The sequence below is a fragment of the Candidatus Diapherotrites archaeon genome (assembly GCA_016205145.1).
In the GTDB taxonomy this organism is placed as follows: domain Archaea; phylum Iainarchaeota; class Iainarchaeia; order Iainarchaeales; family JACQJH01; genus JACQJH01.
Genome location: JACQJH010000001.1, coordinates 113054 through 223094 on the forward strand (window position 1 = coordinate 113054; position 110041 = coordinate 223094).

The 110041-nt window shown below is 51.7% G+C and carries 125 protein-coding genes and 1 tRNA gene (2 of these 126 cut by a window edge); 37 read left to right on the forward strand and 89 right to left on the reverse strand.

Features of this window, described 5'->3' with window-relative positions; genetic code table 11:
* Nucleotides 1-232, reverse strand: partial view of an FAD-dependent thymidylate synthase gene (locus HY394_00565; GenBank protein ID MBI4052512.1) — the beginning only. The gene continues 1388 nt to the left of window position 1, outside the view; 232 of the gene's 1620 nt are visible here — the first part of the coding sequence; it begins with the start codon at nt 230-232; its stop codon lies off the left edge, out of view.
* 65 nt (nt 233-297) lie between these two features.
* Between HY394_00565 and HY394_00570 the strand changes: the two genes are divergently transcribed.
* The 4 genes from HY394_00570 to HY394_00585 all read left to right on the forward strand — a co-directional run bounded on the left by HY394_00570 (nt 298) and on the right by HY394_00585 (nt 7956).
* Nucleotides 298-3324: a hypothetical protein gene (locus HY394_00570; protein ID MBI4052513.1), complete on the forward strand. Its 3027-nt coding sequence runs from the start codon at nt 298-300 to the stop codon at nt 3322-3324.
* A 74-nt stretch (nt 3325-3398) separates the two neighbouring features.
* A complete protein-coding gene (locus HY394_00575) occupies nt 3399-5156 on the forward strand; it encodes a hypothetical protein (protein ID MBI4052514.1) in 1758 nt (585 codons plus the stop codon).
* 70 nt (nt 5157-5226) lie between these two features.
* Nucleotides 5227-6429: a bifunctional phosphopantothenoylcysteine decarboxylase/phosphopantothenate--cysteine ligase CoaBC gene (coaBC, locus tag HY394_00580; GenBank protein MBI4052515.1), complete on the forward strand. Its 1203-nt coding sequence runs from the start codon at nt 5227-5229 to the stop codon at nt 6427-6429.
* Nucleotides 6430-6543: 114 nt separating this feature from the next.
* Nucleotides 6544-7956 carry a hypothetical protein gene (locus HY394_00585; protein MBI4052516.1) on the forward strand — a complete coding sequence of 471 codons (1413 nt, stop codon included), beginning with the start codon at nt 6544-6546 and terminating at the stop codon, nt 7954-7956.
* A 230-nt stretch (nt 7957-8186) separates the two neighbouring features.
* On the opposite strand, the gene HY394_00590 is transcribed toward HY394_00585, so the two are convergent.
* The gene (locus HY394_00590; GenBank protein ID MBI4052517.1) at nt 8187-9173 is read right to left on the reverse strand and encodes a hypothetical protein; all 987 of its coding nucleotides are present in this window, start codon (nt 9171-9173) and stop codon (nt 8187-8189) included.
* A 134-nt stretch (nt 9174-9307) separates the two neighbouring features.
* On the opposite strand from HY394_00590, the gene HY394_00595 reads away from it, so the two are divergent.
* The 13 genes from HY394_00595 to HY394_00655 all read left to right on the forward strand — a co-directional run bounded on the left by HY394_00595 (nt 9308) and on the right by HY394_00655 (nt 20878).
* The gene (locus tag HY394_00595; GenBank protein MBI4052518.1) at nt 9308-9742 is read left to right on the forward strand and encodes a hypothetical protein; all 435 of its coding nucleotides are present in this window, start codon (nt 9308-9310) and stop codon (nt 9740-9742) included.
* Between the two features lie 121 nt (nt 9743-9863).
* A complete protein-coding gene (locus tag HY394_00600; GenBank protein MBI4052519.1) occupies nt 9864-11264 on the forward strand; it encodes a hydroxymethylglutaryl-CoA reductase, degradative in 1401 nt (466 codons plus the stop codon).
* A gap of 99 nt (nt 11265-11363) precedes the next feature.
* Nucleotides 11364-12407, forward strand: a complete 1044-nt coding sequence (locus HY394_00605; protein MBI4052520.1) for a hydroxymethylglutaryl-CoA synthase — start codon at nt 11364-11366, stop codon at nt 12405-12407.
* A 28-nt stretch (nt 12408-12435) separates the two neighbouring features.
* The gene (locus tag HY394_00610) at nt 12436-13596 is read left to right on the forward strand and encodes a thiolase domain-containing protein (protein MBI4052521.1); all 1161 of its coding nucleotides are present in this window, start codon (nt 12436-12438) and stop codon (nt 13594-13596) included.
* A 17-nt stretch (nt 13597-13613) separates the two neighbouring features.
* Nucleotides 13614-14018, forward strand: a complete 405-nt coding sequence (locus HY394_00615; protein ID MBI4052522.1) for a Zn-ribbon domain-containing OB-fold protein — start codon at nt 13614-13616, stop codon at nt 14016-14018.
* 120 nt (nt 14019-14138) lie between these two features.
* A complete protein-coding gene (locus HY394_00620; protein MBI4052523.1) occupies nt 14139-14414 on the forward strand; it encodes a hypothetical protein in 276 nt (91 codons plus the stop codon).
* A gap of 55 nt (nt 14415-14469) precedes the next feature.
* Nucleotides 14470-15402, forward strand: a complete 933-nt coding sequence (locus HY394_00625; GenBank protein ID MBI4052524.1) for a DUF475 domain-containing protein — start codon at nt 14470-14472, stop codon at nt 15400-15402.
* Nucleotides 15403-15426: 24 nt separating this feature from the next.
* Nucleotides 15427-16371, forward strand: a complete 945-nt coding sequence (gene mvk / locus HY394_00630; protein ID MBI4052525.1) for a mevalonate kinase — start codon at nt 15427-15429, stop codon at nt 16369-16371.
* Between the two features lie 51 nt (nt 16372-16422).
* Complete coding sequence (gene mvaD, locus HY394_00635) at nt 16423-17421, forward strand: diphosphomevalonate decarboxylase (protein MBI4052526.1); 999 nt, start codon at nt 16423-16425, stop codon at nt 17419-17421.
* Nucleotides 17422-17474: 53 nt separating this feature from the next.
* Nucleotides 17475-17999, forward strand: a complete 525-nt coding sequence (locus HY394_00640; protein MBI4052527.1) for an NUDIX domain-containing protein — start codon at nt 17475-17477, stop codon at nt 17997-17999.
* Nucleotides 17992-19119, forward strand: coding sequence for a phosphomevalonate kinase (locus HY394_00645; GenBank protein MBI4052528.1), 1128 nt, complete (start codon nt 17992-17994; stop codon nt 19117-19119). Before HY394_00640 ends, HY394_00645 begins: the two co-directional genes overlap by 8 nt.
* 1 nt (nt 19120) lies before the next feature.
* Nucleotides 19121-19789: an HAD family hydrolase gene (locus HY394_00650; protein ID MBI4052529.1), complete on the forward strand. Its 669-nt coding sequence runs from the start codon at nt 19121-19123 to the stop codon at nt 19787-19789.
* A gap of 21 nt (nt 19790-19810) precedes the next feature.
* On the forward strand, nt 19811-20878 hold the full coding sequence (locus tag HY394_00655; protein ID MBI4052530.1) for a type 2 isopentenyl-diphosphate Delta-isomerase: 1068 nt from the start codon (nt 19811-19813) through the stop codon (nt 20876-20878).
* Nucleotides 20879-20937: 59 nt separating this feature from the next.
* Here the strand turns inward: HY394_00655 and HY394_00660 are convergent, their stop codons facing one another.
* Nucleotides 20938-21189, reverse strand: a complete 252-nt coding sequence (locus HY394_00660) for a hypothetical protein (GenBank protein MBI4052531.1) — start codon at nt 21187-21189, stop codon at nt 20938-20940.
* Nucleotides 21186-22349 carry a hypothetical protein gene (locus HY394_00665; protein ID MBI4052532.1) on the reverse strand — a complete coding sequence of 388 codons (1164 nt, stop codon included), beginning with the start codon at nt 22347-22349 and terminating at the stop codon, nt 21186-21188. The genes HY394_00660 and HY394_00665 overlap by 4 nt, the downstream gene beginning before the upstream one ends.
* Before the next feature lie 270 nt (nt 22350-22619).
* Here HY394_00665 and HY394_00670 point away from each other — a divergent pair, with 270 nt between their 5' ends.
* Nucleotides 22620-23411: a hypothetical protein gene (locus tag HY394_00670; GenBank protein ID MBI4052533.1), complete on the forward strand. Its 792-nt coding sequence runs from the start codon at nt 22620-22622 to the stop codon at nt 23409-23411.
* An 18-nt stretch (nt 23412-23429) separates the two neighbouring features.
* Here the strand turns inward: HY394_00670 and HY394_00675 are convergent, their stop codons facing one another.
* A complete protein-coding gene (locus tag HY394_00675; GenBank protein ID MBI4052534.1) occupies nt 23430-24326 on the reverse strand; it encodes a hypothetical protein in 897 nt (298 codons plus the stop codon).
* Between the two features lie 34 nt (nt 24327-24360).
* Here HY394_00675 and HY394_00680 point away from each other — a divergent pair, with 34 nt between their 5' ends.
* Nucleotides 24361-24585 carry a hypothetical protein gene (locus HY394_00680; GenBank protein MBI4052535.1) on the forward strand — a complete coding sequence of 75 codons (225 nt, stop codon included), beginning with the start codon at nt 24361-24363 and terminating at the stop codon, nt 24583-24585.
* A 31-nt stretch (nt 24586-24616) separates the two neighbouring features.
* Here the strand turns inward: HY394_00680 and HY394_00685 are convergent, their stop codons facing one another.
* Entirely contained in the window at nt 24617-25105 is a 489-nt protein-coding gene (locus HY394_00685) for a hypothetical protein (GenBank protein MBI4052536.1), read from the reverse strand.
* Nucleotides 25106-25349: 244 nt separating this feature from the next.
* Here HY394_00685 and HY394_00690 point away from each other — a divergent pair, with 244 nt between their 5' ends.
* The 4 genes from HY394_00690 (at nt 25350) to HY394_00705 (ending at nt 27464) form a co-directional block, all read left to right on the forward strand.
* Complete coding sequence (locus tag HY394_00690; GenBank protein ID MBI4052537.1) at nt 25350-25907, forward strand: hypothetical protein; 558 nt, start codon at nt 25350-25352, stop codon at nt 25905-25907.
* A gap of 251 nt (nt 25908-26158) precedes the next feature.
* On the forward strand, nt 26159-26515 hold the full coding sequence (locus HY394_00695; GenBank protein ID MBI4052538.1) for a hypothetical protein: 357 nt from the start codon (nt 26159-26161) through the stop codon (nt 26513-26515).
* A gap of 30 nt (nt 26516-26545) precedes the next feature.
* Nucleotides 26546-26944, forward strand: a complete 399-nt coding sequence (locus HY394_00700) for a hypothetical protein (protein ID MBI4052539.1) — start codon at nt 26546-26548, stop codon at nt 26942-26944.
* 67 nt (nt 26945-27011) lie between these two features.
* The gene (locus tag HY394_00705) at nt 27012-27464 is read left to right on the forward strand and encodes a hypothetical protein (GenBank protein MBI4052540.1); all 453 of its coding nucleotides are present in this window, start codon (nt 27012-27014) and stop codon (nt 27462-27464) included.
* Nucleotides 27465-28302: 838 nt separating this feature from the next.
* On the opposite strand, the gene HY394_00710 is transcribed toward HY394_00705, so the two are convergent.
* The 8 genes from HY394_00710 to HY394_00745 all read right to left on the reverse strand — a co-directional run bounded on the left by HY394_00710 (nt 28303) and on the right by HY394_00745 (nt 34306).
* Nucleotides 28303-28476, reverse strand: a complete 174-nt coding sequence (locus HY394_00710) for a hypothetical protein (protein ID MBI4052541.1) — start codon at nt 28474-28476, stop codon at nt 28303-28305.
* A 97-nt stretch (nt 28477-28573) separates the two neighbouring features.
* Nucleotides 28574-29551: a hypothetical protein gene (locus HY394_00715; protein ID MBI4052542.1), complete on the reverse strand. Its 978-nt coding sequence runs from the start codon at nt 29549-29551 to the stop codon at nt 28574-28576.
* A gap of 4 nt (nt 29552-29555) precedes the next feature.
* Nucleotides 29556-29822, reverse strand: coding sequence for a hypothetical protein (locus HY394_00720; GenBank protein MBI4052543.1), 267 nt, complete (start codon nt 29820-29822; stop codon nt 29556-29558).
* 82 nt (nt 29823-29904) lie between these two features.
* Nucleotides 29905-30207, reverse strand: coding sequence for a hypothetical protein (locus HY394_00725; GenBank protein ID MBI4052544.1), 303 nt, complete (start codon nt 30205-30207; stop codon nt 29905-29907).
* A 4-nt stretch (nt 30208-30211) separates the two neighbouring features.
* Nucleotides 30212-30538 (reverse strand): hypothetical protein, encoded by a 327-nt coding sequence (locus tag HY394_00730; protein ID MBI4052545.1) that lies wholly within the window; start codon nt 30536-30538, stop codon nt 30212-30214.
* A 273-nt stretch (nt 30539-30811) separates the two neighbouring features.
* A complete protein-coding gene (locus HY394_00735) occupies nt 30812-33214 on the reverse strand; it encodes a hypothetical protein (protein MBI4052546.1) in 2403 nt (800 codons plus the stop codon).
* A gap of 92 nt (nt 33215-33306) precedes the next feature.
* On the reverse strand, nt 33307-33609 hold the full coding sequence (locus HY394_00740) for a metal-sulfur cluster assembly factor (GenBank protein ID MBI4052547.1): 303 nt from the start codon (nt 33607-33609) through the stop codon (nt 33307-33309).
* 223 nt (nt 33610-33832) lie between these two features.
* Nucleotides 33833-34306 (reverse strand): hypothetical protein, encoded by a 474-nt coding sequence (locus tag HY394_00745; protein MBI4052548.1) that lies wholly within the window; start codon nt 34304-34306, stop codon nt 33833-33835.
* A gap of 220 nt (nt 34307-34526) precedes the next feature.
* On the opposite strand from HY394_00745, the gene HY394_00750 reads away from it, so the two are divergent.
* The gene (locus HY394_00750; protein ID MBI4052549.1) at nt 34527-34796 is read left to right on the forward strand and encodes a helix-turn-helix transcriptional regulator; all 270 of its coding nucleotides are present in this window, start codon (nt 34527-34529) and stop codon (nt 34794-34796) included.
* Nucleotides 34797-34984: 188 nt separating this feature from the next.
* Nucleotides 34985-35470, forward strand: coding sequence for a hypothetical protein (locus HY394_00755; GenBank protein MBI4052550.1), 486 nt, complete (start codon nt 34985-34987; stop codon nt 35468-35470).
* Here HY394_00755 and HY394_00760 read toward each other — a convergent pair.
* Nucleotides 35467-36177, reverse strand: a complete 711-nt coding sequence (locus HY394_00760) for a hypothetical protein (protein ID MBI4052551.1) — start codon at nt 36175-36177, stop codon at nt 35467-35469. The genes HY394_00755 and HY394_00760 overlap by 4 nt on opposite strands.
* 144 nt (nt 36178-36321) lie before the next feature.
* Here HY394_00760 and HY394_00765 point away from each other — a divergent pair, with 144 nt between their 5' ends.
* On the forward strand, nt 36322-37512 hold the full coding sequence (locus HY394_00765; protein ID MBI4052552.1) for a glycosyltransferase family 4 protein: 1191 nt from the start codon (nt 36322-36324) through the stop codon (nt 37510-37512).
* Between the two features lie 38 nt (nt 37513-37550).
* Here HY394_00765 and HY394_00770 read toward each other — a convergent pair whose 3' ends face one another.
* Complete coding sequence (locus HY394_00770) at nt 37551-37889, reverse strand: acyltransferase (GenBank protein ID MBI4052553.1); 339 nt, start codon at nt 37887-37889, stop codon at nt 37551-37553.
* Nucleotides 37890-38217: 328 nt separating this feature from the next.
* Between HY394_00770 and HY394_00775 the strand changes: the two genes are divergently transcribed.
* Entirely contained in the window at nt 38218-38466 is a 249-nt protein-coding gene (locus HY394_00775) for a hypothetical protein (protein ID MBI4052554.1), read from the forward strand.
* Nucleotides 38467-38479: 13 nt separating this feature from the next.
* Nucleotides 38480-38824: a hypothetical protein gene (locus HY394_00780; GenBank protein ID MBI4052555.1), complete on the forward strand. Its 345-nt coding sequence runs from the start codon at nt 38480-38482 to the stop codon at nt 38822-38824.
* Between the two features lie 469 nt (nt 38825-39293).
* On the opposite strand, the gene HY394_00785 is transcribed toward HY394_00780, so the two are convergent.
* Together HY394_00785 and HY394_00790 are read right to left on the reverse strand one after the other, a co-directional pair.
* Complete coding sequence (locus HY394_00785; protein ID MBI4052556.1) at nt 39294-39659, reverse strand: DUF4430 domain-containing protein; 366 nt, start codon at nt 39657-39659, stop codon at nt 39294-39296.
* Nucleotides 39631-40317: an ECF transporter S component gene (locus tag HY394_00790; protein MBI4052557.1), complete on the reverse strand. Its 687-nt coding sequence runs from the start codon at nt 40315-40317 to the stop codon at nt 39631-39633. Before HY394_00790 ends, HY394_00785 begins: the two co-directional genes overlap by 29 nt.
* A 66-nt stretch (nt 40318-40383) precedes the next feature.
* On the opposite strand from HY394_00790, the gene HY394_00795 reads away from it, so the two are divergent.
* Nucleotides 40384-40998 carry a cation transporter gene (locus HY394_00795; GenBank protein MBI4052558.1) on the forward strand — a complete coding sequence of 205 codons (615 nt, stop codon included), beginning with the start codon at nt 40384-40386 and terminating at the stop codon, nt 40996-40998.
* A gap of 72 nt (nt 40999-41070) precedes the next feature.
* Here the strand turns inward: HY394_00795 and HY394_00800 are convergent, their stop codons facing one another.
* The 58 genes from HY394_00800 to HY394_01085 all read right to left on the reverse strand — a co-directional run bounded on the left by HY394_00800 (nt 41071) and on the right by HY394_01085 (nt 90872).
* On the reverse strand, nt 41071-41457 hold the full coding sequence (locus HY394_00800) for a TRAM domain-containing protein (GenBank protein ID MBI4052559.1): 387 nt from the start codon (nt 41455-41457) through the stop codon (nt 41071-41073).
* A gap of 60 nt (nt 41458-41517) precedes the next feature.
* The gene (locus tag HY394_00805; GenBank protein MBI4052560.1) at nt 41518-42243 is read right to left on the reverse strand and encodes a 30S ribosomal protein S2; all 726 of its coding nucleotides are present in this window, start codon (nt 42241-42243) and stop codon (nt 41518-41520) included.
* A gap of 14 nt (nt 42244-42257) precedes the next feature.
* Complete coding sequence (locus HY394_00810) at nt 42258-42452, reverse strand: DNA-directed RNA polymerase subunit N (protein MBI4052561.1); 195 nt, start codon at nt 42450-42452, stop codon at nt 42258-42260.
* A 20-nt stretch (nt 42453-42472) separates the two neighbouring features.
* Nucleotides 42473-42919: a 30S ribosomal protein S9 gene (locus HY394_00815; GenBank protein ID MBI4052562.1), complete on the reverse strand. Its 447-nt coding sequence runs from the start codon at nt 42917-42919 to the stop codon at nt 42473-42475.
* A gap of 5 nt (nt 42920-42924) precedes the next feature.
* On the reverse strand, nt 42925-43344 hold the full coding sequence (gene rplM, locus HY394_00820; GenBank protein MBI4052563.1) for a 50S ribosomal protein L13: 420 nt from the start codon (nt 43342-43344) through the stop codon (nt 42925-42927).
* Nucleotides 43345-43353: 9 nt separating this feature from the next.
* Complete coding sequence (locus HY394_00825; GenBank protein ID MBI4052564.1) at nt 43354-43728, reverse strand: 50S ribosomal protein L18e; 375 nt, start codon at nt 43726-43728, stop codon at nt 43354-43356.
* A gap of 63 nt (nt 43729-43791) precedes the next feature.
* A tRNA-Leu gene (locus tag HY394_00830) sits at nt 43792-43910 on the reverse strand.
* Nucleotides 43911-43986: 76 nt separating this feature from the next.
* Nucleotides 43987-44736, reverse strand: coding sequence for a DNA-directed RNA polymerase subunit D (locus HY394_00835; protein MBI4052565.1), 750 nt, complete (start codon nt 44734-44736; stop codon nt 43987-43989).
* A 22-nt stretch (nt 44737-44758) separates the two neighbouring features.
* Entirely contained in the window at nt 44759-45280 is a 522-nt protein-coding gene (locus HY394_00840; GenBank protein MBI4052566.1) for a 30S ribosomal protein S11, read from the reverse strand.
* Nucleotides 45273-45878 (reverse strand): 30S ribosomal protein S4, encoded by a 606-nt coding sequence (locus HY394_00845; protein ID MBI4052567.1) that lies wholly within the window; start codon nt 45876-45878, stop codon nt 45273-45275. Before HY394_00845 ends, HY394_00840 begins: the two co-directional genes overlap by 8 nt.
* Before the next feature lie 10 nt (nt 45879-45888).
* Nucleotides 45889-46518, reverse strand: a complete 630-nt coding sequence (gene rpsM, locus HY394_00850) for a 30S ribosomal protein S13 (protein MBI4052568.1) — start codon at nt 46516-46518, stop codon at nt 45889-45891.
* Nucleotides 46519-46523: 5 nt separating this feature from the next.
* Nucleotides 46524-46745, reverse strand: a complete 222-nt coding sequence (locus tag HY394_00855; protein ID MBI4052569.1) for a 50S ribosomal protein L14e — start codon at nt 46743-46745, stop codon at nt 46524-46526.
* Nucleotides 46746-46776: 31 nt separating this feature from the next.
* Nucleotides 46777-47124, reverse strand: a complete 348-nt coding sequence (locus HY394_00860) for a hypothetical protein (GenBank protein MBI4052570.1) — start codon at nt 47122-47124, stop codon at nt 46777-46779.
* Complete coding sequence (locus tag HY394_00865; protein MBI4052571.1) at nt 47108-47611, reverse strand: DUF106 domain-containing protein; 504 nt, start codon at nt 47609-47611, stop codon at nt 47108-47110. The genes HY394_00860 and HY394_00865 overlap by 17 nt, the downstream gene beginning before the upstream one ends.
* A gap of 243 nt (nt 47612-47854) precedes the next feature.
* Nucleotides 47855-49246: a preprotein translocase subunit SecY gene (gene secY, locus HY394_00870; protein ID MBI4052572.1), complete on the reverse strand. Its 1392-nt coding sequence runs from the start codon at nt 49244-49246 to the stop codon at nt 47855-47857.
* 25 nt (nt 49247-49271) lie between these two features.
* Nucleotides 49272-49784: an uL15 family ribosomal protein gene (locus tag HY394_00875; GenBank protein ID MBI4052573.1), complete on the reverse strand. Its 513-nt coding sequence runs from the start codon at nt 49782-49784 to the stop codon at nt 49272-49274.
* A 3-nt stretch (nt 49785-49787) separates the two neighbouring features.
* On the reverse strand, nt 49788-50264 hold the full coding sequence (locus HY394_00880; protein ID MBI4052574.1) for a 50S ribosomal protein L30: 477 nt from the start codon (nt 50262-50264) through the stop codon (nt 49788-49790).
* Nucleotides 50261-51004 carry a 30S ribosomal protein S5 gene (rpsE, locus tag HY394_00885; protein ID MBI4052575.1) on the reverse strand — a complete coding sequence of 248 codons (744 nt, stop codon included), beginning with the start codon at nt 51002-51004 and terminating at the stop codon, nt 50261-50263. Before rpsE ends, HY394_00880 begins: the two co-directional genes overlap by 4 nt.
* Before the next feature lie 13 nt (nt 51005-51017).
* Nucleotides 51018-51590, reverse strand: a complete 573-nt coding sequence (locus HY394_00890; GenBank protein ID MBI4052576.1) for a 50S ribosomal protein L18 — start codon at nt 51588-51590, stop codon at nt 51018-51020.
* Nucleotides 51587-52039, reverse strand: a complete 453-nt coding sequence (locus tag HY394_00895; protein ID MBI4052577.1) for a 50S ribosomal protein L19e — start codon at nt 52037-52039, stop codon at nt 51587-51589. Before HY394_00895 ends, HY394_00890 begins: the two co-directional genes overlap by 4 nt.
* Nucleotides 52040-52050: 11 nt before the next feature.
* Complete coding sequence (locus HY394_00900) at nt 52051-52569, reverse strand: hypothetical protein (protein MBI4052578.1); 519 nt, start codon at nt 52567-52569, stop codon at nt 52051-52053.
* Nucleotides 52570-52601: 32 nt separating this feature from the next.
* Complete coding sequence (locus HY394_00905; GenBank protein ID MBI4052579.1) at nt 52602-53150, reverse strand: 50S ribosomal protein L6; 549 nt, start codon at nt 53148-53150, stop codon at nt 52602-52604.
* Nucleotides 53151-53170: 20 nt separating this feature from the next.
* Nucleotides 53171-53563 carry a 30S ribosomal protein S8 gene (locus tag HY394_00910; GenBank protein ID MBI4052580.1) on the reverse strand — a complete coding sequence of 131 codons (393 nt, stop codon included), beginning with the start codon at nt 53561-53563 and terminating at the stop codon, nt 53171-53173.
* A 14-nt stretch (nt 53564-53577) separates the two neighbouring features.
* Nucleotides 53578-53751, reverse strand: coding sequence for a 30S ribosomal protein S14 (locus HY394_00915; GenBank protein MBI4052581.1), 174 nt, complete (start codon nt 53749-53751; stop codon nt 53578-53580).
* A 109-nt stretch (nt 53752-53860) separates the two neighbouring features.
* On the reverse strand, nt 53861-54373 hold the full coding sequence (locus HY394_00920; protein MBI4052582.1) for a 50S ribosomal protein L5: 513 nt from the start codon (nt 54371-54373) through the stop codon (nt 53861-53863).
* A complete protein-coding gene (locus HY394_00925; protein ID MBI4052583.1) occupies nt 54373-55092 on the reverse strand; it encodes a 30S ribosomal protein S4e in 720 nt (239 codons plus the stop codon). The genes HY394_00920 and HY394_00925 overlap by 1 nt, the downstream gene beginning before the upstream one ends.
* Nucleotides 55093-55105: 13 nt before the next feature.
* A complete protein-coding gene (locus HY394_00930) occupies nt 55106-55483 on the reverse strand; it encodes a 50S ribosomal protein L24 (protein ID MBI4052584.1) in 378 nt (125 codons plus the stop codon).
* 67 nt (nt 55484-55550) lie between these two features.
* On the reverse strand, nt 55551-55949 hold the full coding sequence (locus tag HY394_00935) for a 50S ribosomal protein L14 (GenBank protein ID MBI4052585.1): 399 nt from the start codon (nt 55947-55949) through the stop codon (nt 55551-55553).
* The gene (gene rpsQ, locus HY394_00940; GenBank protein MBI4052586.1) at nt 55946-56323 is read right to left on the reverse strand and encodes a 30S ribosomal protein S17; all 378 of its coding nucleotides are present in this window, start codon (nt 56321-56323) and stop codon (nt 55946-55948) included. Before rpsQ ends, HY394_00935 begins: the two co-directional genes overlap by 4 nt.
* Nucleotides 56302-56601 carry a ribonuclease P protein component 1 gene (locus HY394_00945; protein MBI4052587.1) on the reverse strand — a complete coding sequence of 100 codons (300 nt, stop codon included), beginning with the start codon at nt 56599-56601 and terminating at the stop codon, nt 56302-56304. Before HY394_00945 ends, rpsQ begins: the two co-directional genes overlap by 22 nt.
* A gap of 86 nt (nt 56602-56687) precedes the next feature.
* Nucleotides 56688-56990 (reverse strand): translation initiation factor, encoded by a 303-nt coding sequence (locus tag HY394_00950; protein MBI4052588.1) that lies wholly within the window; start codon nt 56988-56990, stop codon nt 56688-56690.
* Nucleotides 56991-56992: 2 nt separating this feature from the next.
* Nucleotides 56993-57277 carry a 50S ribosomal protein L29 gene (gene rpmC / locus HY394_00955; protein ID MBI4052589.1) on the reverse strand — a complete coding sequence of 95 codons (285 nt, stop codon included), beginning with the start codon at nt 57275-57277 and terminating at the stop codon, nt 56993-56995.
* A 6-nt stretch (nt 57278-57283) separates the two neighbouring features.
* Nucleotides 57284-58252, reverse strand: coding sequence for a 30S ribosomal protein S3 (locus tag HY394_00960; GenBank protein ID MBI4052590.1), 969 nt, complete (start codon nt 58250-58252; stop codon nt 57284-57286).
* Nucleotides 58253-58258: 6 nt separating this feature from the next.
* Nucleotides 58259-58729, reverse strand: a complete 471-nt coding sequence (locus HY394_00965; GenBank protein MBI4052591.1) for a 50S ribosomal protein L22 — start codon at nt 58727-58729, stop codon at nt 58259-58261.
* A 6-nt stretch (nt 58730-58735) separates the two neighbouring features.
* Nucleotides 58736-59137, reverse strand: a complete 402-nt coding sequence (gene rpsS / locus HY394_00970; GenBank protein ID MBI4052592.1) for a 30S ribosomal protein S19 — start codon at nt 59135-59137, stop codon at nt 58736-58738.
* 36 nt (nt 59138-59173) lie between these two features.
* Nucleotides 59174-59896, reverse strand: coding sequence for a 50S ribosomal protein L2 (locus tag HY394_00975; GenBank protein MBI4052593.1), 723 nt, complete (start codon nt 59894-59896; stop codon nt 59174-59176).
* Nucleotides 59897-59995: 99 nt separating this feature from the next.
* Nucleotides 59996-60442, reverse strand: coding sequence for a 50S ribosomal protein L23 (locus HY394_00980; protein ID MBI4052594.1), 447 nt, complete (start codon nt 60440-60442; stop codon nt 59996-59998).
* A gap of 8 nt (nt 60443-60450) precedes the next feature.
* Nucleotides 60451-61254 carry a 50S ribosomal protein L4 gene (locus tag HY394_00985; GenBank protein ID MBI4052595.1) on the reverse strand — a complete coding sequence of 268 codons (804 nt, stop codon included), beginning with the start codon at nt 61252-61254 and terminating at the stop codon, nt 60451-60453.
* 125 nt (nt 61255-61379) lie between these two features.
* Entirely contained in the window at nt 61380-62435 is a 1056-nt protein-coding gene (locus HY394_00990; GenBank protein ID MBI4052596.1) for a 50S ribosomal protein L3, read from the reverse strand.
* A gap of 234 nt (nt 62436-62669) precedes the next feature.
* Nucleotides 62670-62921: a type II toxin-antitoxin system RelE/ParE family toxin gene (locus HY394_00995; GenBank protein MBI4052597.1), complete on the reverse strand. Its 252-nt coding sequence runs from the start codon at nt 62919-62921 to the stop codon at nt 62670-62672.
* On the reverse strand, nt 62922-63170 hold the full coding sequence (locus HY394_01000; GenBank protein ID MBI4052598.1) for a hypothetical protein: 249 nt from the start codon (nt 63168-63170) through the stop codon (nt 62922-62924). It abuts the gene before it with no gap.
* Nucleotides 63171-63204: 34 nt separating this feature from the next.
* Nucleotides 63205-70770: a hypothetical protein gene (locus HY394_01005; GenBank protein ID MBI4052599.1), complete on the reverse strand. Its 7566-nt coding sequence runs from the start codon at nt 70768-70770 to the stop codon at nt 63205-63207.
* 310 nt (nt 70771-71080) lie between these two features.
* Nucleotides 71081-73834 (reverse strand): cupredoxin domain-containing protein, encoded by a 2754-nt coding sequence (locus HY394_01010; protein ID MBI4052600.1) that lies wholly within the window; start codon nt 73832-73834, stop codon nt 71081-71083.
* Between the two features lie 201 nt (nt 73835-74035).
* Nucleotides 74036-75493 (reverse strand): RtcB family protein, encoded by a 1458-nt coding sequence (locus HY394_01015; protein ID MBI4052601.1) that lies wholly within the window; start codon nt 75491-75493, stop codon nt 74036-74038.
* 64 nt (nt 75494-75557) lie between these two features.
* Nucleotides 75558-76022, reverse strand: coding sequence for an archease (locus HY394_01020; protein ID MBI4052602.1), 465 nt, complete (start codon nt 76020-76022; stop codon nt 75558-75560).
* Nucleotides 76023-76041: 19 nt separating this feature from the next.
* Complete coding sequence (gene rpiB, locus HY394_01025; GenBank protein MBI4052603.1) at nt 76042-76488, reverse strand: ribose 5-phosphate isomerase B; 447 nt, start codon at nt 76486-76488, stop codon at nt 76042-76044.
* Nucleotides 76489-76557: 69 nt separating this feature from the next.
* Complete coding sequence (locus tag HY394_01030; protein MBI4052604.1) at nt 76558-76866, reverse strand: 30S ribosomal protein S10; 309 nt, start codon at nt 76864-76866, stop codon at nt 76558-76560.
* A gap of 80 nt (nt 76867-76946) precedes the next feature.
* On the reverse strand, nt 76947-78224 hold the full coding sequence (gene tuf, locus HY394_01035) for a translation elongation factor EF-1 subunit alpha (protein ID MBI4052605.1): 1278 nt from the start codon (nt 78222-78224) through the stop codon (nt 76947-76949).
* 600 nt (nt 78225-78824) lie between these two features.
* Nucleotides 78825-81017 (reverse strand): elongation factor EF-2, encoded by a 2193-nt coding sequence (locus tag HY394_01040; protein MBI4052606.1) that lies wholly within the window; start codon nt 81015-81017, stop codon nt 78825-78827.
* Nucleotides 81018-81046: 29 nt separating this feature from the next.
* Nucleotides 81047-81679, reverse strand: coding sequence for a 30S ribosomal protein S7 (locus HY394_01045; GenBank protein ID MBI4052607.1), 633 nt, complete (start codon nt 81677-81679; stop codon nt 81047-81049).
* 8 nt (nt 81680-81687) lie between these two features.
* Nucleotides 81688-82119, reverse strand: a complete 432-nt coding sequence (locus HY394_01050) for a 30S ribosomal protein S12 (GenBank protein ID MBI4052608.1) — start codon at nt 82117-82119, stop codon at nt 81688-81690.
* Nucleotides 82120-82256: 137 nt separating this feature from the next.
* On the reverse strand, nt 82257-82670 hold the full coding sequence (locus tag HY394_01055) for a NusA-like transcription termination signal-binding factor (protein ID MBI4052609.1): 414 nt from the start codon (nt 82668-82670) through the stop codon (nt 82257-82259).
* Between the two features lie 6 nt (nt 82671-82676).
* A complete protein-coding gene (locus HY394_01060) occupies nt 82677-82985 on the reverse strand; it encodes a 50S ribosomal protein L30e (protein ID MBI4052610.1) in 309 nt (102 codons plus the stop codon).
* A 256-nt stretch (nt 82986-83241) separates the two neighbouring features.
* A complete protein-coding gene (locus HY394_01065) occupies nt 83242-84507 on the reverse strand; it encodes a DNA-directed RNA polymerase subunit A'' (protein ID MBI4052611.1) in 1266 nt (421 codons plus the stop codon).
* Between the two features lie 9 nt (nt 84508-84516).
* A complete protein-coding gene (locus tag HY394_01070) occupies nt 84517-87129 on the reverse strand; it encodes a DNA-directed RNA polymerase subunit A' (GenBank protein ID MBI4052612.1) in 2613 nt (870 codons plus the stop codon).
* A gap of 67 nt (nt 87130-87196) precedes the next feature.
* Complete coding sequence (gene rpoB, locus HY394_01075; GenBank protein ID MBI4052613.1) at nt 87197-89011, reverse strand: DNA-directed RNA polymerase subunit B; 1815 nt, start codon at nt 89009-89011, stop codon at nt 87197-87199.
* A gap of 40 nt (nt 89012-89051) precedes the next feature.
* Nucleotides 89052-90518, reverse strand: a complete 1467-nt coding sequence (locus HY394_01080; GenBank protein MBI4052614.1) for a DNA-directed RNA polymerase subunit B'' — start codon at nt 90516-90518, stop codon at nt 89052-89054.
* Between the two features lie 123 nt (nt 90519-90641).
* Nucleotides 90642-90872, reverse strand: coding sequence for a DNA-directed RNA polymerase subunit H (locus HY394_01085; protein ID MBI4052615.1), 231 nt, complete (start codon nt 90870-90872; stop codon nt 90642-90644).
* A 214-nt stretch (nt 90873-91086) separates the two neighbouring features.
* On the opposite strand from HY394_01085, the gene HY394_01090 reads away from it, so the two are divergent.
* Nucleotides 91087-92187, forward strand: coding sequence for a mechanosensitive ion channel family protein (locus HY394_01090; GenBank protein ID MBI4052616.1), 1101 nt, complete (start codon nt 91087-91089; stop codon nt 92185-92187).
* A 2-nt stretch (nt 92188-92189) separates the two neighbouring features.
* Here HY394_01090 and HY394_01095 read toward each other — a convergent pair whose 3' ends face one another.
* The 3 genes from HY394_01095 to HY394_01105 form a co-directional block, all read right to left on the reverse strand.
* Nucleotides 92190-92492: a hypothetical protein gene (locus HY394_01095; protein ID MBI4052617.1), complete on the reverse strand. Its 303-nt coding sequence runs from the start codon at nt 92490-92492 to the stop codon at nt 92190-92192.
* Nucleotides 92493-92598: 106 nt separating this feature from the next.
* Nucleotides 92599-92916, reverse strand: a complete 318-nt coding sequence (locus HY394_01100; protein ID MBI4052618.1) for a nucleotidyltransferase domain-containing protein — start codon at nt 92914-92916, stop codon at nt 92599-92601.
* Entirely contained in the window at nt 92889-93272 is a 384-nt protein-coding gene (locus HY394_01105; protein ID MBI4052619.1) for a HEPN domain-containing protein, read from the reverse strand. Before HY394_01105 ends, HY394_01100 begins: the two co-directional genes overlap by 28 nt.
* A 92-nt stretch (nt 93273-93364) precedes the next feature.
* Between HY394_01105 and HY394_01110 the strand changes: the two genes are divergently transcribed.
* Nucleotides 93365-94024, forward strand: coding sequence for a hypothetical protein (locus HY394_01110; protein MBI4052620.1), 660 nt, complete (start codon nt 93365-93367; stop codon nt 94022-94024).
* Here HY394_01110 and HY394_01115 read toward each other — a convergent pair.
* The 5 genes from HY394_01115 to HY394_01135 form a co-directional block, all read right to left on the reverse strand.
* Nucleotides 94021-95001, reverse strand: a complete 981-nt coding sequence (locus tag HY394_01115) for a flippase-like domain-containing protein (protein ID MBI4052621.1) — start codon at nt 94999-95001, stop codon at nt 94021-94023. The two genes, HY394_01110 and HY394_01115, sit on opposite strands and share 4 nt — an antisense overlap.
* Nucleotides 95002-95209: 208 nt before the next feature.
* Nucleotides 95210-97612: a hypothetical protein gene (locus HY394_01120; GenBank protein ID MBI4052622.1), complete on the reverse strand. Its 2403-nt coding sequence runs from the start codon at nt 97610-97612 to the stop codon at nt 95210-95212.
* A 176-nt stretch (nt 97613-97788) separates the two neighbouring features.
* Nucleotides 97789-98961, reverse strand: coding sequence for an NAD(P)/FAD-dependent oxidoreductase (locus HY394_01125; protein ID MBI4052623.1), 1173 nt, complete (start codon nt 98959-98961; stop codon nt 97789-97791).
* Nucleotides 98962-99090: 129 nt separating this feature from the next.
* Nucleotides 99091-100623: a DUF4139 domain-containing protein gene (locus tag HY394_01130; protein MBI4052624.1), complete on the reverse strand. Its 1533-nt coding sequence runs from the start codon at nt 100621-100623 to the stop codon at nt 99091-99093.
* 84 nt (nt 100624-100707) lie between these two features.
* Entirely contained in the window at nt 100708-101772 is a 1065-nt protein-coding gene (locus tag HY394_01135; protein MBI4052625.1) for a methyltransferase domain-containing protein, read from the reverse strand.
* An 83-nt stretch (nt 101773-101855) separates the two neighbouring features.
* On the opposite strand from HY394_01135, the gene HY394_01140 reads away from it, so the two are divergent.
* The 4 genes from HY394_01140 to HY394_01155 all read left to right on the forward strand — a co-directional run bounded on the left by HY394_01140 (nt 101856) and on the right by HY394_01155 (nt 103544).
* Entirely contained in the window at nt 101856-102449 is a 594-nt protein-coding gene (locus tag HY394_01140; GenBank protein ID MBI4052626.1) for a hypothetical protein, read from the forward strand.
* A gap of 79 nt (nt 102450-102528) precedes the next feature.
* A complete protein-coding gene (locus HY394_01145) occupies nt 102529-102759 on the forward strand; it encodes a type II toxin-antitoxin system HicB family antitoxin (protein ID MBI4052627.1) in 231 nt (76 codons plus the stop codon).
* Nucleotides 102756-102983: a type II toxin-antitoxin system HicA family toxin gene (locus tag HY394_01150; protein ID MBI4052628.1), complete on the forward strand. Its 228-nt coding sequence runs from the start codon at nt 102756-102758 to the stop codon at nt 102981-102983. Before HY394_01145 ends, HY394_01150 begins: the two co-directional genes overlap by 4 nt.
* 81 nt (nt 102984-103064) lie before the next feature.
* Nucleotides 103065-103544 (forward strand): tryptophan-rich sensory protein, encoded by a 480-nt coding sequence (locus HY394_01155; GenBank protein MBI4052629.1) that lies wholly within the window; start codon nt 103065-103067, stop codon nt 103542-103544.
* A 599-nt stretch (nt 103545-104143) separates the two neighbouring features.
* Here HY394_01155 and HY394_01160 read toward each other — a convergent pair.
* Nucleotides 104144-104983, reverse strand: a complete 840-nt coding sequence (locus HY394_01160; protein MBI4052630.1) for a DMT family transporter — start codon at nt 104981-104983, stop codon at nt 104144-104146.
* Between the two features lie 55 nt (nt 104984-105038).
* Here HY394_01160 and HY394_01165 point away from each other — a divergent pair, with 55 nt between their 5' ends.
* Together HY394_01165 and HY394_01170 are read left to right on the forward strand one after the other, a co-directional pair.
* The gene (locus HY394_01165) at nt 105039-105770 is read left to right on the forward strand and encodes an SdpI family protein (protein MBI4052631.1); all 732 of its coding nucleotides are present in this window, start codon (nt 105039-105041) and stop codon (nt 105768-105770) included.
* Nucleotides 105771-105877: 107 nt separating this feature from the next.
* Entirely contained in the window at nt 105878-106264 is a 387-nt protein-coding gene (locus HY394_01170; protein ID MBI4052632.1) for a hypothetical protein, read from the forward strand.
* A 38-nt stretch (nt 106265-106302) separates the two neighbouring features.
* On the opposite strand, the gene HY394_01175 is transcribed toward HY394_01170, so the two are convergent.
* From HY394_01175 to HY394_01190, 4 genes are all read right to left on the reverse strand, one after another.
* Nucleotides 106303-107127 carry an ABC transporter permease gene (locus HY394_01175; GenBank protein MBI4052633.1) on the reverse strand — a complete coding sequence of 275 codons (825 nt, stop codon included), beginning with the start codon at nt 107125-107127 and terminating at the stop codon, nt 106303-106305.
* Nucleotides 107103-108101 carry an ATP-binding cassette domain-containing protein gene (locus tag HY394_01180; GenBank protein MBI4052634.1) on the reverse strand — a complete coding sequence of 333 codons (999 nt, stop codon included), beginning with the start codon at nt 108099-108101 and terminating at the stop codon, nt 107103-107105. The genes HY394_01175 and HY394_01180 overlap by 25 nt, the downstream gene beginning before the upstream one ends.
* Before the next feature lie 87 nt (nt 108102-108188).
* The gene (locus HY394_01185) at nt 108189-108722 is read right to left on the reverse strand and encodes a hypothetical protein (GenBank protein ID MBI4052635.1); all 534 of its coding nucleotides are present in this window, start codon (nt 108720-108722) and stop codon (nt 108189-108191) included.
* Nucleotides 108719-110041, reverse strand: partial view of a DUF4430 domain-containing protein gene (locus HY394_01190; GenBank protein ID MBI4052636.1) — the 3' portion only. The gene runs 237 nt beyond the window's last position; 1323 of the gene's 1560 nt are visible here — the last part of the coding sequence; its start codon lies off the right edge, out of view — the gene reads right to left on this strand; its stop codon occupies nt 108719-108721. Before HY394_01190 ends, HY394_01185 begins: the two co-directional genes overlap by 4 nt.

Sequence of the window (110041 nt, forward strand, 5' to 3'; positions counted from 1 at the left end):
CTCCGTTTCCAAGTGAATAGTTGACGATTTCCCGGAAGCCGGATTCCTTGTCGGCAATGAATTCGTCGAGCAAAAGCCTGCGCAATGGTTTCGGCGAGCGCGAATAGCGCGAGAACAGTGCGCCTGAAACGACTTCGGGCAGGTTTTTGAGGACAAAGACGTTTTTGTCCATGTTCGAAAAAAACGGTTCCAGGATTTTCCGCTCTTCCGAGGAAAAAGAATTTTCCGCCATTGCCCCACCAGACTAAATTAAAGCAATGGCAATGGTTAAATATTTCACTTTTGATTATTGTTTTCATGCCCCATAAAACCGGCCGGCCGCGCCATTATTCCGACAGGGCCATTAAGCGGCCCGGAAGAGGCTTTTCGCATGGCCAGGGCTCTTTGGACCGCCTGATTCTCCTCGGAATCGTGGTTTTGGTTTTCGCAGTCATAATGCTTGTTGCCTTTTCCCGTCCGCATGAAAGGGCTGACGGGAAAGTGCAGGCCTATTATGCGGGGAATGGGCGGAGTGGCGTTCGTGAAGTGTTCGACTTTTTGGGCGTGCTAAAATTTGGCATGAATTCCGGTTCCGGCGGCCCTGAAATTAAGCCCGCCGTCATTCCGGGTGACGTGAACCAAAGCAAAAAGCCGGATGTCGTGCCCGCAACAGGCACTGACAAGGAACCCGTGATTCGGGCCTGCAGCAATGACTGTTCTTCCGCCGGCTTGAGGCAGTGTTCCGGTTCCGGCTATAATGTCTGCGGAAACTTTGACGAAGACGACTGCCTTGAATGGGGTTCCTGGACAGGCTGTCCTGACGGCCGGGCGTGCGCCAACGGAAACTGCGAAGTTTCTCGCGGGGTTTTTTCTTCTGAGGGCCTTGTTTCATACTGGCGTTTTGATGATTTGTCGGATTCGTTTGGTTCAAATGATTTGGTTATGTCCGGCAATGTTGTTGCGGGTTCTTCGCCTGATTGCGCTTTCGGCGGCTGCCTTGCCCTTGATTCTTCTTCCGGGCAGGCCGAAGCCAGGGGTTTGCCGGATTCGGGCGGTTTGTCTGATTTGTCGATTGCGTTGCGCGTCAAGTTTGGCGCCGGTGGCGATACTGCCACCCGGGCCTGGGTGGCGGGCTGGGCCGATGCGCAGGGCCAGGGCGTAGGTTTTTACCGCTATGGCGCCAGCCAGCTTGTTTTTTTCGCCAACGGCGCGGATGGCAGTTTGACTGATTGCTGGAGTTCCGCCTTGAATGACGGCAAATGGCACCGGCTGGCGGGCGAGGCGTCTGAACAGCACATAACCTTGTTTGTGGACGGGTTTCCTCTTTGTTACAAGGCGCGTTCCGGCGCATTTCTTTCCGGCGCCAGCTTCAAGGCCGGCGGCCCGGTTTCCCCATCTGGCAGCGTTCTTGTTGACGAGCTGATGGTTTTCGACCGTTCGTTCACGCAGTTCGTTCACCCGCAGGCCGGTTACACTTTGCTGGGCGCTTTGCCATCCAACGCGCTTGGCATGAGGGGGCCGGTTATAGGCGCCGGCGGCGCGGTGCCGGGCGTGTACCTGTTTGACGGCAAAATATACTTTTTTTCCAGCATGGACGCATACAACTATTATAGCCTTTGCAGTTACGCCGTTTCAGGCAGCTCCGCGCGCTCTTTTGCTGTCGAGTACGGTGATCGTTACAATACCTTCTTCGTGGACGGGGGCTTGGTGTGTGCGTGGCCGGCAAACCGCGGGCTCGCCGTTGCGCGTCCGCCTGACGACGGCTATGCCAATGAAGGGGCGGCCGCAACCACGCGGCTGCAGGCGGGCACGTTCCTGTCAACGGCCGGCCTTGACGGGCTGCCCGTGCACCGCAAGCGCCTAATTACCGCGGGCTGGCTCAGCCCTGATTTGAAGTCCTTAAAGGAAGACCTTGGCGTGTACGACGAGTCCGGATTCGACGGCATCGCGATAGACGACGAGGTATTCTTCAATGAACCGGGCAGGCCGTGGCCATTGAATATATTTCAGAAGACCGCCTTAAGCACGGGCCGCAGGTACCGGGAAGGGCAGTTTGACGCCGTCGCCGGAGAAGTCGGGCAGGCCCTGGGAAAAGCGAAGAACCTGAAGCATAATTACATGGTACTCTATCTGGGCTGGACGCATTCGTCGGTTCTCGGCAACCACCTGAGCCCGGTGCTCGATGCGGACGGGATACCGGTATTCGACGCCAACGGCCTTAAGCTCCATAACCTGACTGCGGACGAGCAATGGCAAATCATTGCCGGCAACGCGCGGGTTGCAGCAGGGCTGGCGAAAAAGGCCGGCCTTGAAGGAATCATAATTGATACTGAACAGAACTATTCGGTCAACACCCAGGACCCCGGTTACATTGCTTACAAGGGTTCTCCGCTTACCCTCAGCTACGAACAATCCGTGCCGGTCAATCCGGCGCCGTTCGCCGAGTACGAGGCCGCGGCCCGCCAGCGGGGGCAACAATTGGCATCCGCGATGGCCGAGGAGTATCCGGACATGACCGTGCTCTTCCATTTTGCGTACAGCCTGTACAGCGACAAGGACAGAAAGGAAACAGGCGGAATCGACCAAAAGAGTTATTTGGAACGGTATACCCTACTGCCTGCCTTCATCGACGGCATGCTCGAAGGCGCTCCGGGCATCCGGTTCATTGACGGCGACGAGTGGACCTACACCATCCGGCGGCGCGGGCAACTGCTTGACCGCAAGAAGCATTTCCTTGAAAACGCGCTTGAAAAATCCGCCACAAACACGCCCGGGAACCGACAGATTGAATACGGTCAAGAGCTGTGGGCTACCGTGCTTGAGCAGACGCCCGATGATGCAGCTTGGGTTGATGTAAACTTTATTCCCGAAGATGAGATTGAATTGGCTAAGCAGTTCGGATACGGAATCCGCGACGCCTTGCGCGCAAGCGAGGGCATGGTTCTGATTTGGCACGCACAGCGTCCGCCGTGGCCGGTCTACCGGACTGCAAGAAATGGGCAGAGGTACCGCGCCCAGGGCGTGATGCCCGATTCTTTCAGACAGGCGATAAAGGATGCGCGCAAGAATGTCGAGGGCAACACCAATCCGGTGATGCCGGTTGTCGGTTTTGTTTCGGCAGGCACGGGGGAAAAAGTTTCAATCACTTTGCCTGAGGCAAGCGACGCCGACGGGGATTCCTTGATTACCTGGGTTGACGGCCTGCCGGAAGGCGCGTCTTACGAGCCGCTTTCCCGCACAATCGAATGGCCGAACCCGCGCGCGGGAATCTACTCCCTGTCTTACGGCGCTTCCGACGGCTTTTTGGAAGCCGCGGCACAGTTCAGCCTTGTGATTTACGGCTAGCGGCCTATAACCGTTTGGCATTCTTTCATGGGCATGCTTTCTGTTTTAAAAAACCTTTCAGGGCAATCGTTTTTATGCATCCAAGCGACGCCATCAAGGGAACCGCGTCAAAAAGATTTTTCATGCCGCATTTGAAACCGGTTGTTGTCTGCGCATTTGTGTTGCTTGTTTTGCTTTCCGGTTGCACCGCCACAAAAAGCAAAGGCGTGGAAAAGCCGGTTGATTCCGACAAAAACTTTTTGGATTCAAACCAAGCCAAGTCCGCGCCCGAAACTGGCGGGCCGCGACAGCCGCCAACCACGGAATTGGTTGCTGAACAACCGGACGCCAATGTTCCGGATGCAAACGCCGGCGCACCCGACGTGAATGCAGCGGCTGCTGTCGTGTTTTGTAACCGGAACGGCGCCTGCGACACAAACGAGTCCGCGGTTTCCTGTCCGGCCGATTGTGCCATTCTTTCCGGAGGCGGAGGAGGCGGCAATTCGCCACAGCCGCCGTCAGGAAACGATAGCGGTTCGTGCAATTCGGACGGCGCATGCAACGGAAACGAGGACACAGCTTCATGCCCTGCTGACTGCAGTGTAAGGCAGTTCAGGCATTATTTGCGGTTTTATGCTTTGGATTACTATAATCGGTTTTCAACAAAGCCGCCGGCGCCGGAAGGGCTGGTTGAATTCACCATCACGCAGGGCACGCCTTTTGGCAACCTGCAGGATTATACTCATTTTAATGTGACGGATTCCGGCCATGTTGTTTTGACAACTTCCACTGCGCCCAAAACTCTTGTTGCGTTGAGCCAAAGCGAGCTTGACGGCTTGTTTGCGCAGTATGGTTTTGGCGGGGATAAAAACAACATCTATTCTGGCGTGATTGCAAGGGCTGAAGTCGGGAAAATCCATGAGGAACTTGTAGAACGCCATCCGGAGCTTTTTCCGAACGGCACTGAATTGTTTGTCGGCGCCGTCATAGGGCCGGACGGGTTGCCCGAGCTCGTGGACAACTTTCCGGTCAGGGAAAGAAGCGACATTGCCGACTACCAGCTTGGCAAAACAATGGTTTACCCGCTTCCATATTCGCCGGTCGGCTACGGGCGGTACCGGACGCTTTGGAATCACGGCAGCTGGGCGGTCAGGGTATATCTTGCAAGAAGGGCCAATAAGCTGGTGAATGGCGTTCCAGGCGTGGAGAATATTTTTTTGGATAACGTGCAATTGCCGGCTTATATCAAATATCTTGGCTCCCGTGTTGGTTCGGTTCCGGTGCCAAATTATGTTTCGCCCGGAAGCAGGGATGAACAGTTTGCTGTTTATGCGAACAATTTTGTTTCGGTTCTTACTGCCGTTCGCGTAAAAACCGGCGCAAAAATGCTTCTTAACGGTTTGTATGAAGTGAAGGCTAACCAAAGCATTTTTTTTCAAAAACTAATTGCGTCCGGCCAGTTTGACGGCCTTATGACGGAAAACGGGTTTTTTGCTGACGGCGTGGAAAACAATTTGGGCGGCAGCGCGGCAAGCGTGCAATGGTACTGGGATCAGGTGCAGTGGTTGAAGCAAAACGGCAAAAACGCGGTTTTTTTGGCGGGCGGGAAGGACGCTTCGAAGGCATCCAAGGCCTGGCTTTGGGTGCATTTAGTTGCTGACACCAATGTTTTCTTTTCGACCAATCCCAATGAACATTTTGACGTTTACGATTCTCCTTTGGGGTATCCTCTTGACCAGGCTCCGGTAAAAAACGGCAGCGTGTGGAGCAGGCGCTACGAGCGCGGCACGATTGTCTTTGACGTTTCGGGCGGAAGGCTTGACGACATAAAGTTTGTCGAAGGCCCGGCATAGGTCAGCCGTTTTGTTCGCTGTTTGTCGTATCCGCGCTGTTTTAAAAATCCTTTTCCGGCCATTCGTTTTTATGCATCCAAGCGAAGCAATCCGGGCTTCCGCGTCAAAAAGCCTTTACGGAAAGCTCATAGTGTTGGGAGTTTCATCAAGCATTGCCGCAGTGAAGACTGTTGAAATTGCAAGGGAACTGATCAGGCACGGCGCGGAAGTGCAGGCAGTGATGTCAAAGGGCGCGGAAGACATCATTGCGCCGGGGGCGCTGGAGTTTGCCACGGGGAAGCCTGTCATAACGCATCTCAGCGGAATGGTCGAGCACGTCGACCTGTTCGGAGCGCATGGAAAAGCCGATTTGCTTTTGTTGTGCCCTGCAAGCGCAAACGTGATTGGAAAAATCGCGAATGGCATAGCTGATGATGCCCTGACAACCATTGCAATGACTGTTGTTGGGGTGAAAAAGCCAGTCCTGGTCTGCCCGGCAATGCATTTGGAAATGTGGCAGAACACTGCCGTCAGGGTGAACGTCGAAAAGCTTGGCGTGCTGGGCGCGGAATTCGTGCCGGCGAAAAGCCTTGAAGGCGCGGAAAAAATCGCGGACAAGGAAACGATTGTGCTGTTTGTGGAACGGGCGCTTTCCGGCAAAAGGCTTGCAGGCAAAAAGGTTGTCGTTTGCGCCGGCGCAACGCGCGAGGAAATCGATCCCGTGCGCGTGCTGACAAACAAGGCATCGGGAAAAACCGGCGAGGAAATCGCAAAAGAGGCTTTCAGGCAGGGCGCACAAACCACACTTATACATAATCGGGATTGTTTTGTTTCCGGCATCAAATGCGTGCAGGCGCAAACCATCGAGGAATTCCGCAAGGCAATCCTTTCGGAGCTTGAAGGCGCGGATGTTTTCGTCTCGGCGGCGGCAATCGGCGATTTTGTAGTGGAAAAGGCGAAGGACAAGCTTGCTTCGGAAAAAGGCGTTGAATTGAAGTTCAGGCCCGCCCCTAAAATCCTCGCGGAAGTCGTGAAGAAATTTCCCGATTTGTTCGTTGTCGCGTTCAAGGCGGAAACGAACAAGGGGACGGAAGAGCTTGAAAAAATCGCAAAGGAAAAGCTGAAGGAACTGAAGCAGGGCTTTGTGGTTGCGAACGACGTGGCACATGGTGGAATGGGAACGGATGAAAATTCGGTTTTGATCGTCGGCAAAAACTTTTCGGAAAGCGTTTCAGGAAAGAAAAGCCTGATTGCCAGAAAAATCGTGGAAAAAATTGAATGCGGTCTGCCATAATTTCCTTTGCGGAACCAATTGTTTCACCAACCGAAAATGTCGGCACTGCCCGCCGCTAGGTTAACTGCCATATTTATATAGTACTTTGTTTCATGCTAATTTCGTTGTCTGCAAATGCCGGCCGCGGTTGGAGTTGATTCGTTGAAAAAAAGCATGTTTTTCGTTTTGCTGTTTTTTGGTGTTGTTGTTTCGGGCTGCCTTCAAACTGACTCTGAAAAAGCCGCCATTGAGCTTTCAGCTTCGACTGTTGAAGGAAAACTCGCCAAGACCCTGATGGAATCGCTGAAAAAGACAGGCGAGTGCAGCGTATCGGATTATGCCGGGGTTGCCGGCCCGGCCAACCCGCTGATAAGAAACATGGGCTTTAACGTTTCTCTTCCGACACAGGAGACCGAAGCCGCCGAATTGGTTGAAAATGCAAAAGAATGCAATGTGCAATTGCTGCGGAACGTTTTGGAAGTCGAAAAGGACAAAAAATACCAGGTCAACTACACTGCAAAAGTTGACAGTTCCTGCAAATACTCCGGCCTAAAACCGGTTTTGTCGGCTTATATTTTGACGATTTCGGTCGACCTTGAGGAAAAAACAGCGGTTGTTGAAAAGGGAAAGCTTAAGGACAGCATTGCACAGCAGGTATCAGAGTTCCAGCCGGCTTTTATGCTCATGGGAAAGTGCGCGGCTCCAATACTGCTCGGCATTGGATTTTTCGGGGACTTTTTGGGTTCAGACAGCGGCCCGGGCTTAGACGGCGGTCCAGACGAAGGGGAAAAGATAGCTTACGGCTTTGACGCTTTCTGGGATGATTCGAAACAAAACCCGATTCAGCTGTCGTGGAATCACGCCCAAAGTGACGGCCAGTACTATGTCGCAATTGAAATGTGGGCCACCGGCAACAGTTCGCCGCTTGGTTCAATTGAAACGACCATAGAGAACTTAAAGGACGGCCCGGCGTTCCCGTTGGGCCACGTTTTCAGTTATGACCTGGACGGCGGGGAAATTTATTATGGCGGGCAGCTGTCATACCCGCACGAATTCAAGGTCGATGCCTATCTTTTGGACAGTGAATACAGCATTGTGGAAAAGTTCGGCTACAAGGAATTTTCAATTGGCGCGCCCCAACAGCAGGAGGCGCCGGATGCAGCAGGCGTTGTTTCGAATTTTGTTGCAAGATGGGACGCCGAAGACAGCCAGAACCCCCTGAAGTTTACATGGGATTTTGTTCCGCAGGGCGGCCAGTATTTTGTGGCGCTTGACATGTGGAATACCGGCAACAGTTCGCCGCTTGGTTCGATTGAAATGACCATAGAGCGGTTAAAGGAGGGCTCGCCGTTCCCGTTGGGCCATGTTTATGCCGCGGAAGACGGAAGCGGCTCGCTTTATTGGGGCGGGCAATACACTTATCCGGACGTGTTCAGGATACACGCATACCTCTTGGACGAATCATATGATTTGGTCGGGGAAACAGCGTATGTTGAATTGACAAGAAACAATGCTGACGAAAGCCCGACATCGGTTCCCATCGGATGAAAAACCGTCCTGAACAGAAAAGGGCACGGCTTGTTGGCATCGTTCCGGTCTGGCCGGGCTTTGTTCGGGTGTTGCGCCTGTTTTTGCGGCAACAGTTATTGTGCGTCTTCTTTTTTTGGCGTAGTTGCCCAAGGAATTTTCAGCCGGACCCAAATGCGCCGGGCTGACCGGGAATCGTAAAATAAAAAAGAAAAAGGCGCCGGCAAACGCCGGCGTTGAAGTGTTTTATTTCACTGGCAGCCGCACGTGCCGTCAGCGTTCGGCGCGGTCGAGCAGACGCCGAGCTTATTGTCCGGGGTAATACACACGATTTTGTTTCTTGCCCCGACCTGGAAGCCGGTGGTTGGCCTATGCCCTCTGTAGCTAAGCAATACGTCTCCGCCCAGCTCAATTTGCTTCGCGTCGAGAAAAATATTGCTTTTGCGGCCAACGTAACCGCTTGCCCCATTATTTTCCATGGTAATGCCGGCATAATCATTTGAGCCGGCACTGCCGGACGGCGCAACAAACTGTTCGTTGCCCTGCTGTCGCAGTTCTATTCTATCGGCACTCACTGAGATACTTGAGTACAAAATGTTTCCGTCTGTCAGGGGTTGTTTCCGGTCTTCCATGTAAATCCCCCTCTGCACGTGATTTGGCATCCCAGTATTAAGCGATGAGTTCAAGCGAATATATGTAAAACCGTCGGCATTTTTCGTCGCTATTTTGGTTGGAATGTCGGCATTTGTGCTGCCAAAATAGACCGAGTTTCTAAGCGTTTCGTTCGCCGCGTTCGGCCCGGCAACGCCCATGTGCCCTTGTATGCCGCTGCCCGTGCCAAAGATGAGGCCAGCGTAACCGTCGTTTTTCGTGTTGGTTATTCTGAGCGGCGGGTATGTTTGGTCGGATTCTTTTATGTCGAGTTTTACTTCCGGTGTTGTGGTTCCGATTCCGATTTTGCCGGTTCTGTCAACGAATAATCTGTCTTTTTGCACCCAGAGGTCCCTGATTGCGAAAGAACCGGGGTAGATTGTTGAAGTGTCCTGCAGCGGCTGTCCTGTTATGCCGTCGGTTTTTCCTGCTCCAAGCGACCAGTACCTGTCGCCGTCAAGAATGTTAACTCTTTCGTTGGCGCTGAGCGTCAGCAATCCGGTTTTTTCACTTGCCTGCGCGCAGCCCGCAAAGAGCAGTGCGGCAAACAGTATTAGCGGGATAAAAATCGTCCTTGTTTTTTTCACTTTTTCGCCTCCAAAAAAATCGTGGTTAATTTTATACGGTTAAAGGCTTTTTCTTGTATTTATTTGTTTCTTTGGCGTTTTCGGCTTTTTTTTTGCAAAACGCATAAATAGCTGTTTGTTTTTTTTGTTTGCTGGTGGTTTTTGTGAAATTTTCGGGTTTTCTGGCTTTAAGCATTTTTTTCTTAGCCTTGCTGCTGGTTTTCGGTTGCGCAGCCGAAAAAGCGGGTGCAGTGGACAAGGGTTCGCTGAAAGAAGATTCCGCGGCGGGCGAAAAGGAAGCGGTCTCCGATGATTCGGAAGGAATTGCTGGCGAGGTGTCTGACGGAGCCTCTGCGGACATAAACGGCGTTTACAGTGTGGATTCAAATAATCCAGTTGAAACCCATGCGCCCGGCGTTTCCGCAGATGGTTCGGGCGCGCAGGATGCGAATGCACCGGATTCAAACGCTTCCGGCTCTGACGGCTTGAATCCGATGCCTTATGGTGACGGAGCGGCTGTTTCAGACGGAAATGATGCGCAGGCTTCGGATGGCGGTTCAGGCGGCTCGCTGAGCGACATTTACGGGTGAGGCGGCCATTAGTTTGCCTTGGGCCTGCATGGTTTCGGCGATTGGCTGAATTCTTTTCCCTTTTTGCCTTTCGCCAAAATCCTTTTTTAAAACAAAAGCCATCAACTTTTATTGTTGTTTTATGCATTCATCGAGCATTTCAGGCTTTTATGAGCTTCCGGGGAAGGAGCGGCTTGCCAGGCTGAAGGATTTCGGCTTGTCGGCCGAGGATCTGAAGCTGTTTGAGGGAGCCGGGGCATTGGACTTTGAAACCGCGAACCGCATGGTTGAGAACTGCATTGGAACTTTTCAGTTGCCTTTGGGCATTGCCACGAACTTTTTGATTAACGGCAAAGACGTTCTCGTGCCCATGGCCATCGAAGAGCCGAGCGTTGTGGCCGCGGCAAGCCATGCAGCAAAGCTTTGCAGAGAAACAGGCGGCTTTACCGCAACTTCGACTGAACCCGTAATGATCGGCCAGATTCAGGTTTTAGGGATTCCTGAAAGCGGGCTTGAAAAGGCGGTTGAAGATGTTCGGAATGCCAAGGCTGGTTTGATTGAGAAGGCGAATTCGGTTGACAGCACAATCGTGAAATTGGGGGGCGGGGCAAAGGATGTCAAGCCGGGCATAATTGAAACCGCGTCCGGAAAAATTCTCGTAATCCATTTGCTTGTTGACGTGCGCGATGCAATGGGCGCGAATGCCGTGAATGGCATGTGCGAGTCTGTTGCGCCTGAAATAGAAAAAATCACCGGCGGAAAGGTTTTGCTGAAAATCCTTTCCAACCTTTCAGTTTACCGCAAGGCGGAGGCGAAAGCCGTGTGGACGAAAGAGGCATTGGAAGCAAGCACTAAAGGCGAGTTGAAAGGCGAAGAAGTTGTCGACCGAATCGTGAAGGCTTTTGAGTTTGCCGATGGCTGCAATTTCAGGGCGGCAACGCACAACAAGGGCATCATGAACGGCGTTGACGCGGTTGTCATTGCGACCGGAAACGACTGGAGGGCGGTTGAAGCGGGAGCGCATGCTTATGCCGCAAAGACCGGCAGTTACCGTTCGCTTTCGAAATATTACAAAAACGAAAACGGCGACCTGGTCGGGGAAATAAAATTGCCTTTGGCAGTTGGCCTGGTTGGGGGCGCGACAAAAACGCATCCGCTTGCAAAGGCATGCGTGAAGCTTTTGGGAGTGAAAACCGCGCGCGAGTTAAGCGAAATCATTGCGTGTGTGGGCCTTGCGCAAAACTTTGCGGCTCTGCGCGCATTGGCGACGGAAGGCATCCAGCGCGGCCACATGAGGCTGCATGCCAAAAACATTGCAGTGCTTGCCGGCGCAGTTGGAAAGGAAATCGACGTTGTAGCGGAAGAAATGCACAGGCAGGGCAGTGTCGGCGCGGACAACGCGAAAAGAATTCTTGAAGGGCTGAAAGCAAAACGCGCCCGGGCATCCGGTAAATTGCCCGCGAAAAAACCCAAAAACCCGCGCGCAAAAAGCAGTGGAAAGGCAAATGCAAAAAAAAGCGTTAAGGCAAAAAAGAAGCGTTAAGGCAATCGACGAAATTATGCTTGTGATTGGACGAAGTTATTTAAAGCTTGCATCGGATAGGTTTTTTACTGGAAAAAGTTTTGCCGGATTTGTGGTTTGATGGTTGGCATTGTCGGTTACGGCATTGAAATTCCGAGGCTGCGCATTACTGTTGACGAAATCGCTTCCGTCTGGAAAAAGGACGGCGCGCGCATTGCCGCGGGCCTTGGCCTGAAGGAAAAAGCCGTTGCAAGCTTTGACGAGGATTCCGCAACCTTATCAGTCGGGGCTGCCAGAAAAGCCGTTGATGTCGCAAAAATCAATCCGCAGAAAATCAACGCGGTTTTTGTCGGTTCGGAATCGCATCCTTATGCTGTCAAGCCGACCGGCACGATTGTCGCGGAAGCGGTTGGCGCGGTTCCCGAAGTGTTTACGGCCGACTTGGAGTTTGCGTGCAAGGCCGGAACAGCCGGAGTGCAGATCTGCTATTCCATGGTCAAGTCCGGAATGGTCGAATATGGCCTGGCTGTCGGCGCTGACACTGCACAGGGCAGGCCGAACGACGCGCTTGAATTCACTGCCGGCAGCGGCGCGGCCGCGGTCATTGTCGGCGGGAAAAAGAATGAAATCATCGCGGAAATCGATGCGACCTGCTCTTTTACGACCGACACCCCGGATTTTTGGAGAAGGCAGCATGCGGAATTTCCAAGACATGCCGGCCGCTTTACAGGGGAGCCGGCTTATTTCAAGCACATTCTTGGCGCGGCTGAACTGCTTTTTTCAAAGACCAAATCAAAGGCTAAGGACTACGATTTTGCGGTTTTCCACCAGCCGAACGGAAAGTTTCCTGTTCAGGCCGCAAAAATCCTTGGCTTTGAAAGGCAGCAGATCGAGCAGGGCCTCATAACCCCGCTCATCGGAAACACTTACTCGGGCAGTTCCATGATTGGATTGTGCTCGGTTCTGGATGCGGCAAAGCCCGATGACAGGGTTTTGGTTGTAAGCTATGGCTCCGGCGCGGGCTCGGATGCGTTCGCGTTGACGATTACAAAAAACATCAGGGACAAGAGGGCAAAAGTGCCGGTCCTTGAAATGGTGAAGGACAAGGAATACATTTCCTATGCCGAATATGCAAAGCACAGGAGAAAAATAAAAAGCCTTTGAGGCATGCGGATTTGCATTTGTGGTTTTTATGAGAAGCGTTTCAATTATCGGGGTAGGCCTTTCCAAGTTCGGCGAGCAGTGGGACAAGAGCTTCCGCGAGCTTGTAGCCGAGGCCGGGGTCAAGGCAATTCAGGATTCCGGGCTTGAAGGCAGGGAGATCCAGGCGGTTTTCGGCGGAACAATGGCTTCCGGAAAGTTCATCGGCCAGGAGCACATCGGCGCTCTGATTGCCGACCAGCTCGGCCTCAATCCATTGCCTTCCACGCGCATGGAAGCGGCGTGCGCTTCCGGCGGAGTTGCGTTGAGGAACGCTTTCACTGCTGTTGCGTCCGGCATGTACGATGTTGTCGCTGTCGGCGGCGTTGAGAAGATGACTGAGGTTTCAACTGAAGCCGCGGCTGACGCGTTGGGCGGAGCGGGCGACCAGGAAACGGAATTGTTTCATGGCGCGACCTTTCCCGCGCTGTACGCCTTGCTTGCGAGGGCGCACATGGAAAAGTTCGGCACGACGGAGGAAATGCTTGCCTCCGCCGCAGTGAAAAACCACGCGAACGCAGTGCACAATCCTTATGCGCAGTTCCAGCGCGCGATAACGATTGAGGATGTCCTGAATTCCGCGCCTGTTTCCTCGCCATTGAAGCTCTTGGATTGCTCGCCGATAACTGATGGCGCTGCGGCATTGCTTTTATGCGAAACCTCGAAGGCGAAAAAAATCGCAAAGCAGCCGGTTGAAATAATCGCTTCAGCGCAGGCATCGGACAGCCTTGCCCTGACCGGAAGGAAAAGCCTGACCGAGCTGAACGCGACCAAGATTGCGGCGAGGCAGGCGTTTGAAATGGCGAAAGCCAAGCCTGAACAGGTCGACTTTGCCGAAGTGCACGACTGTTTCACGATTGCCGAAATTCTTGCAATCGAGGACATAGGTTTTTTCAAAAAAGGCGAGGGCGGAAAGGCAACTTTGGCTGGAGAAACCGCGATTGGGGGCAGCAGGCCGATCAACACGTCCGGCGGCTTGAAAGGAAAAGGCCACCCCGTTGGCGCGACAGGAATTGCACAGGCGATTGAAGCGTACTGGCAGTTGAATGAAAAGGCCGGCAAGCGCCAGGTCAAGGGTGCAAAGCTCGGCCTCTCGCACAACGTCGGCGGAAGCGGGGCAACGGCTGTAGTGCATGTGTATCGGAGAGTTTGAGGTTGAAGGTGGATTGAATGGTTGACGGATCGCTTCCATTGATTTGGCGCAATTTTTCCGAACGCTACAACCTTATGGGCAGCAAGTGCAAGTCGTGCGGAAAATCGTTTTTTCCGACACGCCTGATCTGCCCGAATTGCAGGACAAAGGGAAAGCTTGTTGCGGAGCAGATGCCTTTCACCGGCAAAATAGTTTCGTGGACAAAGGTTTTTGTCGGGCCGCAGGGCTTTGACATGGAAACGCCTTACTTCCTTGCATTGATCGAGCTGGACAACGGCGCAATGATTTTGTCGCAGCTTGTCGACAACGACGACGGCAAAGTCAGGACGGGTGCGCGCGTCGAAAAGGTTTTCCGCAAACTCCAGGACAATGACGCGGAAGGCGCGATTGCATACGGTTATAAGTTCAGGGTAACGGGCTGATTTAAGCGAACCCCGACCGACCTGCACAGCATGCATTTCCTTTTGTTGGTTCAATTGCAAAAAAGCGCTTGTCCATTTTGAACCAAAAACAAGATAATCCGCTTATTGCCATTTGTTTGCATGGCGAAAAAATTCTTTTTGGCAATGGCAGTTTTGCTTCCGGCAATGGTTTTGGTTTCGGGCTGCATTGGTCCAGGGCCGACAAAGCCCGAACTATGCGAAAAGATTTCTTCCAATGAAATAAAGGCGCAATGCTATTGGGAAAGCGCGACAATCGACAGGAATCCGGGCCTGTGCCAAAAGGTTTCGGATGCGCAAAGCAGGGACCTATGCTACAAGGATGTCGCAACCGGAAACGTGCACTGGTCGGCTAACGGCAATAGCCCCGCTGACTGAAAGGCCATGAGAACAATTTTAACGGCTTTTGCGCATTTTTTTGACTGTCTTTTGCATGCCATTCGATTTTTTTCCGCTGGTTTTGACTGCTTTGGGCCTGGCCCTGTTTGAAATCATCACAAGCCTCGACAACGCAGTGATTAATGCCGACGTCCTCTCAAAAATGTCTGATTGGGCGAAAAGATGGTTCCTGTTGTGGGGCCTGCTTATCGCGGTTTTCATTGTGAGGGGCATCCTGCCCTGGCTGATAGTTTTCGTTTCAAATCCCAGGCTCGGCCTGTTGGGCGCGCTCACTGCAACCTTCAGCTCCGACCCGGTAGTGATGCAGGCTGTCGCGGCTTCAAGGCCCGTGCTGTTGATTGCGGGCGGCGTTTTTTTGGTATTCCTGTTCTTCCACTGGCTTTTTCTGGAACAGAAGAATTTCGGATTGTTCGGGGAAAGGCGCATCCAGCATTACGGCCTCTGGTTTTTCGCGGTCGTCTCAATCCTGCTCACGTTAATAACCTGGTTTGCAATCAACAAAAACCCTTTCATGGCTTTCGGCGCGGTTGTCGGCTCGACCGCTTTTTTCATAACGCACGGCTTCAAGCAGAACGCGGAGCAGAAGGAAAAGGAACTGCTGCACGGCAATGCCATGGGCGACTGGAGCAAAATCCTTTACCTTGAAGTGATTGACGCGACGTTTTCCATTGACGGCGTCGTGGGCGCGTTCGCATTCACGATGTCAGTGCCCCTCATAATCTTGGGCAACGGCCTGGGCGCGCTTGTTGTCAGGGAATTCACCGTGCACAACATTGAGACAGTGAAAAAATACAGGTATTTGAAAAACGGCGCAATGTATTCAATCATGTTTTTGGGCGTGATAATGATTCTTGAAAGCTTCGGCGCCGAGTTCCCGCAATGGCTGTCCCCTGCGATAACCTTCGGGGTAATAGGCTATTTTTTCTGGAAATCGAAAAAGGAGCTCGGGGCGAAAACAAACCTTTAAAGGGAGTTTTCGGCAAAAAGGCTTTTGGTGTTTCTCTTGGCGGAAGGAAAGGGCTTCGGAAAAACAATCCTTTTCGGCGAACACTTCATAGTTTACGGCCTTCCGGGAATTGCCTCCGCTTTGGGCGATTACACGACCGCACAAATCGAGAAAAGCCCTGGCTTCGAATTTGTTGACAACCGCCCTGAAACGCCCGGCTACAAGGAAACCAAAAAAGACGAAATCAACAGGCAGGTTGACGCCCTGCTGGAATATTTCAAGTTCGACAGGCAGACCGCGCCTTTCAGGATAACGCTTTCCGGCAGCCTTGTCTGCGCTTCGGGTGTCGGGGCGAGCGCTGCGCTCGCGACAAGCATTGCCCGCGCATTCAATCAGGAACTCAGGCTCGGCTTAAGCGACACGCAGATAAACAATGTTGCTTTTTTGGCGGAGGAAGCCGGAAGCGGCGCCCCATCCGGAATCGACAACACCTGCTCGGTTTTCGGCTGCTTCATAACGTTTGAAAAGAACCTTGCGGGCGGGCCGAACAGGATTGATTTGCTGAAAGTCAAAAAGCCGGCTGAAATCGTTCTGGCGAACTCCGGCATAACCCAGGAAACAAAAATCGTTGTCGGAGACGTGAAGGCTTTGAAGGAAAAAAAGCCGGAATGGTTCCAGGGCATAGTGGATGAATACCTGGCGCTTTACGGCAAAGCGGTGGATGCGATAAAAATTGAGGACTGGAAGACCGTGGGAACGCTGATGAACAAAAACCACGAACTCCTGCAAAAAATAACCGTTTCCTGCAGGGAACTGGACGAAATGCAGGCAACCGCCTTGAAGGCGGGCGCGTTCGGGGCAAAGCTGACGGGCACGGGCAGGGGCGGAATGCTTGTCTGCCTCACTCCCGGAAAAGCTTTGCAGGAAACGGTTGCAAAGGCGTTGGACCAAAAGGGATTTCCAACGACAAAGACTTCGATTGGCGGATGAATGGAAGAAAGGATTTCGCATGATTTGCATGAAATATTTTGGTGAGACGCTTTGAAGGCAACCGCAACCGCAAACTCGAACATCGCATTGGTGAAATACTGGGGCAAAAGGGACAAGGAACTCATTCTGCCGATGAACGGCTCGGTTTCAATGGCGCTCGACAAGCTGTTCACGAAAACAACCGTCGAGTTTTCTGAAAAGCTTGCGAAAGACGAATTCGTTTTGGGCGGGAAAAAGTTTTCCGGAGCGGAAGAAGAGTATGCTGAAGTAAAGGCGTTCCTTGACATAGTGCGGCAGAAAGCCAAAACAAGGGCGCATGCAAAAGTCGTTTCCGAAAACAATTTTCCGACCGCGGCGGGACTGGCAAGCAGCGCTTCAGGGTATGCGGCGCTCGCATTGGCGGCAGGCAACGCGGCAGGCCTGGATTTGGATGCAAAAGAATTGTCAATGCTTGCAAGGCGCGGTTCGGGAAGCGCGTCGCGCAGCATTTTCGGCGGCTTCGTCGAATGGCTGAAAGGCGAAAAAAAGGACGGAAGCGACAGCTATGCAAAGCAGGTTGCGGATGAAAATCATTGGCCGGAATTCACGATGATTACAACGATTGTTTCAAGCGCGGAAAAGAAAGTGAAGAGCCGCGCGGGCATGGCGCAGACCGTTGCGAACTGCCCGCTTTACAGGGGCTGGCTTGATTCCGTTGACAAGGATATCGCGGACGTGAAAAAAGGCATTCTTGCAAAAGACTTTTCCTTGGTCGGCAGAACCGCGGAGCACAACTGCCTGAAAATGCATGCAACCATGATTGCAACCCGGCCCGGCATAATCTATTGGCAGCCTTCGACAATGCGCATAATCCACGCGGTGCAGGGCTGGCGCGATGAAGGATTGGAATGCTATTTCACGATTGACGCCGGCCCTCAGGTGAAAGTGATGTGCCTGCAGGAGAATGCGAAAAAAATCGAATCACGGCTGAAAGCAATCGAGGGCGTTAAGGAAACGCACGCCTGCCGTGCGGGCGGAAAGGCAAAGCTTGTCACGGAGCACCTGTTCTGAATTGCGTTTCAGGATGTTTTGGCTGCCGGATTTATTTTTGTCGGGTTTTTTTCATGGGCGAAATGCTGCAGATTTTCGACGAAAACAAAAAGCCGTTGGGTTTGGCGGACCGCAAGGACGTTCATTCGAAGGGATTGTTCCACGAAGCCGTGCACGTTCTGCTGTTCAATTCGAAAGGCGAAATGTTTCTCGGTCTGAGGGCAAAAGACAAGGACATAAATCCGGGCAAGTGGAGCACTTTCGGCGAGCACAAGAAGCCGGGCGAAAGCGACGAAGCTGCCATGCGGCGCGGCCTTAAGGAAGAGCTCGGCATAACCGAAAAAATCCCGCTTGAATTCGTCGGCGAGTTTTTGATGAAAAACCCGAAGGACAGGCAGTTCTCGCTAATTTACAAGGCGGTTTTTGACGGCAAAGTAATGTTTGCGGACAATGAAATGGAGGAAGGCAGATTCTTTCCGGTTTCGGAAGTCGGGCGCATGGTCGCAGAGGAACGCGACAAGTGCAGCCCGAATTTTTTGCAGGTCTGGGAATTCTTTTTGCAAAAAACGGGCGGCAAGGGAGACAAACAGCATGATTGAAGTGACTGTTTCTGCTCCGGGCAAGCTGATGCTTTCCGGCGAGTGGAGCGTTCTCGAAAACGGCGTTCCGTGCATTGTGCTTGCGGTTGACTCGCGCGTCAGCGCAACCGCAAGGGAAAGCAAGGCATTCGAGTTGCACGCGCCCGACGTCGGCCTGAATCGCGTGAAAGGCACGATTGCAGAAAACACGATTTCTTGGACAGGCGTTTTGGACGAAACACAGCGAGAGGCCATCCTTCTCCCGAAAGCCGCCATCGAAACCGCCCTGAAATTTTTGCACGGCAGGGGCATTGCCGTGAAACCGTTTTCCGTTGAAACTTCTTCCGCAATAAGCAGTGTTTCCCTGCCGAACGGCGAAAAGAAAAAAATCGGTTTCGGAAGCTCGGCGGCGGCCGTGGTTGCAATCGTTGCCGCGGTCCTCAAACTGCATGGAGTTGACGTTTCCTCGCGCAGCGGAAAAGATTCGGTTTACAAGCTTGCGGCTTTGGCGCATTTTTTGGGACAGGGGAAAATCGGTTCGGGCTTTGACATCTGCGCCTCGGTGTTCGGGAATGCCACGGTTTACAGGAGATTTGACGCGGAATGGCTGCTGAAAGAAGTTGAAAGCAGAAAGCCTTTGCCTGAAATAGTCGATTCGGAGTGGAAGGGCTATTATGCAGAGCCGATTGTCCTGCCGCCGGATTTCAGGCTGTGCGTGGGCTGGACCGGCAAGAGCGCTTCCACGAAAGAGCTTGTGCTCAAAATAAGGGAATTCAAAAAGGAAAATGAAAAGGATTACTGGAATGTAATCAACGCAATCAAGAGAACAACGGAGCAGCTGATCGGGGCGCTCAAGGCAAACGACAAAAAAATGGCGATGGCGATGCTGGATGAAAACCGCGCTTTGCTCAAAGTGCTTTCCGACAAGAGCAAAAACAACCTTGAAACGCCCGAGCTGGCAAGGCTGGCCGACCTTGCCGTTGAATGCGGCGCCGCGGGAAAGTTTTCCGGCGCGGGCGGCGGCGACTGTGCGATAGCCGTTTGTTTTGATGGCAAAACCGCGGAAAAAGTCAAGCGCGCGTGGAAGGAAAACGGCTTCGTTCCAGTGGATGTGCGGGTTGCGGAAAAGGGCGTTGAATGAAATGCCGATGCAAAAGCTTGAAGCAGTCATTTTTGACTTCAACGGCGTCATTGCAGATGATTTGGAAATCAGTCTCGACAATTTTGTCGAACTCGCGAAACGGCACGGTTCCATGGCGTCCCGCCAAGATTTTGTGGACATTTTGCCCACGCCCACAATCCGGAAAATGCATTTGATTGTTGAGACCGGTTCCGACATAAAAGATGCGGCACAACTGCTGAAAGAAAACTCGGAAATATATGCCGAAAGCATCCGAGAGAAAAGCGTCCTGTTCCCGAAAGCCGAGGAAACGCTTATTGGGTTGGCGAAAAAATTTCCGCTGGCGCTTGTTTCAAATGTTTTCAAGGCTAAGTTTGATGCCGCGATAAGCGCAAAGGCAAAGGAATGTTTTTCATTCATTATTACTTCGGACCAGATGGAAAAGCCGAAGCCGGAACCGGATGCCTTATTGCTTGCGGCAAAAAAGCTCGGCGTGAAACATGAAAACTGCGTTTATGTGGGCGATTCCGAGCCGGACATGATTGCGGCAAACAAGGCCGGCATGGTCGCAATAGGAGTCGCGAAAAACGATTCAATCAGAAAAACGCTTGAGGAGAACGGCGCGCATTTGATAATTTCAAACATTGCTGAACTGCCGGCCTGCCTTGCGGTGATTGAGAAAAGCATTTAATTTCGTTCAGCCTTTCTTTGTGTGGCCGGGTTTGGTGGAATGATGGCAATCGAGGACCGCAAGACAGAGCATCTGCGCATTTGCCGCGATAGGAACGTGCAGTTCAGGGAAAAGACAACGGGCCTGGAAAACGTTGCGTTCAAGGGCATCGAACTTGAATACAAGGCATTGCCTGAAATCAGCAGGGCAGACATTGACCTGTCAACATCTTTTTTTGGAAAAAAGTTTTCCGCGCCGCTCATGGTTTCGGGCATGACCGGCGGGGTGGAAGCGGCAAGGCAAATCAACCGCGACATTGCAATGGCTGTTCAGGAACTCTGCCTGGGAATGGGTGTGGGCAGCCAGAGAGCCATGCTTGAAAAGCCGGAGCTTGCACGCACCTACCAGTTGAGGGATGTTGCGCCCGGAATTTTTTTGGCCGGAAACATCGGCATTGCAAACCTCCATCTTTATTCGGTTGAACGGATTGCCGAAGGCCTTGACCGAATAGGTGCCGACGCGCTTGCAATTCACGTTAATGCCTTGCAGGAGGCGGTCCAGCCCGAAGGCGACACGGATTTTCGGGGCAGGCTGAAGGAAATAAAGCGCGTGGCAAAGGGCCTGAAAAAACCGGTTTATGTCAAGGAAGTAGGCCATGGAATAAGCGCAAGTGTGGCGAAATCTCTGGGCAAGACGGGCATCAAGGCGATTGATGTTCAAGGCGCAGGCGGAACAAGCTGGGTCGGCGTTGAAGCCCTGCGCGAAGGGGCGAACCGCGAGCTGGGCGAAGCGTTCTGGGACGAAGGCATACCAACGGTTGACAGCATTCTTAACGTTAAAAAGTTTTTCAAAGGCAAAATCATTGCTTCGGGCGGCATTCGCTCGGGTTTGGACATTGCAAAGGCAATCGCTTTGGGCGCGGACCTTTGCAGTATTGCATTGCCCGTCTTCAAGGTCCAGCAGGCCGCGGGAAGCGCGGGCGTGAAAAAGTATCTGGGACAGCGCATCCTCGAACTCAAAACCGCGATGTTTGTGTGCGGTGCGAAAAACGTGAAGGAACTGAAAAAGCAGAAAATCGTTTTCAAAAACGACTGCAAAACAAAACGCTGATTCTACATAATACTTGAATTAAATAAAAAATAAAAAAAGAAAAGTGAACGCCTGCGCGTTCACTGGAATGTGCTGTCGTCGACTCCGGAATCTCCGACATTCGGGTCCATTGCGTTTGCGCCGGTTTCAAGGTCGGACGCATCCTGAATCATCTGGTCGACCTGCTGTTCGGTCAGGGTTGCGGTGCCATCCTTTGTTCCGGCGTCCTGCGCACTGGATTTGTCGGGCTGTTTCTGCTGTGCGCAGCCCGAAAACGCGACCAAAACGAAGAGTGCCAGAATGGCTGTCGCTATTTTGGCTTTCGCTTTCATTCCGTCACCTCCGCGTTCGTGTCGGCGTTCACATCGGCATTCGCCTGCATGTCCTCTATTTCAAGTTCCTCGTCGATTTGCGCGGAAGTTGTCGAGGCCGACTGCACTTCGATTGTTGCCGAAGCCTTTTCGCCGTTCGCCAGCTGCCTGTACTCTATGACGATCTGCTTCAGGGCCTTGAAGGCTTCGACGTACATCCTGTTTGCCTTCACGGACAGCCTGTGCGCTTCGACAAGGACCGCCTGCTTGTCCTGCGCGGTTTCGGCCTCCTGCCACCTGGTTTTCAGGTCCGCGTGAATCTGTGTCACGAGTTCTATGTGCGCCTTGAACTCTTCAAGCGCGGCGCGAAGCTTTGCGACGTCGCCGCCTTTCGCCTCAAGGTCGTCGATTCTCTTCGACATGTTGTCGTAAGCCTGGTTTGCCCTCGTTTCAAGCGAGTTCAGCTTGTTGTCGAAGAATCTTGCGGCTTTCAGCTGCGCCTTGTCGCGCGCATTTTGCCAGATTTCACGAACCCGTTTTGCCGCGGCCACGATGTCGTCCTTTGACACGTTTTCGTCCTGCAGTGAAACCTTGAGGTCCTGCAATGACTGGATTGTGGCGTCGACATTGTCCGGAGCGTTCCCGCTTTCCTTCAATGCATTGAGCTTGTCGAGGATTGCGTCGATCTGGTTTTCAATGGAAACGGCCGCCCTGCCTTTGAGTTTTACGAGCAGTTCAGCTTTTTTGTCTGAAGACGCGTTTTTGTACTCGTCGCGCGCTTCAAGCAAGCCTTGTTTCTGGTTCTGCAGCCTCTGCTTCGCATCCAAAAATTTTTGGCGCGCGTCAAGGTAATTCTGCCTCGCATTTGAAATGTTCTTCTGCAGTTCCTGCGCCCGCTCCTTGATTCTTTCAAGGGCCTGCGCCCTTGCCTCGGCATTGGCGTTCAGTTTTTCCCTTATCTGTTCCCTCTGCTGCGGGGACAGGATTCCGCCGATTTTTCCAGAAACGTCCGCGTTTGCATTTGCGCCGGCTTCCGCTTTTGCCTGTCCGCCGACACCCACTTTAAGCCTTGTATTCAAACCAGTTCCTGCGCCCGCGCCAAGCTGTGCAAACGCAAAGCCCGACAAGCCGACAAGCAGGAACAACGCAAACAATGAAAGAAGAATTGTCTTGCTTTTCATAACCAAGCCTCCATGGTTTTACGATTTTTCTTTTCCGAATTTTTTCCGGCATGGCCGGAAGCCTTGAACAATTGCCGCCGAGATTCTTTAAAAGCATTCTTTTCGCACGTGAAACAACAAAGCTTTATGCGCCTTTTTTTGCGTGCACAAAGCTTTATGCGGGCGTTTCAAGCTTTAATCGGAAATTTTGCGGTTTTTTGGCAAATATTTAAATGCGTTCATCGGCTTAATTGTTTTGTGAAAAAGGCTTTTTTTGCGATTGCAGTTTTTTTGGCGTTCGCGCAAATCGCATTTGCCGCAACCGTGCACGGCGAAATCTTTTCATGGGACGCCCTAGACCATGTAACCGATGCGGTTATCACTGTCGACTCCGTGCCGGAACAAAGGATCGTTTCATCGGACGGAACATACTCTTTTGACCTGCCCGCCGGAGATTTCATTGTCCGGGCCGAACTCGTGCGGAACAATGAGCTTGTTCTTTTTGCCGATGAAAATGTTTCAATAAATGCCGACGGGAACTTTCGTTTGGACCTCATAATGTTTCCCCCCATAGGCAACCATGAGTCCGATTTGCTGCTGCCCGAACTCGATTCGGGCATAACCAACGACACGTTTTCGGAAACCGATGCAAACTCTCCTGCGCAGGGCACGCCCACGGTAAACGAAAAGGGAGATTCCGGCAATTCTGCCACGGAACAAGGCCAAGGCCAGGACAACGGTTTTTTCCTTGCGGCAATAGTTGTCGCGTTCCTTGGCGTTCTTGCCGCGGGGCTGATGGCGTTTTTCAGGCGCGGGAAAAAACCCGCAAAATCGGCGGAAACAAATGCTGTGCCGCTTCAGGAAAAGGAAAAAGGCGGTTCCGAAAACTTTGACAAATACGCCCTGGAAGTGCTGGATGTTTTGCGGAGAAGCGGAAACAGGCTGACACAAAAGGAACTCCGCGAAAAAATTTCAAGCGTGGGCGAAGCCAAAATTTCGCTCATCGTTTCCGAGCTTGAGGCCGCCGGAAAAGTAAAAAAAATCAAGCAGGGCCGCGGAAACATAATCGTGCTGAAAGAATAATGTTTTTCATGTCTTGTTTTAGGCAAGAATTTCGCGCACGCCTTTCGCCGTGAAACCGCTTTCTTGAACAAGTTTGAGTACACGCGCTTTTTCCGTGCCCATTCCCTTTTCGTCGAACAAAAACCCGGCAAACCTTTCGCCAGCGCATTCCACGGCGGCAACGCTTTTCTCCAGCATTTTCCCATCGAAATTTTGCAGATTGTATTTCGGGCAGACATGCGAAACGCAGAAAGGCGTTTCAAGCAGCAGCTTTGAGAATTCCGGGCAGTAATGCCCGCCGCCAAGGCCGACAAACGTTCCGCTCCGAACCGCGGAGGGGCTCCCATCCCCAGTTCTAGGGGATTCCTGACCCTCCCCCGAAAAACTTTCGTTCAGCACGGTTTCAACGACCGCTTCCGCCGCGCGCAGGTCATTCCATTGCCCTTCGCTTGAGCCCAGTTCGATGAACACGCACGGCTTTTCCAGGAACGGGCCGTGGTGCGTTGCCTCCAGGCACACGTCATAAGCCAAACCCCCCTTTTCCTTTTGCGCCTGCAAGCCGCGCAGGTAGTTTTTCATCAGCGAGCCGGAGGCCGGCACAATTTCCCTTGCCTTTCCCCCATGCGAATTGTCCTTGCCCCAGTTGCCTATGGCGTGCACGGATAGCGTGGGCTTTTTCGACTCCGAGGCATGCCTTGAAGCAAAGACAAAGCAGTCCGTTTGGTTTTTCCATCCGCGCAAATGCTCCGCAAAAATCTGGAATTCGTTCAAGGTCAGCAGTTCAAAATCCCTGAACGCAAGCACTTCGTTGCCGTCAAAAGTCTTGCCGGTCGCCTTGAACGCCGCCTTCTCCAGAAACAGCCTGCGGAAATTCATTCCGGCAACGTCGGCCTTTGAAACCACAATCGTGAAGCTCATAAATTTTTTTGACGCCAAAACAATTAAATATGTGGACGCGGTAAAGTCTTTCATGGCACCAACAGGAAAGCCACGTGAGCCGAGAAAAATCGGTCCGGGCAGGCTTGCGCAAACCAGAAGCGGCCAGCCTTGGGAATCGCCTTACGACCCTGCAGATGTTCCTGGGCCGCATAGGGCGCTGATGCACGGCGACCAAGGCGATGCGGCAAGGATGAGAAGCTGGGTTGCGGACTTAAGTGCGCGGAAAACCCGAAAACCAACCGACGCGGACAAATAATTTTTCTTATGCTTGTCTGCAAAAATTTGGTTTACCTGTTTTGCCCGTAGCTTTCCGCCAATTTCGCGATCACGTTTTCGATGTCGTCCATTGTCTCGTTGACGGGCTTTTTGACCCAGTGCGAAAACGATTCCTTCAGGTTCTGCTGTTCGCCGTAAGGCGAATTGTTGATGTGGTATTTCGCTTTCTTGCGGACGACAATGCCGGCGTCAATGAGCCTGTTGACGTGGTAGCGCAAAAGCTTTTCGGATATTTCCTTGTTGTACCTCAGCTTTATTTCGAGCTGGATGTCGCCGGTCGAAGGGCTTGCTTTTTTTGCAAGCAGGAAATCGAACAAAACATCGACAACTTCAAGCACGGTCGAGCGCGACTCCTTTTCCGAAATCAGGCCGAATGAAAGGCAGAACCAGCGCAGAAGGGAACGCTTTGTCAGAAGCACTTCCGGCGGCAAATCCATTTTTCGGAAAGTGAAGGAATTGCGGACAAGCGCGCTTTCCGGAAACTCAAAATTATCCGCCAAATTAGCACCAAGTCTGTTCGAAAAGGAAACACTATATTTCCCAAACTTAAAGTTATTAGTTGACGGTGCTATTTATTCTTTTCCCCGTTTGACTTCGAAAGGCATATATTCCACTTTGCGATAACATTCTTTTGGATAACATTCTTGCTTCTGGATTTTTGAGGAATTTAAGATGGTAAGTGCAAGATCGCCCCATAAACTGAATATGGTTGCCCGGAATTCCTTAACGGAGCCGGGCGTGAGAGTGAAGCCTGCCCGCAGGCTAAGGCTTGTGAATGCAATGCCCGTCAGCGAGCCGGCTTCGAGCGGGCCGGAATTGGCAACGCTCATGACTCCGGCAGAACGCAGGGAACTTGCAAGGCAACGGAAAAACGCCGAATTTGTGGCCCGGCTTGTGGCAGCGCACCCGGATAAAGTGGGGCCGGAAGATGTCATGGCACGCCTCAAGGCAGCGGCAAGGCAGCGCGCCGTTGCCAGATTTGAACTGGAACAATCAATGAGCCCGGCAGAACGGGAACGGCAAAGGCAAGAGCAGGACAGGGCAGTCAAAAGATTGCAGGACATCAGGGATACGCTGACCGTGGGCCAAATGGTCGGAGTGGCAAGAGAGGCGCTTGGAAGAATCGGTTCCGCCAACGGAAAAGTGTCCCCGCGGATTTCCGTCATAAAGGCTTTGCAGGACAGCCATTTTCTTGTCCTGTTTGACGGCGACGGAATTTATGTCCGGGTCAAGGATAATTGGTTCAATATTTTTGATCCAAGAAAAAAACAGTTTTTGCTGGATCCGCCCAGAAAGCTTTAAGAATTCCTGATTAATTAAATTAATGGTGCCGGGTGAAATCCGCGAGAAAAAACCAGGCACGCCAAAACCGCGAGTGATGTTTTGTGAGGCAACCGCGCGCATCCAGTCCAACCGCCATGGATCCACACCAGTCAGCTACATAACGCCAGCCAGTCTTTTCACATGAAAAAGTCTTTTAAGCAGGAAACAACAATAGTAAAATCCAGGGCATAATTTTTTCGCTTGGTTTTTTTGAAGCGGAAGTGATGGCTATGGTTGTTTCAATTATGGCAAGGTTTCATCCCTTGCGGTTGAAAGTTTCTAGAAGGGAACCGGTCGAACTGGAACTAACTCTTGCCAACGACGGCAAAGCAAAAAAACTCAGCGTGGACATTGCTTTGGGTTTGGGCCTGAGCTTCCAGCGCGGCGGCTTCAAGACTAATGTAATGGAACGGCTTGACGCAATCGGCCCGAACGAGTCAAAAACCCTTTTCTACCAGATATGGCCAAAGCACGACGTGCGCTTCGGCGAAATGCCGATCCGCATCCGCGTGCTCGAACACGGCGAATCGTTCGCGCAAATCCTCAAGCAGGACATTGCAGAGGAAAGCCTGATAGTCGAGGAATAGCTTTTCAATGAATGTGTGGCGGTGTGCTGTTTGAGGGAACCGGCGGAACATGGTGCGCGCCGGAAGCAAAGGCGGATTAGGCTGGACTTTGCCAATGCGGGAAAGCTTGCGGAGTTTTATGCCGGCCGGGGCAATCTTTCGGAAGAACTTGACCGGGTTGGAAGGCTTTTGCCGGACGACCTGAAACGGCACGTTCCAAATTTTATCCTGTTTCCGAGGCCGGTCTGCCGGCTCGCAATTGCAATGAGAAGCAATGCGGCGTACGTGCCGCTGTTGAAAGTCGGGGTCTATGTCTGGCATAAGCCGTCCGGAAGAATGTTTTTGATACGTTTGCCGGACGACCGCCATGAAAATCCTCTGGTTTCTTCGGTGAGTGGTGTGCGTGAAATGAAGCTGGCAATGGAGTCTGGGTATGTTTCGGTTGAATAGCCCGTGTGCATTGCATTTTTTTGATAAAGATTAAAAACCGCCGCGCCTTAACTTATTCTGGTTAAAAATGCCCGAACCGCGCAAAGGCTTTTTTGGAAACCTGCACGAGCGAGCCCATGAAACGGTCCGCAGACTCGTCGAACGAGAAAGGTCAAAGCATGCTTTCAGGCGCGAAAGCGCGCCGATTGTTCAAGAACTCGCAGACACTCAAAGGCAAATCTCGGAAGCCGAGCGAACTTTGACGCTTGTCCGGGAAGCGCAGGTGACCAGAGCAAAATCAAGAAACGGTCCGCGCAAGCCGACCGTGGCGGAAATAATTGCGGATGGTTCCGGCCGTTTCAATAACACGACGCTTGAAGCAGCGGAAAGCGAACGGCAAAGGGCTGAAGCGTTTCTCGCGGACCTTGAGCCGAGAGTTTCGCAGATTGAAGCCGGACTTAAAATTTTGCGGAGAAAGCAAACCGGGCTGCTAGGACATATCAAATCGCTTCGGGAACAGCACGGCCTGGCAAGGCAATAAACCAAAACGATTATGTATTTTCAATCTACATAAACATGCGTCTAATGTCTGTTTTTTTGTCTTATCTTTCCATGCCTTCTCACGGATGGCTTGGTGCGACCAATACTGCCAAAGGGCACATTTTGAAGAACATGTGGGCGGCCGGCGCAGCGATGAATGTGTCTGGCCGCGTGGCAGCAATGCGCCTAAGACAGCCAGGAGAAATGGGGTCATTTGGTTGGGCTGCGCGAAGAGTTGGTGCTATTCCTGCCGCTCAAGGACCGGATTATCGGGGAAGTGCCGGCACGTCCTGCCGTTCATTTGGCTGATTTTGAGGCAAATCCGCGTTCCTATTGCAGTTGTGGCAGTTTTGCGGGAACTATGGCTTGAGGTGCAGGGGCGGGCTTGTCAGGCAAAGCGCATGGCCAGCACGGCCGGCAGTGGCCTGTGTTTTCCTGCTATTTTCGAGCCACCCACAGCACATCTTATACATAACCTTTCTGGCTTTTTTCCCTCCAAGCCACCCGGCAAAAACCCTGCTCCGCGCCTTTGAGCCACCTCGCGCTCCAGCCAGCCGGTTTGGGAATCATTTTTGCAAATTAACGGAATTTTCCGAAGGGATTTTGCGGTCTAATAGAGGTTGTGCCGAATTACGTGTGTTTGGGGGAAGTTTGGGGGTGAAAACGCGCCCAGATTGCCGGAATCGGGGGTTTGTGGCAACTGTTTGAGTCAAGACGAAGCGAAGGAGGTTATGTATAAATTAGTGTTTAGTTTGCCTGTTTTTCCAGCAAAACCGCGTAACCTGTCTCCTTCGTTTTTTGGCCGCGCGGTTCACATTCAATCGGCGTTTGAAGTCCTATTACGGTTTGGCTAAGTGGCTGTGCGTCATCGCTTCCAGGAACGAATGGCAGTGCATTTCTTCCGCGCCGAAAAGGCCTGTCGGTGCGCCATGGCAATATGTTCCCGGCCAAAGCAGTATTCCAAGGATTATGGCCACGGCCAGCAGGATAATGATTACAGTTTTGCTGTCCATTAAAAAATTGCAGCGGTTTTGCTTCTTATGCCTTTTGCAGAAAATTTTGGATTTTTTTCCTAAAAAAAGGTTTTTTATGACAAAACGGCGTTTGCGGCTATCTTCTCCCGCGCTTTGCCAAATCCCTTGCAACCGCGGTTTCGTCTTCTCCGCCCATTATCCTGTCAACGCCCCTTTCCAACGATTCTTCCGGCACGCCCCTTTCCGTCAGCCTGTTGGCGTGCTTTTGCCTTATCCCTTCGGCACGTTCAGCAATGTCAAGTATCGCATACCAGCCTTCACGGGCAAGATAAGACCGTTCCTCGCCGGCGGCTGTCCGCATTTCTTCCGTTTGCATCTGCTCCAATATTTTCCTTATGTTTTCATTGGTTGGGCGCAATCCCTGTTCGGCAAGCCGCCTGCCCGCCTCTTCAACGATTCTTGCGGAGTGCCCGTCGGCTCTAAGCCTGCTTTCCGCGCGAACCTGCCTGAAATGCAAAAATATTTCTTCATCTGATTTGCCCTGCTGTGCCATTGCGAGCGCCAGCCCGATTTGCCTTTCAGAAAAGCCTTCGCCTCTCAGAACTTCCACCACTGCGCCTTGCGTGCCTTTGGGTTCCGGGCGTTCGGCGGCCTGGCTTTGCCTGCGTTGCGCTTCCCTATCCCTACCGTGAACTTCGGCAAGAATTTCTTCCCCGGTTTGCCTGCCTTCAAGCGTGCGCCTCAAAACTTCCCGCTTGTCCGCCGGAGAAAGCCCCCGCCAGACAGGGCTGGCCGAAAGTTCCATTTCTGCGCTGACCATTTCCCAGGCCTGCGCCGGCGTAAGGCTTTCGCGCTCCGCGGTTTCAAAAACAGTCAGATGATACTCTTCAGGCACGCCTCTTGCAAGAAGCTGTTGCGCAACGTGCAACGGAACGCCCCCCGCAGCTTGTGGTCTGCGTTGCCCCTGGCTTTCCGCGTATTTGCCGCCGCCTCTGACACGCAGCGCCTCTTCGGCTTCCGGCCCTTCCGGTTTTTTTGGTTGGCGTGCCTGTCTTTCGCCCCTGTCATGTTTTCGCTCTGCGGCAGAACCGCTTCGATTGCGTCCTTTTGGCATTTTTTCACCTTTGCGTTTGCCTTCTGCCCCGTGTAGTGAAACGTGCCACAACGGCGCTCATGCTGTCCCCATTTTCAAGCCCTTCAAGCGCTTCCTCAAGACTTGCGGTTGGAACGCCGTTCCGCAACAAAATTCCCTTGGCTTTCCTTCTTTCTTGAAAGCGGATGCCCCTGTCAAGCGCGCCAGCCGCAATTCTTTTATTTGCATCCCGCCATTTTGTAACCCCTTTGTGCCTTGAACCCGAACCGGGCCTGCCGGAATTCCTTGACATTCAAACGCCTCCAAATTTACTCGCTTCAATTAAGCTGTAAATTATTGGCTGGCGGGATATAAAAGCTTTTACAAAAAAACAGTTATGTATTTGTTTTGCGTTCGGCGACCACGTCTTCGATTGCCATTCGTTGCGGTGCGCCTTGCTCCATTTTCTTCAAAACCGCTTCGACCGCGCCGCGCATTTGAACGCCGCTCAACCCCCGCTGTCTCAAGGCACTGTCGATTTCAGGGCGCAAGGCGCTTATTCTATTCAGGCCCGCTTGCTGGGCGCGAAGTCTGTCTTTGCCTTCTCTGGCTTCCTTTCGCCTCTGCCTTGCCTCGGGCGTTGCCCAAGGGAAAATCCTTTTCCAAAGCGGTTCGCGTTTCGGTGGTTCTCCTGCCATGTTTTCACCCGCTGCCTTGCGGCGGTTTCCTGAGGCTTTCGTAAAATGTTTGCGCTGTTTTTTCCACCGCAAGGCCATCGTCAAAGCCCGCCCGCAGGTGTTCCCTTACAAGGTTCATTGCAGGCGTCAAAAGGTTCTGCGGCAATGGCGTGCCCAATTCAATCAATCTCGCCTGAAGGCCGCGCAACAGTCTCACGCTGTGAAACTGCTCGATGTGATGGGCTTCAACTTCCGTTGCAGCCGCCTGGACGGCCCTGGCTTCCTCCATCCCGCCGAATATTTTTTGCATTGCAATCCGGGCGGTTTCGTCCACAAACGTCAAAGGAACCAACCGGCCGGCTGAATCTCTTACCCTTTGTTGTTGTTCTTGATGTGCAACGGTCCGCCGGCCTGCTTCTTCAAGTTCCCGTTTTGCGGCTTCCATTCGCGCGCGGGCTCCGGTAATGTCTGGCTTCCGCCCTCCGGTTCTGTCAGGCCCTTCCACCATTTTTTCCCTCATTAATCTTTGCAGATTAAGATTGTATTGATTTGGGGTTTGTTGAATAAAAACATTTCTAAAAAAACGTTATGTATCTGTTGCTTCTTTTTTTTGTCTGAACAGTTTTCATTTTCGCTTTTTCCTGAGTTTTTGCGCGGAAAAGCGCGAAAAAGAGAACAGGCCGAACCCTGCCAAAACCGCTACCACTCCGACAGCCAGGTTTTCCACTGGTGGAAAGAATCCGAGGAAACCTGTTATGCCTGTGCCTGGTGCCGCTTCAGGTTTTGGCTTCGGCGCCAAGGCAGTGTCTGGCGCGCCCACCCGCCCGGCTATTGGCCTTTTGATTGCATCTGGCTTTGTTTCCGGTGTCAGGCTTTCGGTGGGCTCTGCCTGCTCCGCAACCGGCGCCGGTGCGGGCAATGCAGGGGTGGTTGTTGCGTCCGGTGCCTGCGCCGGAGTCTGGTTTGCTGTTGTGCTTCCTCCCCCCGTTTGCGTTTGCGCGCTTGCCTGGCTTGTCTGCGTGAATGTTGCAAACAACGTGAAGTGTTTTGTCCAAATCACCAGGTCAGAGCCGACGGTTATCCTGCAGTCGCCTTCCGCAGGCAAAGCATCTCCCGCTGCCTGCGTGTCGGCTGAACAGGTGGTTGAAATCGGGTAAAACGTTCCGTTCCTTGAATAGCCTGCATATTTTCCGGCCTGGCCTGAAAAGAGCAGTCTTGCAGCCTTGTCGAACAGGATTTTCGTGTCACCAAACCCTATTTCAATGACGCCCACGTCGCCTGCTGTTGTTCCGGAATCAGGCGTTACCGAAACCATCGAACCTGCCTTCACTGTCGGAACATTGATTGTCCCGTTCCAGCCTGCCCCGCCCGTTATTTTTGTTCCGGCCGGAAGCACGGCAGAATAGTTGTTGTCCCCCGCCCTTTCCATTGAAAGGCCGTTGGACAGGGTTACGCTGTTGTTCGAGTCGACCAAGCCTGAAAAGTCGAGCCAGACGTTCTGGTCCGGCTGCACGGTGTCAGGCACAACGATTTTTTGCAGGGGCGAACCCGATTGGACAATTATTTCATGTGTGTTTGCGTCGGTTGTCATGCTGTTCGCGTCAACCACAAGCTGATTCGCGTCGGCAATCCTGATCATCCTGCTTTCGGTTCCTTCAATGTTGCCCGCGCCGTCGGTGCTGTAAAACCTGATGTAAGAAATGCCTTTGGCGTTCACTGAAACCGCCGCGGAATATTCCGTTGCCGGCGCGCATCCGTTATTTGTGTCAGTGCAATATGCTGTTGCAGTGCAGCCTGCGCCGTTTCCGTCTTCGCAGGCCAGGGAAACAGAAACGCTCTTGTCATTCGTCCACGAATTGAAATCATAGCTTCCCGCGTTCGCGCCGGTTGAAGGGGCGGTCCTGTCAATGTTCAGGTTTCTGGTCGGGCTTGTTCCCTCGTTTGCAACATTGTCTGTGCAGGAAACGCGCCAGGCGGCAGGGCCGTCGTTCAGGCCGGAAATGTTCTCGTTCGCAAATGCAGATGCAATGCCGCTGTTGAAATCGCCTGAATTGCTTTGAATGCCGTTGAGGAGCAGCCGGCATTGCAGTTGGCTGCTGTTGTCATCCGCCGAAAAGTTGAAGTCCGCTGAATTTGATGCAGTGAAAACGCTGTCATCCGGGCCCGCGAGCGCAATTGCCGGCGCGTCGTTGTCAACGGTAACCTGTACTCCGCCGGTTGTCAGAGAGTTTCCGGCATTATCGTAAACTTTGAGGTACAGGGACCGGGTTCCATTAACGTCTGCCGCGTTTGTGTCCCATTGGATTGAATACGGCGCGCTTGTGTCCTCGCCGATTTTTGTTCCGGGACTCCCGAACCAGAATTCCACTCTTGCTATTCCTGAGCCGCTGTCAGATGCGTTCGCGTCGATTGTGGCTGTTCCATTCAAAGTGCTGTCCGCGGCGGGCACGGTGATGTTTCCGTCCGGTGCAATCGTGTCAATTATTGAATGGCCCGCCGGCGATATCGGCGCACTGCCCGTGCCCGGCCAGTCGCCGCTTTGGAATGAAAGCTTGTTTTTGCTGACGTTGAGGTCGACAGTGTTTCCGTTTTCCGCTGACGGCGCAATGTCGACTGCGAGATAAAACTGTTTCGCCGCATTTTCATCCAGGTCGCAGGCGCTGTCGGGGTTTATCCTGTATTCCTCATTATCAGGCGAACTGTCCTGCCCGCACAGCACGTCGGTCGAGGAATCGAACGTTCCGTTGTTTCCGTCGCTTTCCGCATAAAGGTAAACAGCTGAAACATCAGCCGTGTCTGTTCCGGAATATTCGATTTTCGCTGAAGTGCCGCTGCCCCAGTTATCGCCGTTGTCCCTGATGCTCGTCAGTGTGAATGTGGCCATTGGCACTTTTGTTGCACCCGCACTCACATAATCAGGGGTCAGGCCGGCAACCGCGCTTTGCGTTATCTTGGATGATGATGCAGCAGCCTGTCCAGCAAGGAAAAGCAGGAAAACGGCAATCCAAAAGAAATTTTTCGGGTTCATTGGCCTGCTCCTGTTCTATATGCGCCGAGTTTGTTATTTAATCTGCCGTTGCCGGCCATGGCCCGGAAGGAAAGATTCTGGTATTGGCTGCCTTAAAGGAAGTCTTCCAATGCTTCCAGCGCCTTTCCCGACGCCATTTTCGGGTTCCACGGCGGTTCAAAAGTTATTTCGATTTCAGCGTTTTTGACGCCTTCGACCTGCCTCGCAACGGTTTCCGCCTGCGCAATCATCTGCGGCCCGGCCGGGCAGGCGGGGCTTGTCAAGGACATGACAATTTTCACGTCGCCGCCGCTGACTTTGATTTCATAAACCAGGCCAAGCTCGACGATGTTGAAATGCAGTTCCGGGTCGATGACCTGCCTGAGCGCCTCGCGGATTTTTTCCTCGGAAACCATGCCATACACCAAAACAAGAATTGGACAAAATAGTATTAAAGCTTCGCGCCTCCCCCAGCCGGCCAACTCATCCATGCTGGCGGATTTTGCAGGCCGTTCGATTCCGCGCGGCTAAGGCAATAGGATGGTTGGGGGTTGTGCAGATTTAAGCCCGGTCTTTATGGGCGATATCGGGCAATTTCTGCACACCCGCTATGAGGCAAAATAAAAGCGCCAATGCGTTTTACTTGCTTGAAATTTTCTTTTTCTTCACGTAAGCCCAGATTTTTTTAGTCATTTCGCTCGGGGCTATTTTTCCTGATCCGAAAATGTCTTCTGCTGTGTCCTTACAGCCCTTGAAGCAGATGTTGTATCCGCCAAATGCTGGTTTCGCCATTTTTTCATCAAACTCCTTTGCATTTTTTGTAAAGCCAAAAAGGCTTTTATTTAACAAATTGCGTTCGGGTTTAAATAGGTAATGTCGAAAAACGCCAAAAATGCCCTGCCAAAGGGAAAAATCGCAAAAAATGCCAGTCAGGAAAATGTGCAAGGCCGGGCTCAAATGCCGTGCAGGGGCACCGGGATTTTCAATAGTGAGGAAAGGGTGGTTGAGTAGCCTGGCCGCGAAAAAGTCATGCCGTTGATTTCGGAGGACTTTATTCTTGGAACACGGATTTGCCCAGGGTGATTTTTTATAAAGTCCAGCCAGTTCATGCAAACTCAACCTCCCTTGATTTTCCTCTTTTTGCCTTCCAACCTTTTTTCCCCTTTGCCGAGGAGTAATAAGTAGCAGCGGGTTGTATTTAAATATCAGCTATAAAAAAGTTAGCAGATAAAAAAAAGAAAGCTGAATAAATAGGTATAAAAATTCCATTTGCTATCTTTTGTATACTATGTTTGACGGCGCAAAGCTTTTGTCTCTCAATAAGGCTGTTCCTTTGGTCGAACCGAAGTTTTCCCTTCTCATTCTGGCGCAGCTGCTGGTTTCCGGCGGCTCGGGCAATTTCAACAAACTGCTTTCAAGCGTCGAGGGCCTGACGCCTAAAACGCTTTCAACGCGCCTCAAGGAATTGGAGGAGAAGGGCCTTGTTTCAAAGCAGATTCTTGTCGGCAGGCCCATCCGCATAGAGTACAGGCTCACGAAAAAAGGCCTTGCATTGGAAAAAGCCTTGGCGGAGCTTGCGGATTGGACGGCTGGGTCGGCTTGAAACAGCCGGATTAATTTTTTATAGTTGCCCTGCGTTATTTTCTCTGTTGATTTTGGATGGTTTTCAGGCCCAAATTGTTCAAGCCTTCAAGTGTTCACCGGACAGAATGCCTTCACGGGCCGTGGGACGCGGTGGCCACTTATCGCGTCGAAGCCCGTCTTGAGGGGGGCGGAAGGCGGGTCCTGCATTTGATTGAGAAGAATTTTGCTTTTGACCCTGCATTGGTCAGGCATCAGAATATGGGGATGGGCGGGCCTGACCGGCTTGCTGAGGCTGAGCGCATATTGCGCCTTCAACAGGAAGAACATGCTCAACACTATTCTGTCGTTTCACAGGTTTTGAGGCGTGCCGGCATCAACACGGTTTCTGTTAGGCTGATGCGAAACGAAGATGGCTCCCACCGCATTTTTTTGGGCGACCTTAGCGAGGGAGGCCAACACAATGTAATTGAATGGGCAGACGTTTCAGAAAACGAAACTGAGGAAGCGCGGTCTCTGCCAAATTATTCTGAAGTGAAGGCTCTTATTGAAAGCCAGACGGCCGATGCTGCAAGCGCCGGCGCCAGGATTTTTTCACTCCGCGCTTGGCTGATTCTTATTGACGGCAGGACCGGCCGTGGCAGGCCGTTTGTCGCGGATTTCAAGCACGTGTTTCTTCCACGTTTGCCGGATTAGGCTTTTTTCTTTTTCACGCCGTATTCGAGTATGCCTTTGCCCCTGTATTCGAGGTTGTAGCTTGCCAGCAGTTCTTCGAAGCCCCTTTCGCCTAAAACCCTGCGCAGGTTGTAGAAGTCGAGCTTGATTGTGCCTTGCGCCGGCACTCCATGCTCTTCTTTCGGCGAGTAGATGCCGACTATGACGTTTATTTTATCGCCTTTTTTTGCCAGTTCGCGGTTTTTTTTCTTGAATTCCGGCGTCCTGGTTTCCTTCCACGCCTGCAGGAAAACATTGAATTCCTCGAAAACAAGGTTGAGGTCGTTTGCTTTCAGCAGTGTTTCAAGGCCTTTTTCCGAAAGCCTTTGCCTGAGCTTTGCGAGCAGTTTTTCAAACTCTTTTTCGTCTTTTCTTGCCCAGTCCGCCAACGGCCCTTTCGGGGGTTTTGCCTTTGAAACCTTGTGTTTCGAGCGTACGTGGTCGCAGAATACTGCTATGAGGCCGCATTTTGCGTCGTGCCCAATGCTGTAAAAGTCGCCGCTGTGGCCGTAGCCCAGAATGCTTATGCCGTCGTGCACGATTCCGGTTTCGCTTTTGTTTCCTGGGTTTGCGTCCGTGTAGGAGTTAAGCACGTTTCTTTCGTGGTGGTCCAGGCCAACGTCCTTGAATGCCTTTGCTATGAAGCCTTTGTGTACTCTCCTGTCAACGCAATGCACGATTTTGCCCAAATTTTATCCCTCCGGAGACCGAACCAAAAAAGATTTACGGCTGAAAGGCATAAATACTTGCAGCCTTATTTTTAATGGTTAACAATATTTGAACCTTGAACCTTTATAATAATTTAATGGTTCTTTTTTTGGTGGCGGTGGCTTTTGGCTCGCATTTGCAGGATTGTCGACTTTTTTCCTTCGGAAAAGGAAATTCTGGGCGATTTGGGCCCCAATTACCATTATTATTCGAAGGGCACGACCGATGCCGGCTTCGAGGAGCATGTCATTTGCACCCGCGGAAAAGGCCAGCCTGAATTCGAAGAAGTGGGCAAGGTGAAAGTGCATCGCGTTGCACCGTCTTATGTGAAGCATGCCCGCCGAAGCCTTCTTTGGGGCGCTTTTGCGAAAAATTCCCTGGCCAAGGCACTGGAATTGAAGCCCGATTTGCTGGTGGGCCACAACGCACTGCATTTTTGGCCGGCCCTGCACAAGAAACAGCTTGAAAAGCGGGACATCCGGCTTTTGACGCATCTGCACGGCTGGGTTGACTTCATTTTTTTTGCCGAGCATTTTCCCTGGCTTGAAAGCCCTTCCATTGCGTTCCGGGACCGCGCAATGGATTTTTCGTTTTTTTGCCAGTTTTTGCCGGTTGTCCTGAACGCTGACTTCATTGTGGCATGCGACAATTCCACGAAACTGGACGTGCAAAAGTACGCCGGCGGCAAGCCGGTCGAGGTTGTCTACAACGGCGTTGACCTGGATGTGTTCAAGCCAATGAAAAGCAATGTCAAGGAAGGGCTTGGCGCGGAGCGGCTTTTGCTGAATGTTTCAAGGCCCGTGCCCTGGAAAGGCCTGCAATACCTGATTAATGCTATGCCGTTAATCAACCGCGAGTTTGATGATGCCAAGCTTTTGCTTCTGGGCTTCAGGCGCGATGACTACAAGCCTTACACTGCGTGGCTTGAGCGCCTGGCTGAAAGGCGCGGCCTTTCAAACGTGGTTTTCGGCGGAAAAGTGCCTTACTTTGACCTTCCGAAATACTATTCGGCTGCCGACTGCTTTGTCGCGCCCTCGTATCCTGATCCGAGCCCTAAAACCGTTTACGAGGCGCAGGCATGCAACACTCCCGTTGCGGGCGTAAATGGCGCGGGCATTCCCGAAATTTTCGGCCCGGAATCCGGCCTGCTGTTTGAAAAGCGCAATCCGGAAGACCTGGCGGCCAAGGTCATTGAAATCCTTGAAAAGCCCAGGTCTTTCCGCAACGGAAGGGAAACAGTCGAAAAAAAGGCGACCTGGAAAAACTGCGTGAAAAGCCTTGTAGGCGCGTACGAAAAGGCATTGGCGATGCCTTGAACTGCTTGCCTATTGCATTGCTTTTGCCTGTTAGCCCTTTACGCCCTTTTTTTTATCTCTTTGGCGGGGTTGCCCGCAACAATGGTGTAAACCGGAACGTTTTTCGTGACAACCGCGCCGGCTCCGACAATTGCGCCTTTTCCTACTGAAACGCCGGGCAGGATTGTCGCGCCGGCGCCAAGCCAGCAGTCCTCGCCGATTTCGACTGCTTTCTCCTCAAATGCCTGCTGCCTGATGAGCGCGTTTTTTTTGCGCCCGTGATTGGATGAAGTTATTGTCACTCCCGGGCCGATCCGGGTGTTATTCCCGATTTTAACATTGCCCCTGCCAAGGATTACGCAGTAAGGGTTTAAGGAGCAATTGCTGCCGATGTCAATGCTTCCCGTTACAGCGTCAAGCAGGCATGCACGCAGGATCTTGGAGTTGTCGCCGATGGAAATGGAGCCTTCCCGCTCCACGGTTTTCACCGTGGTCAATGAAGAAAGTGTTTCGATGGCAACGTTGTTTCCGAGTGAAACCCGTTTTGCCGAGTCGATGTGCACGCCTGGCTCGACTGAAACGTTTCTGCCGATGCGCCTGAAAGAGCCCCGAAATACGAGCAGCCAGAGCCACTGCCTCAGCCTTTTCAGGGCTTTTGCCAAAAGCTCCGGCAGGGAATTCTGGCCAAAATAGCCAATTCTTTTTTTCGCCATTAAGCCTATTGTAGTGCTTTCCCCTTTTTTATTGTTGCTGGTTTTAAGATTGCGGGCCGGCAAAACGCCTTTTTTTGCAAGGGTTTTGTCTAGCCAAAACAACAAAAAAACACCAATTTTTTTATGTATATGTGCCTTTTTCTCCCAAAATTCTGCCATCTTTGGCGGTTTTCGTGCTTTTTCACCTGCCCGGACGGGCAAAATTTTACAATTGTTTAACGTTAATCATTATGTGGTGGCTGGTAATTTTTTATCTGCATGAAGTTAAATTGTTCATGGCCATCCCGCCCTCGCTTGAGCGTTCGTGTGCCTTGCCTTCCAGGCACTTTTTTGCGAAAATCGTACTCTTGCGCTTTTTTGCCGCCTGCTCCGGCCCGTTGAACCCAAAAATAGCCTCAAAAACAGGTGGTTTGAAATATGATGTTTTAGGGCATATTTTAGTTGTTGTTTCAAACCATTTTTCGTCCAAAAATCCGCAAAAAACAACCATTTTGGCATTTTTGGCGTTTTTTTGGCAATCGAGTAGGGTTTGGAAACCAAACTATTGCAAAGAAAGCAATATAAAAAAGCGTATATTTTTTCTCTTTAAGATAAATTATTTACGTTTTTTTGTTATGTAGTTGGCTTTTTTGCCTGTTTTTGGCTTTTTTGCCAAAATGCGCTCACGAATTCATTGTCTTTGATGAATAAACTATCTTGGCAGTTTCATTAGCAGGCAAACCAAATTCTGCCAGAAAACCCAGCCAAAAACGCTAATCTATTAACCCAATAAAGTGTTTTGCCCTTTGTGCTTTTGCCTTGCCTTTCATTCAGGTCTTGGTTGGAAAGCCGGCCTCGTCTGTTAGGTGAAGGCGGCGGCCATGCGCAAAGGTGGTGTAGGGGGTGGTGTTTTGGCCGGGGAGGAGAGCCGACATAGCGGTGGAAGCGGGAGAGGAGAGGGAAGTGTGGTGCCAGGCTTCCGTCCAAGGCAAGCAGCCAGAGCAACCTGAAAGATTTGTCTTGCCGGGTGGCTTTTTTGCCCTTGGGCGGCTATCCGATAAACGAATTCGGCCAATCTGATGAAAATCTTGCCAAAAAAGCCTTGTTCTTTCAGGCGGTGTAGCCTTCGATTTTGGCAATTTTCCATTCGACTGAAACGTCCTTGCCGGCTTTGCAATCGCTTATTCCCACTGTGGCTTCCTTGCCGTCCACAAATAGCTTCAAAAACTCGTCTTTTGCAGGTTTTATGCCATTTATCGACTCCACCATGGCGCCGAAAGAGTATTCTTTTACGCCCACGTCGGCAAGCGATTTCATGGCTTCAAGGCAATTGGTTCCTTTTGCGACCTGTGAACTTTTTTCCAGCAAAACCTTGCCATCCAGGTTGCTGACCTTGAGCGAAAACAAGACGGTTTGCCCTGCATCCGTGCCTTTGCCCTGCCTTTGTTCAGTCGTCTGACTTGTACAGCCTGACACTAGTAGTAGTGCCAGCAGCAGTGCGGCTAAAGCTGATTGCCTTGAATCCATTGTTTTTCCTCCATTTGAGCAGCGGCTTGAGCGCCAACGCAAAAGCCACATTCGAAATAATGTGAACGAGTGAAAACGGCAGGGATGTTAGGAAATACAGCGGAATTGCCAGCAGCCCCAGGCCGAAAACGCCCGCGCCAATGCCCATGAACGCGCCTGAAATGTTCATTATGGCTTCAAATAAAACCGTGCCCAGGACGCTTAGCACAACAAGGTCAATCCAGGTCGGCTTTTTCGCTTTTCCTGCAAAGCCTGCAACCATGCCCGCCAGGCCTGCTCCGAGCGCCTGGAAGACAGTCCAGGGCCCCTGCAGGCCCCAGATGAAAAAGTTTGACATGATGTAAGCCGAGCCGCCAAGGGCAAAGCCTTCCCGTGCGCCGAAAAGCAGGCCTGCAAGCACTGCAAACGGAATGATCGGCTCAACGGATGGCACGAACTGCAACGCTATTCTTCCGGCGGTTGCAGCCGCCACAAGGCCCAAGAACAATGCAGTTGCCTTCGCCTCGTCCTTGAACTTGGAACCCTTTACTTCAGAAAAAATCTGCCTGGCGATGCCTTCCGCCTTTAGTTGCGGCTTCTGGCTGGCTTGTGTTAGAGTTTTCTGCACCAATTTTTTTCCCCAAAACATTATTCGGAGTACGCGGTTTTATTTGTTTCTGCGCAAACTCTTTTTATGCCGGAAACAAAGGCAGGGCTTGTCAGGAAGGCAATCCTGGCACAGTATGTCCTGCTCGCGTATAACCTTGCCGAAGGGATTCTCTCGGTTTTTTTCGGGCTTGGCGCGGGAAGCGTTGCGCTTCTCGGCTTCGGCTTGGACAGTTTTATCGAGGCGGCTTCAACTGCCATAGTGCTGTTGCGCCTCAAAAAGTCCGGGAAAGTGCCGGAAAAAGTGGAGGAATCGCATGAATTGCGCGCATTCCGGCTGGTCGGAGCGCTCTTTATCCTGCTTGCAATCTACGTGTCCTTTGATTCCGCCAGAAAGCTCCTGCTGCATGAGCAGCCGCAGGCAAGTCCGGCAGGGATTGCGATTGCCCTCGCTTCAATTGTTCTCATGGGATATTTTTCAAAATACCGCCACGGTCTTGGCCATGAAATCGGCAGCCGCGCCCTCATTGCGGATTCCAGGCAGACACAGCTTTGCGTTTTCATGTCTTATGCCCTGCTTGCCGGCATTGGCTTGAACGTTCTTTTCGGCTGGTGGTGGGCTGATCCACTGGCGGGAATTGTGATTGCAGCCTTGGCCTTCATCGAAGGAAAGAAGGCGCTTGAAGGCAAAACCTGCTGTTGAAACAGCAAACCAGACCGGCGTGTTTGGCCGGTGAAATAAAAATAGAAATGAAAAGCGGTTTTTTTCCCGCTTTCACTCAAACTTTTCTTCGTCTTCGGGGCTTTCCTCGGACTCTTCTTCCTCGTCTTCGGATTCTTCGGAGTCCTCTGAGGGTTCTTCTTCGCTTTCCTCTTCGGAGTCTTCTTTTTCAGAGTCCTCGTCTTCGGAGCTTTCGCTTTCCTCGGCTTTTGCCTCGCTTTTGCCGACGATTTCGGAGAATGCAACGCTTTTCCTTATCGCGTTGATTTTGACCTTTATCTTGTCGCCTTTTTTTGCGCCCGGCACTATGATGACAAAGCCCTTGATTTTGGCTATGCCATCCCCTTTCTCGCCGACGCTTTCGATTTCAACGTCGTATTCCTGGCCTTCCTTCACGGGCTTGTCAGCCGGAAAAGAGTTTCTTGGAAATCTGCCATTCATTTATGCTCACTCTCCCATAAGTCTGAATGATTTTTGTACGAATGATCTTTTTTTGCCTGGTCAGAACCTTCTGCGCGGGGTGAATTCCCTTCTGTCGCCGAATCTCCTGAACGGCCTTCTGCCCTGCTGCCTTTCTTCGTCTTTTTCCTCGCCTTCCTTGACAATGTATTCGAATTCCACGAGCTTTTCGTCAAACTTGGCCTCGTCTTTGAGCGCGCCGCTTTTTTTGAGCAGCTCTTTTGCCAGCAGCCAGTATACGAGGGCAAGGCTCTGCCTTCCCTTGTTGTTTACCGGTATTACCATGTCAATGCCCCTGAGCGAATTGTTGGTTGATGCGAGCGCAACCACCGGGATTTTCACTACTCCGGCTTCCTTTATGGCCTGCTCGTCCGCGTCTGGTTCGGTGCAGAGCAAAACTTTGGGTTCGAAGAACTGCGTCGATTCCGGGTTTGAGAATGTTCCCGGCACGAACCTGCCCACGAACGGCCTTGCCCCGACAACTTCGCAGAATTTTTTTGCCGGCGTCTGGCCGTAAACCTTTCTTGAAACGACCGCGATTTTCGACGGTTCGAATCCTGAAAGGAATTCTGCAGCCATGCGGATCCTCTGGTCGATTGTTGCAATGTCCAGAACGTTCAGGCCGTCCTTTCTTTTCTTGAAAATGTACCTTTTCATGTCGCCTGACGTGAATTTTGTGCCGATGTGGCAGCCTGTCTTCAGGTATTTTTCGCTCGGCACCAGCGTTTTTTCGCCTGCCGTGGTTTCCGTTGTAGTTTCTTCAGCCATGAATGTATCCGCCCTTAAACATTGAATTTCATGAGGTCGTCTATCATTTCCGTGTTGGAGATGAGCATGCGCCTGCAGCAATACCTTGTTATGCCGAGGCTGTTGAGCACCTGCTCCGGGTTTTCGCCTTTCGCTGTCCTGTCCTTGAACTCCTCGAATGCGTCGGCTATGACCTTGCCGCACGAAAAACACCTTACAGGTATCATCATCTTGTATTCCCCCGGAATGTTTACCTCTTGCTTTTCTGTTTCTTCTTTCTTGCCTTTTTACCCAAAGGCTTCTTGCTTTCAACCCTTCTGGGGTCGTCGACGACCATGAGCCTGTCATAGGCAATGAATTTTTTCCTCAGCTTCTCGTCTTTGGTGAATGCCAGAAGCGCTTTTGCAATTGCGGCCCTGCTTGCGATTGCCTGTCCCATGAAGCCGCCGCCCTCGACCTTGACGTCAATGTCAACGGTTTTTGCGAGTTCCGGTGCCAACGACAATGGCTCCATTGCTATTTCCTGCAAGTATTTTGACTCGATTGTTTCGATGCCGCGGCTGTTCACCTTGATTGAGCCCTTGCCAGCGGTTATGGTGGCTCTCGCCGTAGCCATTTTTCTCTTGCTTTTCGAGTTCACGCCGGTTTTGACCTTTTTCCTGCGCTTCTTTTTTTCCTTTGCGATTTCTTCAGCCATTCATTTCACCATTTTGCGCCCAGCATCGCGCTTAATTCTTCGACCGTGACAAAGTTGTGCTTTTTTTCGCTCAGCGCGCTTTCAACGGTTTCAAGCTTTTCGTTTTTGAGTTCTTCCGGCACGCCTATGAAGACCTTGACGTTCGCGTACGCCTTTCTTCCGCTTGCCCTCTCGGACGGCAGCATTCCCTTGATTGCCTTCCTGACAATCTTGTCCGGCATCCTGCTCCATTTGGGGCTCATGTGGGGATTGCCTTTTGCGGTAAGGTTGAGCCTTGTCTTCCATTTTTCCGCAAGCCCGACCCTTGAGCCCGTGAAGCCCGCCTTTTCGGCGTTCACCACGTTGATTTTTTCGCCCGCAAGCGCTTTTTTTGCCAGCACGGAAGCAAGCCTTCCAACAACGAGGTTTGAAGCGTCAACGTTCATTTTTCCCACCTAACCGATTATTACAATGTTCTCCGGCTTTTCATTTTCCTCTAAAAGCTGGTTTATTGAAAGCGCCTTGCCCTTGACGCCAATCTTGTCGATTGCCTTTTGGCTGAAATCGAAGGCGCAGACCTTGGCCTTCACTCCGATTTCGCCTGAGCCGAGCACCTTGCCCGGCACAAGCAGGGTTTTGCCGGAAAACTTTTTCGCCATTGCGTCAACCTTCCAGAGGTTCATATGTATTCTTTTCCTGCGCGGCCTTTTCAGCTTTTCCGCAACCGCTTTCCAGACGGCCCTCTTTTCCTTCCTGCCTTTCTTTTCAAGCGCTAGGATGAGCTCCTTGGCTTCCAGGTTTTTCGGCCCTTGGTCTTTTCTTGTCTTCATTTTTCAACACCGGTTTTCATTTCATTTTTACTGTCGCTTACTGCTGCGCCTCTCCCGTTTTTTTGCAGGAGGGCGGATTCGAACCGCCGAAGGCACTAAGCCAGCAGATTTCCCAAAAAAACTTTTTTCCAAAACATTTTTTTTCTTAAGTCTGCCCCCGTTGACCGCTTGGGTACTCCTGCACAGGGGCTTGCGCCCCTTGTAAACCCCCTTCGAGGCATTGCTGCGGCAACGCCTCAAATTCGGTTTTTTTCTCGGTCATAACTTGGAGAGTTCTTTCCTGAATTCCTCCGCTTTTGCTTTCAGCGCTTCCGCTGCCTGTTCAAGTATTTCGTTTGCCGGGAGGCTGCCGCTTGACTCGACCGTGAGCACGAATTCGTCGCTTTCGTAGTCCAATGCCAGGGCTCCGCCGGAAATTTCCCCGGTTTTTTCCTTTGAATAATGGAACGTGTAAGGGTCAACCATCGAAATTTTTTTGCCCTTGAGTTCGAAAACGTCTTTCGGCGCCTTTTTGAGTATGTCCTCGGGCTTGGCAGAATCGTTTTTCTGCACGAGCTTTGGGACCTCGTTGAACGCGATTATGCCTGGCTGCCATTTCGAATTCTCTTTTCCGGTCGACATGACTGCTTCCATTTCCAGCTTGAGCTTCTGGCCTTTCTTGAGCTTTGTTATCGGAATCTTTGCGCTGGCAATCTCTATTTTCGGGTCCGCGCATTTTATGTCCTTGCTGTAGACAGTGCACGGGCCTTCCTTTTCAAGCACGAGCTTTACCTTGTCGCCTTCCTTGTAGGATTTGGTGTCGGTTTTCACGGGCAGCAGGCCGAGCCTATGCGCGAGCATTTCGTCGAACATCACGGAATCATTTTCGTAGACGGAAACGGTTTCTATTGCGAGCACGGGCACGTGCGCCATGGCAGACCTGCGGATTGCGTTCATGAACGTCGTGGTTGCGCCTTTAACGACAAACCTGGAAACGTTGTTGTCTTCGCTTACCTTTTTTATCTCCACAGCTTTTCCCTCCGTCAAAATTTTACTTTCCCCTTTTGCCCCTGTTCCGCTTTTTTTTCCTGCAGCCGTCGTGCGGCAATGGCGTTACGTTTTCTATTTTCCTTATCCTGAGGCCGTTTCTTGTCAGGCTCCTGATTGCGGCTTCCGCTCCCGGGCCTGGAGAAGCGGGCTTGTTGCCGCCCGGCCCCCTGACCAGAACGTCGACTTCGAAAATTTCCTTTTCCTTCGCCTTGTCAGCCGCTATTTCAGCTATTTTCATTGCAGCGTAAGGGCTGCCTTCCTTGTGCTGTGCCTTTATGACCTGGCCGCCCGAGCATTTTGCGATTGTTTCGGCGCCGGTTATGTCCGTTACAAGCATGATTGTGTTGTTGTGTGACGCGAAAAGGTGCACTATGCCGCGCTTTCCCCTCGGCGTGTATTCCCTGCGTTCCCTGTAAGCCGGGGCTTCTTCCTGCTGTGTTTCCTGGCTTTTGGCCTGCGGCTTTTCTTCCGCTTTTTCCTGTGCCTTTTGGCCTGATTCGTGCGCGCTTGTTTCTTTAGGCATTTTCTGTCACTTCCCCTGCGGCAGCTTCGGTTTCCGGTGCGTTTTCCCCGGTTTCGCCTTTCGCTGCCTCGAATTCTTTTTTGAGCGCCGCCTTGGATTTTTCCTGCACGGCTTCCTTCAAAATTTCCTTTCCGTAAAAGCCGACCTTGTTTTCCTGTTCCCTGCTTACAAGGTAGCCCGGAACGCTTACCTTGCGGCCGTTTACGCCGATGTGGCCATGCGTTATGAACTGCCTTGCCTGCACAGCCGAGTTTGCAATGCCTTTCCTGTAAGCGACTGTCTGCAATCTCCTTTCAAGGAATGCCTCGATTGTCAGGCCGAGCACATCGTCCAAGGTCGCTTTGGGTTCGAGCAGGCCCTGCCTTACAAGGCTTTCAATGAATTTCTGCTGCGAGTCGCCCCTTTTTTCCAGCGGCGTTGCAATAAGCTTTCTTGCGGTTTCCCTTTTCTGCCTGAGCATGGTTTTTGTCTTCCACAGCTCGCGCTTGTTCTTCAAGCCGTATTTTTTCTTAAGCTCCCTTTCAACTGCAAGCGTAGCGCTTTCCCACCGCTTTTTCGGGCCTTCGAATTTCTTTGTGGTCTTTTTAGGGTCTCCCATTCATGTCACCTTACTTTTTCTTCGGCGCCGCTTCCTTGCCTGCCGCCGGCTTTGCAGCCGCTGCGGCCGGAGCTTTTGCCTGGCTGCTTTTTGCGTCCTTCTTGAAAACTCCCACTGTCGCGCCCTTTCCGCGGTGCGTTGACTTTGTCCTCTGGCCCCTCACCGGCAGGCCCCAGCTGAGCCTCAATCCGCGGTACGACCTGATTTCATTGAGCCTTTGCATGTCCTTCCTTCGCGCAAAGTCAAGTTCCGACATGACCAAATGCGAGCTTTGTCCCGTCTCGTAGTCCTTGCGCCTGTTGAGCATGAATTCGGGCAGGCCGAATTTTCCCGGTGCGAGGATTATTTCCTCAAGTTTCCTGTCCTGTGCCTCGCTCATCCTGCCGAGTTCCCTATTTGCGGAAACCCCTGTCTGGCGTTCAAACGCGCCCGCAATGGCTTTCGCGCTTCTCTGCCCAATGCCCTTCAAATCCATTATCGCCCTTCTGACTGGCAGCGAACCATCAAGGTCCTTGTTGTTTATCCTGACAATCAGCCTTGTCTCTTCCTGGTTCTGCTGCACCGGCGCGGCTTTTGCGCCTGCCGCCGGATGCGCATCGTCCTTTTTGTGAACCGGGTTTACGGGTGTTTTCGTGTCCATTTGCATCAAACCTTCAAAAGTTTAACTATGTCCTCATGGGGCGCGTTTTCCTTTATCGCTATTTTCTGGGATGTCGGAAAGAGATGCCGCGGATTGCATTTCGCCCTTTTCACCTGCGGGCCGTCGACCAGGACAAAGTCTTTCTCCCACGAAACCACGACGGCCTTTTTGCCGGATTCGCGGCCCTTGGTTTTAATGCAAACCGTGCCAATTTCGAGCGTTGTCATTTTTTTTCACCAGAACAAACACAATCCAATTTCACTGCCTTTCAAGCGCCTTGATTTCCTGTTCAACGAACTTCCTTATCCTGAAGTCGACGTCGTTCAGGCCTTTCAGGCTTTCCCTGACTTTCACTGCCTCTTCGACTATCTGCGTCCTTGCCCTGCTTGAAAGCACTCCGCCGTACCTGACCGAGGGCCTTCTTTTTGTCTTTGCAAGCTTTCTTGTCTTGGCAATTCCCTTGCCGTGCGGCACGCCGTGCAACGCTTCTCCCGTTATCGGGCACGCCTTTTTCGACGCTTTGCGTGCCGAGGAGACCTTCCTCGTCTTCGCGGAAATGCTTTTCCTGAATTTTTGTTTCCTGTACCTTTCACTTCTTTTCGGCATTTTTTCCGCCCCTGAAATGTTCAAATGCTGTGAACGCGAGGTTTATTGCAGCGCTGAATATCAGCGACAGCAAAACATACCATCCAATCCAGCTTGTCTGCTCGTAAAACACTATGCTCCAGTTGCTCCCGAACCATGGCACGGGCACGGGCAAATCGATTATTGCCTTGCCGTACAACGGAGGGATGACAAAAACGAAAACTGCCAATGTGACGGGAAGGTAGAAAAGCAGGTACTTGTTCATGGCCTGCATGCTTTCAAGCGAGATTTCCATCATTTCCTTCTGGACCGCCTCAAGCTCCTTCATTGCGTTCTTGTCATCGGTTTTCTTCATTAACTCCTTTGCCTTTGCCTGCTTTTCCTTGAGCTTTTTCTGGCTTGCCTTCTGCTTTTTTGTTATGCCCATTTTTTCCTGGAGCGCCCTCGACCCGATTGCGAGCAGCGCGCTTATCACGGCAATGTCTGCCGCCGGGTTAATGAATGCCATTTTAAAACCCCGACCTGATTGAATTGCCGGAATTCAATCCCAGAAAATAGCGCAAGCAACCATTATTTGTCATGTAAATGTTATAAAAAGCTTTTGACGCGCCGGGCACACTTGCCTCTGCCGCCTCCTGAAATGGCCTTGGAACCTTTGCCATTGTGCCTGTTTTCACTTGAAAAACCTCTCCGAGGCAGGGGACTCCGTCCCCTCGCGCGCCCCTTGAGCCTTTAATGCTGTTTCTGTTTTTCACTTGAAAAACCTCTTCAGCAGGGGGTGCGTCTGCATGAGCTGTTCCTTTGCCAGATCCTCGTACAGCCTGTAGACTATGCCGACCGTGAGCAGTATGCCTGTGCCGGATGCCAATGCTCCGACAGTCATGTCGCCGACGCCTGCAAGCAGGGCAACAAAAATCGAGCCGATGATTGTTATGGGCGGAATGTACTTTTCGAGTATGCTGAGGATGATGCGCTTGTCGCGCCTGAAGCCTGGAATGTACATTCCTGATTTTGAGAGCTGTTCGGCGACCGCTTCCGGCCCCTGCCCGCCCATGTTGACCCAGAACATGCCGAAGACAACGCAGCATGCGGTAAGCACGATGATGTAAGCCAGGCCCTGCACCAATGCCGCGCTCGTGGCGGCGTTCAGGCCGATTGTGATAAGGCCTTCTATCAGGGGCAGGCCGCCGACGCTCGGAACAGTTGTTATGTATGCCAAAAAGTCGAACACGCCTTTCAGCAGCACTCCGATTACGGGAATGTTGCCGACAGCGAGCGCCCAAATGCGGATGTTTGCAAACAATGCAACCGCAAGTATGACTGGAATGTTTGAAACGTACAGCAGTTTGACCGGAAAGCGCCCGCCCATGCCGGTTTTTCCCATTGCAATCGGAATGTTGACGTGCATTCCTTCCGCGAACACGATTATCAAAAAAATCGCAAAGACTATCAGTATGGGCAGTATGAACGAAATGAAGTCAAATGTCTTGACGAACATGAACAGGTATCCGCCGTCTGCAAGCAGTGGATTGAGGCCAAGGCTTGTTATCAAGTCAATCGGCAATGGCGGCCTGAAAACCTGCCAGAGGAAAGACTGTGCAACGCCGCCCGCAATGAAAAGGCTTATGCCCGAACCTATTCCGTATTTTGAAACCACTTCATCCAGGTAAAGCAGTATGAGCGAGCCGAGCGCAACCTGCAGTATGACAAACGGAAGCATGCCGGGATATGGTTTCAGCAGCCCGGACATCGTGTAGACCGCGGCTTCGAAAAAGCACAGCACTATTGCAAAAAGTTTCTGCAGGCCCTGGAAGTGCGCCTTGCCTTTCGGATCGGTCAGGTCTATTTCGAGTATTTTTCCGCCGACAAGCAGTTGCAGTATGATTGACGCCAGGACAATCGGGCCGATTCCCGCCGTAATGAGAGTTCCGATGTTGCTTGCAAGGATTACTTGCAGTGATTCAAGCTGGCCCGCATTCGCGGCCTGGTCGATGCCGACAACAACCACTGCACCCATTATGAAAAAGAGAAGCAGTGCGCCCGCGCTCCACATTATTTTCTGTTTCAGCGGCGGCGAGGCTTCAGGGTTTTTGACTTCCGGCAGCAGCCTGTACACCGGTTCCAAAGCCTCGACTATTCCCATTCATTCACCTAAAATGCACTGATGCCTATTTCTTGTTTTCTGTTTCCCCCGTGTCGCCTTCCGTTTCCTCTGCCTCGAACTCTTCGTCCTCTTCCTCCAGGGCTTCCACTCCCTCGATCCTGCCGCCGGCTTCGCTTATTTTTTTCGCCGCCCTCTTGCTTGCCTTGAAATTTTTCAGCAGCACCGCATCCTTTATCGCCCCGGTTCCGAGAATTTTCTGGAAACCGACTTTTTTTGCGTCAACGACAGTCAGGCTCTCCTCTTTTCCGACAAGCTTCTTCGCCTCCCATTCCGCAAGCTTTTGCTGCAACTGCCCGACGTTCAGCGCTTTTGCGTTGGTTTTTGTTTTGAGCTTTCCCTTTTTTCCGAACGCATCGTAGTACTTGCTGAACTTGTGCTTGTGGCTTCCCGCCCGTCCGACGCCGCCCTTCACACCAGAACCGCGCTTGTTTTTCGTGTTGCCTTTCGCGTGCGTCCTCTGGCCGCGCAGCTTGTTCTTTTTCCTTCTCGTCCTGACTGTCATTTCAACACCTTTCAAACTTCAAACCATTCTTTTTAAGAGGGCATTTATTTCCTTTCCCCTGTTGCCCGAGGCCCCGCCCACGACAAAAGCCTGCTTTATGCCGAGCCTTTCAAAGCCCTTTCTCGGCGCCTTGAGCCTGAAAAAATTCCGGATGCCGAGCTCTTCCGGCTTTTTGCCCGCAAGCAGCTGTGCAGCCAGTTTATCAAACGATTCCGCTTCCGCCTTTTTGCCTTTGGCCTTTGTTCCGGTTTCCGCGTTCGTTGCATTCCTCGTTTTTTTGCCCCTTTTCCTGAGCAGTGTTTCAAGCGTTTCCTGGTCGATTTCGCCGAACGCTATGAACGACTGCGCCTTTGAAAGCATTCCCCCTGTTTCGGGCCTGTCGGCAACCAGAACCATGCTGTTGTTTTTTCCCAGCCCGAGCAGTTCAAGCGTTTTCTTGGTATCGGGTTTGAGGTGGACCCCGCCCCTGATCCTTACTGCAGCAATCAATGTCATTTCCTTTCACCGCTTTTTTTTGTCATGTCATCGGACTGCTTCATTTTCGTGGTCTGGGAAAGCGCGTCAATCGCTGCCCTGATGAAGTTAAGCATTGTGGAACTGTTGCCTTTGGTCTTGCACCAGACGTCCCTTATTCCGGCAAACACCAGAACGTCCTTGATGTTGTTTCCTGCAACCAGGCCAATGCCTTTAGGCGCGGGCAAAAGTGCGACCCTGACTGAAGCGCCTTTTCCCTCGACTTTGAAGGGCACGGAATTGTCGTCCGTTGTGGTTGCGGCTTCCCAGCTGCCTGAGCCCCTTCTTACTTCGACCAGGTTGAGTTTTGCAACCCTTGCGGCCTTTCTTGCAGCGGGCCATTTTTCGACGTCCTTGGCTGTTCCGACGCCGACAAACTTGTTCCTGTCGCCGACCAGCACTGTAACCCTGAAAGAAAACTTTCTTCCCGCCCTTACAACCCTCGCGGTTTTCTTGACTTCCACCATCTTTTCCTCAAGGCTTATCAGGCTGTCCACTATTTCCGGTTCCAGTATTTTCGCGTTTGACGCGAAAATTTCCTCAAGCGTCTTTATTCCGCCGGCCTTAACCCTTTTTCCAAGGTCGGTTTTCGGAATCCAGCTTTCAAGCATCCTTTCCTTCTGTTCCTCTTCCCTCGTCTTCCTAGGCGAGAACTCCGAGCCTTCTTCGGCTACGACTGTTTCCTCTTCCTCGCTGCGTTTTCTCGTTCTTTCCTTAGCCATCATTTTTCACCGTTCAAGAGCCCAGAATCTTCTGTTTTGCTTCGGCAAACTTTTTTGAAATGCTTTTCACGTCAAAGCCGCTTTGCGCATATTTTGAAAACATTTTGCCGAACTCTTCCCCGCCGAGGCTTTTCGCGTAAGCTTCTATTGTCCTGCCGTCGATTCTTTCCTGCGGCGGGAACGCCTTCTCGTCGGCGGGCAATTCAACGCCCGCGTCAATCAGCCCTTTGAGCGCACCAAACACAGTCGAGCCGTGCACTGGCGTGGCGAACCCTATGTCGAGATTGCCTTTTTTCACGCCTTTCTCCTTCGCCCTTTTTCCGCAGAGCAAACCGGTCAGGTAAGCCGTCGGCGTATTGTTTGTCGGATACCAGCCGAATTCTTTCAGCTGCTTTGATTCGGCCTGCGCCAAAACCGAGTCGTCTTTTCCGTTGAACGCGATTGCCTGCACAAGGATCCTGGTGTTTGTTTTCCTTACAACTATCCTCGGCGTCTTGCTTTTGAGCATTCCAAGCCTTTTGGCATAGTTTGTCTTCTTCTCGTGCCTTCTCTTGAATTGCGTTTCATAAGTCGAAGTTTTAGTCATGCTTTCTCACTTTTGCCCAGAACCATTTCGTCAATGTACTTTTTGCCTTTGAAATAACCGCCCTTTATTTTCTTGTAGATTTTCCTATACCCCGCAGTCTCAACCGCTTCCGGGTTCGCCTTGCGCAGTTCCCTTAGCCTGTTCCTCTGCGCCCTCACTTTTTCCATCCAGTTTTCCTTTTTTGACGTTCTTGCAGTTGCCCTGCCCTTCCTTTTGCCCTGGCCCTTTTTCCTGCCCTTGCCTTTCTTGGCCGCAGTTTTTTTTGCGCGGCCCCTGCTGTGCGAGCTTTCCTTCCTTTCGGTTATCGCCTTGGACTTGATGAGCTGCCTGACGTCGTCCTTTGTTATCGCTTCCCCGACTTCAGGCATGTTTTCCGGGTCTATGGCTATTTTTGTCTTGCCGGTTTTCAGCAGCCTTGCCGCGATCCCCTTTGCTTTTTCCGCATCCATTCCAAAGCACCTCAATTCAGCAGGAGCAGGTTTTTCTCCTTCGCCTTTTTCGTTATCTGCTCGCGCTTTTTCTTGCCCACGGTTCCGGAAATCCTCAATGCGATTTCCTGTCCCGCGGACAGCCTTTCAATGTCCTTTTCGTTTGCCACAAGGATTTCAGCATAGCCGGAGGGATGCAGATGCCTTATTCTCCTGTCCGTGCCATAACCGGTTTTCGGTATCGGGCCGTTCTCAATGTCCCTGATATTGTCGATTCCGCGCGGCTTCCTCCACTTCTGCCATTTCTTGTTGGCAACTCTCCTTATGCTGCGGTTTCCGAACCTTCCCTTGAATAAAAGCCTTCTCTTCTGCCTGATTTTTTCCTGCAGTTTTTTGGTTTCCTTCGACCTTTTCGGGCCGGTGCGCTTGGTTTTTGTCGCGGGCCCGGTCGACTTTGCAGCCTGCTTTTTTTCCGCGTTTCCGGAACTCTCCGCCTTTTTCTGCGCGGCCTTTTTCGCTTCCACTGTTTTTGCCTTTTTTTCCACAGCCATTTTCATTCACTCAGTCGTTTTTTTTCCAAAAATCATTTTTCATGCAGGCTTCCGGTTTCAACCAGGTAGACTCCGTCCTGGAATATGCGCCAGTCCTTTCCCTTGACGCGCGAGGTCTGCTCCAAGTTTGCGGCGGTCTGCCCGACGTCTTCCTTGCTTGAACCGCTTACTATGATTTCCTTTCCCTTCACTTCGACCTTTGTAGAGCCGACGATTTTCGATTTTCTCGGCTTTTTTTCGCCCAAAAAATTGTTTATTTCCACGACACTGCCCTTCACTGCCAAGGTCATGGGAAAGTGCGAGTATGCCACTTCAAGCCTGTACCTGTAGCCTTTCTGCAGGCCTTCAATCATGTTCTTTATGTGCGATTTGAGCGTGTTCACGACAACCATCGTCTTTCTCTTTTCGTCAAGCGCGATGATTGCCACTGCATTGCCTTCAATCCTGAAAGAAACGCTTTTTGCCTTGAATTTTTTTGAAACGCTTCCTTTGGCGGACTTCAGCGTAATGGTCTTCGCCTGCAATTCGGCGTGGATGCCTTCCGGCATTGCGACTTTTTCCTGAACCTTTTCGTTTGCCATCCAAAAAACCTTTTCCCATTTCAGTAAACGTATGCCAGCAGCCTTCCGCCGAGGCCCTGAGTTTTCGCGTCCATGTGCGTCAAAACGCCTTTCGGGGTCGTAACGATTATTATGCCCACATCCTTTGCCGGCAGGTACCGTTTCTCGAACTTTTCGAACTCGTCCTTCTTGACCGCGTACCTCGGCTTTATCGCCTTGCACTCGTTGATTTTTCCGCGAAGCTTGATTTTCAGCCTGTCGCCTTTCCTGTCCTCCAAAAAATCAAAGCCCTCGATGTAGCCCTTTTCCTGCATCACCCTGAATATTTCCTTCAAAAGCTTTGACCCAGGCTTGAACTCGCATTCCTTTTTTGAAGCCTGATCGCTGTTCTTGACTGCAACCAGTGCATCTGCTATCGGGTCAATCATTGTCATGGCTTTCCACCCCTTCAACTGTACTTTGAGAACCCCATCTTCTCCGCGACTTCCTTGAAGCAGCGCCTGCAAATGTTCAAACCATACTTCCTTATCAGGCCGGCCCTGACGCCGCACATCTTGCACTTCCTCGCCTTCTTCTCGGCCTTCAAGTCCTTCTTCTGCCTTTCATTGCTGCCTGAGTTCATTGCGCTCATTGCACTTCAACCCCGAGCCGATTTCGTCCGGCTGGTTCGACGACGGGTATCTCGCTTTGCTCGATACCCATCTGCGCCGTACTGTAAAATTCAATTTTTTTCATTGCACGTCCACCCCGAATTTTTCCCTCAAAAACGCCATCGCTTCCTCTTTCGAGACAAGCTGCCTTTTTCCGACAACGGCTTTTTTCCTTTTTCTCCTTTTGACCCTGTAACCGGGCTTTTCCAGTGAAACCAAAACATCCAGGCCGCGGATTCCGAGTTTCGGGTCGTACTTTGCCTGGGGCAGGTCAATGTATTCGCTTATGCCGAAACCGAAGTTGCCGGCGCGGTCAAAGCTTTTTGCCATTATCTTGTTGTCCTTTGCCTGGAATGCCTGCTTCAGGAATTCCTGCGCCTTTTTGCCCCTCAGCGTAACCTTTGTCCCTATTGGAAGGCCCGGCTTCAGGTTCCATGTGGGCTGCTTGACCTTTGCAAGCGTCTGCACTGACTTGCTGCCGGTGATTTTCTCAATTATCTGCTGCGCCTTCTTGAGCTCTTCGCCAGACTCGCCGACACCCATGTTGACCGTAACGGCGAATACCCTTACATTGCGCATTGCGTTTTCCTGCATCAAATCCCCTCTAATTCAGGCCGGGTTTCACCGACAACGAAGATGTTCGCCTCGTTTGTCAGGAATTCCTCTCCTTCGGACGGCTTGACTGCGATGAGCTTTCTCCTTGTCATCGTTCCCTCTGAAACCTTTGTGATTATGCCCTTGAGCCCCACTTTTTTTCCGCCGATTATGAATGCTATGTTGCCTTCCTTCATGGCAAGGCTGCCTGAAACCTTCTGGCCCGGCACTTCAACAATGATGGTGTCCCCGACCCTGACATCCTTATTTATTCCGCGGAAATTCCTGCCGTCGTTTGTCGTTATCTGCTGCTCTTTTCCTTTTATGGTGAACTTCCTTACAACCTTGCACAGCTTTTTGCCCTTTTCCTTGTCGCTGATTTCTTTTGGCAGGAGCTGGCCCGAATCATTGAGAATAATCCTGTAATTCTTTTTCTGGCCCTTGAGCGAGACAACGTCGAACAATCCGACCGGATGCCTTTTGTCCGTCACGGCCTTTCCGTCAACCTCGACTTTGCCCGCAAAAATTATCTGCTGGGCCTCGGACGCGTTCCTGGCTATTCCAAGAAGGTCCCTTGCGACAAAAAGCAGGGGCACGGAATTCTTGTTGTGCGGTCCCGCTTCCGCCTTGACCGTCCACAGATTTTTTTTCCTGTGGATTTTCCTCGCCTTGCTCACGCTGAGGGTTTTCTGCTGCCGTCTTTCGCCTTTTTTCGCCATAAACACACCCTGCTCATTCTTTCTTTTTCTTAACCTTGCTTTCCTTTTTTTCCTTGAACCTTTTCCTGTCCTTAGAATCGGTCTCGACAATGATTATGTTCGACGGCCTGATTCTCAACGGCACTTCCTTGCCGTCCGCCTTTTTCCTGACAAGCTTTTCAATGAAAACGAAATTTTTCCTGTAGTTCACTTCCGTTACTTTGCCTTCATGACCCTTGTGCGCGCCCCTTTCGACTTTTGCCTTGTCGCCTTCCTTAACTATGATCGTCCTCTTGCCGATTTCTTTCCGGAGTTCCTTTGCGACGGGCGCGGAGCACTGCTTCTGCAGTTCGTGCAGCCTGCTTTCAAAGAACCTTTTCCTTGCCTTTCCGGGCTTTTTCGATTTTGCCATAAAACATCAACGCTTTCTTTTCCCGCTTCCTTCCGGTTCATTCCTTCATTTCGCATTTCTTTTTTTTTCAGATGACCGCGGATGCCATGCCCGCTATTTTTGGCCAGCGCTCGCCGACTTCCTTTGCCACGACGCCCTTTATTTCGGACGCCTTGGGAAGGCCCTTCTCGTCGACCAGAACAACGGCATTGTCCTCAAACTTTACCCTCAGGCCGTTCGCCCTCCGGTATTCCTTTGCAACCCTCACAATCACTGCTTTTTCTACTTTTTTCCTGATTTCTGGCTTTCCTTTCTGCACAACGACTATGACAAAGTCGGCTATGCCCGCGCTGGGCGACCGTCTCTTCTTTCCCTTGAAGCCCTTGACCGCGATTATTTCCACGACCTTTGCGCCCGAGTTGTCGGTGCAAAAGCACATGCTTTTCAACAGAAGGCTTTTCGCCCTGTTCGCGCTGATCGGCTTCATTGCTTCTCGCCCCTTTTCAGAACTTCAAGCACGACAAAACTTTTGGTCTTGCTCAACTGCCTTGTTTCCCCGACCTTTACCGTGTCCCCTTCTTTTGCGTTCAGGCTGTCGGGATTGTGAGCGTAAATCTTTGACCTGCTTTTCTTGAACCTTTCATACTTCTGCACGTAATGCACTATGTCCCTTTGAACCGTGACGGTCTTCTGCGCCTTAGCGCTCTTGACGATGCCGACAAAAACATTGCCCCTGACAGAAAACTTTTCCCCGCCTTTCGGCCCCGCAGCCGCGGCCTTCGCCTCGGGCTTTTCCTTTTCCCGCGCGGCTTTTCCGGCCTTAGCTTCCGCCTTTTTCGTCATGTGCATTTCCTCCAGCATTCCTTTGACCTGTCTTCCGGCCTGAACGCCAAAGCCCTGCCTTCCAGCACGGCTTTCTCATTGCCGAGGGAAAACCCGAAGGTCGCCTCTTTTTTGGGAACCTTTTTTTCGGTTCCGCCGCTTTCAATCACAAAAACGTTTTTCGTCTCGTCTACAACCCTGCCTTTCAATCCAATTCTTCCCGCGTCGGAGCTCTCCAATACCTCGACGTCCAGGCCGATCAGCTCGTGGCACGCAAGGTTTTTTTGCGAAATGCAGTAATGTTCGGTTTTGATCATTTTTTCACATTCCAAATTTTTTTCATCCAAGCATTTTCTTTTCATTTTCCCATTCGTTTTTTTCCCAAACCCAATTTTTTTCCGTTTCAAGCGTCAATCTGTTCGTCCTTGTAGCCCTGCTCGAGCAGAACCTTTTTCGCCTTGTCCCTGTGGTTTCCCTGCAGTTCTATTTCATCGCCTTTTATCGTGCCGCCGCATGCAAGCCTTTTCTTGAGGTTCATTGCCAGCTCGTGGATGTCAATGTCCTTTCCGATGCCGCTTACCGTCGTGACAACCTTTCCGAACCTTCGCCTGTCGATCCTTATCTTTATTTTCTGCGATTCCTTTGCGATTTCAACGCAGACGCAGATGTTTTTCGGCAGGCCGCATTTCGGGCAGATTCCCTCCATTGTTATTCCTTCACCTCAGATTTTCCCCTAGCTTTTTCCTTTCCAATCTTTTCCTTTTTCGCTTTCTTCGCTGTTTCCGGCTTCGCCTTTTCCGCAAGGCTTATTTTAGTGAACAATCTTGCGATGTTTTTCCTCAGATTTTTTATTTTTCCCGGGTTCGAGGCCTTTGTTCCGGACGCGACAACCGCCCTCTCTTTCGCAAGCTCGTTCTTGAATTCAAAAATCTTCTGCCTGGCATCCCCGACAGTAAGCTCGCTTGCCTCAATCCTTGCGCTTTTTTTCGCCATCAAAAATCACTTCTGTTCCCCGGCTTCAGTTTCTTGTTCCTTGGGTTTTTTTTCGCTTGCTGTGCCTTTTCCCGCTTTCTCGTGCCTGGGCTTTTCCGCTTTATCCTTCTGCCCTTCCGGCGCGCTTTCCTTTGCGGTTTTTGTCCCGGCGCTTTTTTCCTTTACCGTTTCAGCTGCCTCTGCGTTTTCAGGCTTTTTTTCCTTTTGCTTTGCCGCCTTCTCCTTTTTTTCCTTCGGCTTTTCTTTTTCCTTCTCTTCGGCCTTTTCTTCAACTGCTTCCGTTTTTTCCTCGTTCAGTTCAATCTTCTTTCCGGCTTCCTCTTTCGCCCTGGCCTCGTGCTCGGCCAGCTTTTCTTCCGCCTCGAACTTCCTCTGCTCGATTATCTTTTTCACGCTGATTTTGTCCGGGAAGAGAACGCCCGGCCTGATTATGCGCAGCTTTATGCCGATTGCGCCCGGTTTCGGATAAGCGTCTGCCTTTGCGTAGTCGACAAGCTTTACCTGGTCGCCGACCTTTTTCATGTAACCCATTGCAATGCGCTGTTTCTTTTTCCTTCCGCCCTTTCCCGCAAGCTTTCCTGAAAGTATGAGCTCTATGCCCTGCGCGCCCTTTTCGGAAATGCTCCTGACTGTCTTGAATGCAATGCTTCTCCACGAGAAGCCGCGTTCAAGCAGGTTCTTGACCTTGTCCGCCATAGCCTTCGCGTCAAGCTCCACTTCCCTTATCTCCTGGATTTCAATCTGGGGATTCTGGATTCCGAACTTTTCCTCGATGTCCTTTGTCAACTGCCTGATGTTCTGGCCGCCCTTTCCGATTGCAAGGCCCGGCCTGGTCACGTGCAGAACGATTCTCGTGACAAGCGGCGTTTTCACGACTTCAAGCATTGTAAAGCCCGCCTTGTCAAGCTCTTTCCTGAGATAGCGCTCAAGCTCTATTTTCTTGTAGTTCTGCTGCAAAAAATACCTTTCAATCATTGCCCATCACTTTGCCTCGATCACTACTATTTCAAGGTGCGTCGACTTCCTTTCGCGCATCCTCCCCGAAATGTGCCCTTTCGGCTGCATTGCGGTTCTCCTGATGCCCTGCGTTGCAAGCGCGTCAATCACCATAAGCTTTTCCGTGTCCAATCCTTTCGCATCAGCGTTGGCTTTCACGCCTTTCAGCAGGTCAAGGAATTCCCTGCACGCCTTTTCCGGGAACCTTCCGGCCTTCACTGCATGCACTCCTCTGCCTTTCCTGTGCGCGACCTTTCTCTTGTATTTCTGCAATGGCACGTAATCAGAGTGTTCGATTACCCTCTGCAGGAACGCTTCGGCCTTCTTCACGGGCTTTCCCTTTATCTCGCGGCAGATTTCCACTGCAAATTTTGTGGAAATGCGCCTGTTCGAACCAATGGCGCGCGCGGCCTTCTTGTTTTCCGCGTGCCTGCTGTGGTAATCCGTCTTAGCCATGAATGTTCATCCTCTCGCTGTTATAGCAGTCGACGACTTGGTCGCGCCGATTCCCGCCTTTCCGTGCGACAGCCTCTTCCTCGTCATTGCCATTTCGCCAAGGCAGTGGCCGAGCATTTTCGGGCTGATTTCGACTATTTCAAACGTGTTTCCCCTATGCACTGCAATGCGCACGCCAACCATTCCCGGAATGATTATTGCGGAGCGCAACTGCGTTCTTATCGGCTTCGGCTCTTTTCCTTTCGCCTTTTCCGCCAAAGCCTTTTCAACTTTTTTCAGAAGCTTCTTGTCAACCCCGCGTTTGAGGCTTCTCCTCGCCCTCGCGCTGACAAGCCGTGAAAACTCCTCAATGCCCATCGCCTGCAGTTCTTCAAGGCTTTTTCCCAGATACTTTTCTTCTTTCGCCATATAGTGTCGCCCGTCATCCCTTCAAACTTACAGCATTCAAAGCTTCTTCTTCCTTCCGGTCCTGCGCGATGCGATTGCGCCGACTTTCCTTCCCGCCGGGGCGCTCCTTGCAGTGCTCTTCGACTGTCCAGGATGGTGCTGTGCGCCGCCGAACGGGTGGCTCACAGGATTCATTGCAACTCCCCTGACAGTCGGATACCTCAAATGCTTGGACCTTTTCGCAAAATACGCGACGCCCGCCTTGATCAGCGGTTTTTCGGTGCGTCCGCCGCAAGAAATGTTGCCGACAGTTGCGCGCGCGTCAATAGGAAAAACGCCGTTCTTGCCTGAAGGCATTTTGACAACCGCTTTTTTCCCGTCCTTTGACACAAGCAAAGCATAACTGCCGCCGGTTTTAACGGAAACCCCGCCGTCGCCTGAAACCTTTTCAATGTTGAAAACCGGGCAGCCCTCCGGCACGGAAAACAAAGGCAATACATTGCCAATTTCCACTGATGCATCCTTTCCCTGCTGGAGCTTCTGTCCCACAAAAACGCCTTCCGCCGCGACAATCAGTTCCCTTTCGCCGTTTTCAAGCATGACGTCGGCGAGAATGCTGTTCCTGCCGGAATCCTTTACAAGGTCCATTACCTGGCCGACAAGCACTCCGCCTGTTTCAGCGCCGGTTTTCGCAGCATACCTTGTGTCAAGCCTGTTCCTAGTCGCAAGGAACGGCAGCGTTCCCTTTCCCCTTCTCTGTTGAATCAGGCTTTTTCCCATCGTTTCACCACGGCGATTTCGTCCGCCGAGTCCGACGCACTATGCTCCTTTCAGTCGCATAGCGCTGGCTCGCGTTGCTCGCATTCTATAACCATCTTTTTAGATTACTCCCATCTTTGTGGCAATCTCGTCTGCCTTGAATTCCTTGTTGACCTTCACAATCGCCTTTTTTCTTCCCTTCAAATCGTTGATAATCCTTATTGCCCCGACCTTTATGCCGTACAGTTCCTGCACAGCCTTTTTCACGGACTGCTTTGTAGCTTTCCTGCTCACGATAAACGACAGCTTGTTCTGGGTTTCAATCATGCCGACCGCTTTTTCAGTTATCAGCGGGTACAACACGATTTCAAAATCCTTCAAACCCTGTTCAGCGGAAACCTTCTGCTCAAAGCCTTCCCCGGCTTCGGCTTTTTTTGCCTTCCTGGCCTTCACTGCAGGCTGTTCAACTGCGGCTGCCTTTCTCGCCTTCGCCTTGACGGCTGATTTTGCCGCGGCTTTCTTCGCCTTTTTTACCGCCTGTGCAGCCTGCTTTTTGACTTTTGCCATAAAAATTTTCACCTTTTGCTTAGGGCGTGGATTGCCTTCTCCGTCCAGATCGTCAACCTGCCGGCCTGGCAGCCCGGCGCAAGCAACACTGCATTCAGGCTGTCCAAAGCGACTATTTCAACGCCTTCAAGGTTTCTCGCTGCCTTGTAGACTTTCGCCGGCTTTTCCGTCACTATGAGAATGCTTTTCTTTTTCTTGGTCGTCCTGCCCCTTCTCTTGCCTTTCCCGGCTCTTGCCTTGCGCTTTCCCTTGGCGCTTTCAACGTCCGCGTTCAAGCCGAACTTTTTCAAAACCAAAACCACGTCTTTTGTCCTCGCGATTTCCGAGAATTTGTCCTCGAACACCACTGGCAGAGAAATTTTTTCATTCAAAACATGCCTTTTCGAGACAAGCTCCCTGTTCGCGGTTGTCGCAATCGCGGAATCCAATGCAGCCCGCCTCTCCTTCTTGTTGATTTTTTCACCCGTCTTCTTCTCGGCTTTCGGCGGATGCGCCTTCGGTCCGCCAACGGACTGCGCAACCCTTGCAACCCTGCCCTGCATCAGGTTTCTCCTGTTCTTGAGCCTCGGCAGCCTTGCGTGGCCGACGTTAATGTTCCTTTCGCCTTGCGGCATATACCTGCTGCCCTGGTATCTCGCAGTATTGTCCCTTCCCGCTGGCCGGTAAGAGCCTTTCGGCTGTTTCGCGTTCGCCTGCGCCGACAAAACCGCCCTCTTGATGAGGTCGGGATGGTATGGCGTGGCAAACACCTTCGGCAACGGAATTTCCTTTTCCGTGCCGCCATCCAGTGCCAAAACCCTTGCTGCCTTCATAAACAATCACGTTGAAATATCCATTATCACTTTGAAATGTACTCCACGCAGGGGGCTCCGTCCCCTCGCACGCCCCTGAAACGCGGACTGTCCTCGCACGCCCCTGAACTTGCCTTCATCTAACATCACTTTGAAATGTAATCCACCTGGCTTATGTCCGGCCCTTTCAGGACAACTTTGCGGATGTTCTTGCGCAGGCCGATGACCCTTTTTGCCGGACCCGGAATGCTGCCCGCCAAAAGCAAAACAGTGTTTTTCGCCAGGCCGTAATTTGAAAAGCCGGCGCCCGGATTGACTTCTTCCGGCTTTGCAATCTTCAAAATCTTCTTGTTGTATTCCGTGCGCGTGTGATAGCCCATCTGGCCCGCCCTTGCAACAGTCCACATGACTGTCGAGGGATTCCAAGGCGAAATCGCGCCGACTGTCCTGGTCTTTTTCGCTTTCGGCCTCGCGGTCTTTATGCCGAACCTTTTGACAACGCCCTGAATGCCCTTTCCCTTGGTGACAGCCTTAACGTCAACGAATTCGGGCGCGGCAAAAACGTCTTCCGCCGAAATTTCCTTTCCAAGCTTTTCCATTGCAAACGCGGTCTGCTGTCCGACATTGCCTGAAAGCTTGACTTCCGAGACTTCCGGTTTCTTCTTGCCGATGCCCGTCAGATAGGGTTGCGTATGAACGAGCAAACAAACTTCCAAAATCCTTGCTTTTTCCTTTTCCAAATCGCCGACTGTTTTCGGCTGTTTCACGGTTTCCGCTTTTGCCTTTTTTCCCTCTTTTGCTTCAACGCCTTTTTTGCCTTCCTTTTTCGCCCCGAAAGAACCGATTTTTCTCGCCAAATGCTTTTCCTGCCTTTCAGCCAAAACGTCAAACAACGCCCTCGAACCATAGCCCTTGTCGTCTTTCGCGTACGCCCTGATGCCGAAAACCTTCAATGGCGGGGCTTCCAGCACAGTAACAGCTGATGCGACTTCCTGCCCGACGGTCGTGCCCTTAGGGTGGGTGTCCTTTCCAAGAACGTGCGCCATGCCTGCCTTGTAAGCCAAAAAGTTCAATGGCTTCGAGGCCTCGCCTTCCTTTGCCTGGGGAGCCTTGAACGAGGTGAAAGTAGGCGTTTCCTTAAGCGCCCGCTTTCTCGGATAATAAGCCAGGCTTCCGGACCTGGACTTGTGCTTCTTTGTCATCGGATTTCAGACTCCAAAAACTGCCATGGCGGTGTTTCAGCCACGACAAAAAAAATTTTTGTCCTATGAAAAGCCAAAAACAGGTAATTTTTTGGCATTTATATCGCAGGCGGTTCGCATTGCGATACAGTGTACGCGATAAATCGCAGACAAAATATAGCCCGCGGAAGCTTTAAAAAGCAATCCCTGTTATTGCCGTCTGCTGTGCCCTTCATTTTTTTTAGGCGGCTTGGCCTAATCGTAAACGTTCCGCCTGTGCCCGGCTTTTGTGACCAGAATCTGCTTTTTGCCGAAGTCCAAATCGGCAATAACCCGATAGTCTCCGACCCGCAGCTTGTAGTCCTGCCTTCCCTGCAACCGTTCAAAAAACAGTTTTGGCTCTTCTTTGGCTTGCCGGAGTTTTGAAAAAATGCGCCTTTTTGTTTCCTGCTCAAGCCCGTTCAGTTCCCTGAGGGCTTTTTTGTCAAAAATCAGTTCGAAAGCCATTCAGAGTCCCAGAATCTTTCTGGCTTCCTCTTCTGAATAGTACTGGCCTGCTTTGATTCTTTTTCTCGCTGCCTCGATTTCAAGGGCGGTTTTCCTGCTCAATTTCGGGTTGTTTTTCGCGGTTTTGCCTATGAAAACAAGCTTTCGGATAATCTCGTCGAAAGTTTCGCTTTCGTATTCGCGGAACGCTTCAAGGTTTGACTTTGTTTCGGTTTTCAGTTTTATGGTTGTTATAGTGCTCATGCGCATCTAGTATACCATAGTATACTAAATTGTTTAAAAGTTATCCTATGCAGGTTTGCCCCGCCACGAGCGTTGCCTCGAAATCGTCCAGGCTTGTTCCGCCCGAGCCCTGCTTGGAATAGACTGTCAGCGGGTTCCAGAAGAAAACGCTTTTGTCGCCGGAATCCGTGAGGCAGACTTGCCCGTCTTTGACCAATCCGAAAACGTCGTTCAGTTCGCTTACCGTGTCATTGTTCGACTTGCTGTTCTTTTGCATTCTGCCCAATCCGCCCAAATGGACTGACGTGCTGTGCTCGCCGTCCATTGTGTTGAATGAAAGCTTTCCTTCCGCCGGCGAAAGCGATTTGAGCACGAAGTTTGACTGTGCCGGCGCGTAAAGGATTGTTTTCAGGAACACGTCTCCCGTTTTCACTGCATTCAGCCAGTCGATGGCGTAAGCGTTTTGCGCTCCGCTTACAGGGTCTGCGGTCTGTCCGCGCCTGTCTGGCCTGAGCCTGAAAGCGTTTGTCGAATAATCGCCTGTGAAGTCCCTGCAAGCCGACAATCCCGACCAGTAGCCTAAAACCGAGCCCACGACTTTCGGAGAATCGTTTTCGAACAGCTGGTAGTATGCCGAGAACCTGTCGTTCTTCTGCCCGGCAACGTTCATTTTCATCACGACTGGGGTTGCGTAATTCGGCGAGAACGTCAAAAGCTTTTCATTTCCCGTGCCCTGCCTTGCGATTGAAAGCAGTGCTCCCCTTGTGTCTGCCGCGCCGTTGATTTTCGCGGCATCGGTTTCAATTTTTGTCGCAAGCGTCTGCAATGCGTTCGAGTTTTCAACGGGCTTTGCCTCGACGATGTTCTGTCCGGCTTCGGTTGAAATTTTGACCGGCGCGCCCTGGTTCAGGTAATTGAGGCCATAGCCCTGCCTGCCGTTGTCAGTGCCGATTCCTATCTGTCCATCGAAGGGCAGGTAATAGAACATTGACGCGGGGTTCGGGTAATCGGCATAGCTGAATTTGACTGTTGCCTGCGCTTTAGGCTTTCCATCGGAGCCGAAGAATTTCCAGTCGTTTCCGAAAACAACGCGCAATTCGGCGTCGTAAACGCCGGCATCAGGCAGGACATCCGAGTCGGGCGTGTACCTGAAGTCAAGCTTTGACGTGTCGTTGAAATAATCCGCAAACCTGCCCGTGGCATCCGAGTCAAAGTAGCTTGGCGTGTTGTAGAATGTCTTGTTCGAATAAAACTGCGCGAAGTCCTTCTGGAAGTCATCCGAATAACCGTCCCTTATCAAATTGACGCGCGGTCTCAGAATCCTGTGCAGTGTTTCCTTGTCTGGCACGTCTTTTGTCCAGTGCGGTTCTCCTTGGTCCTGGCTGACGAGCTGGCCGAAGAAGGGCAGTTCCCTGTCATAGAATGCTTCAAGGCCAGTAACTCCCGGTGCAATGTCGAAAGTCGTATTGTTCAGCCAGCACTGCGAAGCGTTTTCCCGCGCAATGTTCCAGAAAATAACTGAAATTGCCTTTGTTGCATACTTTTGCGCTTCCGTGCCTGAAAGGCCCTGGATGAACGCGGAGTCAAAGCCTGCAACAACCGAGTACGGGTCAATGTTTTTTGGCAGCTCTCCTGCATCGAAAACAAATTCTTTCGTCGTGCCCCTGGCAATGCTTGATTCCTGGCCAGCAAGGCTTTTCGTGAAACTGTTCTGGGGCAGGCCGTTCGCCGACAACACAACCTTTGCCGTCCTGTCCGCGTCGGAGAGGTTTTCGACCTGCACCTTGAAAGTGAAATGGTTTTCATTCGCCGCGTCCTTTTCCAGCAGGATTTTCTTGAAGTAAACTTTTCCGCTTTGCGATTCGCTTTGGTTTCCGTTGCTGGTGTTCTGCTCCGCATACGCTTTTTTCAAGGCGTATTCCGGGTCGGTCGGGCAGGCAAACGAGGGGTTTGCGTTCAGGAAATCGCGCAGGAACTGCATTCTTTGCGTCAAGGCAATCGAGAACTGCGTTGCGTCGCAGTAAATGCCATCCGGATTGTCTGCATCGCAGCTCCAAGCATTGATGTTGTTTGTTCCATCAGTTGACCATTTCCAGTTCAAATTGATTTTCGGCAAGGCTTTTTCTCCGGTTACGCCCCTTCCCTCGCATGCCGCGCTTGCAACGTCCGCGCGAATCGGCTCCCATTCCTGCACTTCTTTTGTCTGAACGCGGATGTGGAATTTTTGCGAGTAATGCCTTTCGCTTGTGCCGGAGCATGCGCCTTCATCCGGGCCATTGCCGATGTTGAACTGGTCGACAGTGCCGCTTGAACAAATGACATCATAGCTTTGGTCGCCGCTTCCAGTCCTTCCTTTACTGCTGTCATGCAATGCGTCGCCGTTGATGTGCTCGGTTGCCCCGACTTCGAGTATGGCGAATTTTGGCGTGTCAGCCTGGTAGCCGTCATTCGAGAAAACGATTTCCTGCATTTCAACGTCTCCTCCGCGGCCTTCCTCAAGGTTCCATTTCGGCCTGATTTTGCCGTCCAGGCCGCTGACCTTGAGCTGGTCGTCGGTTGAATCCGGCGGAACCATTTTGTTGCCGTCTTTCGTCACAACCGTCATGCCGGAAATGTTCAGGACATAATCGTTCATGGGGTTGACAGCCGAAACGTCATGGCAGGAATACATCTGGTCGGCAAGCCAGTTGACAACCATGTTAGTAATCCAACTCGCAACAAGCGAAATGCCGAAGCTTGCGGCCAGATTGCCTAGCTGTGAAAGCTGGCCTTGGGCGGAATGGAGTTTGGCTTGGGTTTGTTCTAATTTTCCATATAGGTCTCCCGATGCTTCTTGTCCCGTGCCACCAATGGCATCTATTTCGCCCCTAATGCTTGCCACTTTTGCGCTTAACGTGGCGATTTTCACAAGCGACCCCAGCATCGGCAGCGCGGCGTTCAGGAACTTGTAGGTCGAGTATGCGACGTACATCAGCGTCGCGGTCTTGATGTATTGTTTCACGTTGTCCCTTTCGCTGTTTGCAACGTTTTCCCACACGCAGCCGTCCGCTTTCACGTGCACGACTTCCTGGTAGGCCGAGTTCACAACCGTTGTCTTGTCCTGCAGGCTTGGGAAAACCTTGAAGTCATATCTCAGCAGTTCGAAATAGTCTTTGCCTCCGAACGGCTCGCTTGCTTTCGGCCTGTCCGGCGGGCTCGTTACAAGCACGTCGTCCTTGCGCAGTTTTCTCGGAGCGTTTCCTGCAAGGTTGCCGTAAACGTTTATGCCGTAAATGCCTGAAATGTCGGAATTGTTTGTCACTTTGATTGTTTTGGATTTCTGGCTTGGCGTCAAAAGGAAATCCTCTTCGTCAAGCGACAACCCCCCTTCCGTTCCCCCCGCGCAGTGGCTGTCGTTATAGCAGAGTTTTATGCGCACGTCCTTGTTGAGCGAAGGGCATTTTTCCGTTGAAATTGAAAGTTCGCCTTCAGGGTCGAAGAAAACCGTGTCGGGGTTGTCCTGCAGTTCAAGTTTTCCGTCTTCAGGCGTGTAGGCTATGCACGTTGAAAGGTCTATTATGCTGATTGTGCCTTCAACGTCCCTCACTCCCTGCACTTCGTCGAATCCTGATTGTTTTTTCAGCAGGCCTTTCACTTCAATCTTTACCGCAGTCGTCTCGTTTTGCGCGCCGGGCTTGGCTGTAAAGACAAAGCTTGCAACCAGGCTTTCCCCGGAATTGATTTTCGCCTGCACGTCAACCGGCACATCAGGCGTCAGGGCGTATGTGCCGATCGGCGTGCCGTCGATTGTTTTGAGTGAAACCGAAACGTCGCCCTGGTATGGCGCGGGGTGGTAAGTAAACTGCAGTCCGTCAAGCGCTATCGGCGCGCCTTCAAACTGGCAGTTGTTTGAAATGTTTGAAATGTGCGGCCCGGTTTTTCCGGCATCGGTTGAATCGTTCCATTCGAAGTTGTCGACTGAAACGCATTTGTCGGCAGGAGTTTCCCCGAAGCCGATTGCAACGTTCAATGGAATGAACACGTCATAGGTTTTTGCGAACGCCTGGTTCTGGAACGTGAGCCAGACCCACCCGTCAAGGCTTTCCTGCCTGTCGACAATGCCGGCTGAAACGAGCTGTGTCTTGATTATGTCCGCGAGCTCTTTTGCCTGCAAGGGCTTTATTTCCAGGCCGTTAGTTTTTGTCTGCAGGAACGAAAGCATTGCAGTATAATCCAGTACTCCGAAAAACCTTGAGCTTTTTTCCTTGTAGTCCGATTTCGTCAGCTTCAGTGTTTCGCCGATGTGGCTTGTCGCAGTGAGAATCGTGGAAATAGTTTCGTTGGTTTTTGCCCGCGTGTCAAGCCTTGACTGCAGTTTTTCCGGTTCGAATGAAAGTATCTGGCCTGAAACAGTCAGAGCGAGCGGCTTGTCGAGCCAGTAGCCGATTTTTTCGGCTCCGAAAACAATTTGCGTCAATGGCGAGCTTGCCGGAACATGCACAATAACTTCGCCGTTGTCGCTGCTCATGCAGTTGTTCCCTGAAACGCATGCGAGCCAGCTTTCGCTTGCATCGGCAAGAATTTTTTTTGCCTTGACAAGCACGCCGGAAAGCGGTTTTCCCGAACTGTCTTTGACTGTCACAAGAATGTCTTTCTGTTCGAATGCGTTGACCGCCGAGGGTTCGACTGCCAACGCCATGTCTTCCTTGCTTGCCGTCTTGAATTCTATTTTTTTCCTGTAAACCGTCTGTCCGCCTGAAACAATGCGCGCTTCAAGGCCTGAGCTTTCAAGCTTTTTGCCTTCAATCCACAGCTTTGCGAGAACGCTTTTGCCCTTTGAAAAGCCGCCAAGCGGAATTGCCGGCGACTTGAATGCGTTGAAATTGGCGTTCGCGTTTTCATGCGAGTCCGCGTCAAGCAGCGAGTATTTGCGGATGAGAATGCTTTCGTTGTCCGCACCATGCGAATCGACGCTTGCAATTATGAGCTGTATGCCGTTGAATTGCGCGTCGGAATTGTTTTTGATTACAAAGTTCAGTAGGTATGGGCCGAAGACCGTCAGAGCGTACGGCTTGTCGTCGAGGAAAAGGTTTGACTGCTCGTCCAAAACATCCTCGCCTGCATAGCAGAAGTCCTGGCCGCATGTTACGGGCACGCCTTCCAGGAATTCGTTGATTTCAAACGTCTGCGCGAACAATTCCTTTTTCGCCGCGGTTTCACGCGCGCTTCCCAACCCGGCATCGGCCGGCATCCTGCTGTAAGTGTCTCCGCTGGCGGTCCAGGCCCGGTAGTGCATTGGCAATGGTGTCATCGGCGCAGTGCTTTTCTTCACCACGACCTCGAACGCCGCGTAAACCACTTCCGGTTCGGTTGTTGAAAATTTCGCATCCGCCCACTTGCCGACGCTTGCAGAGCTTTCAAGCAGGTTTTCAGCGTCGCTTCCAAGCGGCGGATTGAATGCGGAACCTTTCTCTATCTTGGCATTGCCGGCATCTATTTCGCCGATGTAAAGCGCGTCCCCTGAAACAGTGTTCGTGTCGCCGGTCCTGAAATGTATGCCTGCCTGCTGGACAGCTGAGGGCAGTTTGAATTTGAAGAGTGCGAGATATCGTTTTCCTGATTCCATTGCCTGGGCTTCGGAATAGTTTTCAAGCATTCCTTCGAACGAAACGCTTGGCTGGGAAATGCTGCCTTGCAATGGCAGTTCGGCCTTGAATTCCGCGAGAGTGTCGGGCCACAGCATTTTCGGGATTGTCTGTGCCTTCACGTGGTTGGGCGAGGTTATGACTGCAAACACTTTTCTTCCGGCCCTGATTTTCTGGGAAAGCGTGCCCTGCGGCATGTCATACCTTGCAATGCTTTGCCCCGCCATGTCGAAGAATTCGGCCTGCGAGTTCTGCAGCAATTCGTTCTGCTCGCTTCTCGCCTCGACCGAAACATCCGCGTCGCCGACAGCCAGTGTTACCTTGAATTCATTGAGCTCTTTTTTCGCAATCTTTTTTGCAAGCTCCCTTGCCGCGGTGTAAGCCGGCCATTTTTCGGCTGAAGGATAGAGAACCTCTTCGCGTATGCCCTGCCAGCCTGCCGTGCCATTCGCGTCCGTTGACTGCACCGCATACGGCGTAAGGCTTCCCGCCGCGCTGCCCTCGCCGAAAAGCAGTTTCACTTTCGCGCCTTCAACCGCCTGTCCGCTTTCATCAACAACCTGCACCCTGATTTTTCCGGAATTTTCCGGAGTCACTTTTTCAAGCTCTATTTTAAGGCTCTGCTCGCCGCTGAGCGAGGCAATGCCGGTCTGCGCGTAAAAATAGTCGTCCTGAATCGCGTAAACAATGAGGCTTTGCTGGGGGTCGAAGAATGCAAACGAAAGGGTTTTTGCCTCGCTTCCCGTGTTTCCCTTTTCAATGGCCACGCCGGAGCTGTTCCTCACTTCGACATCCGCATTGGCAATTGCGTTGTTTGTGCCCTTTTCCACGACCTGCACTGAAAGCCTGGCGCGCACGTTCCTTGAAACAGTCGCAGTCACAAGGGTTTCCCCGGCAGGGTTGACCTGAATCCCCGCCTGTGTGTAGCTTGAATACAATGCGTTCTCGTCGCTCACAGTTACCGCATATTTTTTAGGCGCAAGGTTCTTGAACGAAACCTGGCCGTAGTATTCGGTCTGCTTCGATTCAATGGCGCTGCCGTCGTTGTCCTTCAATGAAACATTGAAGCTTGCCGCAGTAACGCTGTTTGCCTGTTCATCCTGCACGATTACCCTGATTTTGCCTGTCGCCCCGGCCGGCCCCTCACGCGGCTCAGGCTGCTGGCCCGAGCAGTCTTCCGCGCACACTTCAGTGTTTTCGTTTGACTGGCAAACTCCGTCGCCGCAGCTTGCACCCGTGCCGGGGATGCTGCCGGTTGATGGAGTAAGCGTTATGCTGTTTGTCGGCTGCGGCAACTGGAATGTTTGCTCGGTAAAGCCCAGTGCAACGACAGTTGCACTCATGCCAATGCATTGCGCGGCGTTTTCGACTATGATTATGCCGTCGCCGTCTTCGTCTGAAAGCAGTTCAATCGGAATAGTGCCTTCCCTGCATGAAAGCTTCACTGTCGTGCCCTTTTTTGCGATTCTCTCGCCGGTCGGCGCCTTGAAAATTATTGTCTTTGTCTGCGGCCCGATTTCAATTGACGGGCTTTGCAATGTGAGCGTCTGTTTTTCCCTGGCGCTTGCGACAATCTTTTTCTGCAATGCGTCGAACTTTTTGCCGTTGATGACCTGCGATTTTATGAGCAGTTCGACTTCGCTGTCAAGCGGCACGGTTATCGAGAAAGCGCCTTGGGCATCGGTTTCCGTTGAAAGGCTCTTGTCAGCAAACCTGTAATCGACCTTGACTTTTGCCAAAGCCTGCCCGGAAGCGTCTTTCACTTCGAATGGAATCGTTATGTTTTCCTGGAACAGGTTCGGCAGGCCGCCTGAAAGCGCGCTGATGCCCCACACTCCGACCAAGAGAACGGCAAGCAGCACGAGCAAAAAGCTTGGAATCATGCGGTCAATCGGGTCGATTGCCCTGTAGACAGGCACGACCTTGTTGATTCTGTCCAGTAAACCGTAATAGCCGTCTTCCAGCGAATAATAGATGTCTTTAAGGCTCTGAATCAGTCCCATCCGAATCCCGCGCCGCCACTGCCGGCGGGTCAGCGCCAAGGCGTATCGCTGTCGCGATACGCCGAGCAACAGATCCCGCTAAAACTCGGATGTATAATAGCGTTTAGATAAATAAAAAGATTGCTCTTGCGCCCAAATGAAATTTTCTGATTATAAAAAAGGGCTGCCCGGCATATTGCACAAGCAATATGCCTTGGCTCCGAACGCAGGGGGCTCTGCCCCCTCGCACGCCCCCAATCATTTACTACTGCTTACTCGGCGTATTGCACAAGCAATACGCCTTGGTTCCGAACCAGCCGGACGGAACCGGCTAGTTTCTCATTTTGATTATGAGCGCTATGACGAGGATTATGATGATTATGATGAGGCCGGCTGTCAGGGCGTTGTCCGCGATTATCGCGAAAGCAGTTGAAACAGCGTTGCCTTCTACCGGTGCGGGCTTGAGCTGAACGGTTTTTGTTACCTGCTCGTTACCGGCAGTGAACCTGACTGGAACGCTGACTTCCTTGTCAATGCCCTTGTCCTGTTTGACAGTGAAAGCGATTTTCCTGGTTTCGTTTGCGGCAAGCGTCAAATCCTTTGTGGTTTCGCCGCTGAATTCCTTCGGCAGGCCGATTTCGATTGTGCCCGAAACAAGGCTGTCGGACTTGTTCTGCAACGTTACAGTGATTTCGGTTTCATTGCCTTTCGCTTCGGTTTCAACGCCGATCGTTACCCTGTCCGCAAGCCTCTGCCCTGAAACGAGTTTCAACTGCGAGGTTTTTTCGCTTATGCTGCAGCCTGAAAGCGTTGTGTCGAAGACAATCTGTGCGCTGCCTGAAAGCAATTGCACGTCGATGAGCTTTGCAGTGAAAGAATTTTTCGGCACGGTGATTGTGTCGGGTGCAGCGGTTGCGCCGATGCCCTTTACGATGATTGTCGCGCTTCTCCCGAGGGGGTTTTCGATTGAAACCAGGACCTTGTCCTCTTTTGCCAAGGCAATTTCTTTCGGCACTACAAGTTTGAAGTCCGGGCAGCTCGCCTGGTCGACATAGCCGTTAGTGTAAGCATAGCCGTTGTTGTTGAAATTGTCGCTGCCATTGTAATTGTTGCCGGAGCCGCCGTAACTGTTGTCGACCCTGACCGAAAAGCTTTCGCTTATGCCTGAGCACTGCCTGTTGCCGGCGCTTTCGCTGAAATAGCCGCTGGCCCTGACAGTAGCAGTGCCTTCCACATTGCTCCTGTCAAACGAGTCGACCCGCACTCTTATGCGGCCTCTTCCGCCCGGCGCAATCGAATTGTCGTAGTCGAGTTCGCGGACATTGAAGTAGCCGCTGTTGTCGGTTGCGCCCGCGCTTGAAATGTAGAACCTGCTGTTCGAATTGTTGACTATGTCGAACGACGCGTATTCCGTCGAATTCGTGCCAAGCGAAACGTTTCCGGCGTTTATGTAAACGCTTGAGCAGCTTGACGAAAAGTTCGCGGCATTGTCGTTGAGGTAGACGGTTATTTCCTGCAGGCCGATGTCGTCAAAGCTCACTGCCGGGCCGCCCTCGAACCTGCCCCTCACCTTGTAATATGCCTTGACTGTCTTGTCGCCCGTGAGAACGGATGACACGAACCTGAGCCTTATGCGGCCGCTTCCCCTGCCGTCAATCTGGCTGTCGTAAGTGGAAACGCTTGGGCTGAAATCGGAACTCGGAGTGTAAGTCTGCACTTCCTCAACGTAAAACCTTTTTCCGGAATCGTTTCTTATCGTGAAGGTTTCAATCCTCTGGTCGTTTTCGTTCAATGTTACCGAATGGTTGTCAAAGCTTATGTCGGAAGCATTGCCGGAAGCGCCGTTGTTGCTGATGAAAACATTGAATCTTTCATCGCCTATTTCGGAGAACGAGCATGTTCTCCCGTCCGAAAAGCGGCCCCTCAGTCCGGCTGTAGCGCTCGAACTCTGGTCGAAGTCGACGCTGCCGGCCGAAATCCTGGCTTCAAGCTCGCCCGAGCCGTTCGCGGCTATGCTTGGGCTGAAATAGCCTTCGGTCGCATTGAAGTAGGAGCTGTTGTCGCTGACATTGACTTCGTCAACGTAAAACGTCCTGTCGGAATTGTTGCGCACGGAAAACCTTTCGGTTACGCTTTCGTTTTCATTCACGTAAACTGAGTGCGTGTTAACTGTTATGTCGGCGCAGCTTGAATTGCCCGAGCCGCCGCCATTGCCGTTTCTTGGCAACACTCTGACAGTTCCTGTCATTTCGGAATGGAACCTGCAATGGTAATAGTATGTGCCTTCAGTGTTGAAGGTTTTCCTGTAAGTGCCGTTGTAGTTCAGGGTTCCGCTGTCGCCGCCCGTGTTTTCAAACGTGACCGTGTGCGAGTTGTTTCCGAGGTTGACCCATTCGACTGTGTCGCCCTCATAAACCGTTATCGTGCCCGGGCTGAAATAGTTGTCCCTTATCTGCACGTCGGCGTTGCCATAATAGCCGCCGCCATTGCCCCCGCCATAATTGCCGCCGGAGCCTCCGCCGGAAACGTTCACGTAAGCCCATTCTTCGTCCTGTATGACGTTGTCCTCTTCAAGGCCCGCGTAAACCACTATCTTGTAATTGTTGTACCTGTCGTCAATCCTGAAAGCGTCGCCCCACTGCACTTCGCCGTCAGCGTCCTGGTAGAGTGCGACTCCCTTGTTGGGATAATTGAAATAGTATGCCGAGCCCGGGGCAAAGTATGCCTCTGAATAGTTTCCAAAAGTGTAACTGGTGTTGGCGTAGTTGTAGGATTTCGGGTACAAATAGAATCTTTTCGTTTCCGTCTGCTTGATGTACTCGTAGCCATTGCCGCGGTCGCCGTAAATTTTAGCATAGGCGAAGACTTTTGCGTAAGGCTCGTATCCTGCCGTGTTCAGGTAAAGGAATGCCCTGACGTCGACAAGGTCATTGTCGCTTCCGCTTGGCTGATAGGCCCAGTCCGCGCCCGAATCCGTGCGGGCCTGCACGAAAGAAATGTCAACTGAATAGTTTGAAGCCGCAAAAACGGTTTGCGTGAGAAAAAGCAAGACGAATGCGATTATGAGATGCCTGAACAGTTTCAAGTTTTCAACCCCCGAAAACTCCTTCGCCTAACCTAAATAGCCGACGAACAAGTATTTAAATATAACTATTTTCTTAACTGGACAAAATTAACACAATCTCCTTTTGATGTGGCCTTGGTTTTTTTGGCAAAAAAACCATAAAAGAAAGACTTTTTTTCTTAAACTTCATATATTTATATTAAAGATATTGTATTGAAGTTTTCAACCTTTTATGTTTCCTATCGGTTTCAGGCCGAAAACCTTCCTGCTGATGCCTGCCTTGTCCATTGTGTCAACCACTTCCGAGATACTCTTGTACGCGCCTCCGGCCTCTTCTGCAAGGCCTTGCGTGGAAGCCGACTTCACAAAAATGCCCTGCCTTTCCATTCTTTTCAGCAGTTCCCCGCCATTGAACTCCTTTTTTGCCTGTGCCCTTGACATGGTCCTTCCAGAACCGTGCATTGTGCTGCCAAAAGTCTCATCCATTGCCTTTTCAGTGCCCGCGCAGACAAAACTGCCGGTTTCCATCGAACCGCCGACAATGACCGGCTGGCCGATTCCGCGGTACATTTCCGCCAACTCGGGCTGGCCGGGACCAAAGCTTCGCGTGCTTCCCTTCCTGTGAACTACAAGCTTTTTCCTCTTGCCTTCGACCTTGTGCTCTTCGACCTTCGCGATGTTGTGCGCGACGTCGTAAACGATTTCCATTCCCATGGACTCCGCGCTTTGGCCGAGGACCCGTTCAAAAGCCAAGCGCGTATTATGTATAATAGCCTGCCTGTTGCAGAACGCATAGTTGCTTGCACAGGCCATCGCGGCATAATATCTTTTGCCTTCTCCGCTTGCAAATGGCGCACACGCAAGTTCCCTGTCCTTTACGTTCAGGCCGTATTTTTTCATGGCCGGCTCGAACTCCCTCACATAGTCCGTGCAAATCTGGTGGCCGAATCCGCGCGAACCGCAGTGGACCATCACAAAAATCTGCCCTTCCTTTACAAGGCCCTCTTCCAATCCAAACGCCTTTCCCGCCTTCCAGTCAAAAACATTTTCCTCACGGACAACCTGCACTTCAAGGTAATGGTTTCCCGAGCCAAGCGTGCCAAGCTGGACCATGCCCCTATCAAAGGCTTCCTTGCTCACCATTGCAGGATTCGCTCCTTCAACCCTGCCTTTCTCTTCAATCCTTTCCGCGTCATTCTTCCAGCCGAAGCCCTTGCGCACAATCCACGGAACTCCTTCAACCATCATTTCCTGCATTTCACTTCGCGAAAGCTTCAATGTTCCCTTCCTTCCAACGCCCGCCGGCACCAGTTCAAACAGCCTGTTCACAAGGTCCCTTATTTTGGGCTGAACGTCCTTCAAAGTCAGATTCGTTTTCAACAGGCGCATGCCGCAGTTCACGTCAAAACCGATGACTCCGGGGCTGATGACGCCTTCTTCCAGATCAAATGCGGCAACGCCGCCAACAGGGCTTCCGTATCCTTGGTGCGCGTCGGGCATGGCAAGCGCATACCTTTGGATGCCTGGCATGCAGGCAATGTTTGTCACCTGCTCGAAGACGCCGTCATCCATTCCGTCAAAAAGCGTTTTGTTCGCGTAAATCCGCGCCGGAACATTCATGCCGGGCTTTTCCGTTTTCGGAATTTCCCAGACAAACTCGTTCACCCTTTCGACTTTCATGCCCTTTTTCTGCATTTCAAAAACCGGTTTTTTTATTTTTATTTTTCTTTCTTTTTTTTTGCTTTCAAATGTCCAATACCACCGTCGCCTTCCACGCGCTTCCATCCTTTTCAACGGCAAACAGGTGCTTTGTTATGGCCTTGACATCCGTGCCCGCGGATTCGACTTCTTCAACCTTCTGGCCGAAAACCCTGGCCTTCAGCACGAATTCGGCGCCCTTTTTCACTATGTCGACGTCGAACTTTCCGAACAAGGCGCCTTCGACATCCTTCAAATAAATCAGCCTGCTAAGCCAGTCGTACAGCAGATTTTCAATCGAATCGGATTTCAATTCGACCTTTTTTTCCAGTTTCGGCCTTACCTTTTTCGTCCTTGTCATGACCTCAAACAATGCGAGCGCGCAACTGCGGAACAACTCTTCCTCGCTTTCGCCGAAAGCCTCGAATGCGACATCCGCTATCGCGACGTTCTCGATGTAAACGAATTTCCTGAACTTCTGCTCAGATTTCTTCGCCTCTTTTTGCCGCATGCCCAATCACCTGCCGGCCTTATTCTTCAATCTTTTTTACCCTGCGCAAATGCCTTTCGCCGCCATCGCGTGCGCCGGCAAAGTCGGTTGAAAAGAATTTGTCAACTATTTCTTCCGCTTTTTTCTCGTCGGTGGTGCGGCTGCCGAAGCACAAAACATTCGCGTCATTGTGCTCGCGCGCCATCTGCGCGGAAAAAGCGTCATGGCAGACCGCGGCGCGCACGCCCTTAAACTTGTTTGCCGCCATCGACATGCCGATGCCCGTGCCGCAAATCAAAACCCCGAAGTCGGCCTTGCCAGCAGCCACTTCTTTTGCAACCTTCTTCGCGTAATCAGGGTAATCCGCGCTTTCCTCGCTGTGCGTGCCCAAATCCTCGACGGAAAAGCCTTTAGCCTTCAGCCATTCCTTGGTTTTCTCTTTCAGCCTGAACGCTGCGTGGTCGGAGCCGATAGCGATTTTTGGCATAAATAGGAAAAATCGCGTTGTTAATTTAAACGTTGTCAATAAAATTAGGGTTTTTGAAATATGGCCGGTTTATTCCTTGAGCTCTATTTCCACGTGCACTTTTTCGGGAATTTCAACGCGCATTACCCTGTGCAAAGTCCTTTCGTCTGCCTGGATGTCAATCAGCCTTTTGTGCACTCTCATTTCCCAGTGCTCGTAGCTTTCGGTTCCGCCGCCGCACGGGCTCTTCCTTGTCGGAACGACAAGCTTTTTCGTCGGCAACGGAATGCTGCCGGAATGCTTTACGCCGGTCTTCTCCGCGATATCAAGAATCCTGTCACAGATTTCATTCAACAGCTTGAAATCCGGGGAAGTCAGCTTTATTCTTGCTTTCTGCATTTGCACGTTCACCAATCAACAAACTTTTTTTTTTTACTAAATTTTACTGAAAAAATTAAAGAAGAAATGACTGTTGCCAGTCATTTCCCTGCTTCTTTTTTGACAATGCTCTGCACGAGCCCTGCCGCAACGGTCTGGCCCATGTCCCTTATCGCAAAGCGGCCGAGCTGCGGGAACATCTTGTATTCCTCGACAACAACCGGCTTCAACGGTACAACCTTGACGATTGCCGCGTCGCCTGCTTTCAGGAACTTGGGGTTTTCTTCCTTGACCTGGCCCGTTTTCGGGTCAAGCTTTTTCTGCAGCTCTGTCAGGGTGCATGAAAGCTGTGCGGTGTGCATGTGGAACACCGGAGTGTAGCCGACCGGAATTGCGGTCGGGTGCGACAGCACCACAATCTGCGCAGTGAATTCCTTTGCGACTGTGGGCGGGTTCTTGTCGTGTCCGACAACGTCGCCCCTTGAAACGTCTTCTTTTGTCAGGCCGCGGACATTGAAGCCGACGTTGTCGCCCGGAACCGCTTCTGAAAGCTGTTCGTGGTGCATTTCAACGGACTTCACTTCGCCGGATTTTCCCGACGGCATGAATACGATCTTGTCGTTCGGCTTCAAAACGCCTGTTTCGACCCTGCCGACCGGTACAACGCCGATGCCCTTGATGTTGTAAACGTCCTGGATTGGCAGCCTCAGCGGCTTGTCAACCGGGGGTTCCGGCGCAACAAGGGTGTCGAGCGTGTCAATGAGCGTCAGGCCCGTGTACCATTTCATGTTTTCGGTTTTCTTGGCGATGTTGTCGCCCTTCCAAGCCGAAATTGGAACGAACTTGATGTTGTCTTCCTTGAAGCCCACGCCCTTCAAAAGCTTGAGTATGTCGTCGTGGACCGTCTTGTATTTTGCCTCATCGTAGCCGACTTCGTCCATTTTGTTCAATGCGACAACGAGCTGCTTGATTCCCATGACCTGTGACAGGAACGCGTGCTCTTTTGTCTGCGCCTGGATGCCATCCTTTGCTGACACGACCAGGACTGCGGCGTCTGCCTGCGATGTTCCGGTTATCATGTTCTTGACAAAGTCCTTGTGGCCCGGTGCGTCAATAATCGTGAACTCGTTCTTTTTGGCCTTGAACTTTTTGTAAGCGACGTCAATGGTTATGCCCCTTTCCCTTTCTTCCTTGAGGTTGTCCATTGCGAACGCGAACGCAAACGTGCCCTTGCCGAGCGCCTGCGCTTCCTGTTCAAGCTTCCTGTAATCCTGTTCGGACAGTGCTCCGGAATCGTACAGAAGCCTTCCGACGGTTGTCGACTTTCCATGGTCAACATGCCCGATGAAAACCAGGTTGATGTGGTTTTTTGCTGCCATTAAAACTGCACCTCCAAATGTGACCTGCAACAACGAAAACGCTTTTGCATTGTGAAAACGCAAAACGCATTTTTTGGGGAATGTGCCGCGTAACAGCCCACAATCCGGCCGAATTTGCCCCTAACAGCCATCTTGTGTTTGTAAGCCAGGTGTCTGCAGCTGATTTTACTCTATACTTCCTGTACCAGAATATTTAAATAACATAGCCCCTTTGCCTTCCGCTTTTTTGCGTGTGGGGTGCTGCTTGCAAAAACAAAATTTTGATGCGAAAAGAAAGCAGGCAGGTGTTGCGCGAATGCAAAAAGAAAGCAGATGGGTACGACGCAGCGCGGCGTACCCGTCGCGCACCAGCCGGGCGTTCGGCTAGCAGCAGCAACAGCCTTCCTTGTGCGAATGCGAAGCTTTTTTCTTTGCGCCTGATTTTGCCTTTGTTGAGCTTGCCATGTTTTTTTCCCCCGTTTTTTTGTCAGCCGCGATTTGGCGTGCCTGAATTAGAATTGTCCGCTGGGTTTTAAACTTTTATTGTTGGGTTTCGGGCCTGGTGCGGGTGGCATGCAGGCGATAAAAAATAAAAGCCATCCTGCTTTTTTTTGCAGGATTTCATTCGAGGAAGAATCCGAACGGCTTGACTTCCGGGTCCATGCCCTTGCGCTTGCGGACTTCCGTGACTATGATTTTCTGGAGTTCCCTTGGCAATGGCTCGTAACCGAAGTATTCGGCTGTCCACAATGCCCTTCCCTGCGTCGCGCCCCTGATTGCTGCCGAGAATCCGATGAGTTCCTTGACCGGAGCCTTGGCAATGATTATGCAGGTGTCGCCTTCCGTGCGCATTTCGTTTATCTGCGTCCTTCTTGCGCCAAGCTCTTTTGATGCCGAGCCCATGAAGTCCTGGGGAACGTTTATGGTGAGCGTCTGTTTGGGTTCGTACAGTACCGCGCCGCCTTGCAGCATTGAAGCGTAAATGGTCCTTGTTATGACCGGGAGGATTTGCGCGGGCCCGCGATGTATGGCGTCCTCGTGCAATGACGCGTCGTCCAGAACGACTTCGACGCCGAAGCATTTTTCCTTCGCCAAGGGGCCCTGGTCCATTGCGTCGTTGAAGCCTTCCATCACTAGCTCGCGGATTTCGTGCAACGCCGTTATTCCGCGCGTCATGTCGACAAGAATGCAGTTATTGTGGATTGCCCAGATGCGTTTTGCGGTTTCCTTGTCAAAGCCGATTTCTTCCAGCTTTGCCGTCATGTTCTTGTCCTTCGGCTTTATCTTGCCGTCGATTTTGGATTCAATGAGCTTTTCCATTATTGCGGGCTCTATCGGCCTGGCGTACATTTTGAACTTGTTGTGCTTGTTCGGCGATTTTCCTTCAAGCAGTTCGGATTCGCTTGTGATTGTTTCCCTGTAAACGACGATTGGCTGGGACACGTTTATCGGAATCTTGTGGTCCACTTCTATTCTGTACCTTGTTACGTCCAAGTGCAGTTCGCCCATGCCTGAAATGAGGTGCTCGCCCGTGTCAGAGTTTATCGAAGTCACGACGTTCGGGTCTTCCTTTGAAATCTGTTTCAGCACTTCGATGAGTTTCGGCAGATCCTTTGTCTGCTTTGCCTCGACGCTGATCGTCATCACAGGTTCCGCGCTTGACTTGAACGATTCGAAGACATCCATGTCAATCGTTGAAACGGTTTCGCCCGCGTAAATTTCCTTGATTCCTATGAGGCAGGCAATGTTTCCAGCCGGGGCCTCGTCAATCGTTACCCTTTCCGGGCCCATGTACAGGCCGACCTGCTGCAACTGCACTTCCTTTTGCGAGCCTATGAGCTTGACTTTCATGCCCTTTTTGACTGTGCCGCTGTAAATCCTGCCTGTCGCAACATCGCCCGCGTGCGGGTCGACTGTGATGTCGGTAACCATCATTGCGAATTCGCCGTTCGGGTCGCATTCCGACATCGACTTGTAAATCGGGCTTTCCTTGTCGCCGCCCCAGATGACCGGCGTTCGGTACTTTTGCGCCTGGATCGGGTTTGGCAGGTGCTTCACAACCATTTCGAGGACGCATGCATGCAACGGCGATTTTTTTGCCAGCTCTTTCTGCTTTCCGCCCTTGCAGTAATCGTAAATGTCCTTGAATCCTATGCCCGTCTCCTTCATCTGGATTATGGAGATTGCCCAGTTGTTGTAGGCCGAGCCGAATGAAACGCTGCCGTCCTGCACCTTTACAGTCCACTCATCAATGAACGCTTTGGGCGCAGTCTTTTTTATGAGGCCGTTGACCTGCGTTATTGTCTTGATGAACCTTTCCTGCATCTGCTGTTCTGTCAGCTGCAGTTCATTTATGAGCCTGTCGATCTTGTTGATGAACAGCACGGGCTTCACATTTTCCTTGAGCGCCTGCCTTATGACTGTTTCGGTCTGCGGCATCACGCCTTCAACGGAGTCCACAACGAGTATGACTCCATCAACTGCCCTCATTGCCCTTATCACTTCGCCGCCGAAGTCTATGTGGCCGGGCGTGTCAATGAGGTTGATGAGGCACTGCTTTCCGTGCACTTCGTGGACAAGCGAAACGTTCGCGGCATTGATTGTTATGCCCCGCTCCTGTTCCAGGTGATAGTGGTCCATGAACTGCTGTTTTCCGGCAAGCTCCTCTGAAATCAGGCCGGCCGCAGCAACCAAATTGTCACTTAGTGTCGTCTTGCCATGATCAATATGTGCGACTATGCCCATGTTGCGGATGTTTTCCCTTGTGTTCATCAGCTTTTCAGCAAGATGCGCTATTTCCTCTTTCTTTGCCACAAGACCACAACCTTTGCATGCACCGGTTTTTACCTTGAGCTTTTCGCTATGCGCTCGACTTCATCGCGCCTTTTGATTGCAAGGCTTTTCGCGTCGTTCTTTGACGCTGCAATGATTTCGTCGGCCAGCGCGTCCGCCGCGCTTTTCGGGTTGTTGAACGAGTTGCCGAAGCCCGCCAAGGCGAGGTTCTTCAGTGATTCGTCGACCCTTTTCAATGGCGCTATGTCGACTGCCTGCGCGTAGCTTATTCCGCCGCGCTTTATGCGCGTAACGTCTTCGCGCGGAGCCGAGTTTTCAATCGCCCTGACAAGCGTCTGCACGGGGTTTTCCTTTGTCTGCCTTTCGATTTTTTCGAACGCGGTTTCGACTATTTCAAGGGCCTGCAGTTTTTTTCCGCAGCTGCCCCTTCCCCTCACATACTTTCCGCTGAGTTTTCTTTTGCCCTGGCCGCTTCTCATGACCTTGTTTACAAGCCTTTCAACGACGTTCGCCTTTCCTTTTTCAAAGCGCCCGCGCGTGCTCCTGCCGAAAGTGTGCGGAACAATGCGCGAGTCAAGGCTGATGTACCGTGCCAGACCCAAATCCGAAATCTTGACGTTTGTGTCCCACTTGTTGAACACAAGGGGTTTTGCCGTTGCCTGCGCCTGCTGGTGTTCCGCCATAAAATCACTTACCTTTTCACTTTTTCCTTCTTGCCCTTTCTCAGCATCTCAAGGCTTTGCCCGTTGACCTGTATGACCTTGAACTTGACGCCCCAAAGGTCGCCCGGCGAACCGCCTTTCCTGCCGCCAAGGCCTTCAATGAGCACTTCATCGTGCTCGTCAATGTGCTTTATCGCTCCGTCGAACGGCGCAAGCGCTGTAACCTGCCTTCCGTTCTTTATCAGCTGGACCCTCACGCATTTCCTTATGCCCGAGTTCGGCTGTCTTGCAGTGACACCCCTTTTTTCTATGACAATGCCCTTTGCCTGCGGGCTTCCTTCCAGTATTTCGGCTTTCGGCTTCTTGTTCCTGTGCATCCTTTCCCTGTAAGGGCGCTTTCTCCACTTCTGCTGTTTCCTCTTTTTTTCAAGCGACCTTGCCGCGTTTTCGCCTTTCGCCATAAAAATCACCATTTGCCTTGCCTGACATCCTCAAAACTTTCATCTTATTCTTATATCCTCAAAACCGTAATCACGCGCAGGGGACTCCGTCCCCTCGCACGCCCCTGGAAAAACACAATTTTTGTCCTGCAATCTTTTCACCGTATTCTTACTTCCTCAAAACCGTAATTGCGCTTTGCTATTTCCCTTACCCTGGCAACCTTTTTTTTCGACTCCATGAGGGTTCTCCTGCTTTCCGAGGAAATCCTGACCGACACTGCCTTTCCGCTTTCGCCCCTGCGCGATTCAACGCCTTCAACCGCCATCGGCGCCAAGGCCTTTTTGAAAAACCTTTCAGGGCTCTTCGAATATTCGACTATCTCGATTTTTTTTCCAAGCCTTTCGGAGAGCCTTTTCACGTTCTGGGCGCCCTTGCCGATTGCCCTGCCCACATCTTTTCCCCAGACAAGGAAAGAGACAGTGGAACCGTCAACAATGCAGTCCCTTGCCCCGACACCCGAAATTTTTTCAAGCGCGTTCATCAGCATTATCTCCTCTAAGCCAAGCTTCATCCAATGTCACTTTGCAATTATGTCCAAGACCCTGCTCTTGCCCGTTTCTTCCACGGTGAGAGTTGAAATCACAAAAGGCTTTCCGCAGACCGAACCGAGCGAAAGCCCCGTTCCTTCGAACTCGAAAACCGGGACGTTGCAGGTTTTTCCGAGATTCCGGATTTTTTCCTTGACCGTCACGGGCGAGTCGAGGCTCACTACGACAAGCGCGCCTTTTCCGCCTAGCACGCTTTTCTCGCTCTGCCTCACGCCGAAAACAACCTTTCCGGTGTCCACGGCCCTGCGTATTTCCCTTTTCGCGTCAACTTCTGCCATGCAGTATCACTGAACAAAATTGCACAGCCGGAACGAAAAAAACAGAAGGATTCAAAAGAAGCGCCTTCTCATTTTTTACTCCAGCGCAATAAGACCTGTCCGGGCAAGCATTTTAAAAAGCAATCCCCGGCGATTTCGTCCGCCGGGTTCGACGACGGGTATTCTTCGCAAACCATTGGTTTGCGACGTGCCCAGAATCTTCGGATTCTGGAGCATCGCTTCGCTCAATACCCCTCTGTCCGCCTTTAAATCTCTTTCACTTGCCCCCCTTCATCACCAATTCGACTATTCCCGTGCCGACTTTTATCGGCTGGCCGACGATTATGTTTTCAACGACGCCTTCAAGGTTTTCGACTTCGCCCTTGAATGCCGCGTCAAGCAGATGCTTTATTGTTTCCTCGAACGCGGCTCTCGCGAACGGCGAGCTTTTCTCGCGCGTTATTCCCGTCCTGACTATGCCCTTGATGTCGCCGCTGTAAGTCATCATGTCCGCAAGCAAAATGATGTGCCTGACGTCGACGGCGATTCCGTTGTCGTCAAGCGTCTTCTTGAGTTCCTTGACAATCATGGCTCTCGCAGCCTCTATTCCGAAAACCTTGCTGATTTCCATGACATCGTTTGTCGTGGTCCTCGCGGGATCGATTTCCTTGAGCTTCAAAACGCTTTTCATGTTGCTGCCGGAAGTCTTGATGACGAACTCGCCTTTTTCCTCGACAAGAAGCGTCTTTGTTATGCCCTTCACGCCCTGCACCCTTGAATTCAGCAGCTTCAGCAAGTGCTTCCTTATTTTCAGCAGGGATTCCTTTTTTGAAAACGAGAATTCGACGACGTTCTTGCGCTGCCTCGCCTCGCCAAGCTTTAGGCCGGTCTTGATTTTGTCGACAAGGTCTTTTTCGTCGACGTTTCTCGCCTCGGCCTTGGCTTCGTCGATTTCTATCTGCAGCACGTTGTTGGCAAAGTTTTCCTTCACGCTGACAACGTCGGAAATCCTGACGTCCAAGAGAGATTTGGCAAACTTGTCGGCTTCCTTGCCGTTTTTTCCAAGCCCGCCGTCCAGATAAATCGTCATTGTCGGATACTTGGCTTTGCTCCTGCCGTCGACTATCTCTTCAACCCTCTGGATTCCCGAGCCGACTGAAACTTCCGCTGCGCCCGCATAGTGCTTTGTCCTCAAAGTAAGCTGGGTTGCCGGCTCGCCAAGCGACTGCGCGGCGACAATGCCGACAGCTTCGCCCGGTTCAACGACAAGGTTTTCATAGCGCTCCTTTATTTTTTCCGCCAGAATGCCCGCTTTTTCCCTGCTCATGTTCTTTTTTTCCGCAAACAAGACGATTTCGTCAAGCACTTTTTTCGGCAGTTCGACTTTTTCCCAGGAGCGGAGCTCTATTTTCGGGATTTCACGGTCCTTCCTGCTTTTTTCCTCGGCCTCTTCGGCAACTTCTTCAGCTTCTTCTTCGGCCTCTTCGCTGTCCTCAAGGGCTTCGTCTTTTTTTTCCGGGGTTTTCTTTTTCTTTGCCGCCATTTTTTCACATCAGTTTTCGATTTTCTTTATTTCCTCTTCAACGTCAATCGTCTTGCCCCTGCGGGTTTTGCGCGGGAACACTCCGTCCTCGCCGTAAACGAACTGCACGACATTCCTGTTGGCCGTCCTTACGGTTGCGTCGTTCCACACGGTCAGGTCCTTGAGGCTGTTGGCAAGGCGCCTGTACAGGTAGCCTGAAACCTTTGTCGAAACGCCCGTGTCGACTTCACCCTGCCTTCCGCCCATTGCGTGGTAGAAATATTCCTTCGGGTGCATTCCCTCGAGGAAATTCTGCTGGATGAAGCCGCCCGCCAGCGCTCCAACGTCGCCTTTCTTGTTGTGGGTTATGAGCCTTTTGTCAAAGCCCTTTTTCGGCCTTCCTTCCCTTACAGAGGCCTGGCCCCAGAAGCCTGAAATGTTCATGAGGTTCGTGCTCGAACCGCGGCTGCCCGAAATTATCATCACGGTCGTGTTGAGTTTCGGGTTTTCCGTGAGAACATCCTGCTGGAGCTTTTCCTTCAAAATTTCCTTTTCGACCTTCGCCTTGACTTCCGAGCCCAGCCTCATCATGCTGATTTCAAAGCTCTCGTCCAGGGTCCTGCCCGGAATGATGTGCAGGGTTCCCTTATTGTACTTGTCGACCAGCTCCCTGCCCTTTTCAAGCTCTTCCTGGATTGCCCTGTCCTTGGCCCTCTTTATGGTGTCGCTTACCTCGTATTCGTCCAGGCCGACTGTCATGCCCTTCTTTGTCAGCAGATCGCCTATGATGCGGCTGATCCTGTAATAGAATTCCTCAAGCACTTCGCTCGGATAATTCCTTGCCAGCGCATCCGCAATCCTTCCCCTGCCCTCGCCCAGGCCGGCTTCGTCTATGACACCGGAAACGAGCTTTCCGTTTTTTATGCGCACGAAAGCGTCAAACCTGTCATATTCTTCGACGGTCTTCTCCTTCACAAGGCCCGCGTCCTCAAGCAGCTTGCACATGTTCGACTTGAATTCGAGGTTCAAATCCTGCGGCAGCATCAATGAAAAGATCAGCTTTCCGGAATACCTTTTGCCTAAGTCGGGCTTGGGCATTTCAGTGAGGCCGATTTCGTAAAAGTATTTCATCGCCTCTTCCCTTGAAAACGTCGTCGATTTCATTGTGAGCGCGAACGCGCCTGAAATGCCGTCCTCGTCCATGATTATGACCGGTGCGCCGTACCTCGGCGAAACTATCTGGTCCCTGACAAGCATCAATTGCCTTGCCTCGGTCTTGCCTTCCTCTGTCTGCGGCACATGCATGTTCATTTCGTCGCCGTCGAAGTCCGCGTTGTAAGGCTTGCAGACAATCGGATTGATCCTGAACGTTCGGCCCGGCATTACCCTGACAAAGTGCGCCATCATTGAAAGCCTGTGCAGTGAGGGCTGCCTGTTGAACAAGACAATGTCGCCGTCCTGCAGCTTCCTTTCAACCCTGAAGCCGATGTCCAGTTCCGCAAGGATCTCTTCCTTCATTTCCTCGGAAACCTTCTTGCGCGTTCCGTTCGGCCTGATGATGTAGCTGATTTCGTCGCCGTGCTTTATCATCTTCTCGATTTCCTTCTTGTTGTATTCGGTAACCGCTTCCGGCACTGTAAGTTCGTCGGCGATTTCCTTCGGCACGCCGAGCTCGCTTATCTTGATGTAAGGGTCCGGCGTTATCGTCGAGCGCGCGGCAAAGTTGACGCGCTTTCCCGTCAAATTGTGGCGGAACCTTCCCTTCTTTCCCTTGAGCCTCTGAACAAGAGTGCGCAAGGCCCTTCCGCTTCTGTGCTTTGCCGGCGGCACGCCCGCCGTTTCATTGTCAAAATAAGTGGTAACGTGGTATTGCAGCAGGTCCCACAAATCCTCGATTATGAGCTGCGGCGCGCCCGCATCGATGTTGTCCTTCAATCTCAGATTTATCCTGATGATGTCGACAAGCTTGTGCGTCAGGTCGTCCTCGGACTTTATGCCCGACTCGAGTGTTATGGACGGCCTGATTGTTATCGGCGGAACCGGAAGAACCGTTATTATGAACCATTCCGGCTTGATTATTTCCGGATTGTAGCCGAAAAGCTTAAGGTCATCGACTGAAATCTTTTCAACCCATTCCCTTATCTGAGTGGGATAGATGCGGTCCTTGTCCAAATAGAAGTTTGTCGGCTTGTCCAGTGAAACCGCGCCCCTGTCAGCATTGCAGTGCGGGCATTTCCTTGACTTCTTCGCTTTCGCAACAACTGTCTTGCTCAAATCCTTTCCGGGCACGTGGCCGTCGCGCACTTCCTTGAGCTTGTCGTCCTTGATTGAAATTTTGCCGCAGCTCTGGCAGGTCGCGTTCATCAGACTTTCAAGCTTCCTTCCGAATTCGGGATGGATTATCGGCCTGACAAGCTCCATGCTGCCGAAGTGGCCGGGGCACTGCTTCATTTTCTGGCCGCATGTCTTGCACCTAAGGCCCGGGTTTATGACTCCGAGATGCGGGTCCATGAGGCCGCCTTCCATCGGATAACCGTCCTTGTCGTACGTTTCCGGAGTCTTGATTTCAATCGCAGACATTTTCCTTATCTGCGAAGGGTTCAGCATAAGAAACTGCACGCTTTCAATCCTTTTTGCCAGCATTCCATTCCACCTTTTCGTCCAGCCAGTCTTTCATTTCTACGGTTGTTCGGCCTTCAATCCCGAATCCTCAAACCTTGTCCTTTATGATGAGCTTGGGGAAAACTCCCAAAGCCTTCAGCTCGTCAAGCAATAATTTGAAACTGTAACTCATTTCAATCGGATAAATGCGCGCGCTGTCGCACAAAGGGCAGAAACGCTTGTTCCTGATGACGTCGTTGACTGCCAGCACGCCGCACCTTTCGCAGACGTATTCGACGGTCTTGTCCGAGCTTTCAATGAGCTTTTCCTGCAGCAGCATGGCCGCGCCATGCCCAACCAGTGTTTCGGCTTCCATTTCGCCGAAGCGCAGGCCGCCTTCCTTCTCTTTCCCTTCTGTCGGCTGCCTTGTCAGAATCTGCACTGGCCCGCGCGACCTGGACTGCATCTTGTGCGCGACCATGTGGAACAGCCTCCTGTAACCGCATACGCCCACAAAAATTTCGCCTTCAAGCCTTTCGCCTGAAACCCCGTCGTAAAACACTTCCTTGCCGTCGCTCCTGAAACCGTAATCCGACAGCATTCCTTCAAGCGCTTCCAAAGGGGTTTCATTGAACGCAGTGCCATCAATCGCTTTCGACTTCAATGAGCCGGCCTTGCCTGCAATCATTTCCAGCAAATGCCCGATCGTCATCCTTGAAGGAATCGAATGCGGGTTAATTATCAGATCCGGCTTTATGCCTTCGGCAGTGAACGGCATGTCTGCTTCAGGTATGACCCCGCCGATGACGCCTTTCTGGCCGTGCCTGCTTGAAAACTTGTCACCGCGCTCCGGAGACATTTCGGTCCTCACCTTGACCTTGATCAATTTGTTGCCGTCCTCGCTTTCAGTCACGATAACTTTGTCAACATATCCCGGCTTGCCCTTGCGCGTTATCACGGAGCTTTCCCTTCTCTTTTCCTTGACAACGCCGAACTCGGATATTTCCTCCAAAAACCTTGGAGGCGAGGTTCTTCCGACGATTATTTCCTTTTCCTTGACTTCTGCCTCAACTCTCACAAGGCCGTCCTCTCCAAGATTCTTGTAGGCATCCTCTCCAAGATAGCCTTCGACGTCTTCCGCCGGAATCTCAAGCTTGTCCTTCTGCCCGCCCGGATACCTGTTCTCGGTTCCGTCGTACGTCCTGTAATATGCGGCCCTTCCGAGGCCCCTTTCAACCGAGCCCTCGTTCAGCACAAGAGCGTCCAAGACATTGAAACTGTAAAACGGCATGATCGCAACGACAAAGTTCTGGTTCTGCGGCCTCTTGTCCACGCCGATGAAATCCATGACTTTCGTTTTCACAAGATGCGACTGAGGATAGTAAAGCAAAAAGCCCTCGGTGTCCGTGCGCAAATTCATGTTGATTGCCGGAATGCCAAGCGCCTGCTTGAACATTTTTGCGCCGTGCAATGCCTTGCCCGCCATGTTATGCGTAAGGTACGGGATCATGGAAGTGATGAGCGAAAAAACCGCGGAAGCGTCAATCTCAAGATGCGTGTGCTCGTTCGAAAGCTCGTCCTCGGAAACCGCGACAAAAGCGTTTTCCTCCTCTTCGGAGTCAAGGTACTCTATTATGCCCTTGCTTATCAGGTCGTTCCACGAAAACTTGCCTTCCTTCGCCATGCGCACGTGCTCGTCCGTCAGCAACGGCCTGCCGTTCTCAACAATAATGAGGGGCCTCTGCACCCTTCCGGAATCGGTGTTGATGTAAACCTCGTTCGTCTGCCTGTTCAAGGCAACATTCACGAGATGCGAGATTTTTCCGGAACGCCTCGACTTTATGAGCTCCTGCGTCAGTTTCTCAGGGCTCTCATGGAAACCAATGAGCCTTCCGTTGATGTAAACCTTTCCGATTTCCGCCATCATTCACACCTTTTTTGCCCCATTTCCCCTTTGCAAAAATTCACAGCTTTTTCAGCTTGACGCCTCTGCCGTACAGGAACTCTTCAATCGGCTTTTCGTCAGTCTCGGTCGTGACTTCAACCATCAGCGAGAGGTTCTTCACCAAACCGCATTGAGGGCCGTCCGGCGTCTCAATGCCGTCAAGCCTGCCCCAGTGCGTGCCATGCACGTCGCGCGCTTCATACAGTTCGCGGTTCTTGTTCAGGGGACTCTTGACTTTCCTCAAATCCGTGAGAGGCGACAGGAAGTTGACCCTGTCCATGAACTTTGAAACGCCCGTCGACCTGCCGATCCAGTTGCCCGTCGACATGGCAAACCTGACGCGCTCTGTCACTGCGCCCGGCCTGACAATCGTTGAAATGTTGAGTTTCCTTCTCCTTGTAATAGTGCGGTCGATCTGGAACCTCAAATCCTTTATGAAATACTTGAAAGAATACCTGAACAAATGTTCCATGAGCTTGCCCGACAATTCAAGGCGCTTGTTGGCATAATGGTCCTTGTCGTCCTCGCCGCGCAAATTGTAAGTCCTTTCAACTGCTTTTTCGGCCATCATGACAAGGTAATAAGCTTTCGCAAGCCTCGACTCCTTTGCCTGCCCGATGTGCGGCAAAAGGAAAGCGTCGATGACTTCCTGCGCCCTCTTCAGCCTGTAATCGATGACCTGTCCGGGCGCGACATACTTTCCGATCTTGTCCAAAGCCTCTTTCTCGTCGGTTATCTCGCAGTTCTCAAGGTTCAACAGCACGTCGTTCTGGATTTCAACGCCGTCGGAGAACGCGCTTGAAATTTCCTTGTCGGACTTGAGGCCAAGCGCCCTCAAAAGCACGAACAGCTTCAGCTTCCTCGGCGAAGCGGGGAATGTTACTGACAGCAACCCATCAGGTTTCCTTGAAATCCTGACCCTGCCCTTGAACGCCCCCTTCGTCGAAATGACTTCCGAAATGACGCCTTTCACGCTTTCGGATATCATGACCCTGTCTGACGCGAGCACTTCCTGCGTCATCAAAGCCTTCTCGGAACCGTTGATGATGAAATAGCCGCCGAAATCCATGGGGTCCTCGCCCATTTCAACCAATTCATCCTCGCTCTTGTCCTTGAGCCAGCAGAGGTTCGACTTCAACATTATCGGCATTTCGCCGATGTAAGTGCGCTTGACATCCTGTTCAACGTCCCTTCTGAGCAGCCTCATTGTAATGTACAGCGGACCGGAATAGGTGCGGTTCCTGATCCTGGCCTCCATTGGATAAAATTGCAGTCTCGGGCTTCCGTCAGCTTCGACTATGCGCGGCTTCAAGACTTCTATGTCCGACAATTCGATTTTGACTTCCTCTATCTTCGGGATGATTTCGCCGTTTTCCGACACGATTTCCGGAAGCTTCTTTTCAATGAACTGGTTGAAAGAGTCGACTTCCATCTTGGCGATGCTTCTGTTCAGAAAATAAGAGTCGATTAGGGGCCATTTATCCATGATTCACACCATTCACAACTGAAACACTTTTTTTTCCGCAATCGCGGCTGCTTTTTTTATGGCTTGTTTTTTTTATGGTTTTATGGTAATGGCCGCCCAAACGTGCCGGCGGCTGAAATGCGGTCAAACAACTTTCCTGTAATAAACCGCCTGTCCCGCGGTCGGGGAATTCCTTATTATCTTGATAATGTCGCCCTTTCTGGGCTTGAGGTTTTTCACTGCCGGATCGGTTTTGCTGATCTGCGGCAGGTTTTCGGCCTGGGTTCCGAGCCTGGCAAGCAGCCTGTCCACGTCTTCCGCAGGCAGGATGAAGTGTTCCGGAACCAGAAAATGTCTTACAGGCTCAAATGACAATTGGTTTCCCCCCGGGAAAAGCGGCCTTTTTTCGCTGCAGGGAATTGGGCGCGCTTTTGGCTGGCAATCAATGCACTGCACCAAAAACGGTTGTGTCCAAACCTGAAACCCCAAGCAAGCGGAAAAAAATCGCCACGTATAAGTATATGTGCGAGAATTTTACTTATTTACAGACGGAAAGAAATAAAAAGGTTTGTAAATTGGTTTGTCTTATATGGCATTGGACGCTTTTGCGGTGCTTTTGCAGTTTTCCTCCGGTTTCTTCAGCCGGGAGTATTTCGGCAATGCGATTTCCCAGTACGTTGTCTTCCTGGCAATAGTCGGAATCTCGGTCCTTGTGGCGAAGGCCGCCGATTACCTGATCAAAAACTGGTTCCGCAGGCTTGCCGACAAAAGCTCGAACAAGTTCGACGATCTTGTTCTCGACGTCATTGAAAAGCCGCTTGTGCTGGCGATAGTCATTGCGGGCATTTTCATCGGCTACCATTTCCTTTCGTTTCCAGACGCGATTGACGGCATTTTCCGGAACATAATCCAGATTCTTTACATCCTCGTCGGCGCATGGCTTGCCATGCGGTTTGTCGACGCGCTCATAAAGGAATACCTCGAGCCGCTTTCCGCCAAAACAGAGTCAAAGCTTGACGACCAGCTCATCCCGATTCTGCGCAAGGTCGTCAAGGCGGCAATACTGACAATCGCGTTCATAATCATCCTGAGCAATTTCGGTTACGATGTCACCGCGCTCATAGCCGGCCTTGGAATAGGCGGCCTGGCAGTCGCGTTTGCCGCGCAGGCGACCATTGCCGATGCTTTCGGCGGCCTGTCCATTTTCACGTCAAAGCCGTTCCTTGTCGGAGACATAGTGAAAACTCCCGATGCGTTCGGCACAGTGGAGGAAGTCGGCCTGAGGTACACGCGCATCAGGACATTCGACAAGAGGATTGTGGTGGTTCCGAACAGCAAGGTCGCAGGCGGGGTCATTGAAAACGTTTCCTCCGAGCCGGCCCGCAGGATACAGCTGCACCTCGGCCTGACTTACGCGACGCCGGCAAAAAAAATCAGGCAGGCAAAGGAAATAATACTCAAAATAATCAAAAGCAACCCCGGCTGTTCAAAAGGCGCGGAACTTGCGCCGCAAGTCACATTCTCGGAATTCAAGGACTACAGTCTTGACCTCTGGGCAATCTATTTTGTTGACAAGGACAACTGGATTGAAGTGCAGGGCCAGGTCAACGAGGCGATAAGGGAAGAGTTCGAAGATGCGAAAATCGAGTTCGCGTTCCCGACTCAGACAATCCACTTGGCGAAAAAGTAGTGCTATTTTTTCGCGGCCCTTTTTCTTTTGAATGAGCGATAGTCAGCAGCTTCCTTAATGTGGGAAATCAAATAAGCATTTTTGCCTATTTTTTTATAGCTTTTTTCTTGTGCTTCCTTGAATTTTACTATAACAAAAAGCAGTAATGTTGCAGCGAGGATAGTCAACCAGACATGTACTGAATTGGTACTATAATAGCGATTTGGGTCTGCTATAATTTGATTCAAATTTAATTCCCATAAATAATTAGCAACAATGTTCGTTAAGATGCCAACACTAACGCCAATAATAAAAATGTTCCTCATTTTTATTTGAGGCTCTTCGCTTTGGTTGTTTTTTCCAATTCTTTAATCAACTTTTTTTCTTCTCGTGTTAGATTCTGGTCACCAAAGTCAGAATTTTTGCCTATGCTCATTTTATCGCCTTTCCCGTCGCCACCGCCTCGCTGACGATGCCTATCCGCCTGGCTTTTTCCTCGAATTCTTCGGGCGTATAGCACAGGCTTTCAAGCTGCTGTTTTTCGTTCCAGTAATCGTACATTTTTTCCATTCTGCTGAAAAAATTGGTCCCCTCAAACTTCTTGCTGACGATTATGAAATCATAGTCGGATTCTTCCAAAGCCCCGCCTTTGGCCCTTGAACCGAAAAGGATTATTCTGGCGTCCGAGAAATCCTTTTTGACTTTGTGCGCGAATGCAGCGATTATTTGCTTATCTGTTTTTCCGCCCATTCAAAAACCTCTTTTGCGTTTTCAAGCAGTTCTTCCGCCATTTCGTCGCTGTAAGCGTCTTTTGGAATCGCGTTTGCGGCATCCGGATAGCGTGTTTGCACGTAGTGCGGATTGATTTTCCTGCAAGCTGAAACGATTTTTTCCGGCGCTTCAAGCTCTTCGGCCAATGCAATAATATTGTGCAGTGTCGTGCCCTTGTTCTTTTGCAGGATAAAAATAGCTTTCAAGGCCTTTTCAGCCGCCTGCTGGCAGTAAAACGCGCATGCGTAATAGACATCCTGCGAAAAAAGGATTTTTGCTGTTTCGAGGTCGTCTTCCGCCGCGTTAAGCCAGTCTAGGACTTCCTTGCGCATCATAAGGATTTGCCGGCTAAACCCATTTATTTATATGCCGCTTTCAAGGCATTTCTGATGCAAAGGGAGTTTTTTTATAACTACTAAGCACTTAGGTGGTTTATGGCATTTTTTTCCGCCCCGCAAAAGTTTTCTCTTCCCCGACCACGGTAACCCTTCTGGCTTCAAACATTTTCACAATCTTTCTCGCATTGACCGAAGGCTGGTCGCTGGCATTGGTTTTGTGGGTTTACTGGCTGCAAAGCGTAATTATCGGCTTTTTCCAGTTCCTCAAAATCCTTTCATTGGAAGAGTTTTCCTCCGACGGCGTTTCATTCAACGGCGTGCCGGTGCAGCCCACCACAAGGACAAAAATTTCCGTGGCATTCTTTTTTGCCCTGCACTACGGTTTTTTCCACCTTGTTTACGCGGTTTTTCTGGCATCCTTTTTTCTTTTCCAGGATTTTTCCGGAAGTTCCGCGCAGGCGCAATCCCAGGACCTGTTTTTCTTTTTTCTTGCCGCGGCTGCCTTTTTCATAAACCATTTATTTTCGTTCCTGCATTTCAGGAACGCAGCCTCCGCTGAAAAGCCTAACATCGGCGCGGTGATGTTCGCGCCGTATGCGAGAATCATTCCGATGCATTTGACAATAATTTTCGGCGGGGTTTTGATTGCAACCGGCCAGGCCAAAAGCGCCCTGCTCCTTTTCCTGCTGTTGAAAACCGGGGCGGATTTGGCAATGCACCTGTTTGAGCACAAATCGCAATCGGTTTAGCCCGCGAGAAAGTTTTTTTCTCCGCTTTGCGCCTGCCTTGCATTGAACAGCACCAGGCCGAGCAGGCCGAGCGCGAGGTTTGTTGCCAGCACTCCGAGCGAGAACGAGATTGCCTGCTGTGCGGGAATGCCGGCAAATGACAGGAAAAATATGAGGATTGCCTCCCTTGTGCCCAGGCCGGAAAAGGAAATGGGCAAAGATTCAAGCAGGAAAGCCGCAGGCAGGACCATGAGCAGGAAAAAATAGGAAACGTTTATGTGCACGGCCAACGCTATTATGTAGTATTGCCCTATTGCCGCAAGCCATGTTATGATTGTCAGCAATGCAACAAACAGCGTGACCTGCTTTTCCCTGCCGAAACTTTTCATTCCTTCGTAGAAGTCGTGAAAACTTTCCCTGAATGTCGCCTTGAATTTTTCGGGCACCAAGAACCCGAAGAACGGCTTTGCAACCTTCGCCATGAACTTTTTCCTTGAAATGAAAAATATTGCGCACACAAATGCAATGAACCCCGCACCGAGCGCTGCGAAAGCCGCGTTTCCGGCATTGTAAGCCAGGGAAAAAGCCGCGAGCCCGGCAAAAGCCATCAAAAAAAGCGTTGCCATGTCAAGCAATCTTTCAACGAACACCGCGGAAAGGCATTGGCCCCTGCTTGCGCGCGGTGTTTCCTTGTTCAAATAAACCGCGCGCAGGAAATCCCCGACCTTGCCAGGGCTCAGCAATCCGAAAAAGAATCCGATTGCCCAGATTTCAGCCGACTTGGCGAGGGAAATTTTTCCTTTCACCGGCTTCAAAAGCAGTTGCGCCTTCAAGGCCTTCAAAAAAAGCAGTGGCAGCAAGGCCAGCACGCCCAAGGCGAACAGCAGAAGGTTTGTCCTGAGCAGGCTTGCAATGATTTTCTGCGGGTCGAAGTAAAGGACAATTCCCGCAAACAGCGCCACGCCGACCAAGCCGAGGTATTTTGAAAGGCCTTTCATCAAAAAAACCGTTCAAAAATTTAGGCCGGCAATTGTTTTAAAGCTTGCCTCGCCGTCATCGCCCGGCGGGTGCGAAACCAAGGCCTTCGTTGCAAAATCTTGGATTTTGCGACGTGCCCAGAATCTTTGGATTCTGGGGCATCACTGTTGTGAAAGACCGAGTGAGCTAATTTTCAATATTACTGTGCGAAAAGAATTTTTTTTTGTTTCAGCTTGCCAGCCTTCCGAAAATGCCGAACAGGTTGTTGAAATTATTGCTCTCTTCTCCGAGGCTTTTTATCTGCTCGTCAAGCAGTGCAATCGTTTCCTTGTCGGCTGAGCCGCTTGCCTCAAGCTTTGCCTTGATTTCATTCAGCTTTTCCGATCTTTCCTTCAGTTTTGCCGCATAATCGCCGTTGCCAACAAGCTTGTCAACAAACCCAAGCTTCTCCTTGTCCTGCACGGTCATGTCGGCAGTGGCGCCAAGCTGGTTTGCAAGCGCGGGATCGGATTCCGCCCATTTGGATGCAATCTTGTAAAGGTCTTCCTGAACTCCAATTTTGGCTTCCCCGCCGTATGCAACGCCGAACTTCCTGCACATGTTATCGACTACAAGCCTTGCTGTCTGATCGGGGTTCCTTTCGGCATTAAGGCATTGCTTTGCCGCCTGCTTTTTGGCTTCGCACCTCAAGGCAGCTTCCGCCTTGCATTTTGCCGCCTCAAGCCTCATCCTGTCCAAACCGGCTGAAACCTGGCTGCCGGCCTGCCTGCACATTGAAGTAGCCTGCGCTTCACTTGGGAAAAACCTTGTCATGTTCTGCGCGTCGCCCAAAAACTGTTCGACTATTTCATCATCGGTCATTTCGCACAATTCTTCAGGCGACGGTCCCGGTCCCATGGGTCCGCCGAAACCGCCTTGCGGTCCTTGCGGCCCGAAACCCTGGCCGCCAAAGCCCTGTCCTTGTCCGCCCTGCATTCCGCCAGGTCCGACACCCGGCCTTATACAGTTGCCCTGCTTGCTTGGGTCAGGATATTCGCCTGGCGGGCATTGCCCTTGCCCCTGCTGGTTCGGTCCGCCGAATGGCCCGCCCTGTCCGAATCCTTGTCCCTGCTGCTGCATAGGCTGGCCTATTCCCTGATTGGGGAACGGTCCCTGGTTTGGAGAATTCGGCAGCATGAGGCCGTTCGGCCCCTGTTGCATTCCGAATCCGAAATTGTTAAGCACGTCGTTTGTCTGCATGACCGGCTGGCCATTCTGCATTTGCTGCGGCTGGACGTTTTGCTCTGCAACCTGCTGCTGTTCAGCCTGTGGAGCCTGCACTATTTCTTCAGCGCTTTGGCTCAGGCTTTCATCCGCTTTCTGCTCGGCTTCCTGGAGCCTTGCAAGGATTGCAAGCATTGTCGGCGAAGAAATTGAAATTTCATCCGAAGCGGTTGCACCGCCATCGGTTGGCGCGGGTGCTGGTTCTGGTGCCGGGGCAGGTGCGGGTTCAGGCGCTGGAGCCGGTTCTGGCTGCGGAGCAGGCTGCTGCTGTTCCACCTGCGGTTGCTGCTCGCCTTGAGGCTGTTGTTGCTGCTGGTCTTGCGGCGGCACGTATCCAGGCGGAGGAGAATTGCACTGGTAGCTTCCGGTATTGCAGTTCCATCCGAACTCACATTGTGGCGGCTGTCCCTGGCATCCGTTTGGTCCGGGTCCCTGTTGCGGTGGACCGAATCCCTGCGGTTCGGACCTTTGCTGTTCCCAGCCGCGCTGTTCAAATCCCGGTCCTTGGTTGCGATATTGAGAGTTAATGCATCCGCCCCTTCCATCCGGTTCAGAGCCTTCGCCACATGGCATTTGCTGGTTTCCGCCCTGTCCCGGTCCGCGCGGCCCGAAATTTGTCGGCAACTGCGGTCCGAATCCTTCCTGGCCCTCGAATTCTTTCATTTTTGAGCATTCGTCTCTGAACTTTGAAATCTGCTGCCTTATCTTTTCCTTCTGCTTTTCAAGCTGCCCGGCGATTTTTTCCTTTTCCTTGTTCAGCCTGGCAAGGCAAACATTTTGAATCAGTTCGGGTGTCATGTCCTTCAAAGTCAGGCTGTCAGGGTCATAGCCTGCGTCCCTCATGTCCTTTTTCTTGTCAGCAGGAATTGGCATTTTTCCTTCGCTGATCTGGCTACAGAACAACTGCGAATCAGAATCGCACGAGCTTGACTCCGCGTCTATTGTGCCGCACGCGGTTGGAGCATCCTCTTTTATCGCGCCGACAATTTCGTTTGTCAAAGCGTCCCTGTCGGTTTTGCAGCCCTCAATGAACTTTGCGCTGTTTGATGCAACCCAAGTGTAGGCGGTCGTCATTGCCTTTGTGACGTCCTCTTCAGCCACGTATTGCGAGTCGGCAAAGCTTGATGAAACATAGCTGTCTATTCCCATGCCGGAATCAAAGCCGAATCCGCCAAATCCCTGCTCGTCTTGCTGTCCGCCGAAGCCTTGCTGCTGGCCGAAACCCTGCTGGAAACCCTGGCCTTGGCCCTGCTGCGGAAACTGTCCCTGCTGCGGAAACTGCGCAAACGCCAAGCCGGCAAAAACCGCGAACGCGAAAAGCAATGCGATTATTCCAATGCCTTTTTTCTGCAAATTGACCACTGTCAAAGCAAAGTTTAATCCCCTATTTAAGCTTTGCTTTTTAGCTTTTCGAACCGGCGGTTTCGTCCGCCGGGTCCGAAACCAAGGCGTATTGCTGATGCAATACGCCGAGTATGCCAGCATATGATGCAAAAGTGCACACTTGGCTTGTATTTGTGCCTGCAACCGGAATCGTTTTTCTTTTACCAGCCGTAGCTTTTCGCGCGCGAATACTGCAGGGCTGAGAAAACGCGGATTGTTTTGAGCTTTGGCAGTTTTGGGTTTGCCAGCAGCCTCAATCCGACAAGCAGCTTGTCCGAAAACGTCAGGCTTGTCAGGTTTTCCGGCATTATGCCGCCCATTTCGTTCAGCTTTTTCTCGTCGAAAGTGTAAAGGCTTTTCTTTCCGCCGATAATGGAACCGTAATTGGGGAACTCCTTTCTCCATTTTTCAGAGTATTCCGCGAAAGCCTTTTCCGAAAAATCGTTTTGCTTCGCCGCCTTCGCAATCGTTTCCGCGCAAAGCCTGCCTGACATGAGTGAAAGAGCCGTGCCGCCTTCAAACATCGGGGACGTAAAACCTGCCGCATCTCCGACCAAGGCAAACCTTTCCCCGCACGTTTTCGAAACCGGCCCGGATTCCGGTATGAGCCCGCCGAAAGTTTTTGTCACCTTCTTGTCCTCGAGCCGCATTTCCCTGATGAAACCGTCAAGGAATGCCTTTGCTTTTCCCTTTTCATTCGTAACTATTCCGACATTCGCCCTGTTCCCGCTTTTCGGGATAATCCAGGCATAACCGTGCGGCGCGAATTTGGTGGAAAAAAAGAAGTCGATTAAATCCTGGTCGACCAGGCCGTGCATTTCAACCTGCACGCCAATCACTGTTTCAGGTTTCCTGTTGATTCCGGTTTTCTGCGAAAAAACCGACGTCGGGCCGGAAGCATCGACAACGGTTTTGGCAATGAATGTTCCGCCGCTGGTCTGTATGCGCCATCCTTCCGTGTCTTTCACGAACTGTTCCGCCCGCGTGTTCAAAAAGATTTTTGCGCCGGCTGCCTGCGCCTCGCCCACAATGAACCTTTCAAACTTGTGCTTTTCGAGCACAAAGCCTTTTTCGCGCACAACGGAATTCTTTCCGTTCGGAAAAATCACGCGGATGCCTTCAACGCGCTTTGAAATCACGCTGTCGGGCAGCTTCAGGCCGATCCTGTCAACCGCCAGTTCGGAAAGGCATTCGCCGCAGTGCACGGGTTCGCCAACCGCGGGGTGCTCTTCAATCACGCAAACACTGAGGCCGAGCCTGGCGCAATGCAATGCAGTTGAGCCTCCGGCCGGGCCCGAGCCTATGACCGCGACATCAAAAACGTTTTCAGCCAAGCAAAACAACCTTTAAGATAGAAGCCAGAAGCCCTTTTTATTATTTGTTCCAAAACGTGTTTTCGGCGCATGGCCGAAAACAAGGCATCCGCTTCATGAGGCGTCAGGTATGCCTGTTGGCTATTGGCTTTAAGACCAGCAGTTTTTCACAGTGTATTCAAGCGAAGCGCTTGAGTCCGCTTCAACGGGCACGGAGAACTCGAACGTGTACGCGTCCTTTTTCACGTACTCGAAGTTCGCCTTTGTTATCTGCGCGTTGCCGCCCGCGTTCTCGATTGCCTTCACTGTAATCTTCTCTTTCTTGTGGTTCCTTATGTCGACCTTGTACGATTGCACCGAGCAGGCCGGAAGGTTCTGCTGTTCAACCGTGGTTTTTTGCGCGGCAATGTCGAATGCATAGCCGACAAACAGCTTCCTTTCCTCGTCTTTCGGAGTATGAGTTATGCTGTCTTCGCCCAGGAACTGCGCATTGCTTCCGTCGGCCTTGTAAACCCTCACAGTGCCGGCAGGCAATGGCATTCCGAGACTGCTTTTTTCGTCGTTCTTGAAGTTGACCATGACTTTAACGCTGTTCGCGCCATCCGAATCGCTGCCCGTATAATAGTAGCGGTTGCCCTCGAAGACGAATTCCTTCTGCACTGCAACGCTTTTCGCGCGCAGCAGGGAAATCTGCTTCGACTCCTTGTCCAAAACGTCGGTTTTCCGGTCAAGCGTGTAAGTATGGTATTCGAAAGCGTTGGCCTGCGAAAAGCCTGGCGCGCTTCCCCCTGCGGCATCCGCTGCCTTGGATTCTGCCAGCATGGGCACAGGGTAGGCGTTTCTGCCCTGCAGATTCAGTTGTCCGGCAAGCAATGTGAGCGAGGCATTCCTGAAATCAATGCCGGTGCTGTTTGAAACAGTCACGTTTCCAGAAAAGTCCATTGCGGTCTCGTCATCATTGAGCTTTGCAACGTAGTCCGCGCTCCAGCCGAGGCCGCCGGTCAGATAGCTGACATTGACTTTCCTGTTGCCGGAGCTTTCCGCGAAAACTTTGAGCACAAGCGTGGGCTTTGTCAGCAAACCGGGTTTCTGCCCGAACGAAACCGTTGAAACGTTCTGCAATGAAACTATGCCGTCCTGAGTTTCAAGGACTATGCCGTCGGAATGGCTCAGCAGCTTTCCGGTGTATGATTTCGCTTCCGCGCCGCCCTGCACTTCAACTGTTATGGTTTCGCCGACAAATTTTTCCAGCAAAGCCTGCCTTGACGCGGTATCATAATCGTAATTCTGTTCCGCTACGAAAGTTTCAGGGAACATGAGATCATTGAACAAAACCGTGCCCGTGTCGATGAGCTGTGAAACGTCGCTGAAGTTCACTAGATTCAGGCCCTTTTCAAGGGAAATCTCCCTTGTCTCGTTCACCAGGCCGAGATTGCCCTGGTAGATTGTAAGCGCGAGGCCTGCATTGTCCGGCAGGCTCTGGACTTCCTGTGCAAACGCCTGCAGGTAGGCTTTCGGCCTTTCCGAGGAAACGACCTTCGAATACTCGCCTATCCTGTACTGCGGTGTTTCCTTCATTCCGGGGTTGAACAGCAATGCAACCACTCCGACAATGAAAATGACCGCGATGACCGCCAGCAGCTTTTTCGCAAAACCATTTTCCAGAAAATCCTTTCCAACCATTCTTTCTCACCACAAAACTCTTTTCCGCTAACACAATAAACGCGCGACTTTTATAAATCATTTTGCTTTTGTTTAGGCGAAAGGCTAACCGCCCAACGCTTTGAAATCGATGTTCCTGCAGACCGCGGCTTTTTTGCCGAAAAAGAATGCGTGCAGCTTTTCCTTTCCCGACAGCTTTTCCTCTATCCTTTTTTTCATTGCAAGCTGTTCTTCCTGGCCAAACTTTCCGCGCAAAACAACCTTTCCAGTGCCCAGCCTTTGGAGCGCGGGCACAAGCGCGCTTTCATCCGCGTTTTCCAGCGTTTCAAGCACCCTGAACCTGTTTTTGAAAAACGCGCTTGCAAGCTCTTCGTCTGCGGACAAAAACTTTTCGTTGAAACCCCATGCTTTTCCGCCCAGAGCTTCCAGCAGTTTTTCCTTCAGGCCTGCCTTTCCGACAATTTCATCCAGTTCGAACAGGAAACCGCCGAGCTTTTCATCCGGGGCAGAGTTTTGCGCGCCATCGCCTTCAATCCTTTCGCCTTCAGGCAAAACGACCGCGGAAACCACCGCTTTTTTGAGCTTGCCAAAATAAAGGCTTACGCAGTTCGGCTCGTGCTCCAATGAAACGAATTCCTTTTCACAGTCAGCAGGCAAATCCTTCAATGCAAGCTCATGCGAAACCTCAACGCAAACGATTTCCACCCCGGCTTTCTTCGCAAACTCTATGAGTTCGCGGGTGTCCGGCTGTGTCTTGTGCAAATCCTTTTCCCTTCTCTCCGCGCTTCTCCTTGAAGGATCGGCGAAGACGACTTCCGCTTTCAGCGCCTTCAGGTCGGCTTTCCTGTAATCCGCGCGGATGAATTCAATGTTTCTGCACCCGTATGCTTTGGCATTCATTTTTGCGCACTCTATTGCCTCGGCATCGTTGTCGAAAGCGAAAACCCTTTTGCAGTTTTTAGCCAAGGCAATCGCGTCCATGCCGATGCCGCAGCACAAATCAACGCCAATCCCTGCCTTCAGCCTGCCTGCGCGATAGAACGCGACCTTTTCCGGCGTCGCCTGCTCCAATGCGGCTTTTGAAGGGAAAAACATTTCCCTGGCCCTTGAAAACTTTTTCTTTGCGAAAAAGCGCAACTCCTTGAGTTCCTGCTTTGAAATTTCCGGCATGCAAGAATGCTTGTGGAGAAACAATTTAAAACGCGCCCAGCCGGCAACAGCCTTTTATTCACAAAAAGCAATTCTTTTTTTTCATGCGCAAAATTTCACGGCCCGGAATGATTGCAATAATCCTGCTTGCCTTGGGCCTGCTGCTTTTGGGCTGTGTTTCCCCGCCTTCGACTGCGCCTCCCTCCGGCGTGCCACCGCCGGACCGCATTCCCACAAAAGAAGAGCGCGCCGCTTCGAAGTGCGTTCTCACAAATTATGGGCACATTGTTCCCGGAGAAACGGAATGCGAATTGCTTTGGGGCTATCCTTCGTACAAGCCGGTTGCCGCGGCCTGCGCCAACCTTGAAGCGCCGGATATTCCATCAGATATTGCCGGTCCGCCTGGAACAGGCAACCTTGTTGAATGCACTGATGAAGGGTTGGCGCACAAGGACTGCTGTGATTCCCTGAAAATAGTCTGGCCTGACTGGACCTGCTCGGCCGGCAGGCTGTACTGCCTTGGCTCACATGGCCTTGCGCAGCAAAAGCGCCTCTCCGGTCACAGCGCGCGCTGCGCAACGTGCGAGGACATGTGCCCGCCCAGCTTCGGCACGTGCAAGAATGGCGTGTGCTACGCGAAAAACCAGCCCGGCAACTGGACTCAGCGCGTGGACTGCAAAACCCTAAAACCGAAATGAAATCCGGCTTCTTTGCTTCTTCGTTTACTGACGAAAACAGCAAACATATTTAAGAACGGCCGAGCCAAATTATTTACCGGTGATTTGTTTGGCGAGAAAGTTCACTGTTGTCGTTGAAAAGGACCAAGACGGCGTTTTTGTAGCATCGGTTCCGGAACTACCCGGATGCCATACGCAGGCAGACTCCCTGAAAGAGCTTAAGGCAAACATAAAGGAAGCGATTGAAGCCTATTTGGAATCCATGGAAAAGGATGAGCTTCCAACAACTAAATTCGTCGGAATCAGGGAAGTCGAGGTTGCGGCAAAGTGACAGCGCTCAGGCCAGTGAAGCCTGAGCAAATACTGAAAGTCGCCAAGCTGCTCGGCTTTGAACTTGTGCATGTCAGAGGCTCCCACCACGTTTTCAAAAACGCGGCTGGCAAGCGGATAACTATTCCGGTCCACAAAGGCAAGCTTATTGGCAAGGGCCTGCTGTTGAAAATAATCAGGGAAGACTTCGGTCTGACGAAAGAAGAATTCGAACGCTTGTTGTGAATGTGCAAAATAATCATCTCATTACTGCTCACGCTTGAAATGAAGTGAAAATTTTTATTCTGCGCCGGCGTTGTGGTTTGCATGAACAGGCAAACGCTTTTCAGGCTCGCTGCTTCAATCGCAATCTGCGGGCTTGCCGGCGCAGTCGGCTCAATCTTCACGTTTCCCGCAATCGCTTCGTGGTATGCGTCAATCAACAAGCCTTACTTCACTCCGCCGAACTGGGTTTTCGGCCCGGTTTGGACAGCGCTTTTCCTGCTCATGGGCATAGCGCTTTTCCTTGTGTGGGAAAAAGGCTTTCAGGAAAAGGAAAACAAGTTCGCGGTAAAGGTTTTCGGCGCACAGCTCGCCTTGAACGTTTTGTGGTCACTGCTTTTCTTCGGCCTGCACAACCCTTTCCTAGCAATGATTGAAATCGTTGCGCTCTGGCTGGCGATTGCCGCGACAACCATTCTGTTCAGCCGCATCGACAGGCGCGCGGCTTTGCTGCTGCTGCCTTACCTTGCGTGGGTTTCATTTGCGGCGTTCCTCAACTATTCGGTCTGGCTTTTGAACGCCTGAAAAAAGCAGGTTTACTCGGCGTGTCGCGCAGCGGCACGCCTTAATCCCGACGCAGGGGGCTCCGCCCCCTTGCAAACCCCTGAAACATTTACCGCTACTTACTCGGCGGTTCACAACGTGAACCGCCTTGGTTTCGGCACACGCGCCCGAAAGCGCGTTGTCCTTTGTTAATGCAAAAGCAGATGGGTACGGCGCAACAGCGAAATATCCGTCGTCGAGCCCGCTTGTGAAATCATCGCCATCAGGCGCAGCGCTATGCGAGCAAAGCGAGCGCAGGGGTTGCACCCCTTGCGAACCCTGCAAAGCATGCGTGGTGTTCCGCAGCAGCGCGAACACCACAAAGCGCACCAGCCGGGCGTGACGGCTTCGCCCGCACCGGGAGTCGGACCCGGCCCACGGCCTCGCTGCATTGCAGTACTCCATAAAAGAAACTTTTCTTTCTTTTTGGGGTAAAGCACTTTTTCTTTCTTCGCAAGAAAGAAAAAGGGCTTCGACAGGGCCGTATCCTAGCCGATAGACCATACGGGCTTTTTGCCGAAGTTATTTTGTCCGGCGTTTTGTTTTTATTTGTTGCGCGGCCATTTTTGCCGGACCTTTGTTCAGAAGTTCAATGCAATCAGGCCCAGGACAAGCAGTGCGATTGCGGCATACTTTCTCGCTTCAAGCTTTTCGTTCAGGAAGACTGCGGCGAAGACTGCCGTCGTTATGGGCAGGCCCGCGCTGATGGACGCTGTTATTGCGAGGCCGGTTTTTTGCATTAGCAGGTTGAAGGCAAGGCTGAGGTCGACTATTGCAAGCCCCCCGCCCAGCAGGAAAAAAGAATTTTGCCGCGTTGGCAGTTCGATTTTTCTTTTTGAAAGCAGAACGTATGCGAGTATGATTAATCCGATGAGCGCCTGCGAGTAGAATGCGGTGTTGTAGGGGCCGAGGCTTTTCGTCAAAAACTTCAGCATTATGTAGTAGATCGTCCAGCCTGTTGCGGTTATTGCTATGAATTTTGCGCCGTCGACGATTTTGTATCGCAATAATGATTTTTTTGCCGCGATGACCGCCGAGGACAGCAGTATTGCCGTTGCCCCAACTGCCTGCATTGCGCCCAGGCTTTCATTCAGGAACAGGGCGGAGATTGCGATTATCATGAGAACGTAGATGTTTGCAAGCGGCTGGGCTATCGCGGTTTCCATCTTGTGGTATGATTTGAGCAGTGCGACGATTGCGATTGCGCCCGCAATGCCGGCAACAATAAGCGCAATTATGTCCGCCAAGCCCGGAATTTTCGGTTCGGAGAAAAGAAAAACGCCTGCCAGCAGGAACGGAGCTGACACGGCATAGAAATAAACGAGCGCCCATTCCTCGGCCATTGACTGCATTGCCTTCTTGCTTGCAATCGGCGCAAGGCCGCCGAAAAGCAGGAGCAATGCCAGGACAAAAGTTTCCATGCTTGAGTATTGTCGTTTGACGCTTTTTTATTTTGTTTGCAGGCAATCATTAATTATGCAAGTTGTGCACGGCAAACGGATTTTTCAGGCCCTTTGCGTTTTGCTCGTCGTCTTGTCTTTTGCAGTGGGCTTTTTTGCTCTGCCTTTCCTGCCTGCAAAGGCGCCGATCCACTGGAACATTGAAGGCAAGGCTGACGGCTTCGGCCCGGCCTGGATGGCGGCATTCCTTGTTCCAATAATGATTGCATTCCTCGCCGGACTGTTTTTCGTGATTCCGAAAATCGAGGTGCGCAAGGACAACATCAAAAAATTCGAGTCAAGCTACTGGCTGCTCGCGTCCGGCTTGTGCGTGGCGTTGTTCGCGATTTTCCTTTTATCGCTTGCCTCGAATTTCGGCTACAATTTCGACATGACGTTTGCGGTTTTAGGCATAATCGCATTGCTGTTTGTCTTCATGGGCCTGCTAATGCCTTCGTTCAAGCAGAATTATTTTGTCGGTGTGAGGACGCCCTGGGCTTTGGCCGATGAAAGGGTGTGGGTTGCAACGCACAAATTTTCGTCAAAAGTTTTCATTGCTTCAGGCATTCTTTTCGGTTTATGTGCTTTGCTGCCGAAACATTTCTTTTGGCTCATTCTTGCGGCAATCCTGCTGATGGTTTTCGGCACGTTCGGCTATTCGTATTGGATTTACCGAAAACTGCACAATGCGCAGGCAAAAGACAAACTGCCTGAAAAAAGCAAGCCTCCCGCAAAAGGCATAAACTCCGCCAAAAAAGGCAAAAAATAGCGTTCTGAAAAACTCTTTTATTTTAAGAAACAGAGTTTTTCCTTTTTGGTTTTGCGGTTTGCTTTGTTGAGCTATTTTTTTATGCTTGAATGCAGTTTCTAATCATTATGCCCTTGTTCGAGGATTTTGTCGGCATCTACGAATTCTTTTTCATGGCCCTGATTTACATTTCAATCGGCCTGCATTTTTTGGCCGCCAAGGGATGGTTCAACAAGCTCAAGCTTGTCATTGCGGTCATCGGCTTTTTCTTTTTGGTTGGAACAATCCCTTTCTTTTACGCTTTTGTCTTCATTCTCGCATGGCTTGTCCTAATGGGCATTCCACTGATGGTTGACAGGACAACCGCTCTAATCCTGCTTGTGGTTGCGGCAATAATCGGGCCAAGGAACCCGTTTTTCCTGTTCCTCTCCCTGGGCCTTTACGCGATCATAAACTTCTGGTTCATCTATTCGGCTTTTGAAACTCTTGAAAAGAAGCCCGCCGGAAGGCAGTGAAACTTGCCGGGCGTTTTTGGCCTCGCCGGAATGGTTGCCTATTCTTCTATCCTGCTGAACAGGTATGCGGCGATTGCGACTGTTGCAAGCATGAACGCGGCCGTAACCGGCAGGCTCAACGCTATGCTTATGTATGACTCTCCGAACAGCGCGAATCTCATTGTTTCAACCGCGTACGTGAAGGGGTTGAATGCCGCAATTGTCCGCAGTATTGCCGGAGAACTCTCCAACGGAAAGAGCGCACCGCTCAGGAAAAACAGCGGCATTATGACCAGGTTTGAAATTATCGGAAAGCCCTGCATGTCCTCCATCACAGAGCCGAACATCATGCCGATTGAAACGATCGAGATTGAGATTATTATGACCGCGACTGCGAGCGCAGGCAAAGCCAGCAAATTTATGTGCACGCCCAGCAGGATGGTCACTGCAAGCATCACGGCTGCCTTGAACAGCGCGTCGGTTGCCCCGCCCAGCGCCTTTCCAATCACTATTGCCGGCCTGCTCACCGGGGCAATCAGCGTTTCTTTCAGGAAACCGAACTGCCTGTCGATGAGTATTCCCATTCCTGAAAAGAACGAGCCGAAAAGTATGGTCATCAGGATTATGCCGGGTGCCATGAATTCAAGATAGTTTGTGCCGGCGCCGCTCACGGCAAACGCCCCGTTGAGGCCGGTTCCGAGTATCAGAAAAAACAGCAGCGGCATGCCGAACTGCGAAATCATCCTGCTTTTGGAACGCCGCATCCTCAGCATTTCCCTTTTCCACAGGAAAAAAACCGCCCTTAATTCGTTGCCCAAAACCATTCCCTTCGCCTCAGCCCCAATTGCCATTCCGCTTTTCATTTCCGCGTGCTCTTGTGCCATGCCTTCCGCAGTATCCTCATGGAGTCCTTCGCGCTTCCTTCCTCTTCCCTTATCGTCCTGCCCGTGAAATGCAGGAACACGTCGTCAAGCGTGGGCTTCCGCACGCTGATGGAATTGACTTCAACGCCGGACTTTTCGCATTCCCGGAGAATCTGCGGAACCTTCTTGTCGGCTTCTTCCACGGAAATGTCAACGCGTCCGTCGTGGCAGGTCACGCTTTTTACCCAGGGATATGCTTCAAGCGCCGCCTTCACTTTCGCGCATTCGGGCGTTTCGATTGAAACAGAGTCGCCGCCAAGCGCGCTTTTCAGCCTTTCAGGCGAATCAAGCGCGATTATCCTCCCCTTGTCCATGATTGCAACCCTGTCGCACACCCCGTCCGCCTCGTCAAGGTAATGCGTCGTCAAAACGATTGTCACGTTGTTCTCTTTTTTCAGCCTTTTCACATATTCCCAGATTCGCTTTCTTGTCTGCGGGTCCAGGCCGACTGTCGGCTCATCCAAAAACAGGACTTTCGGAAAATGCATGAGGCCGCGCGCGATTTCAAGCCTTCTCCTCATTCCGCCGGAAAAAGTCTTGACCTCGTCTTTGAGCCGGTCCTCCAATTCAACCATGCCCGCGGTTTCCCTTATGCGGCGGCTCCTGTCATCCTTTCCGAGGCCGTACATTGCGGCGTGCAGTTCAAGGTTTTCGAATGCCGTCAGGTCTTCATCAAGGCTCGGGTCCTGGAAAACAATGCCGATGCTTTTCCTCACGGAATCCGCGTTTTGGACAACGTCAAAGCCGTTGACCTCGGCTTTTCCATCCGAAGGCCTTTTCATTGTGACAAGCATTGAAATGAGCGTCGTCTTGCCCGCGCCGTTCGGCCCGAGCAGACCGAAAATCTCGCCTTCACTGACGGAGAACGAAACGCCGTCCACGGCCGCAAGGCCGCCGAATTTTTTCGTCAACGCGCTGATTTCAATGGCATTCAAACGCTTCACCAAATCTGCTGAAAAAAAGAACCAGTATAGAAAGAAGAAGTGGTGTTAATGGTTTAAATTAGTTTTCCCAGTTTGCATTCAGTCAAGCCCGGCAAAGCTTTTTTCCGCGTTCACGGCCGAAGCCTCGACAAAGGCGTTCTGCCGCTCGATGATGCAGGCTTTCATTTTTGCGAGCGCCTTTTCGCCCGGGCCAAGCGCATCCAAGTCGCAGTTCGTGCAGTTTTCGACCTTCACGTTTTCGCTCTGGCGCAGGCTGACTTTCTCGGCCTTTTCCGCGCCGGCGTTTTCGATTTCCACGACAACCTGCGAGTACTGCGGGCACGGCAGGAGCCTTCCCTCAACGGGCCTTGCCTTCAGCGCGGTCCGCCCGAGGACCTCGAAAGAAATCTGCGCGGAAACAGCCGTTGTTTTCGCCGAAGTTCCTTCCTGCGCGGAGTCTGCGCCTTTTTCGCCTGCGCTGTCCGCGGTCTTTCCGTTTGCGCTTTTCGCCGCAAGCGAAAGGAAGCCGCTCGGATTGTTCAACGCAAAAAACGCGCCCACAAAAACCAATGCGATTGCGAGCAATGCGATGCCTGAAGTTTTTGCATTTGCAGGCGAAACTTTCAGATTCATTCAAACCCCACTGTGGCCTCAAGGCTTGCCTCTTCCGACAGCAGTTGCGCGGAGTCCGCGGTTTCAATGCTGTCCGTTATGGTGTCGCTGGAAATCACTGCCTTGACGGAATAGCTGCCAAGGCCCTGGATTTTCGCGAAGATTTCCGCATTCTTGGTTTCGCCTTTCTTTATCGAGTCGAAAAACGTTGTCGAAGTGCCGCTGATGATCCAGCTTGCCGGAATCCCGTCCAGCGAAACGCTCACGTTTTTCGCGTCAACCCTGCCGACGTTCTTTATTGACACGATGAATTTGACTGTCGAGTTCAGGCCGACGGTCCCTTCGTTCCTGCCGCCGCTTGGAGCCTGCACGCTCAAAGGAAAAGTTTTTTTGTCCAATGCGATTGCCGCCAAAGCCGTGTCAATGGCATTTGACGAATTGCTTTGCCTGCCGAAACTGCCGTCGGCGTTCGCCTTTGTTTTCAGGCAGTCCAGTGCCTTGTCGGCTTTTTCCGTTTCATTGAATGCCCTGAATGCAATGCTGCCGAGCGCGGTCCTGAAACCGTCGCTTATGCACCCGTCGGAGTCCTGCTTTGCCGCGAGCCAGTCGATGCTTTTCTGCGCAACGCTTTTTCCTTCGCCGGCGGCACCCAACGCTATTATCGCTTCTTCCGTGAAATCAACGCTTTCCGTTTCATCCCCTGAGTTGTAGCCGAAACTGCCGTTGGAATGCATTGCGGAAACAAGGTAATCGGCGGGAGTTTCACCGCCATTTTCAGGCATGCTTTCTCCGGCCTGCGCAAACGCAACAACCGCCCAGGCTGTGGTGTCGACGTCGCTTTCACCGCTTCCGCTCTTGAAACCGCCGTCGCCCTGCTGTGAATCCTTCAGCAAATCAATCGTCGTCCTGCCGTTTTTTTCGAATGAGTTCAGGTCCTCGCCGGCCGAAATGAGCGCCATCGCCGCAAGCGCGGTGTTCAAAGAATCCCCGAAGCTTGCGTCGCTTTGCTGCTGTGCTATGATGTAGCTTTTCGCATTTCCCGGAACTGCTGAAGCGAGCGCAATGTTGTTGTCCCGGCCCATGCCGAGGCCCATCATTCCGAACGAGTGCTGGAACAAATTCGCGCCAATCCTGCCGCCTGTTTCCTGCGAATCCGCAAGCCATTCAACTGCGTCAGCGCCCGCACCATCCAAGTAATCGAGTGAAACTGTGCCGTTGTCGTTCGGAACTGCGGCGCTTATGCCTGTCATTGAAGGCAGGTTGTTTTCGCCGAACTGCCAGTATTTCGAAAAATCGCTTGAAGCGCCCAGGCCGTTGACTGAATTGACGAACGCCGATTC

What these genes read in the sequence shown, in the direction of transcription:
- HY394_00615 (MBI4052522.1), top strand. Translation starts at nt 13,614, where the DNA reads ATGGTTGACGGATCGCTTCCATTGATTTGGCGCAATTTTTCCGAACGC.
- HY394_00665 (MBI4052532.1), bottom strand. Translation starts at nt 22,349, where the DNA reads ATGAAAAGCAAGACAATTCTTCTTTCATTGTTTGCGTTGTTCCTGCTT.
- HY394_00925 (MBI4052583.1), bottom strand. Translation starts at nt 55,092, where the DNA reads ATGGCGAAAAAAGGCGAAAGACGGCAGCAGAAAACCCTCAGCGTGAGC.
- rpsS (MBI4052592.1), bottom strand. Translation starts at nt 59,137, where the DNA reads ATGGCGAAAGAAGAAAAGTATCTGGGAAAAAGCCTTGAAGAACTGCAG.
- HY394_01105 (MBI4052619.1), bottom strand. Translation starts at nt 93,272, where the DNA reads ATGATGCGCAAGGAAGTCCTAGACTGGCTTAACGCGGCGGAAGACGAC.
- HY394_00890 (MBI4052576.1), bottom strand. Translation starts at nt 51,590, where the DNA reads ATGACTAAAACTTCGACTTATGAAACGCAATTCAAGAGAAGGCACGAG.
- HY394_00990 (MBI4052596.1), bottom strand. Translation starts at nt 62,435, where the DNA reads ATGACAAAGAAGCACAAGTCCAGGTCCGGAAGCCTGGCTTATTATCCG.
- HY394_01050 (MBI4052608.1), bottom strand. Translation starts at nt 82,119, where the DNA reads ATGGCGAAAGGCGAAAACGCGGCAAGGTCGCTTGAAAAAAAGAGGAAA.
- HY394_00575 (MBI4052514.1), top strand. Translation starts at nt 3,399, where the DNA reads ATGCATCCAAGCGACGCCATCAAGGGAACCGCGTCAAAAAGATTTTTC.
- HY394_00625 (MBI4052524.1), top strand. Translation starts at nt 14,470, where the DNA reads ATGCCATTCGATTTTTTTCCGCTGGTTTTGACTGCTTTGGGCCTGGCC.
- HY394_00720 (MBI4052543.1), bottom strand. Translation starts at nt 29,822, where the DNA reads ATGTCAAGGAATTCCGGCAGGCCCGGTTCGGGTTCAAGGCACAAAGGG.
- HY394_00800 (MBI4052559.1), bottom strand. Translation starts at nt 41,457, where the DNA reads ATGAATGGCAGATTTCCAAGAAACTCTTTTCCGGCTGACAAGCCCGTG.
- HY394_01140 (MBI4052626.1), top strand. Translation starts at nt 101,856, where the DNA reads ATGCGCAAAATTTCACGGCCCGGAATGATTGCAATAATCCTGCTTGCC.
- secY (MBI4052572.1), bottom strand. Translation starts at nt 49,246, where the DNA reads ATGGGAATAGTCGAGGCTTTGGAACCGGTGTACAGGCTGCTGCCGGAA.
- HY394_01045 (MBI4052607.1), bottom strand. Translation starts at nt 81,679, where the DNA reads ATGGCGGAACACCAGCAGGCGCAGGCAACGGCAAAACCCCTTGTGTTC.
- HY394_01090 (MBI4052616.1), top strand. Translation starts at nt 91,087, where the DNA reads ATGGCATTGGACGCTTTTGCGGTGCTTTTGCAGTTTTCCTCCGGTTTC.
- HY394_01155 (MBI4052629.1), top strand. Translation starts at nt 103,065, where the DNA reads ATGAACAGGCAAACGCTTTTCAGGCTCGCTGCTTCAATCGCAATCTGC.
- HY394_01175 (MBI4052633.1), bottom strand. Translation starts at nt 107,127, where the DNA reads ATGGCACAAGAGCACGCGGAAATGAAAAGCGGAATGGCAATTGGGGCT.
- HY394_00930 (MBI4052584.1), bottom strand. Translation starts at nt 55,483, where the DNA reads ATGGCAAAATCGAAAAAGCCCGGAAAGGCAAGGAAAAGGTTCTTTGAA.
- HY394_01135 (MBI4052625.1), bottom strand. Translation starts at nt 101,772, where the DNA reads ATGCCGGAAATTTCAAAGCAGGAACTCAAGGAGTTGCGCTTTTTCGCA.
- HY394_00650 (MBI4052529.1), top strand. Translation starts at nt 19,121, where the DNA reads ATGCCGATGCAAAAGCTTGAAGCAGTCATTTTTGACTTCAACGGCGTC.
- HY394_00600 (MBI4052519.1), top strand. Translation starts at nt 9,864, where the DNA reads ATGCATTCATCGAGCATTTCAGGCTTTTATGAGCTTCCGGGGAAGGAG.
- HY394_00865 (MBI4052571.1), bottom strand. Translation starts at nt 47,611, where the DNA reads ATGGCATTCATTAACCCGGCGGCAGACATTGCCGTGATAAGCGCGCTG.
- HY394_00920 (MBI4052582.1), bottom strand. Translation starts at nt 54,373, where the DNA reads ATGCAGGAAAACGCAATGCGCAATGTAAGGGTATTCGCCGTTACGGTC.
- HY394_00945 (MBI4052587.1), bottom strand. Translation starts at nt 56,601, where the DNA reads ATGATCAAAACCGAACATTACTGCATTTCGCAAAAAAACCTTGCGTGC.
- HY394_01095 (MBI4052617.1), bottom strand. Translation starts at nt 92,492, where the DNA reads ATGAGGAACATTTTTATTATTGGCGTTAGTGTTGGCATCTTAACGAAC.
- HY394_00695 (MBI4052538.1), top strand. Translation starts at nt 26,159, where the DNA reads ATGGTTGTTTCAATTATGGCAAGGTTTCATCCCTTGCGGTTGAAAGTT.
- rplM (MBI4052563.1), bottom strand. Translation starts at nt 43,344, where the DNA reads ATGAACGTTGACGCTTCAAACCTCGTTGTTGGAAGGCTTGCTTCCGTG.
- HY394_01065 (MBI4052611.1), bottom strand. Translation starts at nt 84,507, where the DNA reads ATGGCGGCAAAGAAAAAGAAAACCCCGGAAAAAAAAGACGAAGCCCTT.
- HY394_00880 (MBI4052574.1), bottom strand. Translation starts at nt 50,264, where the DNA reads ATGACATTGATTGCTGCAGTAAGGATCAGGGGCGGGGTCCACCTCAAA.
- tuf (MBI4052605.1), bottom strand. Translation starts at nt 78,224, where the DNA reads ATGGCAGCAAAAAACCACATCAACCTGGTTTTCATCGGGCATGTTGAC.
- HY394_00705 (MBI4052540.1), top strand. Translation starts at nt 27,012, where the DNA reads ATGCCCGAACCGCGCAAAGGCTTTTTTGGAAACCTGCACGAGCGAGCC.
- HY394_00640 (MBI4052527.1), top strand. Translation starts at nt 17,475, where the DNA reads ATGGGCGAAATGCTGCAGATTTTCGACGAAAACAAAAAGCCGTTGGGT.
- HY394_00605 (MBI4052520.1), top strand. Translation starts at nt 11,364, where the DNA reads ATGGTTGGCATTGTCGGTTACGGCATTGAAATTCCGAGGCTGCGCATT.
- HY394_01005 (MBI4052599.1), bottom strand. Translation starts at nt 70,770, where the DNA reads ATGGGACTGATTCAGAGCCTTAAAGACATCTATTATTCGCTGGAAGAC.
- rpsQ (MBI4052586.1), bottom strand. Translation starts at nt 56,323, where the DNA reads ATGCTGGAGGAAATGCACATGACGAAAAAGGCGGAAGCTAAGGCCGGA.
- HY394_00740 (MBI4052547.1), bottom strand. Translation starts at nt 33,609, where the DNA reads ATGGTTTCCGAGGAAAAAATCCGCGAGGCGCTCAGGCAGGTCATCGAC.
- HY394_01070 (MBI4052612.1), bottom strand. Translation starts at nt 87,129, where the DNA reads ATGCTGGCAAAAAGGATTGAAAGCGTGCAGTTTCTTATGCTGAACCCT.
- HY394_01015 (MBI4052601.1), bottom strand. Translation starts at nt 75,493, where the DNA reads ATGAAAGTCGAAAGGGTGAACGAGTTTGTCTGGGAAATTCCGAAAACG.
- rpoB (MBI4052613.1), bottom strand. Translation starts at nt 89,011, where the DNA reads ATGGCGGAAATCGGAAAGGTTTACATCAACGGAAGGCTCATTGGTTTC.
- HY394_00710 (MBI4052541.1), bottom strand. Translation starts at nt 28,476, where the DNA reads ATGGACAGCAAAACTGTAATCATTATCCTGCTGGCCGTGGCCATAATC.
- HY394_00975 (MBI4052593.1), bottom strand. Translation starts at nt 59,896, where the DNA reads ATGGGAAAAAGCCTGATTCAACAGAGAAGGGGAAAGGGAACGCTGCCG.
- HY394_01160 (MBI4052630.1), bottom strand. Translation starts at nt 104,983, where the DNA reads ATGGAAACTTTTGTCCTGGCATTGCTCCTGCTTTTCGGCGGCCTTGCG.
- HY394_00585 (MBI4052516.1), top strand. Translation starts at nt 6,544, where the DNA reads ATGCCGGCCGCGGTTGGAGTTGATTCGTTGAAAAAAAGCATGTTTTTC.
- HY394_00840 (MBI4052566.1), bottom strand. Translation starts at nt 45,280, where the DNA reads ATGCCTAAAGAAACAAGCGCGCACGAATCAGGCCAAAAGGCACAGGAA.
- HY394_00680 (MBI4052535.1), top strand. Translation starts at nt 24,361, where the DNA reads ATGGCACCAACAGGAAAGCCACGTGAGCCGAGAAAAATCGGTCCGGGC.
- coaBC (MBI4052515.1), top strand. Translation starts at nt 5,227, where the DNA reads ATGCATCCAAGCGAAGCAATCCGGGCTTCCGCGTCAAAAAGCCTTTAC.
- HY394_01030 (MBI4052604.1), bottom strand. Translation starts at nt 76,866, where the DNA reads ATGCAGAAAGCAAGAATAAAGCTGACTTCCCCGGATTTCAAGCTGTTG.
- HY394_01170 (MBI4052632.1), top strand. Translation starts at nt 105,878, where the DNA reads ATGCCCTTGTTCGAGGATTTTGTCGGCATCTACGAATTCTTTTTCATG.
- HY394_00995 (MBI4052597.1), bottom strand. Translation starts at nt 62,921, where the DNA reads ATGGCTTTCGAACTGATTTTTGACAAAAAAGCCCTCAGGGAACTGAAC.
- rpiB (MBI4052603.1), bottom strand. Translation starts at nt 76,488, where the DNA reads ATGCCAAAAATCGCTATCGGCTCCGACCACGCAGCGTTCAGGCTGAAA.
- HY394_00985 (MBI4052595.1), bottom strand. Translation starts at nt 61,254, where the DNA reads ATGAAGGCAGCAAGGGTTTTGGCACTGGATGGCGGCACGGAAAAGGAA.
- HY394_00915 (MBI4052581.1), bottom strand. Translation starts at nt 53,751, where the DNA reads ATGAACTCAGGCAGCAATGAAAGGCAGAAGAAGGACTTGAAGGCCGAG.
- HY394_01020 (MBI4052602.1), bottom strand. Translation starts at nt 76,022, where the DNA reads ATGCGGCAAAAAGAGGCGAAGAAATCTGAGCAGAAGTTCAGGAAATTC.
- HY394_00965 (MBI4052591.1), bottom strand. Translation starts at nt 58,729, where the DNA reads ATGGCTAAGACGGATTACCACAGCAGGCACGCGGAAAACAAGAAGGCC.
- HY394_01130 (MBI4052624.1), bottom strand. Translation starts at nt 100,623, where the DNA reads ATGGTTGGAAAGGATTTTCTGGAAAATGGTTTTGCGAAAAAGCTGCTG.
- HY394_01055 (MBI4052609.1), bottom strand. Translation starts at nt 82,670, where the DNA reads ATGAAGCTTGGCTTAGAGGAGATAATGCTGATGAACGCGCTTGAAAAA.
- HY394_00620 (MBI4052523.1), top strand. Translation starts at nt 14,139, where the DNA reads ATGGCGAAAAAATTCTTTTTGGCAATGGCAGTTTTGCTTCCGGCAATG.
- HY394_01000 (MBI4052598.1), bottom strand. Translation starts at nt 63,170, where the DNA reads ATGCGCATGAGCACTATAACAACCATAAAACTGAAAACCGAAACAAAG.
- HY394_00610 (MBI4052521.1), top strand. Translation starts at nt 12,436, where the DNA reads ATGAGAAGCGTTTCAATTATCGGGGTAGGCCTTTCCAAGTTCGGCGAG.
- HY394_01115 (MBI4052621.1), bottom strand. Translation starts at nt 95,001, where the DNA reads ATGAAAGGCCTTTCAAAATACCTCGGCTTGGTCGGCGTGGCGCTGTTT.
- HY394_00660 (MBI4052531.1), bottom strand. Translation starts at nt 21,189, where the DNA reads ATGAAAGCGAAAGCCAAAATAGCGACAGCCATTCTGGCACTCTTCGTT.
- HY394_00780 (MBI4052555.1), top strand. Translation starts at nt 38,480, where the DNA reads ATGGCCATCCCGCCCTCGCTTGAGCGTTCGTGTGCCTTGCCTTCCAGG.
- HY394_00715 (MBI4052542.1), bottom strand. Translation starts at nt 29,551, where the DNA reads ATGCCAAAAGGACGCAATCGAAGCGGTTCTGCCGCAGAGCGAAAACAT.
- rpsE (MBI4052575.1), bottom strand. Translation starts at nt 51,004, where the DNA reads ATGGCTAAGGAAAGAACGAGAAAACGCAGCGAGGAAGAGGAAACAGTC.
- HY394_01080 (MBI4052614.1), bottom strand. Translation starts at nt 90,518, where the DNA reads ATGGATAAATGGCCCCTAATCGACTCTTATTTTCTGAACAGAAGCATC.
- HY394_00845 (MBI4052567.1), bottom strand. Translation starts at nt 45,878, where the DNA reads ATGGGAGACCCTAAAAAGACCACAAAGAAATTCGAAGGCCCGAAAAAG.
- HY394_01060 (MBI4052610.1), bottom strand. Translation starts at nt 82,985, where the DNA reads ATGGCAGAAGTTGACGCGAAAAGGGAAATACGCAGGGCCGTGGACACC.
- HY394_00645 (MBI4052528.1), top strand. Translation starts at nt 17,992, where the DNA reads ATGATTGAAGTGACTGTTTCTGCTCCGGGCAAGCTGATGCTTTCCGGC.
- HY394_00810 (MBI4052561.1), bottom strand. Translation starts at nt 42,452, where the DNA reads ATGATGATACCTGTAAGGTGTTTTTCGTGCGGCAAGGTCATAGCCGAC.
- rpsM (MBI4052568.1), bottom strand. Translation starts at nt 46,518, where the DNA reads ATGGACACGAAAACACCCGTAAACCCGGTTCACAAAAAGGACGATGCG.
- HY394_00900 (MBI4052578.1), bottom strand. Translation starts at nt 52,569, where the DNA reads ATGGCTGTGGAAAAAAAGGCAAAAACAGTGGAAGCGAAAAAGGCCGCG.
- HY394_01185 (MBI4052635.1), bottom strand. Translation starts at nt 108,722, where the DNA reads ATGAATCTGAAAGTTTCGCCTGCAAATGCAAAAACTTCAGGCATCGCA.
- HY394_00570 (MBI4052513.1), top strand. Translation starts at nt 298, where the DNA reads ATGCCCCATAAAACCGGCCGGCCGCGCCATTATTCCGACAGGGCCATT.
- HY394_01100 (MBI4052618.1), bottom strand. Translation starts at nt 92,916, where the DNA reads ATGGGCGGAAAAACAGATAAGCAAATAATCGCTGCATTCGCGCACAAA.
- HY394_00980 (MBI4052594.1), bottom strand. Translation starts at nt 60,442, where the DNA reads ATGGCAAAAGTCAAAAAGCAGGCTGCACAGGCGGTAAAAAAGGCGAAG.
- HY394_00895 (MBI4052577.1), bottom strand. Translation starts at nt 52,039, where the DNA reads ATGGATGCGGAAAAAGCAAAGGGGATCGCGGCAAGGCTGCTGAAAACC.
- rpmC (MBI4052589.1), bottom strand. Translation starts at nt 57,277, where the DNA reads ATGGCGAAAAAAAGCGCAAGGATTGAGGCAAGCGAGCTTACTGTCGGG.
- HY394_00725 (MBI4052544.1), bottom strand. Translation starts at nt 30,207, where the DNA reads ATGGCAGGAGAACCACCGAAACGCGAACCGCTTTGGAAAAGGATTTTC.
- HY394_00910 (MBI4052580.1), bottom strand. Translation starts at nt 53,563, where the DNA reads ATGACAATGATTGACCCGATAGCAGATGCACTGGTTGCAGTCAAGAAC.
- HY394_00935 (MBI4052585.1), bottom strand. Translation starts at nt 55,949, where the DNA reads ATGAAGCCGATCAGCGCGAACAGGGCGAAAAGCCTTCTGTTGAAAAGC.
- HY394_01165 (MBI4052631.1), top strand. Translation starts at nt 105,039, where the DNA reads ATGCAAGTTGTGCACGGCAAACGGATTTTTCAGGCCCTTTGCGTTTTG.
- HY394_00855 (MBI4052569.1), bottom strand. Translation starts at nt 46,745, where the DNA reads ATGACAACGCTCGAAATTGGCACGGTTTGCATTAAAACCAAGGGCCGC.
- HY394_00805 (MBI4052560.1), bottom strand. Translation starts at nt 42,243, where the DNA reads ATGGCTGAAGAAACTACAACGGAAACCACGGCAGGCGAAAAAACGCTG.
- HY394_00815 (MBI4052562.1), bottom strand. Translation starts at nt 42,919, where the DNA reads ATGGCTGAAGAAATCGCAAAGGAAAAAAAGAAGCGCAGGAAAAAGGTC.
- HY394_00905 (MBI4052579.1), bottom strand. Translation starts at nt 53,150, where the DNA reads ATGGCAAACGAAAAGGTTCAGGAAAAAGTCGCAATGCCGGAAGGCATC.
- HY394_00795 (MBI4052558.1), top strand. Translation starts at nt 40,384, where the DNA reads ATGCCGGAAACAAAGGCAGGGCTTGTCAGGAAGGCAATCCTGGCACAG.
- HY394_00860 (MBI4052570.1), bottom strand. Translation starts at nt 47,124, where the DNA reads ATGCCGAAAAGAAGTGAAAGGTACAGGAAACAAAAATTCAGGAAAAGC.
- HY394_00825 (MBI4052564.1), bottom strand. Translation starts at nt 43,728, where the DNA reads ATGAAGACAAGAAAAGACCAAGGGCCGAAAAACCTGGAAGCCAAGGAG.
- HY394_00735 (MBI4052546.1), bottom strand. Translation starts at nt 33,214, where the DNA reads ATGAACCCGAAAAATTTCTTTTGGATTGCCGTTTTCCTGCTTTTCCTT.
- HY394_00950 (MBI4052588.1), bottom strand. Translation starts at nt 56,990, where the DNA reads ATGGAGGGAATCTGCCCGAAATGCGGCCTGCCGAAAAACATCTGCGTC.
- HY394_00960 (MBI4052590.1), bottom strand. Translation starts at nt 58,252, where the DNA reads ATGATTGAAAGGTATTTTTTGCAGCAGAACTACAAGAAAATAGAGCTT.